Here is a 114,929-nt window from a genome sequence, read left to right on the forward strand (position 1 = left end):
CCACCGACTTACCCGAACCGGTGGTACCGGCCACGAGCAGGTGAGGCATTTTCGCCAGGTCGGTGATTACCGGCTTGCCGCCGATGTCATGGCCCAGGGCCAGGGTAACCGGCGATTTGAAGTTGTCGTATTCCGGGGTCGACAGCACCTCGGAGAAGCGCACGATCTGGCGGTCTTCGTTGGGAATCTCGATGCCCACGGTGGTTTTGCCGGGGATCACTTCCACCACGCGCACGCTGGTCACGGCCAGGGAGCGGGCGAGGTCTTTGGCCAGGTTGGAGATTCGGCTGACCTTGACCCCGGCCGCTGGCTGGATTTCGTAACGGGTAATCACCGGGCCGGGGTGGATCGAGTCCACCGAGACTTCGACGCCGAATTCCTTGAGTTTGATTTCCAGCAGATGGCCGACGGCCGCCAGGGACTCCGGGGAATAGTTGAGCTGTTTCTTCTCGGCCGGGTCGAGAATCGAGATCGGCGGCAGCGTGCCTTCGACCGCGCTGTCGACAAACAACGGCGCCTGTTTTTCTTTCTGCACGCGATGGCTCGGTTCGGGAGCCTTGGGCGGCGCCGGGGCAATCACCGGCGGCACCTGTTTCTCGCGCTCCGACATGTGCTTGCTCAGGGCTTGTTCGCGTTCGATCAGGCGTTCCTTGACCTTGGCCTGTTCACGCCGGTCCGGCGTGCTCGGGGCCACGACCTCGTTGACGCGGGTGTCCACCTCGCGCAATTGGGCCACCATGCGCTTGCGCTCCACCCGGGCCGCCCACCAGCGGTTGGCGGCGCCCTGGAACAGCTCCAGCAGGTCGAGGGTGATTTTGCCGGTCACGTCCATCACTTTGAACCACGACAGGTCGGTGAACACGGTGAGGCCGAACAGGAACAGCGCGATAAACATCAGGGTGCTGCCCTGGATATTCAGGGTCTTGCGGGCCAGGTCGCCGAGGCTCTCACCCAGCGCGCCGCCAGCGCCCGCCGGCAGGCCGGTCGGCGCATGGAAATGGATATGCGCCAGCGCCGCGCCGGACAGCACCAGGAACACCAGGCCGATCAGGCGCCAGGAAAACAGCCAGCCGCTCCACTGCCACGGCTCATGACGCTGGCGGAAGATCTGCCAGGTCTTGATCGCCAGCAGCAACGGGAAGATGTACGCGAAATAACCCAGCACCATGAACAAGATATCGGCGCTGTAGGAACCGGCGGGGCCACCGAAGTTCTGCACGTCATCGATCTTGCTGTTGTGGCTCCAGCCCGGATCGTCCTTGCCATAGGTGAGCAAGGCCATCATCAGGAACAGGCACAGCGCGCCGATGGCGATCAGCGCACCTTCCTTGAGCCGATAATGCAGGTGCTGACGCCAGGCCGGCACGACTGTTTTTTGTGTCGCGGTGGATTTCTTCAAAACGGGTCTTTTCCTGCGCCTTTAGCGCGTCCATCTGTTGAATGACTGCACACTGCCGCCCAATCCGAGCAGCCGAAAAATAAACGAACGCCGTTAAATCTACCTTTAACACCGAGCGATTGACGAGTGAAACGGCGATAACGCCAGAATGCCCGCATTGTACGGGTTTGTGTCCGCGATGCCACGCCCTTGCCCCTTGCGCGGCAGCCTGGACAATTCACGTGTCACACACTGTTCAATTTGAGCATGCATTGTCTTTGCTGACAAAGGCTTATGCGCTGTTTTTAGCAATCCAGGCAAGCTTGGCAATTGGCCTGCATGGGGCAGCCCCGAATACGACCACGTCTCAGAGAGAGAGTTGCAGAAACACCCGCTCACGCTAATCCACAGCAATGCCCGATTCGGGCTGGCCCCCTGACGCCGGGTCGACAATAATCAACCCCCTGGGCAGGCCCGACGCCTGCCACTCCCCTCCCCTTCCGTAAGCCTGGATGCCATGCTGACCTGGTTACAACGCGACACCCTGACCTTCCCGCCGCTGGCCAAAGCCATGCGCGAACCCAATGGCCTGCTCGCCGCCGGTGGCGACCTGTCAGCCGAGCGACTGATCCAGGCCTATCGCCACGGCTGCTTTCCGTGGTTCTCGCAAGGCCAGCCGATTCTCTGGTGGTCACCGGACCCACGCACGGTGATTTTCCCCGACGAACTGCACGTATCCCGCAGCCTGGGCAAATTATTGCGCCAGCAGCGCTATCGCGTGACCTTCGACCAGGACTTCGCTGCGGTCATCCAGGCCTGCGCCGCGCCTCGCGCCTATGCAGATGGCACCTGGATCACCGAAGGCATCCAGAGCGCCTACCAGGAGCTGCACGCGCGGGGTTACGCGCACTCGGTCGAGGTCTGGGACAACGGCGAACTGGTGGGCGGCCTGTATGGGCTGGCGATGGGCCGGCTGTTTTTTGGCGAATCCATGTTCAGCCGCGCCGATAACGCCTCAAAGTTCGGTTTTGCCACGCTGACCCGGCAGCTGCAGGCATGGGGTTTTGTGCTGATCGACTGCCAGATGCCCAACGATCACTTGCACAGCCTGGGCGCCCGCGCCATACCGCGCAGCGAGTTCGCCGGCTTCCTGCGCGACTATCTGGACCAACCCAACGCTGGACCGTGGGTTTCCTAGGCGACTTCCTCGCACCTGGCTTACACTTATTTCAAAGCTTATCCGAGGGTTGATCATGACCGAGCTGGCGCGCTTGAAGTTTTATGCCACTCAAGCCCACTCTTGCAGCTATCTGCCCGACGAACAGGCCACCACGCTGTTCCTCGACCCCAGCCAGCCGATGGACGTGCATGTGTATGCCGACCTTTCGGAAATGGGCTTTCGGCGCAGCGGCGACCACCTGTACCGACCGCACTGCCAAAACTGCAACGCCTGCGTGCCGGCACGCATTCCCGTGGCGCAGTTTGTGCCGGACCGCAATCAGAAGCGCATCCTCAAGCGCAACGCCGACCTCACGGTCACGGCGGCCAACCCCAGGTTCAGCGAAGAATACTTCGATCTTTACCAGCGCTACATCGAACAACGCCACGCCGACGGTGACATGTTCCCACCCAGTCGCGACCAGTTTTCCACCTTCCTGGTGCGTGAACTGCCTTTCTCACGCTTCTATGAATTCCGACTCGACGGGCGCCTGCTGGCCGTCGCCGTGACCGATTTGCTGCCCAACGGCCTATCGGCGGTGTACACCTTCTATGAACCCGACGAAGAGCGGCGCAGCCTGGGACGCTTCGCGATCCTCTGGCAAATCAGCGAAGCCCGGCGCCTGGAACTGGAGGCGGTGTACCTTGGATACTGGATCAAAAACTGCAAAAAGATGAACTACAAGACCCAATATCGGCCGATTGAACTGCTGATTAATCAAAGATGGGTCACGCTTAACTAGAACCTCTTGGCTTAAACACCCTTTTTCGGGCACAATGCACGCCGCTTTTGCCTGGCGCAGTTGCACCGGGCCATTCACTGGATACCGAGGGCTTTACTGCATGTCGAAAGAAGACAGCTTCGAAATGGAAGGCACTGTCGTCGACACCCTGCCCAACACCATGTTTCGTGTGGAGTTGGAAAATGGGCACGTCGTAACCGCGCATATCTCCGGCAAGATGCGCAAGAACTACATTCGTATTCTTACCGGTGACAAAGTGCGCGTCGAGCTGACGCCCTATGACTTGAGCAAAGGGCGCATCACTTACCGCGCCCGCTAATCAAGTCAATACAAGACGCCCGGTTATGCCGGGCGTTTTTGTGTGTATAGCATTTACCTGACACCCGAAACCCAATGCGGGAGGGGGCTTGTTCCCTCCCGCATTGGATCGCCATTGTTCTGGCAATTACATTTCAAGACAGCAAAAAGGCGCCTTTCGGCGCCTTTTGCGTAGCTGCAGAACGATCAGGCCATTTCGGCCGTGGTTTCGAACTCGAAGGTCAGCTCGCCGTCCTTCAGGTCGATATGCACCACGCCACCATGGTCGGAGAGCTCGCCGAACAGGATCTCTTCGGCCAATGGCCGCTTGATCTTGTCCTGGATCAGACGCGCCATCGGGCGAGCGCCCATTGCCGCGTCATAACCACCTTCGGCCAGCCAATTGCGCGCCGCGTCCGTCACTTCCAGCTGCACGCGCTTGTCTTCCAACTGCGCTTGAAGCTCGGTGAGGAACTTGTCCACCACGTTTTTGATGACCTCATGGCTGAGGCGACCAAACTGGATAATGGTGTCCAGACGGTTGCGGAACTCCGGCGTGAAGCTCTTCTTGATCACTTCCATCGCATCGGAAGAGTGATCCTGATGCGTAAAGCCGATCGACGCCCGCGCCGCGGTTTCAGCACCGGCGTTGGTGGTCATGATCACGATCACGTTGCGGAAGTCCGCCTTGCGCCCGTTGTTGTCGGTCAGGGTGCCGTGGTCCATGACCTGCAGCAGCAGGTTGAAGACTTCCGGGTGAGCCTTCTCGATTTCATCGAGCAGCAATACGCAATGCGGTTGCTTGGTGATCGCCTCGGTCAACAGGCCACCCTGATCAAAACCGACATAGCCCGGAGGCGCACCGATCAGGCGCGACACGGTGTGACGCTCCATGTATTCGGACATGTCGAACCGCACCAACTCAATGCCCATGGCCTTGGCCAACTGCCGAGCCGCTTCGGTCTTGCCGACGCCGGTCGGGCCGGCGAACAGGAACGAACCGACGGGCTTGTCCGGCGACTTGAGGCCCGCCCGCGACAACTTGATCGCAGTGGACAGCGAGTCGATGGCCGCATCCTGGCCAAACACGGTGAGCTTGAGGTCGCGCTCCAGGTTACGCAGCAGCTCTTTGTCGGAGGTGGTGACGTGTTTTGGCGGAATCCGCGCGATCTTGGCCACGATATCCTCGACCTGAGCCACGTCGATGCGCTTCACACGCTTCTCGACCGGCTGCAGACGCTGATAGGCACCGGCCTCGTCGATCACGTCGATGGCCTTGTCCGGCATGTGCCGATCGTTGATGTAGCGCGACGCCAGCTCGGCAGCGGCCCGCAACGCCTCATCGGTGTACTCGATGCCATGGTGCGCTTCGAAACGCCCCTTGAGCCCACGCAGGATGCCGATGGTGTCTTCAACCGAAGGCTCGGACACGTCGACTTTCTGGAAGCGACGCGCCAGGGCACGGTCTTTCTCGAAGATCCCGCGGAATTCCTGGAACGTGGTCGAGCCGATGCAGCGGATATCACCCGACGACAACAACGGCTTGAGCAGGTTGGAAGCATCCATCACACCACCGGAGGCCGCACCGGCCCCAATGATCGTGTGGATTTCATCGATGAACAGGATCGCCTGCGGGCGTTTTTTCAGCTCGCCGAGCAGCGCCTTGAAGCGCTTCTCGAAATCGCCGCGGTACTTGGTCCCGGCGAGCAACGCGCCGAGGTCAAGGGAGTAGACGACGCTGCTGGCCAGCAAGTCCGGCACCTGGTTGTCGACGATACGCTTGGCCAGGCCTTCGGCAATCGCGGTTTTACCCACGCCCGCCTCACCCACCAGCAACGGGTTGTTCTTGCGACGACGCGCGAGGATCTGTGCCACGCGCTCAACTTCAGCCTCGCGCCCCACCAGCGGATCGATCCGCCCCTGGCGCGCCAGCTCATTGAGATTGCTGGCATAGGCATCCAATGGGTTGCCCGAAAAAGAAGACTCACCGCCCTCGTCGTCCTGCATTTCCTGCTCACCCTCGGAATGATCGCCGTGCCCAGGCACTTTGGAGATACCGTGGGCGATGTAGTTGACGACATCGATACGGGCAACGCTCTGCTGCTTGAGCAGGAACACTGCCTGGCTTTCCTGTTCGCTGAAGATGGCGACAAGCACATTGGCGCCCGTGACTTCACGCTTACCGGAGCTCTGTACGTGGAAAACAGCACGCTGCAATACCCGCTGAAAGCCCAGGGTCGGCTGGGTTTCACGGTCCTCGTCATGCACGGGGATCAGTGGCGTCGTGGAGTCGATGAACTCCTGCAGGTCATGCTTGAGTTTGTCGAGGTTGGCGCCGCACGCACGCAAAACGGTGGCGGCAGCTTCGTTATCCAAAAGTGCCAGCAGCAGGTGCTCGACGGTCATGAATTCATGACGCTTCGAACGGGCCTCTTTGAAGGCAAGATTGAGGGTGACTTCGAGCTCGCGGTTTAACATAGCTTCACCTCATACCCAAGTGGTCGGCGTTAACCGTCCTTCTCGATTTCACAGAGTAGCGGATGCTGGCTTTCCCTGGCGTACTGGTTGACCTGCATGGCCTTTGTCTCGGCGATGTCGCGGGTAAACACTCCACATACTGCCCGTCCTTCTGTGTGAACGGCCAGCATTACCTTGGTCGCCAACTCGCGGTTCAGGTTAAAAAACACCTCGAGTACTTCGACCACGAAATCCATCGGTGTGTAGTCATCGTTGAACAAAACCACCTTGTACATCGGCGGCGCCTGTAGAGCAGGCTTGGCCTCCTGAACAGCAATGCCTGCAGAACCGTCGTCATCGTGCTCGTGATCCGGTCGATCCTGATTGAATGTTAGTCGAATCTGGCTGATTGCATGCATGGAAAGAAAGGTTCGTCAGTGGTTCAAATACAGTGGTGGGGGCGACCTGTCAGAATTTCAACTCTGACCGTTCGGTCACCTTGACTATCGGCAAATCGGTGTTACAACCAATAGAACCCACAGTGGGTAAAAAAGGTCCGCGCAGTCAACCTTATTTATTCGGGTTAGGACGGATGAACTGGATGATACTCCAGTGATGGAGTCTGGTGCAGAGGGATATGGGTATGTCTGGCGTCAAGATCAGTGGCAAGGTCAAATGGTTCAACAATGCCAAGGGTTACGGCTTCATTAATGAAGAAGGTAAGACCGAGGACCTTTTTGCGCATTATTCCGAGATCAAAATGGATGGCTACAAAACGCTGAAAGCGGGCCAAACTGTGAGTTTTGAGATCATTCAGGGACCGAAAGGGCTGCACGCTGTGAATATCTGTGCAATCGCGATCACTACACCTGCAAAACCCGTTGTATCCGCCGCTCAAAAAGAAAAGAAGCTAACGGCCTGATTCACTGCCAAGCGAGAAGCATGCAAATAAAAAACGGCCACCCAACCCATTGGAGTAGCCGTTTTTTATGCCTGCGTGCTTACATGTGCGAGATCAGCGCATCGCCAAAGCCCGACGACGACACCAGCTTCGCGCCATCCATCAGGCGCTCGAAGTCATAGGTCACGGTCTTGGCCGAGATAGCGCCATTGGTGCCCTTGATGATCAGATCGGCCGCTTCGGTCCAGCCCATGTGGCGCAGCATCATTTCCGCCGACAGGATCAGCGAACCCGGGTTGACCTGGTCCTTACCGGCATATTTCGGCGCAGTACCGTGGGTGGCTTCAAACATTGCCACGGTGTCGGACAAGTTGGCGCCCGGCGCAATACCGATACCACCGACTTCCGCCGCCAGGGCGTCAGACAGGTAGTCACCGTTGAGGTTGAGGGTCGCGATCACGTCGTATTCAGCCGGACGCAGCAGGATCTGCTGCAGCATGGCATCGGCAATCGCATCCTTGACCACGACATTCTTGCCGGTCTTCGGGTTCTTGAACTGCATCCACGGCCCGCCATCGAGCAGGGTTGCGCCGAATTCTTCAGCCGCCACTTCGTAGGCCCATTCCTTGAAGGCACCTTCGGTGAACTTCATGATGTTGCCTTTGTGTACGATGGTCAGCGACTCGCGGTCGTTATCCACGACATATTGCAGGGCCTTGCGCGCCAGGCGCTTGGTGCCCTCTTTGGACACCGGCTTGATGCCGATACCGCAATCCTGGTCGAAGCGGATCTTGGTGACGCCCATTTCCTCCTTGAGGAACTTGATCACTTTGATCGCTTCCGGCGAACCGGCTTTCCACTCGATCCCGGCGTAAATATCTTCGGAGTTTTCGCGGAAGATGGTCATGTCCACGTCGCCAGGCTTTTTGACCGGGCTCGGCACGCCTTCGAACCAGCGCACCGGGCGCAGGCACACATACAGGTCGAGTTGTTGGCGCAGGGCCACGTTCAACGAACGGATGCCACCACCGACCGGCGTGGTCAGCGGGCCTTTGATGGAGACTACGTAATCGCGCACCGCGTCCAGGGTTTCCTGGGGCAGCCAGGTGTCCTGGTCATAGACTTGGGTCGCCTTCTCACCGGCGTAAACTTCCATCCACGAAATCTTGCGCTTGCCGCCGTAAGCTTTTTCAACAGCGGCGTCGACCACCTTGATCATCACTGGGCTGATGTCGACACCGATACCGTCACCTTCGATATAAGGGATGATCGGTTGGTCAGGAACATTGAGAGAATGGTCTGCATTGACGGTGATTTTGTCGCCGACTGCCGGAACCTGAATCTTCTTGTATCCCATGCTGAACTCCATCTATGGATTGAACATCTGGCTGCGTTCGAGCCTACTCCAGATAAATGACGACTTAAACCTCACGCCACGCTCATTTGCATCGAAAACAGCATATTTAGTCGCCTATAAGCTTGAAAGCAAAGGGAAAAGCGCCAATCTTGAGCACATCATGCGACTTTAGGCGCAACTTGGTCCCTGCGACCTTTAGACCAATGGACGACCCACCTTTTGTATGAAGGCTCGGCGTAAGCATAGCGACCTATGTATAATGCCGCCGCTGACCAAAGAGTCACGACGGCCGACTGCCTGCTTCTTCAATAGAAAGCAGCGCCCAGCGCCAGAAAAGCCGGACTAAACAATAGTCCACCCGCTTGACGCTCGACTGATGCAACCCAACATCACCGCGAAGAAACCTCGACCTTTCGCTCATGGATGACTTTGAACGAACGCGCTCTACCCGGCGCATCTCGAGTTTCTGCGCACGCTTTCAGCAAAGAAGAGAGTTAATCCGAATATGCCCACCCGCTCGAAGATCATCTACACCTTCACCGACGAAGCACCAGCCCTCGCCACCTATTCACTGCTGCCTATCGTAGAGGCCTTCACCGCTTCCGCTGATATTGCCGTGGAAACCCGCGACATCTCCCTCGCCGGGCGCATCCTCGCAAGCTTCCCCGAGCAACTGGGCACCAAAGCCGTCCCGGACCACCTCGCCGAACTGGGCGCCCTGGCCGTTACGCCTGAAGCCAACATCATCAAGCTGCCTAACATCAGCGCCTCGACGCCTCAACTGCAGGCGGCGATCAAAGAACTGCAAGCCAAGGGCTACGCCCTGCCGGACTACCCGGAAACCGTAACCACCGACGCGGAAAAAGAAACCCGTGCACGTTACGACAAGATCAAGGGCAGCGCCGTGAACCCGGTACTGCGCGAAGGCAACTCCGACCGCCGCGCACCGCTGTCGGTCAAGAACTACGCACGCAAGCACCCGCACAAGATGGGCGCCTGGGCTGCCGACTCCAAGTCCCACGTCGCTTACATGAGCCACGGCGACTTCTACGGCAGCGAAAAAGCCGTACAGATCGAGGCAGCCGACGCGGTCAAAATCGAACTGATCGCTAAAGACGGCACCGCGACCGTACTGAAGGAAAAGACTTCCGTACAAGCTGGCGAAATCATCGACAGCTCCGTGCTGAGCAAGAACGCCCTGCGCAGCTTCATCGCCGCTGAAATCGAAGACGCCAAGAAACAAGGCGTACTGCTGTCGGTTCACCTGAAAGCCACCATGATGAAGGTCTCCGACCCGATCATGTTCGGCCAGATCGTTGCCGAGTTCTATAAAGACGCCCTGACTAAGCACGCCGCCGTGCTGGAGCAGATCGGCTTCAACCTGAACAACGGCATCGGCGACCTGTACGCTCGCATCAAGGCCCTGCCGGCCGAGCAGCAAGCGCAGATCGAAGCCGATATCCAGGCGGTCTACGCCGCTCGCCCTTCCCTGGCGATGGTCAACTCCGACAAAGGCATCACCAACCTGCACGTGCCGAGCGACGTGATCGTCGACGCCTCGATGCCGGCCATGATCCGTGACTCCGGCAAAATGTGGGGCACCGACGGCCAGCTGCACGACACCAAGGCCGTGATCCCGGATCGCTGCTACGCCACTATCTACCAAGCTGTCATCGAAGACTGCAAGGCCAATGGCGCGTTCGATCCGACCACCATGGGCAGCGTGCCGAACGTTGGTCTGATGGCACAGAAAGCCGAAGAGTACGGCTCTCACGACAAGACCTTCCAGGTCAAGGCTGACGGCGTCGTCCGCGTTACCGACAGCAAGGGCAACCTGCTGATGGAACAGGCCGTCGAAGCCGGCGACATCTTCCGTATGTGCCAGGCCAAAGACGCGCCGATCCAGGACTGGGTCAAACTCGCCGTCAACCGCGCCCGCGCCAGCAACACCCCGGCCATCTTCTGGCTGGACCCACAGCGCGCCCACGACGGTGCGGTGATCGAGAAAGTCCAGACCTACCTGAAAGACCACAACACCGACGGCCTGGACATCCGCATCATGTCGCCGGTCGACGCGATGAAATTCACCCTGGAGCGCACCCGCAAGGGCCTGGACACCATCTCGGTGACCGGTAACGTACTGCGCGACTACCTGACCGACCTGTTCCCGATCATGGAACTGGGCACCAGCGCCAAGATGCTGTCGATCGTGCCGCTGATGAACGGTGGCGGTCTGTTCGAAACCGGCGCTGGCGGTTCGGCACCCAAGCACGTGCAGCAACTGCTGGAAGAAAACTTCCTGCGTTGGGATTCCCTGGGCGAGTTCCTGGCCCTGGCCGCATCGCTTGAGCATTTGGGCGTGACTTACAACAATCCGAAAGCCCTGGTGCTGTCCAAGACCCTGGACCAGGCCACCGGCCAGTTCCTCGACAACAACAAGTCACCATCGCGCAAAGTCGGCAACATCGACAACCGCGGCAGCCACTTCTACCTGGCGCTGTACTGGGCCCAAGCCCTGGCCGCACAGACCGAAGACACCGCGCTGCAAGCGCAATTCGGCGAACTGGCCAAGACCCTCGCCGCGAACGAGGCAACCATCGTTGCCGAGCTCAACGCCGTACAGGGCAAGCCAGTGGACATCGGCGGCTACTACGCGCCGAACCCGGAGCTGACCAGCAAAGTCATGCGCCCGAGCAACACCCTCAACGCGGCAATTGCCAAGCTGAAGTAAGGTTGTAAGGATGCAAACAAACCCCGGCCCAGTGCCGGGGTTTGTGTTTCCAGCGAATAAACCGGATTCAAATGTGGGAGGGAGCTTGCCCCCGATGACAGTGAGTCAGCTACCAACAAGTCGACTGCCCCACCGCCATCGGGAGCAAGCCCCCTCCCACACCGACTGCAATCCTGCCTGAAGACCGCACCGCACTCAGAATCGAGAGGCATCCAATGACCTGGCAACCCCACATCACCGTCGCCACCATCGTCGAAGACAACGGCCGCTTCCTGATGGTCGAAGAACTCAAGGGCGGCCGCGCCGTGCTCAACCAGCCCGCCGGCCACCTCGACCCGCACGAAACCCTGACCGAAGCCGCCGTGCGTGAAACCCTCGAAGAAACCGGCTGGGACGTCGAAGCCACCGGCATCGTCGGCATCTACCTGTACACCGCGCCGAGCAACGGCGTGACCTACCAGCGGGTCTGCTTCACCGCCAAGGCGCTGAAACACCGCCCGGACTATCAACTTGACGACGGCATCGTGCGCGCCCGCTGGCTGAGCCGTGACGAGCTGATGGGCCTGCGCGACGCCTGGCGCAGTGAGCTGATCATCCGGTGTATCGATGATTATCTGGCCGGCTTTCGCCACAGTCTCGAATTGATCCGACCTTCTCTTTAGCCTTGAAGGCTTGGGCCTGTTAGAATCGCGTCCTTTTTCAAGACACCCGTTGAAACCCTATGCGTGATCCAGCCCCTTCTGACACACAAAAGAAGCGCGTCATCGTCGGCATGTCCGGCGGCGTGGACTCTTCCGTTTCCGCCGTTCTGCTCATGGAGCAGGGTTATGAGGTGGAAGGCCTGTTCATGAAGAACTGGGAAGAAGACGATGGAACGGAATATTGCACCGCCATGGACGACCTGGCGGATGCCCAGGCCGTGTGCGACAAGATCGGCATCAAGCTGCACACCGCCAACTTCGCCGCCGAGTACTGGGACAACGTGTTCGAGCACTTCCTGGCCGAATACAAGGCCGGCCGCACGCCGAATCCGGACATCCTGTGCAACCGCGAGATCAAGTTCAAGGCGTTCCTCGACTACGCCATGATGCTCGGCGCCGACCTGATTGCCACCGGCCACTACGTGCGCCGTCGTGACATCGACGGGCGCACCGAACTGCTCAAGGGCCTGGACCCCAACAAGGACCAGAGCTACTTCCTGCACGCCGTTGGCGGCGAACAGATCGCCAAGACCCTGTTCCCGGTCGGCGAACTGGAAAAGCCCGAAGTGCGCCGGATCGCCGAGCAGCACGACCTGGCCACCGCCAAGAAGAAGGATTCCACCGGGATCTGCTTTATCGGCGAGCGCCGCTTCAGCGACTTCCTCAAGCAATACCTGCCAGCGCAACCGGGCGAGATCAAAACCACCGAAGGTGAGGTCATCGGCCGCCATCACGGCCTGATGTACCACACCATCGGCCAGCGCCAGGGCCTGGGCATCGGCGGTTTGAAAGACGCCGGCGACGAGCCCTGGTACGTGCTGGTCAAGGACCTGGAGCACAACGAACTGATCGTCGGCCAGGGCAATGACCACCCATGGCTGTTCTCCCGCGCACTGCTCGCTTCGGATATCTACTGGGTCAACCCGGTGGACCTGAGCGCGCCGCGCCGCCTGACCGCCAAGGTGCGCTATCGCCAGAGCGACCAGCCCTGCACCCTGGAAAAAACCGCCGACGGTTACCGCGCCACCTTCGATGACCCGCAGCGCGCGGTCACGCCTGGCCAGTCCGTGGTGTTCTACGATGGCGAGGTGTGCCTGGGGGGGGGCGTGATTGAAGTCGCCGAACCCTGGAGCAGCCCGGCATGAGCCCGATCCAGGAGCAACTGACGGCACTCGGCGGGGTCTTCCTCGCCGCAGTGCTGGTGGACAAGATCGCCAAGACCGGCCAGGTTACCGAGGCCGGCCTGACCTGCATGCTCGGCAGCCTGCTGGTTCGCGACCCCAAGGACACCCTGGAAGTCTATGGCGGTGACGACCTGGCGCTGCGTGAAGGCTACCGCGCACTGGTCGGCGCACTGGAACGCGACCCGAGCACCTTGCAGCGCGAACCGCTGCGCTACGCTCTGTCGATGCTCGGCCTCGAGCGCCAACTGGCCAAGCGTGACGACCTGCTGGAGACCATCGGCAAGCGCCTGCCGCAGATCCAATCCCAGGTTGAACACTTCGGCCCGGCCCACGAAAACGTCATCGCCGCCTGCGGCGCGCTGTACCAGGACACCTTGAGCACATTGCGCCAGCGCATCCAGGTGCATGGCGACATGCGCAACCTGCAACAACCGAACAACGCCTCGAAGATCCGCGCCCTGCTTCTGGCCGGTATCCGCTCGGCGCGGTTGTGGCGCCAGTTGGGCGGTCATCGTTGGCAGTTGGTCATCAGCCGTCGCAAATTGCTCAAAGAGCTTTACCCGTTGATGCGCAACGAATAAGTCGCAGCCACGGGCTATTTTCAAGCCGTTACGCGTAATACGCCGGTCAGTTGGCAACGGACCGGCGGATTTTTTCATGTATGATACGCGCCCCATTTCGTTGCCCGACTGTCCGAGAACACCCCATGCAGCTCTCTTCGCTCACTGCGGTTTCCCCTGTTGACGGCCGCTACGCCGGCAAGACCCAGGCCCTGCGCCCGATTTTCAGTGAATACGGCCTGATCCGTGCCCGCGTACTGGTTGAAGTGCGCTGGCTCCAGCGCCTGGCCGCTCACCCTGCCATCAGTGAAGTGCCGGCGTTCTCCGCCGAAGCCAACGCGGTATTGAACACTCTGGCGGAAAACTTCTCTCTGGAGCACGCCGAGCGTGTCAAAGAGATCGAGCGCACCACCAACCACGACGTCAAAGCCATCGAATACCTGCTCAAAGAGCAAGCGGCCAAGCTGCCGGAACTGGCCAACGTCAGCGAATTCATCCACTTCGCCTGCACCAGCGAGGACATCAACAACCTGTCCCACGCCCTGATGCTGCGCGAAGGCCGTGATGAGGTGATGCTGCCGCTGATGCGCCAGACCGCCGAAGCCATCCGCGAACTGGCGATCCGCTTCGCCGCTGTGCCGATGCTGTCGCGCACCCACGGTCAACCGGCCTCGCCGACCACCCTGGGCAAAGAACTGGCCAACGTGGTGTATCGCCTGGAGCGCCAGATCGCTCAAGTGGCGGCCGTCCCGCTGCTGGGCAAGATCAACGGCGCCGTGGGCAACTACAACGCCCACCTGTCGGCCTACCCGGAGGTCGACTGGGAAGCCAACGCCCGCGCCTTCATCGAAGACGAACTGGGCCTGGGCTTCAACCCGTACACCACGCAGATCGAACCGCACGACTACATCGCCGAGCTGTTCGACGCGATTGCGCGCTTCAACACCATCCTGATCGACTTCGACCGTGACGTCTGGGGCTACATCTCCCTGGGCTACTTCAAGCAGCGCACCATTGCCGGCGAAATCGGTTCGTCGACCATGCCGCACAAGGTCAACCCGATCGACTTCGAAAACTCCGAAGGCAACCTCGGCATCGCCAACGCCCTGTTCCAGCACCTGGCCAGCAAGTTGCCGATCTCCCGCTGGCAGCGCGACCTGACCGACTCCACCGTACTGCGCAACCTCGGCGTGGGCTTTGCCCACAGCGTGATCGCCTACGAAGCCAGCCTCAAAGGCATCAGCAAGTTGGAACTCAACGAGCAGAAAATCGCCGCTGACCTGGATGCATGCTGGGAAGTTCTGGCCGAACCGATCCAGACCGTGATGCGCCGCTACAACATCGAAAACCCGTATGAGAAGCTCAAAGAGTTGACGCGCGGCAAAGGCATCAGCCCTGAAGCACTGCAAACTTTCATCGACGGCCTGGACATGCCCGCCGCTGCCAAGGCCGAGCTGAAACTGCTCACCCCGGCCAACTACATCGGCAACGCCGTGGCCCAAGCCAAACGCATCTGATCATCGCAAGCCCCTTTGAGACGCCCGGCCGCGCCGGGCGTTTTTATTCCAGTCTGAAAAGTGCTTTTTTTCAATAGGTTACACATGAATCCTGATATCCCTCTTCAACTTCTGGGCGGCATCACGGCACGGGAATTCCTGCGCGACTACTGGCAGAAAAAACCGCTGCTGATCCGTCAGGCCATTCCTGATTTCGAAAGCCCGATCGACGCCGATGAACTGGCCGGCCTGGCCCTGGAAGAAGAAGTCGAGTCGCGCCTGGTGATCGAACACGGCGAGCGTCCGTGGGAACTGCGCCGCGGCCCGTTCGCCGAAGACACCTTCAGCACCCTGCCCGAGCGCGAGTGGACCCTGCTGGTGCAGGCGGTCGACCAGTTCGTGCCGGAAGTCGCCGAACTGCTCGAACAGTTCCGCTTCCTGCCCAGCTGGCGCATCGACGACGTGATGATCAGCTTCGCCGCGCCCGGTGGCAGCGTGGGTCCGCACTTCGATAACTACGACGTGTTCCTGCTGCAAGCCCATGGCAAGCGCAACTGGAAGATCGGCCAGATGTGCAGCTCTGACAGCCCGATGCTGCAACACGCCGACCTGCGCATCCTCGCCGAATTCGAAGAGATCGCCGAATGGGTGCTGGAACCGGGCGACATGCTCTATCTGCCGCCACGCCTGGCCCACTATGGCATTGCCGAAGATGACTGCATGACCTACTCGGTCGGCTTCCGCGCGCCAAGCGCCGCCGAAGTACTGACCCACTTCACCGATTTCCTCAGCCAGTACCTGACCGACGAAGAGCGTTACACCGACGCCGACATCCAACCGGCCAGCGATCCACACCAGATCCAGAGCGATGCCCTCGACCGCCTCAAGAGCCTGCTGGCCGAGCACATGAGCGACGAGCGCATGCTGCTGACCTGGTTCGGCCAGTTCATGACCGAGCCGCGCTACCCGGAACTGGTCGCCGGCCCGGAAGAGCTGCTGGAAGAAGACGTGGTCGGCAGCCTGGAAGATGGCGGCGTGTTGATCCGCAACCCAAGCGCGCGCATGGCCTGGTCCGAAGTCGACGACGACCTGCTGCTGTTCGCCAGCGGCCAGAGCCGTTACCTGCCGGGCAAGCTGCGCGAACTGCTGAAAATGATCTGCGCAGCCGACGCCCTGCACATCGACAACCTGAGCGAATGGCTGGCGGACGACGATGCCCGCGACCTGCTGTGCGAGCTGGTCAAGCAGGGAAGCCTGGGGTTTGCCGATGAATAAGATTCACGTCAATGTCGCGAACTGGCATAAGGATATCGCCGAGATTCGGCGCATTCGTGAAGCGGTATTTATCGCCGAACAATCGGTCCCACCCGAACTGGAATGGGACGCAGACGACGCGGACGCCGTGCATTTCCTCGCGTTCGAGGGCGACTTTCCGATTGGCACCGCGCGCCTGCTGCCCAGCGGCGAGATCGGCCGCGTGTCGGTCCTCAAGGACTGGCGCGGGCTTAAAGTCGGCGACAAGCTGATGGAAGCCGTGATTGGCGAAGCCGAGAAGCGCGGCCAGAATAAACAGTTCCTCAGTGCGCAGGTTTATGCCGCGCCGTTCTATGAGCGACTGGGCTTCAAGATCGTCAGCGAGGAATTCCTTGAAGTCGGGATTCCGCACGTCGATATGGTGCGCGAGGGCTGATCCGGGACCGCGTCGTTGCTATCGGGGGCAAGCCCCCTCCCACATTTTGACCGAGAGCATCCCTTGGAATGCCGTCAAGTGTGGGAGGGGGCTTGCCCCTCCCACATTTTGACCGAGGGCGTCCCTTGGAATGCCGTCAAGTGTGGGAGGGGGCTTGCCCCCTCCCACATTTTGACCGAGAGCGTCCCTTGGAATGCCGTCAAGTGTGGGAGGGGGCTTGCCCCTCCCACATTTTGACCGAGAGCGTCCCTTGGAATGCCGTCAAGTGTGGGAGGGGGCTTGCCCCCGATAGCATTACCAGCAGCACCCCAAAACACCCTGCCATCCACCGATGCCAGGGTGTTTTACCGTCTACGATTCAACTTGCGACCCGCCAGGCCGACAAACTGGCACTATCAAGCCTTATGACTCGCAGAGATAACGGACATGTCCCTACGCACCCTGCTCACCGCCCTCCTCCTGACCGCCAGCTTCACAGCGGCGGCCGACACCGAAGTCGTCAATTTGAGCCACCGTACCAGCGCCGACCTGCTGCCCGTGGCGCAGAACTTCCTCGGCAAGGACGGCACCGTCAGTGCCTACGGCAATCAACTGATCGTCAATGCCGACCCCGTCAGGATCCAGGACCTGCGCACCCTGCTCTCGCAACTGGACATACCGGCCAAGCGCCTGCTGATCACCGTCGACACCAACGAAAACAACCAGCAAAGCAGCGGCGACAGCCAGACCCGCATCATCAGCTACGGCACCGCCAGCCGCGACGGCGGCATCCAGCAGATCCAGGCCAGTGAAGGCGTGCCCGCACTGATCCAGGTAGGCCAGAGCGTGCCACTGACCACCACCCAGCCCGATGCCTACGGCCGCCCGCAGAACCAGACCCAATACCGCAACGTCACCCAGGGTTTCTACGTGACCGCCAGCGTGACCGGCGACACCGTACACCTGGCGATCAGCACCAACCGTGACCGCATGAGCCAGGAGCGTCCCGATGTAGTGAACGTGCAAAGTACCGACACAACCGTCAGCGGCCGCCTGGGCGAGTGGATTCCGCTGGCCGGCATCAATCGCGAAACCCAGGCCGACAAATCCTCTACGACCCGCACTTACGCTACCCAGGGCCGCGACGACCTGACTTTACGGGTTAAAGTCGACACCTTGAACTGAAGCACCGATAACTGACTGATGAGTCGTATAAGACTAAAGATGTAGTGCCTGAAAAAAAGCACTACAAAACATTTGACGATCCAAAAAAGCATGGGCATGATGGCCTCGCTCCCGCTAATCAGAGGCCCTGGCAAGGGCCTTCGGATCGTCGCTCTAAGCTACCCAACTGAGCCGATTCGTGTCTGTACCGCCCACAAGGTGTGTTTGACGAGGTTGCGACTGGAACGAAGTTGTCCCGAGGGACGGAAGCTAACCAGGTAACCCGGCTACACACTGATGAATCGCCCCAAGGCCCACGACGCCCGAAGACCGTTCGCAGTTTGCCCCTACCTGCCCCACTCCCCCCTCGTCATTCGTTCATCCCGTCGCTTCCCCGCCAGACTTGACTTGAACACCTGTGCTTCTGGTCAGCGAGCAGCCAAGCCCACGCACTGTATACGTGGCTGGCAAACGGAATTTTCCACCCAGACCTATGCGACGAGGTTTATCTCCATGGCACTGACACGCGAACAGCAAATTGCAGCCCTTGAAAAAGACTGGGCTGAAAACCCACGCTGGAAAGGCGTGACCCGCGCTTATTCCGCTGCTGACGTCGTCCGCCTGCGTGGCTCGGTTCAACCTGAGCACACTTTTGCAAAACTCGGCGCCGAGAAGCTGTGGAACCTGGTCACCCAGGGCGCCAAGCCATCCTTCCGTCCCGACAAAGATTTCGTCAACTGCATGGGCGCCCTGACCGGTGGCCAGGCAGTCCAACAGGTAAAAGCCGGTATCCAGGCGATCTACCTGTCCGGCTGGCAAGTGGCAGCGGACAACAACTCCGCTGAATCCATGTACCCCGACCAATCGCTGTACCCGGTGGACTCCGTACCGACCGTGGTCAAGCGCATCAACAACTCGTTCCGTCGCGCCGACCAGATCCAGTGGAAAGCCGGTAAAGGGCCTGGCGACGAAGGCTACATCGACTACTTCGCGCCGATCGTGGCTGACGCCGAAGCCGGTTTCGGCGGCGTGTTGAACGCCTACGAGCTGATGAAGAGCATGATCGAAGCAGGCGCCGCCGGCGTTCACTTCGAAGACCAACTGGCCTCGGTGAAGAAATGCGGCCACATGGGCGGCAAGGTACTGGTACCGACCCAGGAAGCTGTACAGAAGCTGACCGCTGCCCGTCTGGCGGCTGACGTTGCCGGCACACCGACCATCATCCTGGCCCGTACCGACGCCAACGCTGCCGACTTGCTGACTTCGGACTGCGACCCGTATGACCAACCGTTCGTCACTGGCGAACGTACCCAGGAAGGCTTCTACAAAGTGCGCGCCGGTCTCGACCAGGCCATCGCTCGCGGCCTGGCCTATGCGCCTTACGCCGACCTGATCTGGTGCGAAACCGCCAAGCCGGACCTGGCAGAAGCCCGTCGTTTCGCCGAAGCGATCAAAAAGGAATACCCGGACCAACTGCTGTCCTACAACTGCTCGCCTTCCTTCAACTGGAAGAAAAACCTGGACGACGCGACCATCGCCAAGTTCCAGCGCGAACTGTCCGCCATGGGCTACAAGCACCAGTTCATCACCCTGGCCGGCATTCACAACATGTGGCACAGCATGTTCAACCTGGCGCACGACTACGCCCGCAACGACATGACCGCCTACGTGAAACTGCAGGAGCAGGAATTCGCTGACGCCGCCAAGGGTTACACCTTCGTGGCTCACCAGCAGGAAGTGGGCACCGGCTACTTCGACGACATGACCACCGTGATCCAGGGCGGCACCTCGTCCGTGACCGCGCTGACCGGTTCGACCGAAGAAGAACAGTTCCACTGAGTGACTGAGCAAACGGCCATTGCGGCCCCAGTAAACAGCTAACCGCAATGCCGCACGACCTGACGCCCCGACTGGTTCGGGGCGTTTTTTTGCCCGAAGAAAATCCCCACCTGACACCACAAAGCTCAAAAATGTGGGAGGGGGCTTGCCCCCGATTACGGTGTGCCAGTCAATACCTCTGCTGCTGATCCACCGCCATCGGGGGCAAGCCCCCTCCCACATCGAGGAATGGGCCAACCAGAAGAATTTGTGTGAAACATTGATCCAAAGCGGTATTTGGTTCAGATAAATCAGTTAAAAGATGCGCTCCGGCAACTAGCGGTAATCAAGCAAGTAACGACAACTTCCTGCACCACACCGCAACCACCCGCTTAACGCCCACCCAAATAACATTCATTATCATTTGGACCATGAAAGCGTCGTTACAGGTTAAACAAAACATATTTGATAAAAAGCCCGCTAATGCCCGTAACTCAAGGGCTGCAGCCCTACGGAGGCGTACTATGTGCTTATTCCACCGAATAATTTCGCTATATGAATTTTACTTGCCCGGTGTTTAGCCATAAAATCACCGCGATTGATTGCGCTGCGACATATCGTCACTGCATTGTTACTTTTTCGAGCTCAGAGACCTTTGCTCTCTGCTAAGGATTACCAGCATGACCGAAGCGACAGGACTCATGGCCCACAATTGGGGCTTTGCCATTTTCCTCCTCGGTGTTGTCGGCCTCTGTGCCTTCATGCTCGGCGTCTCCAGCCTACTCGGGTCAAAAGCCTGGGGCCGCAGCAAAAACGAACCGTTCGAGTCCGGCATGCTGCCCACAGGTGGCGCCCGCTTGCGGCTCTCAGCCAAATTCTATCTGGTCGCGATGCTCTTCGTGATCTTCGATATCGAAGCCCTCTTTCTCTTTGCCTGGTCTGTGTCTGTCCGCGAAAGCGGCTGGACCGGATTCGTCGAAGCCCTCGTTTTCATAGCAATTCTGTTGGCAGGCCTTGTCTACCTATTTCGAGTGGGCGCCCTTGATTGGGCTCCGGAAGCTCGTCGCAAGCGGCAAGCGAAGCTGAAACAATGAGGCTTTGGCGATGCAATACAATCTCACCAGGATCGACCCGGATGCTCCTAACGAGCAGTACCCCATCGGCGAACGGGAAACCGTTTCCGATCCGTTAGAAGACCAAGTCCACAAAAACATCTACATGGGCAAGCTGGAAGACGTGCTGAGCGGCGCGGTCAACTGGGGGCGTAAAAACTCCCTGTGGCCGTACAACTTCGGTCTGTCCTGCTGCTACGTGGAAATGACCACCGCCTTCACGGCGCCCCACGACATCGCGCGCTTCGGCGCCGAAGTGATCCGGGCCTCGCCGCGTCAGGCGGATTTCATGGTTATCGCCGGTACCTGCTTTATCAAGATGGCGCCGATCATTCAGCGTCTCTACGAGCAAATGCTCGAGCCGAAGTGGGTTATCTCCATGGGTTCGTGCGCCAACTCCGGTGGCATGTACGACATCTACTCCGTTGTTCAGGGGGTGGACAAGTTCCTGCCCGTGGACGTCTACGTGCCTGGCTGCCCGCCCCGCCCCGAAGCATTTCTGCAAGGCTTGATGCTGTTGCAGGAATCGATTGGCAAGGAGCGTCGCCCACTTTCCTGGGTTGTCGGAGATCAAGGCGTTTACCGCGCCGAGATGCCGTCACAAAAGGAACAGCGCCGCGAACAGCGTATTCAGGTCACCAACCTGCGCAGCCCCGACGAAGTCTGATCCAGAGCCGCTTCTTTTATAGAACGAAAACCTGGCTTCATTCTTTACGTTGACCGAAAGCGATAAAAAACCATGACTACAGGCAGTGCTCTGTACATCCCGCCTTATAAGGCAGACGACCAGGATGTGGTCGTCGAACTCAATAACCGTTTTGGCCCTGACGCCTTCACCGCCCAGGCCACACGTACCGGCATGCCGGTGCTGTGGGTGGCGCGCGCCAAGCTCGTCGAAGTCCTGACTTTCCTGCGCAACCTGCCCAAGCCGTACGTCATGCTCTATGACCTGCATGGCGTGGACGAGCGTCTGCGCACCAAGCGCCAGGGGCTGCCGAGCGGCGTCGACTTCACCGTGTTCTATCACCTGCTGTCGATCGAACGTAACAGCGACGTAATGATCAAGGTCGCCCTCTCCGAAAGCGACCTGAGCGTACCTACCGTCACCGGCATCTGGCCCAACGCCAGCTGGTACGAGCGTGAAGTCTGGGACATGTTCGGTATCGACTTCCCGGGCCACCCGCACCTGTCGCGCATCATGATGCCGCCGACCTGGGAAGGTCACCCGCTGCGCAAGGACTACCCTGCCCGCGCCACCGAATTCGACCCGTTCAGCCTGACCCTGGCCAAACAGCAACTGGAAGAAGAAGCCGCACGCTTCCGTCCGGAAGACTGGGGCATGAAGCGTTCCGGCACCAACGAGGACTACATGTTCCTCAACCTGGGCCCGAACCACCCTTCGGCGCACGGTGCCTTCCGTATCATCCTGCAGCTGGACGGCGAAGAAATCGTCGACTGCGTGCCGGACATCGGCTACCACCACCGTGGTGCCGAGAAGATGGCCGAGCGCCAGTCCTGGCACAGCTTCATCCCGTACACCGACCGTATCGACTACCTCGGCGGCGTGATGAACAACCTGCCTTACGTGCTCTCGGTCGAGAAGCTGGCCGGCATCAAGGTGCCCGACCGCGTCGACACCATCCGCGTCATGATGGCCGAGTTCTTCCGGATCACCAGCCACCTGCTGTTCCTGGGGACCTACATCCAGGACGTCGGCGCCATGACTCCGGTGTTCTTCACCTTCACCGACCGTCAGCGCGCCTACAAAGTCATCGAAGCCATCACCGGTTTCCGCCTGCACCCGGCCTGGTACCGCATCGGCGGTGTGGCCCACGACCTGCCGCGCGGCTGGGAAAAGCTGGTCAAGGAATTCGTCGACTGGCTGCCCAAGCGTCTCGACGAATACACCAAGGCCGCCCTGGACAACAGCATCCTCAAGGGTCGGACCATCGGCGTCGCCGCCTACAACACCAAAGAGGCCCTGGAATGGGGCGTCACCGGTGCCGGCCTGCGTTCCACCGGTTGCGATTTCGACCTGCGCAAGGCCCGTCCGTACTCCGGCTACGAGAACTTCGAATTCGAAGTACCGCTGGCTGCGAACGGCGATGCCTATGACCGCTGCATGGTCCGCGTCGAAGAGATGCGCCAGAGCATCAAGATCATCGACCAGTGCCTGCGCAACATGCCGGCCGGCCCGTACAAGGCGGATCACCCGCTGACCACGCCGCCGCCGAAAGAGCGCACGCTGCAGCACATCGAAACCCTGATCACGCACTTCCTGCAAGTTTCGTGGGGCCCGGTGATGCCGGCCAACGAATCCTTCCAGATGATCGAAGCGACCAAGGGTATCAACAGTTATTACCTGACGAGCGATGGCGGCACCATGAGCTACCGCACCCGGATTCGTACTCCAAGCTTCCCGCACTTGCAGCAGATCCCTTCGGTGATCAAAGGCGAGATGGTCGCGGACTTGATTGCGTACCTGGGTAGTATCGATTTCGTTATGGCCGACGTGGACCGCTAAGCATGAATAACACGCTTATCCAGACAGACCGTTTCACCTTGAGTGAAACCGAGCGCTCGGCCATCGAGCACGAGCTGCATCACTACGAAGACCCGCGCGCGGCGTCGATCGAAGCCTTGAAGATCGTCCAGAAGGAACGTGGCTGGGTGCCGGACGGCGCTCTCTACGCCATCGGCGAGATCCTCGGCATCCCCGCCAGCGACGTTGAAGGCGTGGCCACGTTCTACAGCCAGATCTTCCGCCAGCCGGTGGGCCGCCACATCATTCGCGTATGCGACAGCATGGTCTGCTACATCGGTGGTCACGAGTCGGTGGTCAGCGAGATCCAGAACAAGCTTGGCATCGGCCTCGGCCAGACCACCCCGGACGGCCGCTTCACGCTGCTGCCGGTGTGCTGCCTGGGCAACTGCGACAAGGCGCCGGCGTTGATGATCGACGACGACACATTCGGTGACGTGCAGCCTGCTGGCGTGACCCAATTGCTCGAGGGCTACCCATGACCCTGACTTCCTTCGGCCCGGCCAACCGCATCAAGCGGTCGCCCGAGACTCACCCGCTGACCTGGCGCCTGCGTGACGATGCCGAGCCGGTATGGCTCGAGGAGTACCAGGCCAAGAACGGTTACGCCGCTGCGCGCAAAGCCTTCGCCGACATGGCCCAGGACGATATCGTCCAGACCGTGAAGGACGCCGGCCTCAAGGGCCGCGGCGGCGCAGGCTTCCCCACTGGCGTGAAGTGGGGCCTGATGCCCAAAGACGAATCCATCAACATCCGCTACCTGCTGTGCAACGCGGATGAAATGGAGCCGAACACCTGGAAAGACCGCATGCTGATGGAGCAACTGCCCCATCTGCTGATCGAAGGCATGCTGATCAGCGCCCGCGCGCTGAAAACCTACCGCGGCTACATCTTCCTGCGTGGCGAATACACCACCGCCGCCAAGCACCTCAACCGTGCCGTGCAAGAAGCCAAGGCTGCGGGCCTGCTGGGCAAGAACATCCTCGGTTCGGGTTTCGACTTCGAACTGTTCGTACACACCGGCGCCGGGCGTTATATCTGCGGTGAAGAAACCGCACTGATCAACTCCCTCGAAGGCCGCCGCGCCAACCCGCGCTCCAAGCCGCCCTTCCCTGCCGCCGTCGGCGTGTGGGGCAAGCCGACCTGCGTGAACAACGTCGAAACCCTGTGCAACGTGCCGGCGATCATTGCCGACGGCGTGGACTGGTACAAATCGTTGGCCCGCGAAGGCAGTGAAGACATGGGCACCAAGCTCATGGGCTTCTCCGGCAAGGTCAAGAACCCTGGCTTGTGGGAACTGCCGTTCGGCGTGACCGCGCGCGAACTGTTCGAGGACTACGCCGGCGGCATGCGCGACGGCTACACCCTCAAGGCCTGGCAGCCAGGCGGCGCCGGTACCGGCTTCCTGCTCCCCGAGCACCTCGACGCACAGATGTATGCCGGCGGCATCGGCAAGGTGGGCACCCGGATGGGTACTGGCCTGGCGATGGCGGTGGACAACACCGTGAACATGGTCTCGCTGCTGCGCAACATGGAGCAGTTCTTCGCCCGCGAATCCTGCGGTTTCTGCACCCCGTGCCGCGACGGTCTGCCGTGGAGCGTCAAGCTGCTGATGGCGCTGGAAAAAGGCGAAGGCCGCGAGGGTGACATCGAAACCCTGCTGGGGCTGGTCGGTTTCCTCGGCCCAGGCAAGACCTTCTGTGCTCACGCACCGGGCGCCGTGGAGCCATTGGGCAGCGCAATCAAATATTTCCGCTCGGAGTTCGAAGCCGGCATCGCGCCTACCAGCGCCGCCGTCCCGCCTCTGGCGAGGCCGATCGTAGTCGGCGCGTAACGCTTAAACAGGCGAAGGGTCCGTGCCCTTCGCCTCGTCATGTGCTGACGCCGTCAAGGCTGTGTTGATGCACATGAATAACAAGATTCCATTAGCCACGCCCGCTGACAACGGGCCAACGAAGATCTTTGAACCATGGCCACTATCCACGTAGACGGCAAAGCGCTCGAAGTCGACGGGGCAGACAACCTGTTACAGGCGTGTCTGTCACTAGGCCTCGACATCCCTTATTTCTGCTGGCACCCCGCTCTTGGTAGCGTCGGTGCCTGTCGCCAGTGTGCGGTCAAGCAGTACACCGACGAGAACGACACCCGTGGTCGCATCGTCATGTCCTGCATGACCCCAGCCACCGACAACACCTGGATCTCCATCGACGATGAAGAATCCAAGGCGTTCCGCGCCAGTGTCGTCGAATGGCTGATGACCAACCACCCTCACGACTGCCCGGTCTGTGAGGAAGGCGGCCACTGCCACCTGCAAGACATGACGGTGATGACCGGCCACAACGAGCGCCGCTATCGCTTCACCAAGCGCACCCACCAGAACCAGGAACTGGGCCCGTTCATTTCCCACGAAATGAACCGCTGCATCGCCTGCTACCGCTGCGTGCGCTTCTATAAAGACTACGCGGGCGGCACCGACCTCGGCGTCTTCGGCGCCCACGACAACGTGTACTTCGGTCGCGTTGAAGACGGCGTACTGGAAAGCGAATTCTCCGGCAACCTCACCGAGGTCTGCCCGACCGGTGTGTTCACCGACAAGACGCACTCCGAGCGCTACAACCGCAAGTGGGACATGCAGTTCGCCCCGAGCATCTGCCATGGCTGCTCCAGCGGTTGCAACATCTCCCCGGGCGAGCGCTACGGCGAACTGCGTCGCATCGAAAACCGCTTCAACGGTTCGGTCAACCAGTACTTCCTGTGCGACCGTGGCCGTTTCGGCTATGGCTACGTCAACCGCGAAGACCGCCCACGCCAGCCACTGCTGGCCGGCGGCGCGAAGCTGAACACCGACGAAGCCCTGGATAAAGCCGCCGACCTGCTGCGCGGTCGCAACATCGTCGGCATCGGTTCGCCGCGTGCCAGCCTCGAAAGCAACTACGCGTTGCGCGAACTGGTCGGCGCCGAGCACTTCTACTGCGGTATCGAAGCCGCTGAACTGGAGCGCATCCGCCTGGTCCTGCAAGTGCTGAACGACAGCCCGCTGCCAGTGCCGAACATGCGCGACATCGAAGACCACGATGCGATCTTCGTGCTCGGTGAAGACCTCACCCAGACCGCCGCACGTATGGCCCTGTCGCTGCGCCAGTCGGTCAAAGGCAAGGCCGAAGCCATGGCCGACGCCATGCGCGTACAGCCTTGGCTCGACGCCGCGGTGAAAAACATCGGCCAGCACGCGCTGAACCCGCTGTTTATCGCCAGCCTGGCCGAAACCAAGCTCGACGACATCGCCGAAGAATGCGTACACGCAGCGCCAGATGACCTGGCCCGCCTCGGTTTCGCCGTGGCCCACGCCCTTGACGCCAGTGCGCCGGCCGTCGAAGGCCTGGACGCTGAAGCCGTAGCACTTGCCCAACGCATCGCCGACGCCCTGCTGGCGGCCAAGCGCCCGCTGATCATCGCCGGCACCTCGCTGGGTTCCAAGGCGCTGATCGAAGCGGCAGCCAACATCGCCAAGGCCTTGAAGCTGCGCGAGAAGAACGGTTCCATCAGCCTGATCGTGCCGGAAGCCAACAGCCTCGGCCTGGCCATGCTCGGTGGCGAGTCCGTCGACAGCGCCCTGCAAGCCGTGATCGACGGCAAAGCCGACGCCCTGGTAGTGCTGGAAAACGACCTGTACACCCGCACGGATTCGGCCAAGGTCGACGCCGCGCTGAACGCTGCCAAAGTGCTGATCGTCGCCGACCACCAGAAGACCGCTACCAGCGAGCGTGCCGACCTGGTATTGCCGGCCGCGACCTTCGCCGAAGGCGACGGTACCCTGGTCAGCCAGGAAGGCCGCGCCCAGCGCTTCTTCCAGGTGTTCGATCCGAAGTACATGGACGCCAGCATCCTGGTTCACGAAGGCTGGCGCTGGCTGCATGCCCTGCGCTCGACTCTGCTCAATCAGCCGATCGACTGGACCCAACTCGACCACGTCACCGCAGCCGTCGCGGCGAGCGCCCCGCAACTGGCGCGTATCGTCGACGCTGCACCGTCCGCCGCGTTCCGCATCAAGGGCATGAAACTCGCCCGTGAGCCGCTGCGCTACTCCGGTCGTACCGCCATGCGGGCCGACATCAGCGTGCATGAACCGCGTACTCCGCAAGACAACGACACCGCGTTCGCCTTCTCCATGGAAGGTTACTCGGGTTCGGTCGAGCCGCGTCAGCAGGTGCCATTTGCCTGGTCGCCGGGCTGGAACTCGCCGCAGGCCTGGAACAAGTTCCAGGACGAAGTCGGTGGTCACATCCGCGCTGGCGACCCGGGCACGCGCCTGATCGAACCCCAGGGCGATGCGTTGAACTGGTTCGCCGCCGTACCGCGTCCGTTCAACCCGGCCCAGGGCACCTGGCAGGTTGTGCCGTTCTTCCACCTGTTCGGCAGCGACGAGACCTCGTCCAAAGCCGCACCGGTTCAAGAACGCATCCCGGCTGCCTACGTGTCCCTGGCCAAGTCCGAAGCCGACCGTCTCGGCGTCAACGATGGTGCCCTGCTCAGTCTGAACGTCGCGGGCAAGACCCTGCGTCTGCCGCTGCGCATCAACGACGAGTTGGGTGCCGGCCTGGTTGCACTGCCAAAAGGCATCGCCGGTATTCCACCGTCGATCTTTGGCCAAACCGTTGACGGTCTGCAGGAGGCAGCGCAATGACCTGGTTCACCCCTGAAGTCATCGATGTGATCATTGCGGTCGTCAAGGCCATCGTGATCCTGTTGGCCGTGGTCGTGGCGGGCGCCCTGCTCAGCTTCGTCGAACGTCGCCTGCTGGGCTGGTGGCAGGACCGTTACGGTCCGAACCGCGTTGGCCCGTTCGGCATGTTCCAGATCGCTGCCGACATGCTGAAAATGTTCTTCAAGGAAGACTGGACTCCGCCGTTTGCCGACAAGGTGATCTTCACCCTGGCGCCGGTCGTGGCCATGAGCGCCTTGCTGATCGCCTTCTCGATCATCCCGATCACCCCGACCTGGGGCGTGGCGGACCTGAACATCGGCTTGCTGTTCTTCTTCGCCATGGCCGGCTTGTCGGTCTACGCGGTGCTGTTCGCCGGCTGGGCCAGTAACAACAAGTTCGCCCTGCTGGGCAGCTTGCGGGCCTCGGCCCAGACCGTGTCCTACGAAGTGTTCATGGGCCTCGCGCTGATGGGCATCGTGGTGCAGGTCGGCTCGTTCAACATGCGCGACATCGTCGAGTACCAGGCGCAGAACCTGTGGTTCATCATTCCGCAGTTCTTTGGCTTCTGTACGTTCTTCATCGCCGGCGTCGCCGTGACTCACCGTCACCCGTTCGACCAACCGGAAGCGGAACAGGAACTGGCCGACGGTTACCACATTGAATATGCCGGCATGAAATGGGGCATGTTCTTCGTCGGTGAGTACATCGGCATCATCTTGATCTCGGCCCTGCTGGTCACGCTGTTCTTCGGCGGCTGGCACGGTCCGTTCGGCATCCTGCCGCAGCTGGCGATCTTCTGGTTCTTACTGAAGACCGCGTTCTTCATCATGCTGTTTATCCTGCTGCGCGCTTCCATTCCGCGTCCACGGTATGACCAGGTGATGGATTTCAGCTGGCGCTTCTGCCTGCCGCTGACCCTGATCAATTTGCTGGTGACGGCTGCCGTTGTGTTGTTGAACACGCCCGCGGGCGCGGTTCAGTGAGGATTTGACCCATGTTCAAATATATTGGCGACATCGTTAAGGGTACCGGTACCCAGTTGCGAAGCCTGGTGATGGTGTTCGGTCACGGCTTTCGCAAACGCGACACCCTGCAATACCCGGAAGAAGCGGTGTACCTGCCGCCGCGCTATCGCGGCCGCATCGTACTGACCCGCGACCCCGATGGCGAAGAGCGTTGCGTAGCCTGCAACCTGTGCGCCGTGGCGTGCCCGGTGGGTTGCATCTCCCTGCAGAAAGCTGAAACCGAAGACGGTCGCTGGTACCCGGACTTCTTCCGCATCAACTTCTCGCGCTGCATTTTTTGCGGCCTCTGCGAGGAAGCTTGCCCGACCACCGCGATCCAGCTCACACCGGATTTCGAGATGGCCGAGTTCAAACGTCAGGACCTGGTGTACGAGAAAGAAGATCTGCTGATCTCTGGTCCCGGTAAAAACCCTGATTACAACTTCTATCGTGTTGCAGGTATGGCCGTTGCCGGTAAGCCGAAAGGCGCCGCACAAAACGAAGCCGAGCCGATCAACGTGAAGAGCTTGCTGCCTTAAGGAAGAAAGATGGAATTCGCTTTCTATTTCGCATCGGGTATTGCAGTGGTATCCACGCTTCGCGTGGTCACCAACACCAACCCCGTGCACGCCCTGCTCTACCTGATCATTTCGCTGATCGCCGTGGCCATGACCTTTTTCAGCCTCGGCGCACCGTTCGCCGGTGTACTGGAAGTGATCGCCTACGCTGGCGCCATCATGGTGCTGTTCGTGTTTGTGGTGATGATGCTCAACCTCGGGCCGGCCTCGGTCGCCCAGGAACGCGTCTGGCTCAAGCCGGGCATCTGGCTCGGCCCGGTGGTCCTCGCCGCGCTGCTGCTGGCTGAACTGCTGTATGTCCTGTTCGCTCACCAGAGCGGCCAGGCCATCGGCCACACCACCGTTGGCGCGAAGGCCGTGGGCGTCAGCCTGTTCGGCCCGTATCTGCTGGTGGTCGAACTGGCTTCGATGCTGCTGCTCGCCGCAGTCATCACCGCCTTCCACTTGGGCCGTAACGAAGCCAAGGAGCAATGATGATGCCTGCTATCCCTTTGGAGCATGGTCTGGCGGTCGCCGGCATCCTGTTCTGCCTTGGCCTGGTCGGCCTGATGGTTCGCCGTAACATTTTGTTCGTGTTGATGAGCCTGGAAGTCATGATGAACGCTGCGGCACTGGCGTTCATCGTGGCAGGTAGCCGTTGGGGCCAGCCGGATGGACAAGTCATGTTCATCCTGGTGATCAGCCTGGCAGCCGCCGAGGCCAGTATTGGCCTGGCGATCCTGCTGCAACTGTATCGTCGCTTCCACACGCTTGATATCGACGCTGCCAGTGAGATGCGCGGATGAACATGATCTTTCTGACTTTCGTATTTCCCCTGATCGGTTTCCTGCTGCTGTCGTTCTCTCGCGGACGCTGGTCGGAAAACCTCTCGGCCCTGGTCGGCGTGGGCTCCATCGGCCTGTCGGCGATTGTCGCCGCCTACGTCATCTGGCAATTCAACGTCGCGCCACCGGAAGGCGGCCACTACACCCTGGTGTTGTGGCAGTGGATGTCGGTGGAGGGCTTCAAGCCCAACTTCGCCCTCTACGTCGACGGCCTGTCGATCACCATGCTCGGCGTGGTGGTAGGTGTAGGTTTCCTGATCCACCTGTTCGCGTCCTGGTACATGCGCGGTGAAGCCGGTTACTCGCGCTTCTTCGCGTACACCAACCTGTTTATCGCCAGCATGCTGTTCCTGGTGCTGGGCGATAACCTGTTGTTCCTGTACTTCGGCTGGGAAGGCGTGGGCCTGTGCTCGTACCTGTTGATCGGTTTCTACTACAGCAACCGCAACAACGGTAACGCGGCACTCAAAGCCTTTATCGTGACCCGGATCGGCGACGTGTTCATGGCCATCGGCCTGTTCATCCTGTTCCAACAGGTGGGCACGCTGAACATCCAGGAACTGCTGGTGCTGGCACCGCAGAAATTCCAGGTCGGCGACTTCTGGATCACCCTGGCGACCCTGATGCTGCTGGGCGGCGCTGTCGGTAAATCCGCGCAACTGCCGCTGCAAACCTGGCTCGCGGATGCGATGGCCGGCCCGACGCCTGTTTCGGCACTGATCCACGCCGCAACGATGGTGACCGCGGGTGTCTACCTGATCGCCCGTACCCACGGCCTGTTCACCCTGGCGCCGGACGTCCTGCACCTGGTGGGCGTGGTCGGCGGCGTGACCCTGGTACTGGCCGGCTTCGCCGCGCTGGTGCAGACCGACATCAAGCGTATCCTCGCCTACTCGACCATGAGCCAGATCGGCTACATGTTCCTGGCCCTGGGCGTCGGCGCCTGGGACGCGGCGATCTTCCACCTGATGACCCACGCGTTCTTCAAGGCCCTGCTGTTCCTCGCCTCCGGTGCGGTGATCGTCGCCTGCCACCACGAGCAGAACATCTTCAAGATGGGCGGCCTGTGGAAGAAACTGCCACTGGCCTACGCCAGCTTCATCGTCGGTGGTGCCGCACTCGCAGCCCTGCCATTGGTGACCGCCGGTTTCTACTCGAAAGACGAAATCCTCTGGGAAGCCTTTGCCAGCGGTAACCAGAACCTGCTCTACGCAGGCCTGGTGGGTGCGTTCATGACCTCGCTGTACACCTTCCGCCTGATCTTCATCACCTTCCACGGTGAAGCCAAGACCGAAGCACACGCAGGCCACGGCATCTCCCATTGGCTGCCACTGTCGGTGCTGATCATCCTGTCGACCTTCATCGGCGCCATGATCACCCCGCCACTGGCCGGCGTACTGCCGGAAAGCGTCGGCCATGCCGGCGGCGAAGCCCAGCACAGCCTGGAAATCGCCTCGGGCGCCATTGCCATCGCGGGTATCCTGCTGGCGGCCCTGCTGTTCCTCGGCAAGCGTCGCTTCGTCACTGCCGTCGCCAACAGTGGCATCGGCCGTTTCCTTTCGGCCTGGTGGTTCGCCGCCTGGGGCTTCGACTGGATCTACGACAAACTGTTCGTCAAGCCTTACCTTGCGATCAGCCACGTACTGCGCAAAGACCCGCTCGACCAGACCATCGGTTTGATCCCGCGTGCCGCCAAGGCTAGCCACACCGCCCTGAGCCGCAGCGAGACTGGCCAATTACGTTGGTATGCAGCTTCCATGGCGGCCGGTGCCGTTCTGGTGATCGGCGCCATCGTTGTGGTAGCGGTCTGACCATGTCTAAGTACATTGCGAACTTTGCGAACTTGCGAAAGGAAACGAGCCCGTCATGATTCTGCCCTGGCTAATCCTGATCCCCTTTATCGGCGGCCTGCTCTGCTGGATGGGTGAACGCTTCGGCGCCACCCTCCCCCGCTGGATTGCGTTGCTGACCATGTCCCTGGAACTCGCGCTCGGCCTCTGGCTGTGGGCCCATGGCGACTATTCATTTGCTCCGGCGCCTGGCGCCGATCCGACCTGGGCGCTTGAGTTCAAGCACGTCTGGATCCAGCGCTTCGGCATCAACGTACACCTGGCCCTCGACGGCCTGTCGTTGCTGATGATCCTGCTGACCGGCCTGCTGGGTGTCCTTTCGGTACTCTGCTCCTGGAAAGAGATCCAGCGTCACGTGGGCTTCTTCCACCTGAACCTGATGTGGATCCTGGGCGGCGTGGTCGGCGTGTTCCTCGCCCTCGACCTGTTCATGTTCTTCTTCTTCTGGGAAATGATGCTGGTGCCGATGTACTTCCTCATCGCGCTCTGGGGTCATAGTTCTTCGGACGGCAAGAAAACCCGGATCTACGCGGCGACCAAGTTCTTCATCTTCACCCAGGCTTCCGGCCTGATCATGTTGGTGGCGATCCTCGGTCTGGTCTTGGTCAACTTCAACAGCACGGGCGTGATTACCTTCAACTACGCCGATCTGTTGAAAACCAAGATGTCCCTGACCACCGAGTACATCCTGATGCTGGGCTTCTTCATCGCCTTCGCGGTGAAGCTGCCGGTGGTGCCGTTCCACTCCTGGCTGCCGGATGCCCACGCCCAGGCGCCGACCGCCGGTTCCGTGGACCTGGCCGGTATCCTGCTGAAGACGGCGGCCTACGGCCTGCTGCGTTTCGCCCTGCCGCTGTTCCCGAATGCCTCGGCCGAGTTCGCGCCGATCGCCATGACCCTGGGTCTGATCGGGATCTTCTACGGTGCGTTCCTGGCCTTCGCGCAAACCGACATCAAGCGTCTGGTTGCCTTCTCGTCCGTTTCCCACATGGGTTTCGTACTGATCGGTATCTACTCCGGCAGCCAGGTGGCGTTGCAAGGCGCCGTGATCCAGATGTTGGCGCACGGTGTTTCAGCCGCCGCACTGTTTATCCTCAGTGGTCAGTTGTACGAGCGTCTGCACACCCGTGACATGCGTGAGATGGGTGGCGTGTGGTCGCGCATCGCCTACCTGCCGGCGATCAGCCTGTTCTTTGCCGCCGCGTCCCTGGGCTTGCCGGGCACCGGCAACTTCATCGGCGAGTTCCTGATCCTGATGGGGACCTTCGTGCAGACACCGTGGATCAGCGCCATCGCTACTTCCGGCCTGGTATTCGGTTCGGTCTACTCGCTGATCATGATCCACCGCGCGTACTTCGGTCCGGCCAAGTCCGACACCGTCCTGCGCGGGATGGATGCTCGCGAACTGATCATGGTGCTCGGTATGGCGGTCCTGCTGATCTACATCGGCGTGTACCCACAACCGTTCCTGGACACTTCTGCCGCAACGATGCATGGCGTGCAGCAGTGGTTCGGCACCGCCTTCTCTCAACTCGCTTCGGCCCGGTAAGAGCGCTATGGAATTCACGATCCAACACTTTATCGCGCTTGCGCCGCTGCTGATCACCAGCCTCACCATTGTGGTGGTGATGCTGTCGATCGCCTGGCGTCGCAATCATGCGCAAACCTTCCTGCTGTCCTGTGCGGGTTTGAACCTGGCCTTGCTGTCGATCATCCCGGCACTCAAGGTCGCGCCCCTGGCGGTGACCCCGCTGATGATGATCGATGACTTCGCGCTGCTGTATATCGCGTTGATCCTCGTCGCCACCCTGGCCTGCGTCACCCTCGCCCACGCCTACCTCGGCGAAGGCGGCACCGGCTACCCGGGCAACCGCGAAGAGCTGTACCTGCTGATCCTGCTGGCTGCGGCCGGCGGCATCGTGCTGGTCAGCGCGCAGCACCTGGCTGGCTTGTTCATTGGCCTGGAACTGCTGTCGATCCCGACCTACGGCCTGGTGGCCTACGCCTTCTTCAACAAGCGTTCCCTGGAAGCCGGCATCAAGTACATGGTGCTGTCGGCCGCCGGTTCCGCGTTCCTGTTGTTCGGTATGGCCCTGCTCTACGCCGAAGCCGGCAGCCTGAGCTTCACCGGTATCGGCCACGCCCTGGCGGCCACCAGCATGCCTGCGCCGATCGCCCAACTGGGCCTGGCGATGATGCTGATCGGCCTGGCTTTCAAACTGTCGCTGGTGCCCTTCCACCTGTGGACACCGGACGTGTACGAAGGCGCTCCGGCGCCGGTGGCCGCGTTCCTGGCCACGGCGACGAAAGTTGCGGTGTTTGCGGTGGTGGTGCGTCTGTTCCAGATCTCCCCGGCGGCCAACACCGGCGTGTTGAGCGACGTACTGAGCGTGATCGCCGTTGCCTCGATCCTGTTCGGTAACCTGCTGGCGCTGACCCAGAACAACCTCAAGCGTCTGCTGGGTTACTCGTCCATCGCCCACTTCGGCTACCTGCTGATCGCCCTGGTGGCGAGCAAAGGCCTGGCCCTGGAAGCGATCGGCGTGTATCTGGTCACCTACGTGATCACCAGCCTCGGCGCCTTCGGTGTCATCACCCTGATGTCCTCGCCTTACAAAGGCCGTGACGCCGACGCCCTGTACGAATACCGCGGCCTGTTCTGGCGCCGTCCGTACCTGACCGCCGTGTTGACCCTGATGATGCTGTCCCTGGCCGGTATCCCGCTGACTGCAGGCTTTATCGGCAAGTTCTACATCATCGCGACCGGCGTTGAAGCGCATCAATGGTGGCTGGTTGCCTCGCTCATCCTGGGTAGCGCCATCGGCGTGTTCTACTACCTGCGCGTGATGGTCACCCTGTACCTGATCGAGCCAAACCTGCGTCGTGTGGATGCCGAGCTGCACTGGGAACAGAAAGCCGGTGGCGTGATGCTGCTGGCCATCGCCGTGCTCGCCTTCTTCCTCGGCGTGTACCCACAACCGTTGCTCACTTTGGTGCAGCACGCGGTACTGGGCGTTTGATCGCTTAGCGGTACGCAGTAAACAGAAACGGCACCTTCGGGTGCCGTTTTTGCGTTTATGGGCCAGAGAAGATGCGGCCTCAATGCGTCTAAAGATTGGCCGACACTAAACCATCGAGCGTTTCGCGAAGCCGCTGATGCACCGGTAAGCGAAGGCCAAAGGTGCCGCGCAGCACATCAAGCAATTCATCGGCACTGGCTATCGCGCGTTTTTCGCTGGGACCGTCCAGGGAGTGCATCGCGTAGTGGCCGTTGTTCAAGGTGTGACGCTTACCCGGCGCGAGCAGTGCCACTTTCAACTGACCGAGAAACGGCGAGTCCGCGTGGGTGGAGACGTACCAGTTGCCGATTTCATAGTCGATGTCTGCCTGCACCTGCAGGTCGAACACATACAAGCCACGCCACTCCCCGCCGACCTCGGCCCACAGGGTGTAGCTGCCGTGCTTAACGGTCAGCCGAAAGGGTTCGTGGGCGGTGGCCTGGATCGCTTCGCTGTCCAGGCGTAACGGGCTGCTCGGCACCATGCCGCCAAAGCCGACGTCGCAGATATAGCGCACACCGTCCACCGTCACCAGGCTCAGGCGATGGGTACGCGCGGTGTGTGCGTCCGGTGGCCCGCCCATCACGACCCGTCCGGTGATGCCGCGTGCGTCGAAGCCCAACTCCTGCAGCAGTTCCAGAAACAGTTGGTTCAGTTCATAGCAATACCCGCCGCGTCCATCGAGCAATACTTTTTGTTCGACGCTGGGCAGGTCGATCGGCACCGGCAAGCGCAGCAGGGTCGACAGGCTTTCAAAGGCGAACGTACACACATGCCGCAATTGCAGGTCCCGCAAGGTTTGCAGAGTCGGCGGTGGCGGCGCAGCGTAGCCCAGGCGTTGCAGGTACAGGTGGCTTTGGGTCAGGCGGGACATGACGCGATCCTTGGGCGCGTGGCGAAGGCCCCACTATGCCGCCCGGACCGGCAATTTGTCATTTCGAATGAACCTTTTTAAATGCTTTCCTATCCATCTATAACAAGACAGGGAGGCAACATGAGTAGCGCAAAAATCTACACCATTACCTATCAACTGCACGGTCAACCGAAGTCTTTCGTGGTGCGTGCCGAAGTGATGAATAACGCCGAGGCCTGGCACTGGGCGGCCGTTGATGCCGATATTGCGCATGTCAGCCGCATCGGTCGGGTCGGCCACGAACAGGTGAAAAAAACCACCCGGCCCTGGGCCGAGAAGTACGGCATCACCGACGTCAACTGGGTACCGCCCAAATAAACAAACGCCCCGTTCAACGACGGGGCTTTTTTTTCGACAGCATTTGGTTGCTCACGCTCTTTCGGGGCATTGCGTGTGCGATCCGGGCCGGGGCTGCTTGTAATCGATCATAGAGAACGCCCCACACGCCTTCGCTCAGCGTGTTTACCGCACACCCCATCGCCAAGCATGAGAAGATGCCGCCCTGCCCTATCCCCTACAAACGCCAAGGAGATTTTTCCCGGATGTTCGAACTCAAACCCTGCGACCCCATCACCTACCGCCAGCAGACCCGTCGCAGTACGTTGATCGTGGCCGTGTTGTTCGTGGCCCTGGCGATGCTGTTGTCGAGCCTGGCGGTGATGCTGTTTGGCGAAGCCGGCGGCGACAACTTTCGCTACAACGTGGGTGGGGTGTTTGCCGGAGTGTTGATCACCCTCGCCCTGGTGCGCGGCCCGTTCTGGACCCAGCCATGGCTGGCGCCGGCGGTGTATGGCTGGCAGCTCAAGCGCAACCTGATGCGCGTGACCAACGTGATGCACAAGGTCACCGACCGCGTGCAAGCCAATGACCCGACGGCGCTCAAGGTGCTGCGGTTCTATCACCTGGGGCTGACGCAGATGCATGAGCTGGATGCCAACTCCAGCGCCCAGGTGCAGTTGGTCGGCGAGATCGAGGCACATAGGGCGAAGATGCAAGCGTTGGGGCTCGATACCGAGCAAACCCGTTTCGACCCGTCCTGGCTGGACAGTTTCAAAGGCGCTTAAGCCAACACCCCGATACGCTGTGCATCCGGCCAGAACAGCGCCGCCTGCCCACACGGCAGGCCGGCGGCATCGAGCAACGTCCACACCACACCGGCATGGATCATGAACGGCTGCTGATGTGCATCCACCCGCCAGCCGCTGTAGCCATGGGCGATGCCGTTGGCGCTGACGTGCTCCAATAACACCTGGCGCGCGGCGCGGTCGAGTTCCGAGGCGCTGAAGCGTGACGGCATGCCGATGAAGGTCTCGCGCGGGTATTTGAAGCACGCCAAGGCGCACGCATTGGCGTAGTTAAACCGCGGGTCCGCCGCGCCATCGTGGGCCAGCAGGCTGTAGGGCGCATGGGCATGCAGCCAGGTCAGGCGTTGCTCTGCGTCCAGATGCTCGGGCGCCGGCAAGCCCTGGCCGGTCCAGTGTCGATAGGCGTCATCCAGCACGCGTACACAGTCTTCTTGTCGGGTCACACACTACCTCACATTGTCAGTTGGAACGCTTTGCCCGCCAGCAGAACACGGCGCTGATGGCTATCGCGGCGCCCGCCAGGCCAAACACCCAAGGGGCCGCGGCGACCGGCAGCAACAACCCCGCCAGCAGCGGCCCGAGGCCGGCGCCGATATCGCGCCATACCGCGTTGGAGGCCAATGCCGACACGCGCATCGAACCGGGGTTGCGTTCGGCCACCAAGGTCGTCACCAGGGGCAACTGCAACGCCCGCAACACCAGCACTGCCGCCGCGCCGACGATCACCCAATAACTGCCGAATGCTGCCAGGGCCAAAGCGCTCAGGAACGAAAACAACAACAGCATCGACGTGGCGCCGAAGCGTTGCGCGGCGCGACCGCCCAGCGGGCTCAGGAGCATTTCCGAGACATAACGCAAGGCCATCAAGGCACCGGCGATCAACACCGCGTCGCCCCCGAGAAGCTTCTGTGCCTGGATCGACAGACCAAAGATAAACAGCCCATCCAGCGCCACGCCTTCAATAAACGACCACAGCGCCACGCTGTCGGGCCACTTGAAACGGCGCCCCGGACTGCTGTGCAAATCATGGCCGACAGTAGGCAACCCCCGCGCCATCCACAAGCCCAGCAGGCAGCATCCGGCGAGAATCAGAAAGATCGGACGCGGTCCGGCCCATAAGGTCAGCCAGCCGCCGAGCGGCAATGCGAGCATCGGCCCGAGGGCGATCAAGGCCCGCGACCGCCCTGCCCGGCGTGCGGCACCCGTCGGCTCGGCGGTCGCCAGCACTTGGGTCGACAGGTTCAACGCGGCAAAACACAGGCCCCAGACCAGCCGCAAGCCCAGCAATGCAGCGAAGCCCGACAGCATCGAGTTACCCAAGGCACACAGCGTCGCGGCACCGGCGGCGATCATGCAGGTCAGACGATCGCCGTGGCGGGCATAGAAATTGAGCACGTGGCGGTAACCGAAAATCCGCACCAGTCGGTTGGCCGCCAGCAGCACCCCGGCCTGGGCCAGCGTGATGCCGAACGCCTGGGATTCCATGGGCAGCAGCAGATAAAGCAACACGTCACTGGGCAGGCATAAAGCCAAGGTCAGCGCGGCGCGGCGGGAGGTGATGTCGGCAGTGCGTTGGGCCTGGCTTGCCATAAATCTGAAACATCCCGAAATATTCAGGTCGCCACCGTAGCCTTCTCGAACGGTTTTTTACAACGCTCGATTAAACCTTTTTGTCATACGGCAACAACCGCAGGCCGCTGGCCACGCTGCCCACCAACGCAAACGCGCAGCCTAGCCACAACGCGTAGTGCGGGCCGCTGCCCAGGGACCAGTGAAAACACAACGCCACCAGCGACGCTCCCAGCGTCTGCCCCAGCAACCGCGAGATCGCCACAATGCCACTGGCCCCGCCGCTGCGGGCCAAGGGCGCGCTGGTCATCAATGCCTTGAGGTTGGGCGACTGGAAGAACCCGAAACCGGCTCCGCACAAGGCCATGCGCCAGCCGATCTCGAACGCCGACGCATCATTGTGCAACGTCGCCAGGGCCGCCATGCCCACGCTCAGCATCAACAGGCCGATCCCACACAACAGGCCGAGGGACACGCGGTCGGCCAGGCGCCCGGCGACCAAGGCCATCACCGCCACCACCGCAGGCCAGGGCGTCATCAGAAAACCGGTCTCCACCTGGCTGTGCCCGAGCACTGCCTGCAGCAGAAACGGCAGCGACACAAAGGCCAGGCCCTGGGCACTGAAGGCGCAGATCGCCGTGAGCGAAGACAGCGCAAACACCGGGCGCTTGAACAAGTCCACTGCCAGCATCGGCGCCGGGTGCCCGGCCTGGCGGCGCAGCAGCAGCGCGCCGCAGACCAGCGCCAGCGCGATCAGGCCCAGGGTCAACGCACCTTGGGCGCCATGCACCGCCGTCCCCAGGCCAAGCACCAGCAAGGCGAACAGCCCGGCACACAACAGCGCGGCGAGGCGATCGAAGGCATGCCCGGCCATGGGAATGACCGGCAATGAGCGCAGGCCCAACATCAGCGCCAGCAAGCCCAGCGGCACGTTGATCAGGTACAGCCAGTGCCAACTCGCCACCGACAGGATCGCCGACGCCGCCGTCGGCCCGAGCGTGAACGCCAGCCCCACCACCAGCGAGTTATAGCCCAGGCCGCGCCCGAGCATGCGCGACGGATAGATATGCCGCAGCAACGCCGTGTTGACGCTCATGATCGCGGCCGCACCGAGCCCCTGCACCACCCGCGCCGCCGTGAGCGTCACCAGCGACCCGGCGATCCCGCAAAACAGCGACGATACGATAAACAGCAACAATCCACCGAGGTACACCCGACGGTGCCCGAGCACATCGCTCAGCGAAGCGAAGGGCAACACCGTGGCAATGATCGCCAACTGGTAGGCGTTGACCACCCAGATCACCGACGCGGAGTCGGTGCCAATGCCGTCGGCCAGGGTCGGCAGCGCCGTGTTGACGATGGCCGTGTCCAGGGTCGCCATGCCGATGCCCAGGGAAATGGCGATCACCGCCGGCAGGCGTTTATTCAGGGGCAGCCCATCGGCAACAGAAGACATGCACAATCCGCACAGGTGACAAAAGGCCTCCAGATTACGGGCTGCGACGATTTTTTCCAGTCGCCAATGCGTTGGCTGTCAACATCTTCATGTTGCCTGCACCCGTAAAAAAAAACGCGCCAACTCCGTATCGGTGATGGCGCGTGGGCTGACGCAATGCCCCAGGCAAGCGCCTGGTCAGATCAACACGGCACTCAGGTCCAGGCGCCCGTCCTTGAGCGGCGGGCACCAGTAATAGCCGCCGGTCAACGGTGTGCTGATGCGGTACAGGCCGTCGACGATGCCGTCTTCCAACCCGCTCATGCGGTGCAGTTGCGCTTCAAACGCATCGAAGGAATGCCCGAACGCGAGGAACATCAAGCCAGCCTGGCCGTTTTCTGCCCAGGGCATCGAGCGGCGCACCACGAACGCTTCCGGGGTGAAGCTTTCCTGGGCGGTGCGTTTGGTGTGGGCGGACTCGGGCGCGTCTTCCAGTTCTTCGTTGTCGCCGTGGCGGCGACCGATGATGTGGTCACGTTCCTGGGCAGGCAACGCGGCAAAACCATCGAGGTCGTGCTGCCATTGCTGGATCGCGGCGAAACTGGCGCCGCTGTCGGTCAGCGCGGCTTCGACGGCGGCATCGTCGTGGGGGTTTTCGGTGCCGTCTTCGTAATCGGTCAGGTCAAAACCGCTCTTGTAGCGGAAGCCTTCAGTCGACTGCACCAGGCGGAACGCCGGGGCCAGGGCTTTCTCCAGCGCACGGCTGCGCAAGAGCAATTCGCCGCGATCCACGCCATGCAGCCACACCCACAATGCTTGCTGCGTGGAGGGGTTGTGCGCGCCCGGCGCGCTGACGGCGGGGAATGCGCGCAGCCCTTCGATCCGCGCGCCCAGTGCGTTGACCAGCGGCTCACCCAGACCGACCACTGCGGCCGAATCCGCCCACTGCACCAATGCGTTCAACGCAGCAGGTACAGCGGCCAGGGAGTCCACGGCAAAAAACAGATGGCGTGCCTGTAAAGGCACCGGTGCGGCAAGAATGCCCGGCTGGTACTGACTCATGTGAACTCCTTCAAGAAAGCCTCGCAGTTTACCCGCCATGTGCAGCCGTGCGTACAAGAAAGCGCGCAAGCCTTGCCACAGAACCCGTTGTTGGGTGACTCTCTAGTCATGTTTTGCAACTATTTCAGGGGTAGCGACATGACCACCGATAACCTGCTCGCCCAGCTGTTTCCTTCCTGCGCCGCCGATATTCCCGAGCAATTCCGCCTGGGAGCGCCCATCGAACAGCGCGATTACCTGGTCGACGGCCAGTTGCAGGTATGGAACGGCCCCTTGGCCCAAGTGCTCAGCCCGGTGCAACTGGGCGATGAGCGCGTACAAATCGGCAGCACGCCACTGCTGGATGCCGACACCGCCCTCAGCGCCCTCGACGCCGCCGTGCGCGCCTATGACCGTGGCCAGGGGGAATGGCCGACGATGCGCGTGGTCGACCGCATCCGCCACGTCGAAGCGTTCTTGCGGCGCATGCGCGAACAGCGTGATGCGGTGGTCAAGCTGCTGATGTGGGAAATCGGCAAGAACCTCAAGGACTCGCAGAAAGAGTTCGACCGCACCTGCGACTACATCACCGACACCATCAATGCCCTCAAGGAACTCGACCGCCGCAGCAGCCGCTTCGAGCTGGAACAGGACACGCTCGGCCAGATCCGCCGCGTACCGATGGGCGTGGCGCTGTGCATGGGGCCGTACAACTACCCGTTGAACGAGACGTTTACCACGCTGATCCCGGCGCTGATCATGGGCAACACCGTGGTGTTCAAGCCGGCCAAGCTCGGCGTGCTGTTGATCCGCCCGCTGCTGGAGGCATTCCGCGACAGCTTCCCGGCCGGGGTGATCAACGTGATCTATGGCAGCGGCCGCGAAACCGTCAGCGCGCTGATGGCCAGCGGCAAGATCGATATTTTCGCGTTCATCGGCACCAACAAGGCCGCCAGCAACCTGAAAAAACTGCACCCGCGCCCGCACCGCCTGCGCGCAGCCCTGGGCCTGGACGCGAAAAACCCAGGCATCGTGCTGCCCCAGGTCGACCTGGACAATGCCGTCAGCGAAGCGGTCACCGGCTCGCTGTCGTTCAACGGCCAGCGCTGCACCGCGTTGAAAATCCTGTTTGTGCATGAAGACGTGGTCGACAGTTTCATCCAGAAATTCAACGCCAAGTTGGCGACCTTGAAGCCCGGCATGCCGTGGGACGACGGCGTGGCGCTGACGCCGCTGCCGGAAGTGGGCAAGGTCGATTACCTCAAGGCACTGGTGGCCGATGCAGCCCAACACGGCGCCCGCGTGATGAATGCCCATGGCGGCGTCAGTCGCGGTTCGTTCTTCTACCCGGCGGTGCTGTACCCGGTCAACCCGCAGATGCGCGTGTACCACGAGGAACAGTTCGGCCCGGTGGTGCCGATCGTGCCCTACCGTGACCTGGAGACAGTGATCGATTACGTACTGGAATCGGATTTCGGCCAGCAACTGAGCCTGTTCGGCACCGACCCGGCCGAAATCGGACGGCTGGTGGACACCTTCGCCAATCAGGTCGGCCGCATCAATATCAACGCCCAGTGCCAGCGCGGCCCGGACACCTTCCCCTTCAACGGCCGCAAGAACTCGGCCGAAGGCACACTGTCGGTACATGACGCCTTGCGTGTGTTCTCGATCCGCACCCTGGTGGCGACCAAGTTCCAGGACAGCAACAAGGCACTGCTCAGCGAGATCCTGCACAACCGCAACTCGAGCTTCTTGACCACTGACTACATTTTCTAGAGGACGCCTCGCCGTTGATTAACCTGCACTTGCCTGTATTTGCCCGGCGCCTGCTGCGCCCGCTGCTCGACCCTTACCGCCGCTATCGCCATGCCAAGCTGATCCACGCCGTGCGCGTGTCCATCGGCTTGCTGGCGACGATCCTGCTGACCACCGGCATCAACCTGCCCCACGGCGAGTGGGCGTCGGTGACCATGCTGGTGGTGATCGGCGGCCTGCAGCACCACGGCAATATCGGCAAGAAAGCCATGGAGCGCGCCTACGGCACACTGATCGGCGCCAGCGTCGGCTTGCTGCTGGTGGTGCAGGAGACGTATGTGGGGCAGCCGCTGCTGACCTACTTGTTGATGTCGGTGGTGTGCGGGTTCTTCTCGTATCACGCCATCGGCAAGGGCGGATACACCGCCTTGTTGTCGGCGATCACCGTGTTTATCGTCGCCGGGCATGGCGACAATCCGCTGTCGGACGGGCTGTGGCGCACGGTCGATATCCTGATCGGTATCGCGTTGGCCCTGGCGTTTTCCTTCGCCTTGCCGCTGTATGCCGTGTACTCCTGGCGCTACAACCTGGCCAGTGCCTTGCGCGACTGTGCCGCGATCTATAACCGCATCATCAGCGGTCAATCGGTCACCGACGACGAACACCTTAAACTGCTCAGCCACGTGAATACGGCGATGCTGCAACTGCGTTCGTTGATGCCCTCGGTGTCCAAGGAGGTACGGATCTCCATGACCCAGTTGGACACGATCCAGCGGCATTTGCGCATGTGCATCAGCACCCTGGAGATTCTGGGCAACACCCGGCCGGACCCTCGCGACGAGCAGGCGATGGCGCGGATGCAGGTAATGTTGAAGGGCGAGCATCGGAAGATTCGCGTGCAATTGGTGGGCATGGCGCGCGCGCTGAGGTCGGGCGTGACACCACGGTTGGAGCGGCCGAGCCAGGCCACCGCTACCGAGCCGACATTGGATACGCCGGTCTACAGTGCATTGGATGGGTATCGGTTGCTGACCGTGCAATTGGCGGCAAATGTGGATGAGATGCGCCAGCAGTTGGCCAAAAGTGCTGGCCGCTGGAAGATCTGAACCTGAGGGCATTTAGCGCGTTTACCTGCGCCAACACTTTCACACTTTTTCTTACATATTTTTCACGACTTATTCACATCGCGGGACGTAGGGTGAAGCCTCATCCGTTACAAACGTTGTACATCAAGCCCGCCGCCCCAGCGGGCTTTTTTTTGTCCCGGATTCGAGCTAGCGCGCCACCTTGCCGGCGGGCGCGGACGCTTGCTCGCGAATGGCGCGCTGGGTATCGAGCACCTTGGCCAACGCCACTTGCGCCTCGGGGCTTTGCTGCGGCACGCGTATCGCCGCCGAGACCAGCGTGATCAACTTGGCCATTACTTCGGCATCCGTGGCCGGGCGGCCCAGGCTCATGGAGTTCATCAGCAGGCGCAGTTCGGTGCCGGCCATCACACCGGAAATCGCCTTGAGGGCAAATTGCAGGCGTACCCCCAGTTCGTTGCGCGGCAAGTCCGGCAAGGCCAGGGCGAAGGCTTCGAAGAAGCGCTGGAACACCGGCTGGTAATGGACCTTGAGGTATTCCTGGATAAACGGCGAGGTGTCGCTGTAGACCCGCCCCAGGAAACGAATGAACGAACGCCCTTCCCCACTCGCCGGGTCGCTGCGCTCCAGGCCCATGGCCGGGGCGAACAGCACACCGAGCAGCGTGTCGCAATCGAGGGGGCCGTCGGATTCGGCTTCGCAGCGTGCCAGCAGTTCCAGGCGCTGCTCGTTGAGCGGCTCCAGGCGCTGCATCAGCAGGGTTTTCATCAGGGCGTCCTTGTCCCCGAAGTGATAGTTCACCGCAGCCAGGTTCACCTGGGCACGCTCGGTAATCTGCCGCAACAAAACAGCGTCATACCCGTATTTGATGAAGAGAGCCTCTGTCGCATCCAGCAATCGAGTCTTGGTAACGTTTGGAGAACTGACTTTCTTCACGACCATAAAAGTTCCACGCGGGAAATATTGTTTTAAAAATAAATTTGATTTTTTATACCGGGGCCACCGCTCGAAAGCAAGTAGTGACACTGCGCCATATCAGCGCAAGCCTTGGCAGACGGGCCCGTCGAGGCTGACCAAAGGATTTTTGCGCGGTGGGTTTTGCCCCCGGTGCATTTATTTCAAAGGGTAAAAACCCTCTACAACGATGGCTGGCGGAGCCGGTTGAACGCGGTTAGTATTCAAAGAATATTTTAAAAACAAGAAATCAAACCAGTCCGTGACGTGTCCCAGGCAGCTCCCGAACTTGTTACAAATTTTTACCGGGGCAGCACGGCAGCGTCGAGACTGCAGGCGTAGTCATGATGACAGATACCCCCGCGCACCCGGGCTTGATCTCCCTGCAAGGCATCGGCAAACGCTATCAGCTCGCCGGACAGCACCTGTCCATCCTCAATGATGTGTGCCTGTCCATCGCCCGCGGTGACAGCTGCGGCATCCTCGGCGCCTCCGGCTCCGGCAAAAGTACCCTGCTCAACATCCTCGGCCTGCTGGATCTGCCCAACTGCGGCCAGTACCGCTTTGCCGGCCACGACATTTTCAGCGCCAGCCCGGATGAACTGGCGGCGATCCGCAACCAGCAGATCGGCTTCGTGTTCCAGAGTTTCAACCTGCTGCCGCGCCTCAGCGCATTGGACAATGTCGCCCTGCCCCTGAGTTATCGCGGCGTGTCGCGCCACGAGTCGGTGGAGCAGGCCCTGCGCATGCTCGAACAAGTCGGCCTGGCCGAGCGCGCGCACCATCGCCCCGCCGACCTCTCCGGCGGCCAGCGCCAACGTGTGGCGATTGCGCGGGCGCTGGTGGGCAAGCCCTCGGTCATCCTGGCCGACGAACCCACCGGCAACCTCGACAGCAGCACCGCCCAGGACATCATGGACCTGCTCCTGGCGCTGAACCGCGAGCAGCAGGTCACGCTGATCATCGTCACCCACGACGCGCACATCGCCGAACGCCTGGAGCGCAAGATCCTGGTGCGCAACGGCGTGGTGCATGAGGCCGGGCGCCCATGAGCCTGCGGGTCGAGCAGAGCCTGAGCCAATTGCTGCATGAAGCGTTCGTCAGCCTGCGCACCCTGGGCAAGCGCTCGATCCTCGCGCTGCTGGGCATCGTGATCGGCAGTTCGTCGGTGGTGGCGCTGATCAATATCGGGCATAACGCGGCGGTGGATGCCGCGCTGATTTTCAAGGACATGGGCACCGACACCCTGGTCGCGCAGTTTCCGCCCAAAGCCGACAGCAGCGTACCGATGCGTGCCCGCCTCGACCTCGACGCCGTGCGCCAAGCCGTGCCCGGGATCGCGCACATCGGCGCGCTGAGCCTGTTCAGCGGCCCCATCGTGTTCCAGGGCCGCAGCGTCAACGCCAACTTCGTCGGCAGCACAGCGGATATCCCCGCGGCCCTGCGCCTGGCGCTGCGCGAGGGGCGCTTCCTGTCGGCGTTCGATGCCAACGAAACCTACGGCGTGATCGGCGACCAGATCGCCCAGGCCCTTGGCCCCCCCGGCGCGCCGTTAAAGCTGGGCGACCGCGTGCGTATCAACGACTACCTGTTCCAGGTGGTCGGCATCCTGCACCACCAGCCCCGGGCGATGCTGATGCCGGTGCAGGCCAACGAATCGCTGTTCATTCCCGCCGATGGCATGCGCCGCATCTACGCCAGCCCGCAAATCGGCAACGTGATCATCCGCGCCGCGCCGGGCCAGGACATGGAACGCATCGCCCGGGACGCCGCCGCCGCGCTGCAACGCCAATTGACCGAGCACAGCGTCGACATCACGGTGCCCCAGCAAATGATCGACGGCATGACCCGGCAGAGCCGCACTTTCGCCTACCTGCTGCTGGCCCTGGGCGCGATCTCGCTGGTGGGCGGCGGTGTCGGGGTGATGAACGTGATGCTGATGAACGTCTCCGAACGCCGCCGCGAGATCGGCATTCGCATGGCGCTCGGCGCACGCCAGCGGGATATCCGCAACCTGTTCCTGCTCGAAGCCATCACCCTCACCGCCGTCGGCGCGCTGTGCGGCGCGGTGCTCGGCATGACCGCCGCGTGGCTCTATGCCTGGCTGTCGGGCTGGGCCTTCGCCCTGGCGGTCGCCGCCCTGCCCCTGGGGGTGGGCAGCACCTTGCTGGTGGGGTTGTTCTTCGGCATTTACCCGGCGGTCTCGGCCTCGCGGTTGCAGCCGGTGGAGGCGTTGCGCGATGAATAAACGCCTGCTGCTGCTCCTGGCGCTGATCAGCCTGCCGAGTGTCGCCGCCGACGTGGTGATCCGTCCCGCAGCGCCCGGCACCACGCGCAGTGGCTACGATCGCGGCGTCTCGCTGAATGCCCAGGTCACCGCCATCACCCTGGGCGACGCGGTGTACCTGGGCCTGCGCAACAATCCGGCGATTCGCAGCGCCTACCTGCAGCGGGTCGCGCAGAAATTCGACCTGCGCGTGGCCGAAGACGTGTTCAACCCCAAGCTCACCCTCAACAGCTATTACCGCAGCTCCCGCGGCTCCGCCGACAATGCACGCAATACCAACGTGGCCCCTGCCACCAGCCTGCTGGGCGAGTACGGCACGCGCCTGAGCATGGCCTGGACCCAGCAACTGAATAACGCCAACCGGGCCGGTCGCTACCGCAGCGACGGCCTCGACCTGGCGCTCATCCAACCGCTGATGCGCGGCGCCGGCTGGGACGCGACCACCGCGCCGTTACGCCTGTCGCGCCTGTCGGAGCAGGCCAACCGCCTGAACCTCAAGGCCACCGTGGCACAAACCATCAGCCAGATCATCGCCACCTACCGCGAGTTGCTGCGCGCCCAGGAGCAACTGAGCATCGTCCAGGACGCGCTGAAACGCGCCAACACCTTGCTGGAAGTCAACAAGGCGCTGATCAGCGCCGGGCGCATGGCCGAGTTCGAGATCGTGCAGACCGAAGCCGATATCGCCACCCAGCAACTGGGCGTGGAAGAAGCGCAGAACCAACTCGACACCAGCCGCCTGGCCTTGCTGCGCCTGCTGGCCCTCGACCTGTCGACGCCGATCCGCGCCACCGAAGCCCTGGAGGCCAAGCCCATGCAGATCGACAAACGCGAGGCCTTCAACCTGGCGCAGAACCAGCAACCGGAGTACCTCGCCACCCTGCTCGGCAGCCAGCAGGCCGACCTCAACCTGGTGATTGCCAAAGACTCCGGGCGCTGGCAAGTGGACCTGGTGGCCGGGGCGAACCAGATACGCAACAACTACGACAACGACACCGGCAGCGGCAACAACCGCAGTTGGGACAGCTACGCCGGGGTGCAGGTGCAAATCCCCATCGGCGACATCAGCACGCGCCAGGCCGAAGTGCGCGCACGGGTGAATGTGGAGGATCAGGCCATCCACATCACCGACGCCCGCCAGGAGCTGGAGCGCAGCGTGAACAACGTGGTGCGCGACCTCGGCACGCGCTGGCGCCAGTACGAAATCTCCCAGCGCGCCGTGGAATTGTCGCGGCGCAAGATCGAGATCGAACGCGAAAAACTCAGCGCCGGGCGCTCCACCAACTTCCAGGTGCTGAGTTTCGAGACCGACCTGCGCAACGCCGAAAACACGCAGCTCAATGCGCTGATCGCTTATTTGAACGCCCAGACCCAGCTCGATCTGACCCTGGGCATGACGCTGGAAAGCTGGGAAATCGCCCTCAATGACTACTAACCAAAAACGCCTGCTGGCGGCTGGATTGATCGTGCTGCTGGCGGCCGCCGGCGTTGCGGTGCAAAGCCATCGCAGCACCGCCGACCCGATCCTCCCGACCGAACAGTGGCTGGCGGTGACGCCTGGCGCGCTGGTGCATCAGATCGGCCTGGTGGGCAAGATCGAGCCCGACACCACCCTCACCCTCACCGCGCCGTTCGACGGCAATGTGCAGGCCAACCTGGTGGAGCAAGGCCAACGCGTCGACGCCGGGCAAGTGTTACTGCGCATGGACCCGGCCCTGCTCGAAGTGCAACTGCGCGATGCACTCTCCGCGCAACTCAAGGCCCGGCGCACCGTGCAGGAAATGCAAGACTGGGACAGCAGTCCCACCGTCAGCCGTGCGCGTCGCAGCCTGCGCACCGCGCAAATGAGCGCCGACAACACCCAGCGCAAACTCACCGAAAGCGAAAACCTGTTTCAGCGCGGCATCATCCCGCGCAACGAACTGGACGACCTCAAGCAACAGACCCAGCAGCAACAACTGGACCTGATCGCCGCACGCGATGAACTGCAACAGGCACTGGAGCAAGGCAAGGGTGAATACCGACAGATCGCCGAGATGGAGCTGACCAATGCCACGGTGAAGTACGACGCGCTCTACCGACAGCTCGAAGACAAGGAGGTCAAGGCGCCCTTCTCCGGCATCGTGGTGCCCGCACCCGGAAGCAGCAACGCGGCAGCAGGCGCGGGCAACACCAACGCCCCGGTGCAGGCCGGCAGCAAGGTCAGCCAGGGCCAGGTGCTGTTCGGCCTGGCCAATATCGAACGGCTGAAAATCGTCGCCAGGGTCTCCGAGCTGGACATCAACCAACTGCACCAGGGCCAGGCGGTGGAAGTGATGGGCGATGGCTTCGACGGCGAACGGTTGAGCGGCTCGGTGAGTGTGGTCAGCGGCTTGGCGATTGCCGGCGATACCCAGGGCAGCGCGCAGTTCCCGGTAACCCTGTCGATCCCCAGGCTGACCCCGCAGCAATTGCAGCGGGTACGGCTGGGGATGAGTGCGCGACTGACCATCGTCACTTACAACAACGCGCAGGCGATCGTGATTCCGAGCCAGGCGATCCAGCCGGACATGACCGTCGAATATCGGCCGACGATGGACCAGCCGGTGGAACGCGTGACCGTGACCACCGGGCAATCGACGCCGCAGGGTGTCGAGGTATTTGGCCTAAAACCCGGTTTTGTGAAGACCCCTAGGTAGAGGAAGTTGCCCCCTCCCACCTTTAGATCGTTGTCAGCTTCAACGCCAGCGCCTTGGCCTGAAGCGCCACATCGGTCACCGCCGTGCTCTCCCACCACATCCCGCGCAGCGGCGGGCCCATGGCGAACAGGCGCCGGCTGGTCTGGCCCTGGGCATCCAGCACCGCCCCCGAGGCATCCGCTGCGATCCCCAACGCCAGCGGCCCGGGCTGGATTAACCCGCGTTTGAGCAACTGCTGGGGCAACGGCCGGGCTACGCGGCGCCAGTCGTATTCGATGCCGCTGGAATTGATCAGTGCCGCGCCCGCAACCTGGGTGATCGCTTGCTCGCCACGGTAACGCAAGCGGATGCTGACGCCGTGGACCGCAGGCGCCAAGCCCTTGAACGACGCCGCGCGAATGCGCAGGCGCCCTTCCTCATGCAGGCGCGCCACCAACTGCGCACTCAGCGGCGGCGAACGGTGGTGATGACTTTCCCACCACGGCCGCACATGCCGCACGAACTGGCGCTTCTCGCGCTCGCTGGCCTGGCTCCACAAACGGCCGATATGCGCGCGCACGGTGTCCAGCGGCGCCTGCCAATCGATGCCCTGCGCCGTCGCGATGCGACACTGCCGACGCACCTCGCGCAGCAACTGCCGAGGGCTGCGCAGGCGGTGGTCGGCGGCGAGAAAATCGTCCCAGCCCGGTGGCTGTCGACGCACATGGGGCAGCAGGCCGTGGCGCGAGAACACCTCGATCGGGCCCCGGTGCCCAGCCTGTTCCAGGGACACCACGGCATCGACCATGGTCAGCCCGGAACCGATGATCAGCACCGTCGCGCGCGGCTCGAGTTGGCTCATGGCCTGCACATCCCACGGGTCGACTGCGGCAGCGTTCAAGCCGCTGGATTCGGTCTGCGGCGTGCGCGCCGCCGGGAACATGCCGGTCGCCAACACCGCCTGGGCACCGCGCAATTGCTGGCCGTTATCCAGGGTCAGCAGCGTCGAGGCGGAGTCCACTTGCAGGTCGACCACTTCGGCGCGGACATGCTCGACGGTAGACGTCGACAGCGCCTTGGCCTCGGCCAAGCGTTGCTGCGCGTACAACCCGAACATCCCGCGCGGCGGGAACAGCTCGCTGATCGGCACATGCTGCTGGTCCGACTCCGGCCAGCCGCCGGCGCCGATGTAGTCGGTGAGCCATTGGGTCAGGTCGTCGGCGTTGTCCGGGTCGACACTCATGCGCGCCGCATTGCCGTTCAAGGTATGGCCCAGCTCGACCGCACTGTAGGCCTCGCCGCGGCCAAGTTCGGCGCGCGGTTCGATCACCAGGATCTGCCGCGAGCCGGGCAAGCGCAGCAGTTGCACGGCCAGCATCGTACCGCTCAGGCCGCCGCCGATGATCAGGACATCGGCGTTGCGGATGGATTCAGTCATGCCTGTTCGCCTTTACTGTTTACCCAGATAGATGTCATGCAAACCGCCCCGCGCCAACAGTTCAGCGGCGCTGCCGCTCAAGACCACGCGGCCAGTATCCAGCACGTAGCCCTGGGACGCATAGTTGAGCGCGACGTTGATGTTCTGCTCGGCGATCAGGAAGCTCACCTGCTGCTCGCGGTTGAGCTGCGCGACGATCTCGAATATCTCCTGCACGATCATAGGCGCCAAACCCATGGACGGCTCGTCGAGCAGTACCAAAGTAGGACGGGTCATCAACGCCCGGCCGATGGCGACCTTCGAGTACATGCACCATGCCCTGGCGCACCCGTTGGCTGGGGTCGACGCCGGCCAGGTCGTGGCCGGCGTATTCGATCACGCCACGGCTGACTTCGGCACGCTCGGCGCGCACCAGCCCGGAGATCGCCTTGAGCGTGGTGCTCTTGCCGGCGCCATTGGCGCCGAGCAGGGCGACGATCGCGCCCTTGGGCACGCTCAGCGACACCCCGGCCACGGCGAGGATCGCGCCGTCGTAGATCACTTCGATGTCGTTGACCGTCAGCGAGATATCCCGCACCTGGAGAATGGCTTGGCTCATGCGATGTCCCGTTTGAATTCAGCCAGCCACACCGGCTCGACAACGGACTTGCCCGTGCTGGGTGGCTGCCAGATAGAGGCCAGGCGTTGAAAGCCCAGCAGTTTGCGCACGCGGTTTTTCAGCAGACGGCGCAGAGCCGGCGGAGGTTTGAGTACATGCACGCTCATAGGGGTGATGCTCCTATTGGGTGGGTAAGCGTGCGGTGGTCCGCTGGCTGAATGAGGATTGAACGGAAAGTCGATAGCGTTGATATAAAGGCTAAGCAGGAACCATGCCGATATAAAACGCCGCATAACCCAGGCGTTCATCAACAGTTATGAAGCTGACACAGCACAAAGTGCTTCTTCGCTGTTGCTGGAGCTACAGCGAATACCCTGCCGAGCGGGGTCGGAATTGATAAGTGAGCGGCATTCAAACATGTGTTCCGAATAACCATTTTCGCTATTAGAAACGATCACGTTATACCTGTCATTTTTGACAGTAGATATTGTATTGCCCGCTTAATAGACTCAAGCCGAACCCCCGTCACAACAAAGGAGAGCCGCTTATGAACAGCTCGAATAAAACCAAGCCAAAAGCCACTTCAGGCACAGCCAGTGCAACAGTGAATGACGACGAGGACTTTAACAGTTTCGAGGGCACACGCTTCTATTTCTATCTGGATGAAAAAACAAACAGATGGTATATCTCAGGCGCAAGCGATGAAGACCATCTTGGTCAATATCAATATATTTCGCTGTGGTTGCCTAACGAGGGTGACGTTGTAAAAAAAACCTACGCAATCGTTGACGACCATGGTGCGCAGGGGAAAGCCAATGCGTCATGGACAAAAGCAACTTCCTCGTCATTTCGCCCTTACACCGCCATCAGCGGAAGTGTGACGGTCACGCTGAACAGCACCCTGCAGACAGTGGAGTCAACCTTCGAGTTTGCAGCACAAAGCGGTTCAAAAACAGTCTCTCTTACCCAGGGCGAGATGAAACTCCAAGGATTTACCGAGGACGAAAAAGCCAGAGCCAGCGGTTCAATAGTGTGCGACTTCAGCGAGTTAATTACTGAGCGCTATGAATCTACTGAGACAGCGTTCAGCCTAGGAGACGATTCAGGTAGTTTCCCTGCTTATCTACAGGCCTGGTCACGACAGTTCACGTCGAAACCCGACCTCAAGGACTATCGATTATCCATCAACATAGCCAAAGGCCTTGCACCCGGCACTTACAGCTTTAGTCCAGACAGTAAACAGGTGCGGATATTCTTCTTCAATATCCCTGAAAGCCTCGTCTGGCCGGCCGACAGCGGCACGATCACATTTAAATCCATTCCAAACTTCGAGAGCTTTGCAGGAAAACTCTCAGGACAATTTAACTTCACGGCAACCGTCGAACTTGACGATGGCAGAGTACGCGTCTTAAAAGTAGAAAATGGAATTTTCGATATGGAACGATGAGAACCGTGAGTCGTCGTCGGGTGTTGTGAGTTATTCACAACACCCGACGGTCCTTTCACACGGTTGAATCAGGCATGCTCAACAGCCCTATCTTTCTGCACATTCGCTAACGTTCGATAGCGCCTGCCTGGATGGGACACCGGCAACCTCGGGCCTTCACCAAACAACTTCTCGCGCAACGTGCCCTGGGCGTATTCCTTCTTGTACACGCCACGCTTCTGCAACTCCGGCACCAGCAGTTCCACCGCGTCGATAAAGGTTTCGTGGGTCAGCGCATAGGCCAGGTTAAAGCCGTCCACATCGGTGTCTTCCACCCACTCCTGCAACAAGTCCGCGACCGTCTCCGGGCTGCCGACAAACAGCGGGCCAAAGCCGCCGATACCGACCCAGTCGGCCAGTTCCTTGGGCGTCCAGACCTTGCTCGGGTCCGCCGTGGAGAAGGCTTCCACCGCCGACTGAATCGCATTGGTATGCACATGCTTGAGCGGTTCGTCGGGCTTGAACTGGCTGAAGTCGATGCCGGTCCAGCCGGAGATCAGCGCCATGGCGCCTTCGTAGCTGACGTAGGATTTGTACTCGTCGAACTTGGCCTTGGCCTTCGCGTCGGTCTCGCCGACGATCACCGTCTGCAGGTTGAAGATCAGGATCTTGCGCGGATCACGCCCGGCCTCGGCCGCGCGGCGACGAATGTCGGCGACGGTGTTTTTCAGCAGCGTCTTGGACGGTGCGGCGACAAACACGCACTCGGCCTGCTCGGCAGCGAACTGCTTGCCACTTCAATAAGATCAGTAGGTTGCCGTCATTTCAATGCAAAGAAACCCGCCTGCGATCGAGCAAAGTGTCCATCCGCTGTTGGCGGGTCAACAGTTAGATCACCACATTGCGCACAAAGCGCACCGCCACGTCGTCGTCATTGCGATAGGCGTGGGCCTGGCGGCTGGCGAACATGAAGAACTCACCGGCGCCGACCGGTTTTTCCTGGCCATCCAGCACCAATGTCAGGCGGCCTTCGAACACGAACAACTGCACGCTCCAGCCATCCGGGTCCGGCTCGGGGCTGTAGCAATCGCCCGGCTCCAGGCGCATCTCCCACAGCTCGACTTCACGCCGCGCCGTGGCCTTGGCAAGCAATACAGCTTTGCTGCCGGGGATGTCACCGGCCCAGGCCAGTTCGTTGATACGGCTATGGTCGGGTGCATCCGGGGCCTGGATCAGGTCGCTGAAAGCCACGTCCAGCGCTTCGGCGACGCGGTCGAGGGTGGACAGGCTGACGTTTTTCTCGCCAGCCTCGATGGCCACCAGCATGCGTCGGCTGACCCCGGACTTTTCCGAGAGCGCGGTCTGGCTCAAGTCGGCGGCATGACGCAGGCGACGAACATTCTGGCTGACATGCTGTAGGACCGAGGCCCGTTGCGGATTTTCTTTGTGCACTATATTGCTCAATGGGTGGGTGTGCGCAGTATACTGCCCAGCGTGCGGCGCATTGTGCGTTCCGCGCCCTTCCCTTGCAAGACTGAGCCGCCATGACCACCCCGAATGCTCCCTCGCGTTTCAACCGCTTCAGCAAAGCCGAATGCATCCTGGTGTTCATCACCATGATCTGGGGCGGCACCTTTTTGCTGGTGCAGCACGCCATGACTGTCAGCGGGCCGATGTTTTTCGTGGGCCTGCGGTTTGCCGCGGCGACGATCGCGGTTGGTTTTTTCTCTTTGCGCACCCTGCGCGACCTGACCCTGTTCGAGTTGAAAGCCGGCGTATTTATCGGCGTGGCGATCATGTTTGGTTACGGGCTGCAGACCATCGGCCTGCAGACAATTCTGAGCAGTCAGTCGGCGTTCATTACCGCGCTCTATGTCCCGTTCGTGCCGTTGTTGCAATGGCTGGTGCTGGGTCGTCGGCCAGGGTTGATGCCGAGCATTGGCATCATGCTGGCGTTCGCCGGGTTGATGCTGTTGACCGGCCCGGCCGGTGCTTCGCTGAATTTCAGCCCCGGCGAGATCGCCACGCTGATCGGTGCGGTGGCGATTGCCGCCGAGATCATCCTGATCAGCGCATTTGCCGGGCAAGTGGACGTGCGTCGGGTGACCGTGGTGCAACTGGCCACGGCGTCGTTGTTGTCGTTCCTGATGGTGGTGCCGATGGGCGAGGCGTTGCCGGGGTTCTCCTGGTTGCTGTTGTTCAGCGCGGTGGGCCTGGGCTTGACCAGCGCGGTGATCCAGGTGGCGATGAACTGGGCGCAGCAAAGCGTTTCGCCGACGCGGGCCACATTGATTTATGCCGGGGAACCGGTGTGGGCCGGCGTGGTTGGGCGGATTGCCGGGGAGCGGTTCCCGCCGATTGCCATGGTCGGGGCGGCGTTGATCGTAGCGGCGGTGGTGGTGAGTGAGTTGAAGACGCGCGGGCAGAAGGCCATCGAATTGCAAAATGCGCGGGAACAGGAACAGCAGGGGTAAGGTCCGAGCCCGGGCGGTGGCTGTCAAATCGCCATCCCGGGCACGCCCAGCGTCCACAATCAGGCGCTGGTGCGCGTGGTGGGGGGTTAGCTGAAACAATGCCAAATGGGCGTTTTCAGCCTACCTTGTAGGATCCTGCCACACGTTGCCGTTTGGTGATCAAGAAAGCGGCACGTATGATGCATCCCAAACTCCCGCAGATTAGAAGCCTATGTCCCTGATAGTTCTACTGCTTCTGCCTTTTATCGGCAGCTGTCTGGCGGCCTTGCTGCCGCACAACGCACGTAACACCGAATCCTTGCTGGCCGGCCTCATCGCCCTGATCGGTACTGTTCAAGTCGCCCTGCTCTACCCTCAAATCGCCCACGGCGGGGTGATCCGCGAAGAATTCATGTGGTTGCCCAGCCTGGGCGTGAATTTCGTCTTGCGCATGGACGGCTTCGCCTGGCTGTTCTCGATGCTGGTGCTCGGCATCGGCACGCTGGTGTCGCTGTATGCGCGTTACTACATGTCGCCGGACGATCCGGTGCCGCGCTTCTTTGCGTTTTTCCTGGCATTCATGGGGGCCATGCTCGGCCTGGTGATCTCCGGCAACCTGATCCAGATCGTGTTCTTCTGGGAACTGACCAGCCTGTTCTCGTTCCTGCTGATCGGTTACTGGCACCACCGCGCCGATGCGCGACGCGGTGCCTACATGGCGTTGATGGTCACCGGCGCGGGCGGTTTGTGCCTGCTGGCCGGCGTGATGCTGCTGGGGCATATCGTCGGCAGCTATGACCTGGACCTGGTCCTCGCGGCGGGCGATCAGATTCGCGCGCACTCGCTGTACCCGGTCATGCTGGCCCTGGTGCTGATCGGCGCGTTGAGCAAAAGCGCGCAGTTCCCGTTCCACTTCTGGCTGCCCCACGCCATGGCGGCACCGACACCGGTGTCGGCCTACCTGCATTCGGCGACGATGGTGAAGGCCGGCGTGTTCCTGCTGGCCCGCCTGTGGCCGTCGCTGTCCGGCAGCGAAGAATGGTTCTGGCTCGTCGGCGGCGCCGGCGCCCTGACCCTCCTGCTCGGCGCTTACTGCGCCATGTTCCAGAACGATCTCAAGGGCCTGCTGGCCTACTCCACCATCAGCCACCTCGGCCTGATCACCCTGCTGCTCGGCCTCAACAGCCCACTGGCCGCCGTCGCCGCAGTGTTCCACATCCTCAACCACGCCACCTTCAAGGCCTCGCTGTTCATGGCGGCGGGCATCATCGACCACGAAAGCGGCACCCGCGATATCCGCAAGCTCAGCGGCCTGGTGCGCCTGATCCCGTTTACCGCAACCCTGGCGATGGTGGCCAGTGCGTCCATGGCCGGCGTGCCGTTGCTCAATGGCTTTCTGTCCAAAGAGATGTTCTTCGCTGAAACCGTATTCATCTCGTCGACCGCCTGGGTAGAAATCGCCCTGCCGGTGATCGCGACCATCGCCGGCACCTTCAGCGTGGCCTACGCGCTGCGTTTCACCGTGGATGTGTTCTTCGGCCCGCCTGCGACGGACCTGCCCCACACCCCGCACGAGCCTCCCCGCTGGATGCGCGCGCCGGTGGAGCTGTTGGTGTTCACCTGCCTGCTGGTGGGGATCTTCCCGGCCCAGGTGGTCGGCTCGATCCTCGCCGCCGCCGCGCTGCCGGTCGTCGGCGGCGTGTTGCCGCAATACAGCCTGGCCATCTGGCACGGCTGGAACGCGCCGATGATCATGAGCCTGGTGGCGATGTGCGGCGGGGTGCTGCTCTACCTGCTGCTGCGCAAGCAACTCAAGCGCGGGCGCTTCAAGTACCCGCCGGTGATCAGCTACTTCAACGGCAAGCGCGGCTTCGAGCGCTGCCTGGTGCTGATGATGCGCGGTGCGCGCAAAATCGAGAAACGCATCAGTACCAAGCGCCTGCAGACGCAGTTGTTCCTGCTGGTGCTGGTCGCCGTGATCGGCGGGCTGATCCCGCTGCTCAACAGCGGCCTCAGTTGGGGCGACCGGCCGAAGATCCCGGGCTCCATCGTGTTCGTCACCCTGTGGCTGCTGGCGATTGCCTGCGCCCTCGGCGCCGCCTGGCAGGCCAAGTACCACCGGCTGGCGGCCCTGACCATGGTCAGCGTGTGCGGCATGATGACCTGCATCACCTTCGTGTGGTTCTCGGCGCCGGACCTGGCGCTGACGCAACTGGTCGTGGAAGTGGTGACCACCGTGCTGATCCTGCTGGGCCTGCGCTGGCTGCCACGGCGGATCGAAGAAGTGTCGCCACTGCCCAGTACGCTGCGCAAGGCACGCATTCGCCGCTTGCGCGACTTCCTGCTGTCCACCGTGGTCGGTGGCGGCATGGCGCTGCTGTCCTACGCGATGCTGACCCGCCAGACGCCCAACGACATTTCCTCGTTCTACTTGAGCCGCGCCCTCCCCGAAGGCGGCGGCAGCAATGTGGTGAACGTGATGCTGGTGGACTTCCGTGGCTTCGACACCCTCGGCGAAATCACCGTGCTCGGCGCCGTGGCGCTGACCGTGTACGCCCTGCTGCGACGCTTCCGCCCCTCCAAGGAAAGCATGCAACTGCCCGCGCAACAGCGCCAACTCGCGCCGGACGTAGCCACCGACCTGATCAACCCGCGCCAGGCCAGCGACACCGCCCTGGGCTACATGATGGTGCCGGCGGTGCTGGTGCGCCTGCTGCTGCCGATTGCGCTGGTGGTGTCGTTCTACCTGTTCATGCGCGGCCACAACCAACCGGGCGGTGGTTTCGTCGCGGGCCTGGTGATGTCGGTGGCGTTTATCCTCCAATACATGGTCGCCGGCACCCAGTGGGTCGAGGCGCAGATGAGTCTGCGGCCGATGCGCTGGATGGGCTTCGGCCTGTTCTCGGCGACCCTGACCGGGCTCGGCGCATTGTTCGCCGGCTACCCGTTCCTCACCACCCACACCTGGCATCTCAGCTTGCCGGTGTTGGGCGACATCCATATCGCCAGCGCCCTGTTCTTCGATGTCGGCGTGTACGCCATGGTCGTCGGCTCGACGCTGCTGATGCTCACCGCCCTCGGTCACCAATCGGTGCGGGCCCATAAACCGAGCAACCAGCCGAAAACCGTTGCCACACCGGAAGGAGCCGCCTGATGGAAGAAGTCATCGCAATTGCCATTGGGGTCCTGGCGGCCTCCGGCGTCTGGTTGATCCTGCGGCCACGGACGTTCCAGGTGGTGATGGGTCTGTGCCTGTTGTCGTATGGGGTCAACCTGTTCATTTTCAGCATGGGCAGCCTGTTTATCGGTAAAGAGCCGATCATCAAGGACGGCGTGCCGCAAGACCTGTTGCACTACACCGATCCCCTGCCCCAGGCCCTGGTGCTGACGGCGATCGTGATCAGCTTCGCCATGACCGCGCTGTTCCTCGTGGTACTGCTGGCGTCGCGGGGCCTGACCGGCACCGACCATGTGGACGGCCGGGAGCCCAAGGAATGACCTGGGTCAACCAACTGATCGTCGCGCCGATTCTGCTGCCGTTGCTGACCGCCGCGCTGATGCTGATGCTCGGCGAGAAGCACCGCCCGCTCAAGGCGCGTATCAACCTGTTCTCGAGCATGCTCGGCCTCGCTATTGCCATCTTGCTGTTGTACTGGACGCAACAAGGCGGCCCCGGTTCGATCGGCGTGTACTTGCCCGGCAACTGGCAAGTGCCGTTCGGCATCGTGCTGGTGGTGGACCAACTGTCGGCGCTGATGCTGGTACTCACCGGGATCATCGGCGTGAGTGCGCTGCTGTTCGCGATGGCGCGCTGGGACCGTGCGGGCACCAGTTTCCATGCGTTGTTCCAGATCCAGATGATGGGCCTCTACGGCGCCTTTCTCACCGCCGACCTGTTCAACCTGTTCGTGTTCTTCGAGGTGTTGCTGGCGGCCTCCTATGGCTTGATGCTGCACGGTTCCGGCCGGGCGCGGGTGTCGTCGGGGCTGCATTACATCGCGATCAACCTGCTGGCCTCGTCGCTGTTCCTGATTGGCGCGGCAATGATCTATGGCGTCACCGGCACACTGAACTTCGCGGACCTGGCGCTGAAAATCCCGCTGGTGCCAGAAGCCGATCGCGGCCTGTTGCATGCGGGTGCGGCGATCCTCGCCACCGCATTCCTGGCCAAGGCCGGCATGTGGCCGCTGAACTTCTGGCTGGCGCCGGCGTACTCATCGGCCAGCGCGCCGGTGGCAGCGATGTTCGCGATCATGACCAAGGTCGGCGTGTACACCGTGCTGCGCCTGTGGACCCTGCTGTTCTCCGGCCAGGCCGGGGCGTCGGCGCTGTTCGGCGGCGACTGGCTGGTGTACGGCGGCATGGCGACCATCATCTGCGCGGCGCTGGCGATGCTGGCGGCGCAGCGCCTGGAGCGCATGGCCAGTTTGAGCATCCTGGTCTCGGCCGGCATCCTGCTCTCGTCGGTGGGGTTCGCCCAGCCGAGCCTGACAGCCGGAGCACTGTTCTATCTGGTCAGTTCCACGCTGGCGTTGAGTGCGCTGTTCCTGCTGGCCGAATTGATCGAACGCTCGCGCTCGGCCAACGACCTGCCGCTGGATGAAGAGATCGATGCGCTGCCCAAAGCCATGGAATCCCTGCATCCGCGCCCCGGCGTGAACCTTGATGACGAACAGAAAGCCGTGGTCGGCCAGGTGATTCCCTGGACCATGGCCTTCCTCGGCTTGAGCTTTGTCGCCTGCGCCCTGCTGATCATCGGCATGCCGCCGCTGTCGGGGTTTATCGGCAAGCTCAGCCTGTTGAGCGCGCTGGTCAATCCGCCGGGCTTGGGCCATGCGCTGGATGAGCCTGTCCGCCCTGCCGCGTGGGGCCTGGTGACGTTGCTGATCCTGTCCGGCCTGGCCTCGCTGATCGCCTTCGCCCGCCTGGGCATCCAGCGCTTCTGGACCCCGGAAGAACGCCCGTCACCGCTGCTGCGCCGTTATGAGTGCGTGCCGATCTTCTTCCTGCTCGGCCTGAGCATCCTGCTGACCTTCAAGGCCGAGCCGCTGATGCGCTACACCCTGGACACCGCCAAGAGCCTGAACAACCCGGAACAGTATGTGATGGCGGTCATGGCCACACGCCCGGTGCCCAGCCCTGAAGCCAAGACCGCGGCGCTGGAGGTGCAGCCATGAAGCGCCTGTTCCCGGCCCCGTGGTTATCGCTGGCGTTGTGGGTGTTGTGGCTGCTGCTGAACCTGTCGATCAGCCCCGGCAACCTGTTACTGGGCGCGCTACTGGGTTTGCTCGCGCCGCTGCTGATGGCGCCGCTGCGCCCGCTGCCGATCCGCATCCGCCGCCCTGGGGTGATCATCCGCCTGTTCTTCCGGGTGGGGCGTGACGTGATCATCTCCAACCTGCAAGTCGCCTGGGGCGTGCTGGTGTGCGGCTCGCGGCCACCGCGTTCGCGCTTTATCAAAATCCCCCTGGACCTGCGCGACGCCAACGGCCTGGCCGTGTTGTCGATGATCACCAGCGTGACCCCCGGCACCGTCTGGTCGGAACTCGCCCTGGACCGCAGCATCCTGCTGCTGCACGTCTTCGACCTGGACGATGAAGCGCAGTTTATCCAGCACTTCAAACACGACTACGAACGGCCCTTGATGGAGATCTTCGAATGAGCGCCCTGCTCTCCAATGCGATCCTGTTCAGCCTGTTCCTGTTCTCGCTGGCCATGGCGCTGACACTGGTCCGCCTGTTCAAAGGCCCATCGGCCCAGGACCGGGTCCTGGCGTTGGACTACCTGTACATCCTGGCGATGCTGATGATGCTGGTGCTGGGCATTCGGTATGCCAGTGATACCTACTTCGAAGCGGCGCTGTTGATTGCGCTGTTTGGCTTTGTCGGGTCATTTGCCCTGGCCAAATTCCTGCTGCGTGGCGAGGTGATCGAATGATGCCGTTATGGGTTGAAGTGTGCGTGGCCGTGTTGCTGGTGCTGAGCAGCGTGTTTGCCCTGATTGGCGCAATCGGGTTGCTGCGCATGAAGGATTTCTTCCAGCGCATGCACCCGCCGGCACTGGCCTCGACGCTGGGCGCGTGGAGCGTGGCGTTGGCGTCGATTATCTACTTTTCGGTGCTCAAGTCCGGGCCGGTGTTGCACGGGTGGTTGATCCCGATTTTGCTGTCGATCACCGTGCCGGTGACGACGCTGCTGCTGGCGCGCACCGCGCTGTTCCGCAAGCGCATGGCCGGTGACGATGTGCCCGCCGAGGTCAGCAGCCGTCGCTGAGTTCTGATGCGACACGGTCAAAAAAATGTGGGAGGGGGCTTGCCCCCGATAGCAGGGTGTCAGTGAATGCAGCTGTCGCTGACACACCGCTATCGGGGGCAAGCCCCCTCCCACATTTGGATCGAGGCTAGGCGAAGGATCGGATGTGTGCCGCCAACTCCGCCAACTCGGCATCATCCGCCCGCACAAAATCGTGGGACGAGATGTACCCCTCGTAGCGATCAAAGAACTTGTCGACCCTGGAACTGATGGGCTTGAAGTCACTGTCCTGCCCCGTCCCATGCATGGGAAACAGCTTCGCATGCAGGTGATCCACCCCGTAGCCTTCCAGAATCATCCCCGTGCGCGCCACATCGGGAAACGCCCGGTCGATCTGCTGCGCGGTTTTCTTCGCCGCCACCACCAGACCTGCCAGCACCTCATCCGACTGGGCGAAGGCGTAGCTTCCGTAGTGCTGCTTGGGGATCACCACGCTGAAACCGGGCGTGTTGGGGAAAATAGACAGGAAGGCCATATGCTGTTCGTCTTCCCACAGAATATGGGCCGGGGAGGTTTTTCGGACAATGCTGCAGAAAATACAATCCATTTGAATCACCGTCAGTTTCATCATGGGTTGGGTTGTGGCAACCATCTAAAAGCACGCGTCGTGCCGGCGTCAAAAAAACCGTAGGAACGAGAACTTTCCGACATCTTTTTAGGGTTGCCCCTCGGAAGATGCATCACTAATCTTCGGCGGTCGCTGCAAATTCAGCGACCGGGTTTCGCAGCCCGGTTAAACTCTAGACGCACAGCGTCCACCTCAGATAGCGGGCGCTTTTTTATGCCTGATGTTATGGCGGCTGTGCGCGGGATACCTTCGGGTATGCCGGGTGCCTAGAGTCCCGGTCTGCGAACCTGCGTACAGCGGCCACCCAAATATCGTTTCGCAGCGATGGGTGGTGACTCCAATACTCTAGGAGCTACGCCATGATTAAAGACAGTCCGAATCCACCGTCAGATTCAACCGCATTTCACACTGCCGCTCATCGAGCGATAAATCACTACCTGAACCCGTCTGAAAAACCAGAGCCATCTGCTGAGGATCATGGTTTGTTTACCGTACGTGAAGGATTAGACGTCGAGACGCTGCTGGTCAACGCGTCGGAGGACCTTGCGTCAGTTCAGGCATTGGCTAGTCATTTAGCCTTTGAGATTGATGGCACACCACGCAGCGTGGCACTAGGGATTTGCCGAATGGTGGAAACTATCCAGCTTCTGGTGAATGAAGCACTGAATGAGCATTGCGCGAGAATTGAAAAATAGTAGGTAGCGAATGCCGTCATTACTTTCGCTCGCACAACCACAGCAAAACGCCCCGGCATAACGGGGCGTTTTTCTTCTCGCACAAAACCGAATAATCCTACATCCCGCCCGCACGATAAAAGGCGAAACATCCGATATTTCCTATTTACATTTTTCCGTATGTTTATGGTGAATAAATCAGGATACCAACGTCCATGGCTAACCACGGTTACATGTCCATTAACGGAAAATCTCAAGGCCTGATCTCGGCTGGCTGCTCAACTCAAGACTCTATTGGCAACAAATGTCAGGAGGGGCACAGGGATGAAATCATGGTGATGTCCTTCAACCACAATATGCTCAACACCGGCAACGTCAGAGCTTCCACCCACGGCCCTGTGGTCATCACAAAAAGCATTGATAAATCCTCGCCCTTGCTGGCCGTGGCGTTATCCAACAGAGAAGAACTGAACTGCGTCATCAACTTCTATCGAATTTCACAGTTTGGTCGGCACGAAAAATACTACACCGTCGATATAAGGGGCTGCATCATTGCCAGCCTGACCGTCGATGTGCCGCATTCTGTCCTGCTGAATGATGTCGAGGCACAGGAACATCTGGCGATTCGTTATCGGGAAATTATCTGGACGCACCACATCGCGGGAACCAGCGGCTATGGCACATGGGAAACCGGGCGATGAACTCAAAGAACAAAAGTCAAGCGCCTACTTTCTATGACTTGGGGGTAGTCAGCCAAGCCGCAGCAAAACTAACCAATTACGCGTGTGCAATCAGTGCTCGACATCTACAGGATGGCGTTACTCGGTCAATATTCAATCGAGAGGTGACCTATTACGCTCGTAGTATTGTTAGCGATGTGGAGCAAGGAAAAAAGACAGTCGCAGAGGGGCTGATTGAGATTAAAAAAGAGCAACGTAGCTTGCTGGATCAATCAATAACGATTGGGAGAAATGGAATAGGAGCCGTTGCGGGTGCGCTTCAAATAGCCACTGGTGCCGGAATTTGCTACGCGTCGGTGGGTACCCTGTGCCTCGTCGCAGGAGTGCCATTAATGGCACATGGCGCTAATAATTTATATGAAGGTGGACACAACCTAGTAACAGGACGATCCGATACCGTCGGTCCGGTTCGTACAGCATATCAATCAGTTGCATCCGCCGTCGGTCACGGAGAGCGGGAAGCAAACATGGCCTACGGCGCCGTTGATATTAGCCTATCTATCTACAGCACTGTAAGACATATATACAAACCAGATGCTTGGCGTTTATTTAGGTATTTGGATTCAGACCGGATACGAGCCTATAAAACCATGACACCAACTTCGCTGGCAGCGGAGGCCGCAACAGATGCAATCACATTAAAGCAACTACATGAAGAGTCTAAAAAGTGATTATTATGGCTTTTCTAATACTCTCGCCACTGGGGCTGTTATTCGCTTACTGGCTTAGAGTTATCTTCTCCGGCAAACGACTTGGATATACCAAAATCTATATCAGCTTAGCAGTCAATATTTTCTTTATGATGACACATATGGAAATCGCTCAATTTGACAAATACTTATACTTCGGCACTCATCCAGAAGTCATTGAAAACTATCCAATCATTGGCTGGATCGCACTAGCGTTCTTCATACTGCATGCACTCGCACTCCCAGTTAAACGCGACTTGAACTGGTGGTGGAAACGCTAAGTGACATCGCTATTTTTTGTAAAAAAACGCCCCGAACCAGTCGGAGCATTTTTCATTCAGCGCTTACAGATCAAGCCTGATCAGCCAAGCGCCACGTCGTCCCACCCTTGCCGTCTTCCAACACCACACCCATCGCGGTCAGTTGGTCACGGATCCGGTCGGACTCCGCCCAGTCCTTGTTGGCCCGCGCCGTCAAGCGCGCCTGGATCAGCGCGTCCACTTCAGCCGCATCCACACGCCCTTCGGCGCCGGCTTGCAGGAAGTCGTCGGCTTCCATCTGCAACACGCCCAGCACGCTGGCCAGTTCTTTCAGGCGTGCAGCCAGACCGGCCGCGGCGTCGAGATCGCTCTCACGCAGGCGGTTGATCTCGCGCACCATCTCGAACAGCACCGCGCAGGCTTCCGGTGTGCCGAAGTCGTCGTTCATTACTTCGGTGAAGCGGGCCACGAACGCTTCGCCGCCGGCCGGGGCCACGGCGGGCAGGCCTTTCAACGCGTGGTAGAAACGCTCCAGGGCGCCTTTGGCGTCCTTGAGGTTGTCCTCCGAGTAGTTGATCGCGCTGCGGTAGTGGCTGGACACCAGCAGGTAGCGGACCACCTCCGGGTGGTACTTTTCCAGCACGTCGCGGATGGTGAAGAAGTTGTTCAAGGACTTGGACATCTTCTCGCCATTGATGCGGATCATGCCGCAGTGCATCCAGGCGTTGGCGTAGGTCTTGCCAGTGGCGGCTTCGCTTTGGGCGATTTCGTTTTCGTGGTGCGGGAACTCGAGGTCGCTGCCGCCGCCATGAATGTCGAAGGTCTCGCCCAGGCAGCAGGTGGACATCACCGAGCATTCGATGTGCCAGCCCGGACGCCCGGCGCCCCAAGGCGATTCCCAGCTTGGCTCGCCGGGCTTGGTGCCTTTCCACAGCACGAAGTCGAGCGGGTCTTGCTTGGCTTCGTCGACTTCGATGCGCGCGCCGATGCGCAGGTCTTCGATTTTCTTGCGCGACAGCTTGCCGTAGCCCATGAACTTGGCGACGCGGTAGTACACGTCGCCATTGCCTGGAGCGTAGGCGTAGCCCTTGTCGATCAAGGTCTGGATCATCGCGTGCATGCCCGGGATATGGTCCGTGGCACGCGGTTCCATGTCCGGCTTGAGGATGTTGAGGCGCGCCTCGTCCTCGTGCATGGCGGCGATCATGCGCGCGGTCAGGACGTCGAACGGCTCGCCGTTTTCCTTGGCGCGGTTGATGATCTTGTCGTCGATGTCGGTGATGTTGCGCACATAGGTCAAGTCGTAGCCGCTGAAACGCAACCAGCGGGTCACCAGGTCAAAGGCGACCATGCTGCGGCCGTGGCCGATGTGGCAGTAGTCGTACACGGTCATGCCGCACACGTACATGCGTACCTTGTTGCCATCCAGCGGCTTGAAGACTTCTTTGCTCTTGCTGAGCGTGTTGTAGATCGTTAGCACGACGGTTCCTTAAATCACTGGCCCCACGAATCACGCAAGGTCACGGTACGGTTGAATACCGGATGGCCAGGTTTCGAGTCCTTGATATCCGCGCAGAAGTAGCCTTCGCGCTCGAACTGGAAACGGTCTTCCGGCTGTGCATTGCCAAGGGATGGCTCGGCACGACAACCCGTGAGTACTTGCAGGGAGTTCGGATTGATGTTGTCGAGGAAGCTCGCGCTGTCTTCGGCTTTCTCAGGGTTCGGCGAACGGAACAGACGGTCGTACAGACGCACTTCACACTCGACGCTGGCGGCGGCCGGCACCCAGTGGATCACGCCCTTGACCTTGCGGCCTTCAGGGTTCTTGCCCAGGGTTTCTGGATCATACGAGCAGCGCAGTTCGACGATGTTGCCCGCGGCGTCCTTGATCGCTTCGTCGGCGCGGATCACGTAGCTGCCGCGCAGGCGCACTTCGCCGGTAGGTTCCAGGCGCTTGTAGCCTTTTGGCGGCTCTTCCATGAAGTCGTCACGGTCGATGTAGATTTCACGGGCAAACGGCAGTGCGCGCACGCCCATGTCTTCTTTCGGGTGGCGTGGCAGTTCGAGGTTCTCGACCTGGCCTTCCGGGTAGTTGGTGATCACGACTTTCAGCGGGCGCAGCACGCACATGGCGCGCGGGGCGCTGTGGTCGAGGTCGTCACGGATGCTGAATTCGAGCATGCCGAAGTCGACCACGCCGTCGGAACGGTTGGTGCCGACCATTTCGCAGAAGTTGCGGATGGACTTGGGCGTGTAGCCGCGACGGCGGAAGCCCGACAGCGTCGACATGCGCGGGTCGTCCCAGCCGTTGACGTGCTGTTCATCCACCAGTTGCTTGAGCTTGCGCTTGCTGGTGATGGTGTAGTTCAGGTTCAGGCGGCTGAATTCGTACTGGCGCGGGTGTGCCGGAACCGGCAGGTGCTCCAGGAACCATTCGTACAGCGGACGGTGGCTTTCGAACTCCAGGGTGCAGATGGAGTGGGTGATGCCTTCGATGGCGTCCGACTGGCCGTGGGTGAAGTCGTAGTTCGGGTAGATGCACCACTTGTCACCGGTCTGGTGGTGATGGGCATGGCGGATGCGGTACATGATCGGGTCGCGCAGGTTCATGTTCGGCGAGGCCATGTCGATCTTGGCACGCAGTACACGAGCACCGTCTGCGAACTCACCGGCGCGCATGCGGGCGAACCAGTCCAGGTTCTCTTCCACCGAACGGTCGCGGAACGGGCTGTTTTTGCCCGGTTCGGTCAGCGTGCCACGGTATTCCTTGGCCTGTTCAGGGGTGAGGTCGTCGACGTAGGCCTTGCCGGCCTTGATCAGCACGATGGCCCAGTCGAACAACTGGTCGAAATACTTGGACGCATAGCGCACTTCACCGGACCATTCGAAGCCCAGCCACTTGATGTCGCTTTCGATGGCGTCGATGTATTCCTGGTCTTCCTTGGCCGGGTTGGTATCGTCGAAACGCAGGTGCGTGACGCCACCGAACTCCTGGGCCAGACCGAAGTTCACACAGATCGACTTGGCGTGACCGATGTGCAGGTAGCCGTTGGGCTCCGGCGGAAAGCGCGTGACGATCTGCGTGTGCTTGCCCGAATCCAGGTCCGCCTGGATGATCGGGCGCAGGAAATTGACCGTGGCGGCAGGACCGGCCTTGGCGTTCGAGGTAGGGTCGACAGTGGGCTTGCTCATATTATCCTTGAACAGACGAGTACGTGGCCTTGGGCAGGCCAGATAAAACAAAGGGCTTATCATAGCCGAAGCGGTCAACCGCCTGACAGGGTGCGGCCAAAAACTGCTGCTTTAATTGCCCGGGCGGTAAAAAACCACCTCGAAATTCCCGCAGGGCACGCTAAACTGCGCGTCTTGGCCAACGTTTAGCCAAACAGGTCAGGCGCACAGCGCCCGAACCCACGAATTCCCTGAAAAGAGTAGTACACATGACTCAAGTCAAACTGACCACCAACCACGGTGACATCGTCATCGAGCTGAACGCCGAGAAAGCGCCGATCACCGTCGCCAACTTCATTGAATACGTGAAAGCCGGCCACTACGAAAACACCGTTTTCCACCGTGTCATCGGCAACTTCATGGTCCAGGGCGGCGGTTTCGAGCCTGGCATGAAAGAAAAGAAAGACAAGCGCCCAAGCATCCAGAACGAAGCGGACAACGGCCTTTCCAACGACAAATACACCGTCGCCATGGCCCGTACCATGGAGCCGCATTCGGCCTCCGCGCAGTTCTTCATCAACGTCGCCGACAACGCCTTCCTCAACCACAGCGGCAAGAACGTGCAGGGCTGGGGCTACGCGGTGTTCGGTAAAGTCACCGAAGGCACTGACGTCGTCGACAAGATCAAAGGCGTTGCCACCACCAGCAAAGCCGGCCACCAAGACGTGCCAGCAGACGACGTGATCATCGAGAAAGCCGAGATCATTGAGTGATATTGCTGATTTCAGACTTGCATCTGGAAGAGGAACGCCCGGACATTACCCGGGCGTTTCTGGATTTACTCCACGGCCGCGCCCGTGGCGCCCAGGCGTTGTACATCCTCGGGGACTTCTTTGAAGCCTGGGTTGGCGACGATGGGATCACCCCTTTCCAGCGCTCGATTTGCGCGGCCCTGCGCGAACTGAGCGACAGCGGCACCGCGATTTTCATCATGCACGGCAACCGCGACTTCCTGCTCGGCAAGACGTTCTGCAAAGCCGCAGGCGCCAAGCTGCTCAAGGACCCGAGCGTCGTGCAACTCGCCGGCGAGCCCGTGCTGTTGATGCACGGCGACAGCCTCTGCACCCGCGACGTCGGCTATATGAAGCTGCGGCGCATCCTGCGCAACCCGATTGTGCTGTTTATCCTGCGTCACCTGCCCTTGCGCACTCGCCACAAACTGGCGCGCAAGCTGCGCAACGAAAGCCGGGCGCAGACGCGGATGAAGGCCAACGACATTGTCGACGTCACCCCCGAGGAAGTGCCGCGGGTGATGCAGCAGTTCGGCGTGCGTACCCTGGTCCACGGCCATACGCACCGCCCCGCCATTCATAAGTTGCAGATCGGCGATCAGGCGGCCAAGCGTATTGTGCTGGGGGATTGGGACAAGCAAGGCTGGGCATTGCAGGTGGATGAGCAAGGGTTTCAGTTGGCGGCGTTTGACTTCGTCAATCCGCAACTGGCACTGCCCGGCGCCTGATCAAATGTGGGAGGGGGCTTGCCCCCGATGGCAGTGGGTCAGCTTCAAATAGGTTGACTGATACACCGCTATCGGGGGCAAGCCCCCTCCCACAGTTGATTGCATTCCAGCCCTGGTTGATTGCATTCCAACCTTGGCTGATTGCATTTCAACCCTGGTTGATTGCATTCCAACCTTGGTTGATTGCATTCCAGCCCTGGTTGATTGCATTTCAGCCTTGGCCGATCAGTGCCCTGATGCAGCCGGGCCCGCCTTCGCGGTAAACGGCGGTTTGGCGAACCACACCAGCAGCATCAAGCCCATGAACATCCACCCCAGCAACGTGAAGTAATCCACGGTGGACATCATGTATGCCTGGCTGGTGAGGATCTGGTCGAGTTGGGCGTAGGCCTTTTGCCCCGCGCCGCCCAACGCACTCAACGCATCGCGGGTCGCCGCGTCGTAGGTGGTCATGTTCTCGCTCATGTACGCATGGTGCTGGTCCGCGCGGCGAATCCAGATCCAGGTGGTCAGCGAGGCCGCGAAGCTGCCGCCCAGGGTCCGCAGGAACGTCGCCAGGCCGGCGCCGTCGGCGATCTGGTGCGGCGGCAGGTCGGACATCAGGATGCTCAAGGTCGGCATGAAGAACAGCGCCACGCCGATGCCCATGAACAGTTGCACCAGGGCGATGTGCTGGAAGTCCACCTCATTGGTGAAGCTGGCGCGCATGAAGCAGCTCAAGCCAATCGCCAGGAACGCCAGGCCCGCCAGGACGCGCAGGTCGAATCGGTGCGCGTACTTGCCGACAAACGGCGACATCAGCACCGGCAGAATACCGATCGGCGCCACGGCCAGCCCGGCCCAGGTCGCGGTGTAGCCCATCTGGGTTTGCAGCCACTGCGGCAGGATCAGGTTGATGCCGAAGAAGCCTGCGTAGCCGAGGACCAGCACGATGGTGCCGATGCGGAAGTTGCGGTAGGCAAACAGCCGCAGGTTGACCACCGGGTGTTTGTCGGTCATCTCCCAGATGATGAACACCGCCAGGGCAATCACCGAAATCGCCGCCCCCACGATGATGAAGTTGGATTCGAACCAGTCCAGGTCGTTGCCCTTGTCGAGGATGATCTGCAACGCGCCGACCCCGACGATCAAGCTCAACAACCCCACATAGTCCATCGGCTGGTAGCTGGTGACCACCGGGCGTTTCTTCAACTGCGAACGCACCACCATCACCGCAAAGATGCCGATGGGCACGTTGATGAAGAAGATCCACGGCCAGCTGTAGCTGTCGGTGATCCAGCCGCCGAGGATGGGACCGGCAATCGGCGCCACCACCGTGACCATCGCCAGCAGTGCCAGGGCCATGCCGCGCCTCGCCGGCGGGTAGACCGCGATCAGCAACGTTTGGGTCATCGGGTACAACGGCCCCGCCACCAGGCCTTGCAACACCCGAAAGCCGATCAGCTCGGGCATCGACGTGGAAATACCGCAGAGAAACGAGGCCAGCACAAACAGCACGGTGGCCCAGAGAAACAGCTTCACCTCGCCGAAGCGCCGGCTCAACCAGCCGGTCAGCGGCAGGGCAATGGCGTTGCTCACCGCAAACGAGGTGATCACCCAGGTGCCCTGCTCCGAACTCACGCCAAGGTTGCCGGAAATGGTCGGCAACGCCACGTTGGCGATCGTGGTATCGAGCACCTGCATGAAGGTCGCCAGCGACAGGCCAATCGTGGCCATCACCAAGCTGGGTGGCGAGAAGGACGCGTTCTGGCTCATCAGCGTTGCACAGCCTTGGGCGCGGCGAGGCTGTTGTCATGAATCAACTGGCTGATCATGGCGTCGGCTTCGGCCAACTGGCGGTCATACACATTGGTGGTGAACGAGGCCTTTTGCGGCGCCTGTTGCGCCAGTACCGGGCCGCTCTGGTCATGCAGGTCGACGCTGACCACCGTGCTCAAGCCCACCCGCAGGGGGTGTTTGGCCAGTTCTTCGGCATTGACGTGGATGCGTACCGGCACCCGTTGCACGATCTTGATCCAGTTGCCGGTGGCGTTCTGCGCAGGCAGCAAGGCAAACGCGCTGCCGGTGCCGGCGCCGAGGCTGTCGATGGTGCCGCTGAACTTCACATCGCTGCCGTAAATGTCCGCTTCGATGTCCACCGGTTGGCCGATACGCATATTGCGCAGTTGGGTTTCCTTGAAGTTGGCGTCGATCCACAGCTGGTTCAGCGGGATCACCGCCATCAACGCCGTCCCCGGCTGCACGCGCTGGCCCAGTTGCACGGTGCGCTTGGCCACATAGCCGGTGACGGGGGCGATCAGGGTGCTGCGCGCATTAGCCAGGTAGGCCTGGCGCAGTTGCGCGGCGGCGGCTTGCACATCCGGATGGGACGAGATCACCGTGTCGTCGACCAGGGCGTTGCTGCTTTTGAGCTGCTGCTCAAGGTTGGTCAGGGCATTCTTGGCCGCGGTCAGGCTGTCACGGGCGTGGGACAGTTCTTCCTGGGAAATCGCCCCGCCCTGGGCCAGGGTCTTACGCCGGTTGTAGTTGTCCTGGGCAGTTTGCACGTCGGCTTTCTGCGCATTGACCTGGGCTTTCATGCCGTCGACGTTGCTGTACAAGCCCCGCACCTGGCGCACGGTGCGGGCCAGGTTGGCCTGCGCACTTTGCAGGCCGACCGCCGCGTCGTTGGGGTCGAAGTTGATCAGCACCTGGCCTTCGTGGACCAGGTCGCCATCGTCGGCGCCGATGCTGACCACGGTGCCGGTGACCAGCGGGGTGATTTCCACCACGTTGCCGTTCACGTAGGCGTCGTCGGTGCTTTCATTGAAGCGGCCGTAGAGTTCATACCAACCCCACACGCCGACCACGCCGAGGATGACGATCAGCACCAGGCCGACCAGCATGACTTTGCGTTTGCGCGGGTTGTTATCGGGCGTTCCCGTTGCGTTGTTGCTTTCGGCAGTGGCCATGTCAGTTACCTCAAATTATTCCGTGCGTGTAGCTGGGGTGGTCGATGCCACATTTGCGGCGTCGTAGCCGCCACCCAGGGCTTGCATCAATTGGATCGACAGATCGATTTGTGCGGCGTTCAAGGTCGCCAACTGACGCTGGGCCTGCAGCAATTGCTGCTCGATGCTGAGCACGTCCAGGTAGTTGCCGATCCCGGAGCTGTAACGCTGCATCGCGGTGTCGTAGGACTGCTGGGCAATGTCCGCGGCGTGTTGCTGGGCCTGGATCTGCCGACCGGTTTCGCGCAGTTGTGAAAGGCTGTTGCCGATATCGCCGAGGGCTTGCACCAGGGTTTTGTTGTACTGGGCCACGGCCAGGTCATAGTCGGCATCGCGCGCATCGAGGTTGGCGCGCAGGCGGCCGCCATCAAAAATCGGCAGCGAAATCGTCGGCGCAATGTTGAAGAAGCGGCTGGCCGAACCGAACATCGCATCCCCCAGCAACGACTCGGCCCCGGCGCTCGCGCTCAGGTTGAGGTTGGGGTAGAAGCTGGCCTTGCCGGCGGCGATATTCTTGCTCGCCGCTTCCACCCGCCAACGTGCGGCGATCAGGTCCGGGCGCCGGCCCAGCAGTTCGGCGGGCAGCACCGAGGGCACGGCGACGGCGCTGGGCTTGAGCACCGCCGGGCGCGCCAGTTCGTTGCCGCGGTCCGGGCCTTTGCCGAGCAATACCGCCAGGGCGATTTTCGCGCTCTGCAGTTGTTTTTCCGCATCGATCAGTTGCGACTGGGAGCTGGCTTCCAGGCTTTCGGTCTGCTGGTACTGGTACCGGCTGTCGATGCCCGAGTTCAGGCGGCGCTGGCTCAGGCTGAGCATTTGCCGGGTGCGCTTGAGGTCGTCATTGGCCAGGTCCCGCACGATGTGCGCCTGGCCCAGGTCGCTGTAGGCCTTGGCCACATCGGCCGCCAGGGTCAGGCGCGCGGCCTGCTGGTCGACTTCGGCGGCGCGGGCCTGGCCCAACGCGGCTTCCCAGGCAGCACGCTGGCCGCCCCAGAGGTCGAAGTTGTAGTTGAAGCTGGCGCCGATGTTTCGCACCGTCGAGTAGGCATCGCCCTGCCCCAGCGGGTCCTTGTCCCTGGCCAGGCGCGAACGGCTCACACCGGCGCTGGCGTCCAGGGTCGGCAGGCGTGCGGCGTTGGCGGCATAAGCGGCGGCTTCGGCCTGGTGGGCGCGGGCGCTGGCCACTTGCATGTCGGGACTGTTTTGCAGGGCTTCCTGGATCAAACCGTCGAGCTGCGGATCGCCGAGGCTTTTCCACCAGTCGGCGCTGGGCCAGGCGGCGCTCGACAGGGTCACGCCGGTCAACGACTTACCGGTCTGCAGGGTGTTCGCGTCGAGGCGTTGGCCCTGGGTGTCGAGGCCGCTGAAATTGGCGCAACCGGCCATGCTCATGGCCGCCAGCACCAGGCAAAGGGCACGTGTATTCATGCTTTACCTACCCGCTGCAGGGTGATCGGATCACCGGCAGCTATCAGCATTTTCTTGAGGAGCTTTTCCAGGGTTTGCAATTCATCCGGCTCCAGTGCGCCGGCCAACTGGTTCAACGCCTCGGCGCCGATATATGGCAGCCTGTCCGCCAGGCGCTGGCCGTCGTCGGTCAACACCAGTTGCACTTGGCGACGGTCCAGCGCCGAACGCTTGCGATCAAGCAGGCCTTTTTGCTCCAGGCGATCGAGCATGCGGGTCATCGAACCGCTGTCCAGGGACAGGTGGCGGCACAGCTCCGCCGGGGTGTCGACACCGAACTGCGCCATGATGATCAACACCTTGAACTGCGCGGCGGTGATGCCGTGCGGTTCCATATGGGTGTCGATGATTTTGTCTTTAAGGATCGCCGCACGGCCCAGCAACAGCCCGAGGCGGCAGTTGTGGAAGTTGTCCGGGGTGAAGTGTTTCATCGGAAGTCACCTTATTACTGCCTAGGCAGCGAATGTGTGACGAGATATTACTGCTTAGGCAGCTAATGTCAAATGAAATGATTAGCTTGCTTGGTATGTGCGAGCACAGACACGCGCTCCCACTTTTTTACCGAGTCCGGCGCTAGAAATCGCGCTTGTAGAAAATATCCAACGAACTGGCCACCCCACTGGCCACTTCCAGGTACACCTTCTTGCTCAACAGGTAACGCAAGGCAATGGTGCTGGCCGGCTCGAACACCCCGACCCCATAACGCAGGCTGAGCTTCTCCGAGATCTTGCCGCTGGCGACCACGGCGGTGTTGGTGCCGCTGCCTTGGGTGTCGAGCTCGAAATCCTGGATGCCGAGGTCCTTGGCAATGTCCGAGGTCACGCCGGCACTGCCCATCAAGCCCAGACCCAGGGCGGCTTGGGCGAGCATATTGTTGTCTTCACCGGTGGTGCTCAGCGGGCGGCCGAGCACCAGGTAGGACAGTGCCTGCTCCTGGCTCATGGCCGGCTCGGAGAAGATCTGCGTAGTGGGCTGTTCGGCGCTGCCGCTCAGGCGGATACCGGCGACGACATCGCCGGTCTTGCGGATCGCTTCGATATCCAGATAAGGCTGGTCGAGCGGCCCGGCGAACAGCAAACGCGCACGGCGCACATCCAGCTTCTGGCCGTAGGCACGGTAGCGGCCGTCGTTGAGCCACAGCTCGCCGCGGGTGTCCAGGTTGTCGCCGATATGCACATGCCCCTGCACCTTGGCGGTGAGGCCGAAGCCCGAGAAGTTGAGCTGGTCTTCACCCACCGCCACGTCGATATCCATCGCCATTGCCATCGGCGGCTTACCCTCTTCGGTCTGGCTGCCGACGATCACCGTGTCATCGGAGACCTTGACCGTCGACGGCGGCAGTTCGCGCACGGTGATGTCACCCCGCGGGATCTGCACCTTGCCGGCGATCGCGAGCTTGTCGTTCTTCAGGCTGATCTTCAGGTCGGGCGCGACTTCCAGCACCGCGTAAGGTTCGACGGTGACCGGCAGATGCGAGCCTTGCAGGCTGAGGTCGACCGCCAGAGCGCGCCCCCAGTCGATGTGGCCCTTGAGGCTGCCCTGCCCGGCCTTGCCGCTGTGCCAGCGGCCATCGAGTTGCACGCTTTCGCCGGCAATCAGCGCCTGTACGTTCAAGCCTTCGAGGCTGATGGGCAGTTCCGCCCCGGAAATCTCGCCGCCCACCAGGTTCATGCTGCCGTTGACCAGCGGCGCCAGCAGGCCACCGGAGATGCGGCCATTGCCGTTGAGCTTGCCGTTGAGTTTTTCCACCATCGGCACAAACGGCCGCGCCACGGTGAGGTCCAGACCGGTGAGGCTGAAAGTACCGGTGATCGGCTTGTTTTTCGCCAGCGGGTTGATCTGTGCCTGCAACCGCAACTCACCGAGCTTGCCGCCCTGGAAGTTGAGCTGGGTGTCGATGCGCTTGGGGTTGAGGGTGGCGTCCAATTGCAGCGTGTCGTAGGGGAAATCCAGCCACTGGTGCTTGTCCTTGACCCGCAACGTACCGCCACTGGCATCCACTGCGATCACGCCTTTGGGGCCGCTGGCCGGCAGGTCGAGCTGTACGTCGGCGTTGAGCGTGCCCTGCCAGGCGAAGTCCTTGGGCAACCAGGCCGCCAGGCTATCGATAGGGAATTGCTTGAGGTGGTAACGCAGCTTCGGTTCAGGCATCAGGCGCTGATCTTCAGCGCACAGGCTGGCCGGGCCCGCGACCCAGCAGTGGGCGGCGAAGGTCAGCCTGCCATCGGCCAGGCGCTCGATTTTCGCCGGGGCCTGCAGCTTCCAGTCCTGGCCGCCGGCCTGCACGTCACCGCTGGCCAGGCGTCCGCGCCAGTTGCCTTGGTCGAGGTTGCCATCCAGGGCCAGGGCCAGCTTGACCAGTGGGCCGGCCAGATCCAACTGGACCTTCTGTTGCCTGACATCGCCCTGGGCGCTGGCTGTCAGGGTGCCGACTTGGCTGTCGCCGCTTTGGATGCCGCTGCCCTTGAGGTCGATCTTCGCGCGCTGGGCGTTATCGAGCGTGGCGTCGAGGCTCAGGCTTTGCAGGCGATTGTCGGCAAACGCCAGTTGCTGGCCCTTGAGGTCGAGTTTGCCTTGAGGCGCTTTGAGGCTACCGGCCACATCGAGTCGGCCATTGACCTGCCCGCGTAACTGCGGCCACAGCTGGGCCAGCCGCGTCAGTTTGATATCGATCTGCCCGGCCAGGCGTTGTTGCAGGCTGCCGCTGCCGTTGATGCGGTTGTCGCCCAGGCGGATATCCAGGTTGGCCAGGGTCCATTGCTCACCCGCGCCTTCGGCCTTGGCGGCCAATACGGCGGGCTGCCCGCGCAGACGGCCCTTGAGGCCGAGGTCGGCGCTCAGTTTGAGCTGCTGGTTCTTGAACTCGCCTTTGCTGCGCAGCGGTCCGGCCAGCGTGCCTGGCAACTCCGCGACCCAGTACGCCGGGTTCAGCGCCGACAGGTCGAGCGCCGTGTCCCAGGCGATGCCGTCGGCGAACTGCAGGTTGAGGTGGCCTTCGGCCTTGCCTTGGCCGGCGGTCAGTTTCAGCTCGGGCAGGAACACTTGTTTGAGGTCGCCGCTGAACGGCGTGACCACGTTGAATTTGCCCGCGGGGCCATCGAGGTCGGCCTTGAGGTTGCCGAGGTAGTTGCCGTCTTTATAGGAAATTTCACCATTGAAGGTGCGCAAGGTGACTTGCGGCTCGTCAATCAAGGGGTAGAGGCGATGCCAGGGAAAGTCCAGCCAATCGATTTTCGCATCGGCGCTGAAGCCCTGCTGCCAGTCCAGCTGTGCCGTGAGTTTCAGGCTTTGCTTGTCACCGGCGCTCAGATCCAGGCCGGCGATCTGCGCGCCCTTGGCATCGACCTTACCTTGCAGCAGTAAGTCCACCGGGCCCTTTTCCGCGGGCAGTACGGCTTTGCCGAGCAATTGGTAACCGCTGTCCAGGTCGCCTTTGGCGGTGAGGTCAAGTTGATTGAGTTGCAGGGTGTCAGGCAAATCGGCGCTGGGTTTGAAGGCGTCGGCGGTGATGTGCAACTGTGCCGGCAGGTTTTCCACCAGCGGCTGCAACTCGCCGCTGAGCTTGGCCGGCAGGTAGCCGCCGCTGTCGGCGTCGAGCTTGAGGGTCTTGAGCAGGTCGCCATCGGCCCTGAACGCCACCGTCCACGGCGCGCCGCCGGGGGCGTAAGGCAGGCTCAGGTTGCCGCTGGCGGTCAACGGCCAGTCGCCGCTGGGTTGGAGTAGCCCGGACAGGTCCAGCACCAGATCATCGCGTTGCAAATGCACGGAATCGATCTGCAGGCCCGCGACGGTCCAATGCGCCGCCAGTTGCATACCCTTGAGTTCCTCGCTGCCGTTAAACAGCAGGCTGCCGACGCGAACGTCGCTCAACTGGAGCGCAACCGGCAACTTCAGCGCCGGCAGCTGGATCGGCCCGCTGCTCGGCTCCGTGCTCGGCGCAAATTGCAGGCTGACTTGATCCACCGCCAACCGGTCAATGCACAGCGTCAGGCGCAGCAGGCAGGCCGGCGACCAGTCGAACCTCGGCGCGTTGAGTTCGACACGGTCACTGCCCTGCTGCCACAGCAGATGCTCGGCACTCCATTGACCGCCCAAACGGCCCTGGAAATTATCCACGCTCAAGCCCGGCACCTGGCCCAACGCCCAACGGCTGCCCGCCTGGGTTCCGAGTACGGTCCACAGCGCCAGCAACACCACGGCCAGGAGGGCAACGGCAGCCAGCCCGGCTATTTTCAAACCACGCATCACAGCTCAGGCCCCATGGAAAAGTGCAAACGGATACCGCCCGGGTCTTCCAGGGCATGGGCCAGGTCAAGGCGAATCGGCCCGACGGGCGACACCCAGCGCAGGCCGACGCCCACGCCGGTTTTCAGGCTTGGCATTTCCAGGGTGTTGAAGGAGTTGCCCTGGTCGATAAAGGTCGCGATCCGCCATTTTTCGGCGATGGAATATTGATACTCGGCGCTCAAGGCCACCATGTAGCGGCCACCGATGCGGTCGCCACGGTCGTTCTCCGGCGACAGGGTCTGGTACTCGTAACCACGCACGCTCTGGTCGCCACCGGCAAAGAAACGCAGCGACGGCGGCACCGACTTGTAGCCGTTGGTGGCGCTGCCGCCGATCTGCGCCCGCGCAAGGAAGCGGTGCTTGTCCCACACGGTGGTCAGGCCTTTGACCATGGCCGTGCCGTAAAGCAGGTTGGTGTCGGAGCCGAAGCCTTCCTTGGCCAGCTTGGTGTCGAATTGCAGGCGATAGCCGTGGTGGGGATCGATGCGGTTGTCGCTGCGCAAATAGGAATAGCTGAGCCCCGGCATCAACAGGTTGCTCAGGCCCGAGTCATCGCCCAGGCGATACTCTTCACGCTGCCACTTGAGGGAGACCACCCGGGTCCAGCCGCTGGGCAACTTGCTGTGCCATTCCGGGCCGAGGGTGAGCAATTTACTCAGGGTGTCGGTGTTGGCCAGTTCTTCATTCTGGTAGCCGCCGGCAAAACGCAGTTTGTCGGTAAGCGGTGGGTCGAGCGGGATGTCGTACCACAGGCCGACGTTCTGCCGTGGCGCCGACAATTCGGCTTCCCAGCCGTAACTGTGGCCCTGCGGATTGACCCAGTGGCGCGTCCAGTTGGCTTTGCCGCGCGGGCCGACGTCGGTGGAAAAGCCGAGGCCCAGGCCCATGGTGCGTGGCTTGCGGGTTTCCAGTTGCACCGCGACCGGGATCACATCGTTGGCCGACGCAGCCGGCGCGGCGTCCACCCGCACGCCCTCGAAAAAGCCGCTGGCTTGCAGGTTCTGGTTCAACTCGGCAATCAGTTCGGAATCGTAGGGCGCGCCGTTTTTGAACGGCACCATGCGTTGCAACAGTTCTTCATCGAACGGCGTATCGCCAGCAAAATTGACCTTGCCCAAGGTGTAGCGCGGGCCGCTGTCATACACCAGTTCGATATCGGCGACGCCCGCCTTGGGGTCGACCGACAGGGTCTGGCGGGTAAAGCGCCCATTGAAAAAGCCGTAGCGCGAGGCCTGGTTCTGGATCAGACGCTTGGCGTCTTCGTAATGGCCGTGGTTGAGCACGGCACCGGATTCAAGGTCGCGGCTGGCAGGCACACGAAAGGCTTTGAGGGCGGCGGCCGGGCCGTCGACCCGAATGGTCACGTCGCGCAAATGCACCGGTTCGCCGGGCTCGATGGTCAGGGTCAGGCGCGGGTTCTTGCCGCCCTGCACATCACTGCTGATCTGCGGCTGATAGAAGCCCAAGGCCTGGGCCGCTTTGCGCGCCTGTTCTTCGGCGCCACGGCTGAAGCGCAGCAACGCTTCTTCATCGCGATCGCCTACCCCGCCGATGTAGCCTTCGATGTTGGCTTTCAACGCGTCGTTTGAGGGTTTGACTCGCACGTCCAGTTCGCTTTGCGCCAAAGCGCCGCAGCTTGTGAACAGCAGAATCAAGCCGCTGGTGAATCTTCCTGGAAACTTCATAGGCGCGGATGCTACACGAGCTGAGGAGACTCTTTGAACTCGGATTTATCTGAAAATCCTGACTCAAGTCGTTACAGCCTGTAACGGCTGTGGATTGGCATGAAAAAACACATGCTCCAGGATCGGTCCTACAGCAACTTCGCCGATTTCCTCATAACCCTGACGCTTGTAGAACTCCAGGTAACGCGAGTTGCCGGTATCGAGCACCACACCGGACGAATGCGGGTCCTCGGCGCACCAGTTGTGTACCGCGCCGAGCAGTTGCTCACCGAAGTGCTTGCCCTGGAATTGCGGGTGAATACCCAGCAACGGCAACACATGCACCGAATCGCTGGGCAGGCACGCCAGCACCGCCTGGTGATAATCCAGGTAACGCCGCGTCCCCCGCACACCAGTGCTCAACCACATGCGCAATTGCCACGCCCAGCTCTCGGTGATGCCCAGGCGCCGCTGGGGTGGCGCGATCAACGCAACGCCGATCAGTCGATCGTCAACAAACAGGCCGATGGCGGGAAGCTTCTGGAAGAAATGCTGTTTGACCAACTCGCGCACGGTGGCACGGACCCGCTGCTCATACCCCGGCCGCTCAGCTTCGAAGATGTAGGCGAACGTCGGCTCATGACGATAAGCCTGGTACAGCAGAGAGCGCGCTTCGCTGGAATAGTCGCTATTGAGCAGGCGGATTTCGGCAATCGCAGTTGAAGTGTCAGACATACAGTGAATCTCCCTGGGCGCCATTCAAAAGACGGCGTTCTTATGGGTACGAACTTACGCAGCGCGAGTCGTTCCCAGACATTAGCAGCGCATCCGTCCTACCGCCACGCTGGCCCCCGTCCGACTTGTCGGCTAGCATCGCCCTTTTGCCAGACTGGACAGCCGACCATGAAAATCGTCTCTTTCAATATCAACGGGCTACGGGCTCGCCCGCATCAGTTGGCGGCGCTGATTGAAAAGCATCAACCCGATGTGATCGGCCTGCAGGAAACCAAGGTCCACGACGACCAGTTCCCGCTGGCAGAAGTGCAGGCCCTGGGGTATCACGTGTACTACCACGGCCAGAAAGGCCATTACGGCGTGGCTCTGCTCTCGCGCAAAGAAGCGTTGAGCGTACACAAAGGCTTTGCCAGCGATGAAGAAGACGCCCAGCGCCGCTTTATCTGGGGCACCTTCGCCGATGCGCAAGGCAACCCGATCACCATCATGAACGGCTATTTCCCCCAAGGCGAAAGCCGCGACCACCCCACCAAGTTCCCGGCCAAGCAGCGCTTCTACGCAGACCTGCAACAGTTGCTGGAAAGCCAGTTCAGCAACGACCAGGCGCTGGTGGTGATGGGCGATGTGAATATTTCCCCGGAAGACTGTGACATCGGCATTGGCCCCGACAATGCCAAGCGCTGGCTGAAAACCGGCAAGTGCAGCTTCCTGCCGGAAGAGCGCGAGTGGATGGCCCGCCTGAAGAACTGGGGCCTGGTGGACAGCTTCCGCCACCTCAACCCCAACGTGACCGACCGCTTCAGCTGGTTCGACTACCGCAGTCGTGGGTTTGAAGATGAACCCAAGCGTGGCCTGCGTATCGATGTGATCCTGGCGTCCAACGGCTTGCTGCCCAGGGTCAAGGATGCTGGGGTGGACTACGAACTGCGCGGCCTGGAAAAACCCTCGGACCATGCACCGATCTGGCTGGAATTGAGCTGACTTCACGGACGGCGCGCTTAAACAATGTGGGAGCAAGCCCGCTCTCACATTTTTACGGTTGAGTGACAGTCATATTACTGAAACCCAACTGACTTAATCTCGCGGCACTCCCTTTGCCTTGAGACGGTGCCGGCATGATCCTGCGCGTTCTGTTACTGCTGACCCTTTTTCCCCTGAGTGCCGTTAGCGCGCCGCTGCCCATCCCCGATCAGGGCCCCGCCTTGCGCATCCAGGGCTCCAACACGATCGGCGCGGCGCTTGGCCCGGCGCTGGTCAAAGGGTTGATGGAGCAGCAGGGCCTGCAAGGGGTCCACGCTGAACCCGCCGAAGGCGCCAATGAACAGCGCGTGATCGGCAAGACCCGCCAGGGCAAGACGCTAACCATCGAGGTCGACGCCCATGGCTCCAGCACCGGTTTTGCCGCCCTGCACAAAGCCAGCGCCGACCTCGCCGCCGCCTCCCGCCCGATCAAAGACAGCGAACTGGTGGACCTCGAACCCCTGGGCGACCTGAAAAGCCCCGAGGCCGAACAGGTGATCGCCATCGACGGCCTGGCCATCATCCTCAACCCGCGCAACCCGCTGAATACGCTGAACACCGAGCAACTGGCGCAAATTTTCAACGGTGAAATCAGCACCTGGGAAGCACTCGGCGGCATCGGCGGGGCGATTCATTTATATGCGCGGGATGATCGGTCGGGCACCTATGACACCTTCAAGGACCTGGTCCTGAGCCGTCGCGGCAAGCCCCTCGCCGCGTCGGCCAAGCGGTTCGAGGCCAGCGAGCAACTGTCGGACGCGGTGAGCCAGGACCCACAAGGCATCGGTTTCATCGGCCTGCCCTATGTGCGCCAGGCCAAAGCGGTGGCGATCGTCGACGGTGACTCGCAACCGATGCTGCCGCTGAACAGCCTGATTGCCACCGAGGACTACCCGCTGTCGCGCCGCCTGTTCTTTTACCTGCCGCCGACCTCGCACAATCCGTGGGCCAAGGCGCTGGTGGACTTCACCCAGAGCAGCAAGGGCCAGGCGATCGTGGCGGCCAACGGGTTTATCGCGCAGCGGGTCCAGGCGATAAGCGTGGAACCGCGCCCGTCCATGCCCGAGGACTATCAGGCAATTGCCCGCGAGGCCCAGCGCCTGACGGTGAATTTCCGCTTCGAAGAAGGCAGCGCGAGCCTGGACAACAAGGCGCGCCAGGATGTGCAGCGCGTGGTGGCGTATATAAAAGGCCACGGCAAGCTCGACAAGCAGGTGACGCTGGTAGGGTTTGGCGATATCAAGAATGACCCGCAACGCGCGGCGCTGTTGTCCAAACTGCGGGCGATGGCGGTGCGTCGGGAATTGGTCAAGAGCGGCGTAGTGCTCCGCGATATCCGCGGGTTTGGCGCACAGATGCCGGTGGCGGCGAATACCGCGGATGAGGGTCGGATCAAGAATCGGCGGGTGGAGGTTTGGGTGTACTGAGGTTTGTGTTTTGTGTTGTTCGCACGGGCCTCGTCGCGGGCAAGCCCCCTCCCACACTAGACCGCGTTCTCATGCACAACTCGGTCAACTGTGGGAGGGGGCTTGCCCGCGATGGCAGGCGACGCGGTGTTACTGCCCGCCGCGCATCAACTCTTTAGGCACATACTTGCCGATCTCGAACTTGCCGATCGCCGCACGGTGGACTTCGTCCGGGCCGTCGGCCAGGCGCAGGGTGCGTTGCATGGCGTACATGTAGGCCAACGGGAAGTCGTTGGAGACGCCAGCGCCGCCATGGATCTGGATCGCCCGGTCGATCACCTTCAACGCCACGTTCGGCGCCACCACCTTGATCTGGGCGATTTCGCTTTTCGCCACTTTGTTACCCACGGTGTCCATCATGTAGGCGGCTTTCAGGGTCAGCAGGCGTGCCATGTCGATTTCCATGCGCGAGTCGGCGATCTTGTCGATATTACCGCCCAGGCGCGCCAACGGTTTGCCGAACGCGGTGCGGCTGATGGCGCGTTTGCACATCAGTTCCAGCGCGCGCTCGGCCATGCCGATGGAGCGCATGCAGTGGTGAATGCGGCCCGGGCCAAGACGCCCCTGGGCAATTTCAAAGCCGCGGCCTTCACCCAGCAGGACGTTTTCATACGGCACGCGCACGTTGTCGAACAGCACTTCGGCGTGGCCGTGGGGCGCATCGTCGTAACCGAACACCGGCAGCGGGCGCACGATTTTCACGCCGGGGGCGTCCACCGGCACCAGGATCATCGAGTGCTGCTGGTGGCGCGGCGCATCGGGATTGCTCAGGCCCATGAAGATCAGGATCTTGCAGCGCGGGTCGCAGGCGCCGGAGGTCCACCATTTTTTGCCGTTGATCACCCACTCATCGCCCTGGCGCTCGGCGCGGGCGGCCATGTTGGTCGCGTCCGAGGAGGCCACGTCGGGCTCGGTCATGGCGAAAGCCGAACGGATCTCGCCGCGCAACAGCGGTTCGAGCCAGCGCTGTTTCTGTTCGGCGTTGGCGTAGCGCACCAGCACCTCCATGTTGCCGGTGTCCGGGGCGGAGCAATTGAACGGCTCCGGGCCCAGCAGCGAACGGCCCATGATTTCCGCCAGCGGCGCGTATTCAAGGTTGGTCAGGCCAGCGCCCAGTTCGGATTCGGGCAGGAACAGGTTCCACAGTCCTTCGGCTTTCGCCTTGGCTTTGAGCTCCTCCATGATCGCGGTGGGCTGCCAGCGGTCGCCTTCGCTGACCTGGCGTTCGAACACCGGTTCGGCCGGGTAAACGTAAGCGTCCATGAACGCAGTGACGCGTTCACGCAGTTCCTGAACCTTGGGCGAATAGGCGAAATCCATGAGCAGCTCCCTTCTTTGAGAGGTTGTTTAGGTCATGCAATCGATGCTAGAACAGCGTTGATAATTTACCTAGCCTATTCTCGGCGTGTATTAACATTCATCACCGATATATGATCGGGGCATGGCCACCTAACAATAAGAGCGCAACGAAATGAATCTGAGCAAGGTCGACCTCAACCTGTTTATCGTCTTTGACGCGATCTACACCGAAGCCAACCTGACCCGTGCCGGGCAGATTGTCGGCATCACCCAACCGGCGGTGTCCAACGCTCTGGCACGCCTGCGCGAGACCTTCAACGACCCGCTGTTCGTGCGGACCGCCCAAGGCATGGTGCCCACGCCGATGGCGCAGAACATCATCGGCCCGGTGCGCAACGCGCTGTCATTGCTGCGCGTGTCGGTGCAGGAAAGCCGGATTTTCAACCCGCAACAGGCGGCCAAGACCTACCGCATCAGCATGACCGACTTGACCGAAGCGGTGATCCTGCCACTGCTGTTCCAGCGCTTGCGTCGCCTGGCGCCAACGGTGGTGATCGAGAGTTTCCTGTCCAAACGCCGCGAGACCACCAAGGAGCTGGCCGCCGGGCGCCTGGATTTTGCCGTCGACGCACCGCTCAACACCGACCCGCAGGTGCGCCACGTCAAGCTGATGGAAGACCGCTACGTGTGCGCCATGCGCAAGGGCCATCCGATGGCGGGCAAGGACAAGTTCACCCTGGACGATTACCTGTCGCTGACCCATATCCATATCTCCAGCCGCCGCAACGGCCTGGGCCATGTCGACCTGGCCCTGGGCAAGATGGGCATCCAGCGCAAGATCGCCCTGCGCTCCCAGCACTACCTGATGGCCTCGCAAGTGTTGCAACAGACCGACATGGTGATGACCGTGCCCGAGCGCTTCGCCCGCCGCCATGAACTGCACTGGTTCAACCTGCCGGTCAACGACGTGCCGCCGGTGGAAACCCACCTGTACTGGCACGAGAGCACCGACCAGGACCCGGCCAACCGCTGGATGCGCGAGCAAATGATCGAGTTGTGCCAGCAGGTCACGGCGCACGAGAAGAAACTCGACAAGCTGCAAGCCTGAACCTGTCGCCGTGTAGGAGCGAGCTTGCTCGCGAAAAACCCGAGGGCGCCTTTGGGTATCAGGGCTACCGCGTTAGCGTTGACGTTTTTCGCGAGCAAGCTCGCTCCTACAGGGATTGACGATCGACCTTGACGTTTACGTCAACCTGACATTAGCTTAGCGCCAAGACTTTCTTGAGCGCCTTCATGAGCACGACCTACAGCATTTCCGACCTCGCCCGCGAGCTCGACATCACCACCCGCGCCATTCGCTTCTATGAGGAACAAGGCCTGCTGGCCCCGGAACGCCGGGGCCAGGAACGCATCTACTCGGCGCGGGACAAGGTCAGCCTCAAGCTGATCCTGCGCGGCAAGCGCATCGGTTTTTCCCTGGCCGAATGCCGTGAACTGATCGAACTCTACGACCCCACCAGCGGCAACCATGTCCAACTCAACAGCATGCTGGTGAAAATCGCCGAGCGTCGCGAACAGTTGGAGCAGCAGTTACTGGACATCGAACAAATGAAGCTGGAACTGGACACCGCCGAAGAGCGCTGCACCCAGGCCCTGGCCGAAACCATCCAAGGCCAGGCTGGCCATTGATCATAAGGTAGTTGCCATGTCCCTCCCCTCCCACGTGCGCCTGGTCGAAGTCGGCCCGCGCGACGGTTTGCAGAATGAAGCCCAACCCATCAGCGTGGCCGACAAGGTGCAGTTGGTGGATGCCCTCAGCGCTGCGGGCCTGAGCTACATCGAAGTCGGCAGTTTTGTTTCGCCCAAATGGGTGCCGCAGATGGCCGGTTCCGCCGAAGTCTTTGCGCAGATCCAGCGCAAGCCCGGCGTGACCTACGGCGCGCTGGCGCCAAACCTGCGCGGCTTTGAAGATGCGCTGGCCGCCGGGGTCAAGGAGGTCGCGGTATTTGCTGCGGCGTCCGAGGCGTTTTCGCAGCGCAACATCAACTGCTCGATCAGCGAAAGCCTGGAGCGATTCGTGCCGATCATGGCGGCCGCCAAACAGCAGGGTGTCAGTGTGCGCGGCTATGTGTCCTGCGTGCTGGGTTGCCCTTACGAAGGCGCGGTCGCCCCGGAACAAGTGGCGGCGGTGGCCCGCGAGCTGTTTGCCATGGGCTGCTATGAAGTGTCCCTGGGCGACACCATCGGTACCGGCACGGCGGGGGCTACGCGCCGGCTGTTCGAGGTGGTGGGCGCGCACGTGCCACGGGACAAGTTGGCGGGGCACTTCCATGACACCTATGGGCAGGCCGTCGCCAACGTCTACGCCAGCCTGCTGGAAGGGATCAACGTGTTCGACAGCTCTATCGCCGGCCTCGGCGGTTGCCCATACGCCAAGGGCGCCAGCGGTAACGTCGCCACCGAAGATGTGGTGTACCTGCTCAACGGCCTCGGGATCGAGACCGGCATCGACCTGGAGCGCTTGATTCTCGCGGGCCGGCAGATCAGCGACGTACTCGGCCGGCCCAGCGGCTCGCGCGTTGCCAGGGCGCGTAACGCCAGTTGAGTAACTTAGCCGTGACAATGTGTTACCGCAGGCCGGCCGGACGAGTAACACGGGAACATATTTTCCCGTGTTTACCGTAGGGCATTTCCCACAAAAAACTCAACTAATTGATTTTAAACGATTTTTAAAAGTTGGCACGGCTTCTGCTATCTCTATGGCATAACAAGAATAAAAAGCGCCAAACCTAATAAAAATAAGACGAAACGACTCTGACATAACAAAAACAACACGGCAGAGACGCAGCTAACAGATTTTTTTGGAGAAGATGTGCTTCGCAGGGTACGGCATGCCGAAACCCGCAACCGGATAGAGAAAAATAAAACTACCTCAGGTAGCTACCCACTGGTTGGATCGTGTACGAAGAAGCAGATCAGCGCTCAAAAAAATACGTTTGCTCTTGACCCTGGATGGGGTCGCCAAAAACAGCGGTAAAGGGTAACGGTTGCCAAAAACAACAATAGACCGCCCCTCAATAATAAAAAAAGAGCACGTAACAACAAATTAAAGGGGACCTTCGGGTCCCCTTTGTGCTGTCTGGGATTACGCAATTTAAACTGTGGGAGGGGCTTGCTCCCTCCCCCACAAGTTTTCAGCGAAACGACTAAGACTGCGTTCGCAGCTCTTCGATCGAGATCTCGCGCATGCGGAATTTCTGGATCTTGCCGGTGACCGTCATCGGGAATTCATCCACGAACTTGAAATGCTTGGGCGTCTTGAAGTGCGCGATACGCCCCTTGCACCACGCGTGCAACTCCAGCGCGCTGGCCACATGCCCGGGGTGAAACTTGACCCAGGCAACAATCTCTTCGCCATAACGCTCATCCGGAATACCAATGACCTGCACATCGGCCACCGCCGGGTGCGTGAAGAAAAACTCTTCCAGCTCGCGCGGGTACACGTTCTCGCCACCGCGAATGATCATGTCCTTGTTGCGCCCGACGATGCACACGTAGCCGTGCTCGTCCATGGTCGCCAGGTCACCGGTATGCATCCAGCCGGCGTCGTCGATTGCGGCGCGGGTGCCGTCGGGGTTGTTCCAGTAACCGAGCATCACGCTGTAGCCACGGGTACACAGCTCACCGATCTCGCCACGCGCGACGGTGTGACCGGCGAGGTCGACGATCTTGCTTTCCAATTGCGGCTGGGTGCGGCCGACCGTGGTGACGCGGCGCTCCAGATCGTCATCGGGGCCGGTCTGCAGGGACACCGGGCTGGTTTCGGTCATGCCATAGGCAATCTGCACTTCGCTCATGTGCATTTCGCCGATGACCCGACGCATCACTTCGATCGGACAGGTGGCACCGGCCATGATCCCGGTGCGCAGGCTGGACAGGTCGAACTCGCCGCGTTGCGGATGGTCGAGCATGGCGATAAACATGGTCGGCACGCCGTACAGGGTGGTGGCGCGTTCTTCGGCGACGGCGGCCAGGGTCAGCAGCGGGTCGAAGCCGTCGTTCGGGTAAATCATGGTGGTGCCGTGGGTGATACAGCCCAGGTTGCCCATCACCATGCCGAAACAGTGATACAGCGGCACGGGGATCACCAGGCGGTCCTGCGCGGTCAAGCCCAGGCTTTCGCCGACCATGTAGCCATTGTTGAGGATATTGAGATGACTGAGGGTGGCGCCCTTGGGGAAGCCGGTGGTGCCGGAGGTGTACTGGATATTGACGGCCTGGTCGAAGTGCAGGCTGGCTTGGCGCGCGGTCAATCGCTCAGGCGGGATGCCCGCACCAAGGGCCGCCAGTTGCGACCAGGGCAAAAAGCCCGTGGGCGGGCGCGGCGCAAGGCTGATCACGCCGCGCAGGTCCGCCAGTTTTTCGCAGTTCAAGCGGCCGACAGGTTGCTCCGCCAGCTCGGGCAGCAGTTCCTGCAACATCGCGTGGTAATCGGAGGTCTTGAACGAACCGGCACACACCAGCCATTGGCAGCCGGATTGCTTGAGCACGTATTCCAGCTCAGTGCTGCGATAGGCCGGATTGATATTGACCAGGATCACCCCGAGCTTGGCGCTGGCCAGCTGGCTGATGCACCACTCGGCGCAGTTCGGCGCCCAGATGCCCAGGCGATCGCCGCGCTGCAGGCCCAACGCCAGCAGCGCGCGGGCGTGCAGGTCAACGGTCTCAGCCAGTTGCCGCCAGGTGTAGCGGCGTTGCTGGTGACGCACCACCAAGGCTTCCCCATCGGGAGACTGCGCAACCGTGTGATCGAAGGCCTGACCGATCGTCATGGCCAACAAGGTCTTGTCCTGAGAGCCACGGCTGTAGCTCTGATTCGGTTGATCCATAACGACCCCTGTTGTCTTTTTTGTAGGTTGACGTAAACGTAAACTACGATTGACAGCGCCGCAACGCAAGCTTACGTTAACGTAAAGGTGAGCATCCCCTCCCCCGGTGCCGTCACCCCACAACAACAAAGCTCAATAAAGGTGCCTGTCCATGAGTTACCCCTCCCTGAACTTCGCCCTCGGCGAAACCATCGACATGCTGCGCGACCAAGTGCAGTCCTTCGTGGCCAAGGAGATTTCTCCGCGCGCGGCACAAATCGACATCGACAACCTGTTCCCCGCCGACCTGTGGCGCAAGTTCGGTGACATGGGCCTGCTGGGCATTACCGTGGCCGAAGAATACGGCGGTGCCGGCCTGGGCTACCTGGCCCATGTGGTGGCCATGGAAGAGATCAGCCGTGGTTCGGCATCGGTGGCGTTGTCCTACGGCGCCCACTCCAACCTCTGCGTGAACCAGATCAACCGCAACGGCAGCCATGAACAGAAACTCAAGTACCTGCCGAAGCTGATCAGCGGCGAACACGTCGGCGCCCTGGCCATGAGCGAGCCGAATGCCGGCTCCGACGTGGTCTCGATGAAACTGCGCGCCGACAAGCGCGGCGACCACTACGTGCTCAACGGCAGCAAGACCTGGATCACCAACGGCCCCGACGCCAGCACCTACGTGATCTACGCCAAGACCGACCTGGAGAAAGGCGCCCACGGCATCACGGCGTTCATCGTCGAGCGCGACTGGAAAGGCTTCAACCGCAGTAACAAGTTCGACAAGCTCGGCATGCGCGGCTCCAACACCTGCGAGCTGTTCTTCGATGACGTGGAAGTGCCGGAGGACAACATCCTCGGCGTGCTCAACGGCGGCGTCAAAGTGCTGATGAGCGGCCTGGACTACGAACGCGTCGTACTGTCCGGTGGCCCGACCGGGATCATGCAAGCCTGCATGGACCTGATCGTGCCGTACATCCACGACCGCAAGCAGTTCGGCCAGAGCATCGGCGAATTCCAGCTGATCCAGGGCAAGGTCGCCGACATGTACACCCAGCTCAACGCCAGCCGCGCCTACCTGTACGCGGTGGCCCAGGCCTGCGAGCGCGGCGAAACCACGCGCAAGGACGCGGCCGGGGTGATCCTCTACAGCGCCGAACGCGCCACGCAAATGGCCCTCGACGCGATCCAGATCCTGGGCGGCAATGGCTACATCAATGAATTCCCCGCCGGACGCCTGCTGCGCGACGCCAAGCTGTACGAAATCGGCGCCGGCACCAGTGAGATCCGGCGCATGTTGATCGGTCGCGAACTCTTCAACGAAACCCGCTGAAGGAGCGCGCCATGGCCACCTTGCACACCCTGCTCAACCCGCGCTCGGCGGAGTTCGCCGCCAACAGCGCGGCGATGCGCCAACAGGTCGACGCCCTGCACACCCTGCTCGCCCAGGTGCAGCAAGGCGGCGGCGCCAAGGCCCAGGAGCGCCACACCTCGCGCGGCAAACTGCTGCCACGCGAGCGGATCAACCGCTTGCTCGACCCGGGCTCGCCGTTCCTGGAACTCAGCCAACTGGCCGCCCATCAGGTGTATGGCGAAGACGTGCCCGCCGCCGGGGTGATTGTCGGGATCGGCCGCGTGGAAGGCGTCGAATGCATGATCGTCGCCAACGACGCCACGGTGAAAGGCGGCTCCTACTACCCGCTGACGGTCAAGAAACACCTGCGCGCGCAGACCATCGCCGAACAGAACCGCCTGCCATGCATCTACCTGGTGGATTCCGGCGGCGCCAACCTGCCGCGCCAGGATGAGGTCTTCCCCGACCGCGAGCACTTCGGGCGGATCTTCTTCAACCAGGCCAACATGAGCGCCCAGGGCATCCCGCAGATTGCGGTGGTGATGGGCTCGTGTACCGCCGGCGGCGCCTATGTGCCGGCGATGGCGGACGAAGCAATCATGGTGCGCCAGCAAGCCACCATCTTCCTCGCCGGCCCGCCGCTGGTGAAGGCCGCCACCGGTGAAGTGGTCAGCGCCGAAGACCTCGGCGGTGCCGACGTACACTGCAAGATCTCCGGCGTGGCCGACCACTATGCCGACAGCGATGAACACGCCCTGGCCCTGGCCCGGCGCAGCGTGGCCAACCTCAACTGGCGCAAACAAGGCCAGTTGCTGCAACGCACGCCGGTGGCGCCGCTGTACAGCGGCGAAGAGTTGTACGGCGTGATCCCGGCCGATGCCAAGCAGCCGTTCGATGTGCGCGAAGTGATTGCGCGACTGGTGGACGGCTCGGTGTTCGATGAGTTCAAGGCGCTGTTCGGCACCACCCTGGTCTGCGGCTTTGCACACTTGCACGGCTACCCGATAGCGATCCTGGCCAACAACGGGATTCTGTTCGCCGAAGCCGCGCAAAAAGGCGCGCACTTTATCGAGCTTGCGTGTCAGCGCGGGATTCCGTTGCTGTTCCTGCAAAACATCACCGGTTTTATGGTCGGCCAGAAGTACGAGGCCGGCGGTATCGCCAAGCACGGCGCCAAGCTGGTCACAGCGGTGGCCTGCGCCAAGGTGCCGAAATTCACCGTGATCATCGGCGGCAGTTTTGGCGCCGGTAACTACGGCATGTGCGGCCGCGCCTACGACCCGCGCTTTCTGTGGATGTGGCCCAACGCGCGCATCGGCGTGATGGGCGCCGAACAGGCGGCCGGCGTGCTGGTGCAGGTCAAGCGCGAGCAGGCCGAACGCGCCGGCAACGGCTTCAGCGCGCAAGAGGAAGCGGCGATCAAACAGCCGATCCTCGACCAGTACGAAACCCAGGGCCACCCGTATTACTCCAGCGCACGCCTGTGGGATGACGGCGTCATCGACCCGTTGCAGACCCGCGACGTGCTGGCCCTGGCCCTGTCCGCCGCACTGAACGCCCCCATCGAGCCGAGCCGCTTCGGCGTGTTCCGCATGTAAATGGAGCTGTACCCCATGAACGATTTCAACACCCTCGAACTGATCACCGACAGCCGTGGTTTCGCCACGCTGTGGCTCAGTCGCGAAGCCAAGCACAACGCCTTCAACGCCGAGATGATCCGCGAACTGATCATCGCCCTCGACCAGGTGCAGGGCAATGCGTCGCTGCGCTTTCTGGTCCTGCGCGGGCGCGGCAAACACTTCAGCGCCGGCGCCGACCTGGCCTGGATGCAACAGTCGGCCGAACTGGATTACGCCACCAACCTCGACGACGCCCGCGAACTGGCGGAGCTGATGTACAACCTGGCCAAGCTGAAAATCCCGACGCTGGCGGTGGTGCAAGGCGCGGCCTACGGTGGCGCGCTGGGCCTGATCAGTTGCTGCGACATGGCGATCGGGGCCGATGACGCGCAGTTCTGCCTGTCGGAAGTACGCATCGGTTTGGCGCCTGCGGTGATCAGCCCGTTTGTGGTGCAAGCCATCGGGGAACGCGCGGCGCGTCGTTATGCGCTCACGGCCGAACGCTTTGGCGGCGAACGCGCGCGCGACATCGGCCTGCTGGCGGAAAGCTATCCGGCCGAAACCCTGGATCAACAGGTCGACCACTGGATTGCCAACCTCCTGCAAAACAGCCCGGCAGCGATGCGTGCAAGCAAGGATCTGCTGCGCGAAGTCGGTAACGGCGCCCTCACCCCGGCGCTGCGGCGCTATTGCGAAAATGCCATCGCCCGGATCCGCGTCAGCGCCGAAGGCCAGGAAGGTTTACGCGCATTCCTGCAAAAACGCCCGCCCAGCTGGCAGTCGCAGGAGCCACGCTCATGAGCACACTGACTACCATACTGGTGGCCAACCGTGGCGAAATTGCCTGCCGCGTGATGCGTACCGCCAAGGCGATGGGGTTGACCACCGTGGCGGTCCACAGCGCCACCGATCGCGATGCGCGCCATAGCCGCGAAGCCGATATCCGCGTCGACCTGGGCGGCAGCAAAGCGACCGACAGTTACCTGCAAATCGACAAACTGATCGCCGCCGCCCAGGCCAGCGGCGCCCAGGCGATTCATCCGGGCTACGGCTTCCTTTCCGAAAACGCCGGTTTTGCCCGCGCCGTCGAGGCGGCCGGGTTGATCTTCCTCGGCCCGCCCGCCTCGGCAATCGACGCCATGGGCAGCAAATCCGCCGCCAAGTCACTGATGGAAACCGCCGGCGTGCCGCTGGTGCCGGGCTACCACGGCGAAGCTCAGGACCTGGACACCTTCCGCGCCGCCTGCGCGCGCATCGGCTACCCGGTGCTGCTCAAGGCCACGGCCGGTGGCGGCGGCAAGGGCATGAAAGTGGTCGAGGACGTCAGTCAACTGGCCGAAGCCCTGGCTTCCGCCCAGCGTGAGGCGCTGTCGTCCTTCGGCAACGCGCAGATGCTGGTGGAGAAGTACTTGCTCAAGCCACGCCATGTGGAGATCCAGGTATTTGCCGATCAGCAGGGGCACTGCCTGTACCTCAACGAGCGCGATTGTTCGATCCAGCGGCGCCACCAAAAAGTCGTCGAGGAAGCCCCGGCGCCCGGCTTGAGCGCCGACCAGCGCCGGGCGATGGGTGAAGCCGCGGTGCGTGCGGCCCAGGCCATCGGTTATGTGGGCGCGGGCACGGTGGAATTTTTGCTGGATGCCCGTGGCGAGTTTTTCTTTATGGAGATGAACACGCGGCTGCAAGTGGAACACCCGGTGACCGAGGCGATTACCGGCCTCGACCTGGTGGCCTGGCAGATTCGCGTGGCTCAGGGCGAAGCGCTGCCGATCACCCAGGCGCAGGTGCCGTTGATCGGCCATGCGATCGAGGTGCGCTTGTATGCCGAAGACCCGGCCAATGATTTCCTCCCCGCGACCGGCCACTTGACGCTGTACCGCGAATCCGCACCCGGCCCGGGCCGCCGCGTGGACAGCGGCGTCGAGCAAGGCGACAGCGTTTCGCCCTTCTACGACCCGATGCTCGGCAAGCTGATTGCCTGGGGCGAGGACCGCGAACAAGCGCGGCTGCGGCTGTTGAGCATGCTCGACGAGTTCGCCGTCGGCGGACTCAAGACCAACCTGGGCTTCGTGCGACGCATCATCGCCCATCCGGCGTTTGCCGCCGCCGAGCTGGATACCGGCTTTATTCCGCGCTATCAGGACGAACTGCTGCCGCTGCCCGGAGCATTGAGCGACGAATTCTGGCAGGCCGCGGGTTCGGCCTTCATGCAGAGCCTGCCGGCCGGCGACGGGCCGTGGGCAGACACCCGCGGCTTTCGCGCAGGGCTGCCCGCCGAAGTCTCGCTGCACTTGAGCTGCAACGGCCAGGATCGCCTGGTGACGCTGGCGCAACACACGCCGCGACTGCAAGGCGAACAGCTGCTGATCGACCACCAGGGCGTGCGCCGTGCCCATCTGGCCGTGCGTAGCGCAGGCACGCTGTTCCTGCGCTGGGACGGCGACATGCATGCCGTCAGCCTGTTCGATCCGATTGCGGCGGTCGAAGCCAACCAATCCCACCAAGGCGGCCTCACCGCGCCGATGAACGGCAGCATCGTGCGGGTGCTGGTGGACATCGGCCAGACCGTCGAAGCCGGCACGCAGTTGGTGGTGCTGGAAGCGATGAAGATGGAACACAGCATCCGCGCGCCCCAGGCCGGCGTGGTCAAGGCACTGTTCTGCCAGGAAGGCGAAATGGTTGCCGAAGGTTGCGCGCTGGTCGAGCTTGAACCCGCGGACTAGAACTTCGCCGTGGCCTGCACGACGACGCCGAGGATGCGGCAATCGTCGCTGAACAGGCGCTTGGGGTAAGTCGGATTGAGCGGTACCAGGTACAGCTGGCCGCTCTCTTCGCGCAACTGGCGGAAGGTCGCCTGCGGGCTGTACGCCCACTGCGCGACCACCAGCTTGCCGGGTTCGGCGTCGATGGCCGGGTCCACCAGGATCATCATCCCGGCACCGATGCTCAGGCCACTGGGCGCGGTCATTGCGTCGCCGACCACGGGCAGCCAGTAAGCCTCGCCCTGGGCATGGTAGTCCGTCAGTTCGAAGCGCGCCGCGCCGTAGGCCGGGCGCTCTTCGCGAAGTTCGCACACGCCTTTCCAATCGCTGACCGGGTAGCGGAAGTACGGGTTGTAGTGTTGTGGCCCAACCGGCAGCGCATCGGCCTTGCGACGAATATCCAGCGCGACTTCCAGGGAGCCCAGCCCCAGCGCTTCCAGCACCCGGTTCATGTCCGCCAGGCTTGGCACCCGGCGCTTGTTCAGCCAATGCCCGACACCGCCCTGGGACATGCCCAGGCGTTCGGCCAGTTTATCCTGCGTGACCTTGCGGTCTTTCATGTTGGCCCTGACCAACGCGATCCATTTATCCATGGGGCCTGACAATACGTCGCGTATTTTTCAGGGCAATAAACAGTTTGTAGTAATCCATAAAACGACATAAATACGATACGTACTATCATCGGGTATCAGCGTTTCGACACCCAACCCGAGTACCGCCCTATGACGACAAGCCCGTATCGCCTGCCCTGCGAACCCGAATCCCATGAGCTGCTCGACATGCGCAGCAGCGGCGCCGCCCAACGTGCGCTGGATTACTATTTGAAAGAAGAGATGTGCGCCTCGGCCCCGAACGACGCCTTCTTCAGCATCAAGCCCGGCGTCAGCCCGGAGGAAGCCCTGGTGCATGCCTCGGACCTGTTGCGCAGCGCGGCTGCCACAGCCTACGAATCGGCGAGCAGCCATCAAGGCAACCAGCGTGACCTGGCATTTTCAGTGGTGTATTTGATTGATATGGCGAAGGCGATGGTGGAGCGATCGTTGCAGGCGCCGCAGACTCAGGACGGTGCATGAGCCACGCGAAAGAAAAATATTTCTATCCCACGGATAAAAACATTTGACTTGCAAATGATAATGATTATTATTGGACCAAGCTGATCGCGAGATCAGTCGATAGACCAAGGGACCTTAGGTCGGACTCTTGGAATATCTCCTCATCAGGCTAATCACGGTTTTTGACCCGGCTCTTTGGCCGGGTCTTTTTTTTGCCAGCGTCTCTGGCTTTGCTTCAGGCTAATGAAGACTGTGTGTTGCTTGATGGCACGCATGATAGCAAAAGACCATCGTCAAAAGAAAGTCGGGCGACCGCTCTGGCTCAGACCTTTGCGAAATAGCACTTGAGAATCAATCTCATAAATTCTAAGCTGCTGCGGCGTCAAGGATGACGCCCCCTCCTCCCGCAACAATTTTGCATCCGGATTTTGCCCGGCCTCTGTGTAAGATAACCGCCACAACACTCATACTCAGGCAGCCAGACTATGACCGTGGCCTTGACCTCCATCAAAATCAGCACCAACTTCGACAGCGGCAACATCCAGGTTCTGGATGCCAGCGATGCCTATCACTTGTTGCTGGCAATCAAACCCGATACCCGCAGTCACCATTTCCAATGGTTCCATTTCAAGGCCGAAGGCATGCACGTGGGCCACACCCACACCTTCCGCCTGAGCAATGCCGGGCAATCGTCCTATAAACACGCCTGGAGCGGCTACAACGCCGTGGCGTCGTATGACCACGTCAATTGGTTCCGGGTGCCTACGCGTTTCGACGGCGAAACCCTGCACATCAGTCTCGAAACCCGTGAGAAACACGCCTGGTTTGCCTACTTCGAACCCTACAACCGCGAACGCCACGACTGGCTCATCGACCAGGCGCTGAACCATGCCGGCACCCGCTTGCTGGCCACCGGTAAAAGTGTCGAAGGCCGCGATATCCAACTGTTGCGCCGTGGCAAAGGTGGCGAAGGCCGGCGCAAGGTGTGGATCATCGCCCAGCAGCACCCCGGCGAGCACATGGCCGAATGGTTTATGGAAGGCATCATCGAACGCCTGCAGCAGGACGGTGACGCCGAGCTGAAAAAGCTGTTGGCCGTCGCCGACCTGTACCTGGTGCCGAACATGAACCCCGACGGCGCGTTTCACGGCCACCTGCGCACCAACGCCATGGGCCAGGACCTCAATCGCGCCTGGCAGAGCGCCAGCCAGGAGATCAGCCCGGAAGTGCTGTTCGTCCAGACGCAAATGGAAAAGTATGGCGTCGACCTGTTCCTCGATATCCACGGTGACGAAGAAATCCCCTACGTATTCGCCGCCGCCTGCGAAGGCAACCCCGGTTACACCCCGCGTATCGAAGCCCTGGAAAAGCACTTTCGCAGCCACCTGAGCGCCTTGACCCGTGACTTCCAGACCACCCACGGCTACACCCGCGACCTGCCGGGCGAAGCCAATATGACCCTGGCCTGCAATGCCGTCGGTGAGAAGTACGACTGCCTGTCGCTGACCCTGGAGATGCCCTTCAAGGACAACGACGACGCGCCCAACCCGAACACCGGCTGGTCGGGCAAACGCTCGATGCAGTTGGGCAAGGATGTGTTGAGCAGCGTGGCCGATATCGTCAGCCTGTTGCGCTGAATGTGGCGAGCGTGCTCGCCACACGGATCAAGCGCGGGCCTCAGTCCTGGGTGCCCGTCATGCTCTGCAGCACGCCGTCACGGCGAATCAACCCATGGAACAGCGCCGCCGCCAGGTGCAACAACACCGTGAAAAACAGCACGTAGGCAAGATAGCCATGGGCCTTGCGCAGCACCGCGAACAGCGGTGCGTTGGCCGACACCAGCGCCGGCAGTTGCACCGAATGGCTGAGCATCACCGGGTCGCCCGCCGCCGAAATCATCGCCCAGCCGAGCAGCGGCAACACCAGCATCAAGGCATACAGCAGCCAATGGGAAGCCTTGGCCGCCAACACTTGCCATCGCGGCAGATCGCCAGGCAACGGCGGTTGGCGCGTGGAAAAGCGCACCGCCAAACGCACGATCACCAACGCCAGGATCGCGATACCCAGCGGCTTGTGCAGGTGAATCAACCATTCATGCCGTTCGGAAACCGACGCTGCCAGGCCCGCGCCGATGAACAGCATGGCGATGATCATCAGCGCCATCAGCCAGTGCAGCAGGCGCGCCAGGGGGGCGAAAAACCGTGGTTGGGCATTCATGGCTTCGACTCCTGAGGGGGGCGGTGCAACGGGCTGACTTCTGCGGCGCGGCGCAGGTAGGAACTGGCGTAGGCGGCCGAACGCGCAGCCAACAGCGGGTCATTCGAAGCCTCGATGCCGCTTGGCAGAATCAGCGGATCGAAGTTGATGTCGCGGCAATCGCCGTCTGCTTGCGCTTGGCTGCTTTGCAGCACCAGGGTGCCGGCGTTGAGTATTTTGTGCTCACCGATCCAGGGTTTGCTTGCATCGTCGAGCGGATCGCCGGGGTTGGCCAGTGTCAGGTTCAACTGCCAACGCAGCGGTCCTGAAGCCAGACGTTGCACCAGGTCTTTTTCCAGGAAGTCACTGCCGGCTGGCGCGGTATCGCCCACAGCATCCTGGCTTTGCGCGACAACCGCCCAACGCACGGCCTGGCGCTTGCCATCGGCGCCCACCAGGAAAAACGCGTTGATGCCGTTGTAGGTTTCCGTCGCATAGCTGGCGGATGGCTTGGCCGTCTTGACCCACGCCAGGAACGGCGCGGCCTCGGGATGGGCCGCAAAGAACGCCGGCATATTCGCCGGGTTGGGCTTGCCGGTGGCCGGATCGGGCGCGCCGGCCTTGAGCAGTTGATAGAACGCCTCGGGGGTGCCCACCGGAAACACCGGCATGCTGTTCATCCCGGTGCGCCACTGCTGGCCGTTGGCCTGGCTGAATTGCACGGCAAAACTGCGGATCGGCACACTGCTGTCGGGCGCGTAGGGGTTACCGCTGGGCAAGGCAAACCGGCCGATCAAAGGGGTCCTGGCCGCATTGAATACCTGGGCACTGGAGTAGGCACGCGCCTCGGCGCTGCTCTCGAAGTACCCCGCGACACATACGCCCTTGGCATGGTTGCGCCGAAACCCCGGGTGGATGCCGTTATTGGTTTCCAGGGCATTGACCAGGGTTTTGGGCTGCAGCCGTTGTGGGTCGAAGGTGCCGTTGACGTAGGCAAACGCCCCGGCGACAGCCGCTACCACGCCACCGATACACGCCAGCCTGATCGCCAGGCTGGCCGTGCTGAGTGGCGGACGGGGCGGTGATGAGTGATCTACCATGAAAAGCTCCAGGGCACATGGCCAAGGGGAAATTGAGCTATGAGACGAATCCCATGTAGGTTTATTCCTCCTTCACTGTAGTTTTTTTCAGAGCAGCCAGCGCCGAGTCCTTGGCCCTCCTACACCCGATTAAACGCGGCCGGTCGCTTGTCGAGAAACGCCTGCATGCCCTCCTGCTGATCGGGCGTGGCGAACAGACTGTGGAACAGTCGACGTTCCAGCCGCACGCCCTCGTGCAGCCCGAGCTGCAGGGATTGCTCGACCGCCTCGCGCGCCGCCCGGGTGGCCAGGCGAGAAAAACCGGCGATTTGCGCGGCCACCGCCAGCGTCTGCTCCAGCAAGCTCGCCGCCGGATAGACACGCGACACCAACCCGGCCTGTTCAGCCTCGTGAGCCGTCATCGGCCGCCCGGTCAGCACCAGATCCATGGTCTTGGCCTTGCCGATCAAGCCTGTCAGACGTTGGGTCGCCCCCATGCCAGGGATCACGCCGAGCTTGATCTCCGGCTGGGCAAAGGTGGCGCTATCGGCGGCAAAGATCATGTCGCACATCAGCGCCAGTTCGCACCCTCCGCCGAAGGCGTAACCGTTGACGGCGGCGATGGTCGGCGTGCGCAGGCGGGTAAATGCCTCCCAGCCGACGAAGTAATCCTCGTTGAGCATGTCCTGATAGGTCTTGCCGCTCATCTCCTTGATATCGGCTCCGGCGGCAAAATACTGCGCACCGCCGGTAATGACAAAACACCCGACCTGGGGGTCCTGGTCCAGGGCCTCCAGACAGGAAACCAGCTCGGTCATCAGCGCCGAGTTCAGCGCATTCTTGACCTGGGGACGATTGAGCCTGACCAGGACCACCCGACCCTGACGCTCGATCACTACATTCATAGGCACCTCCATTGATTGATATCGTTTAATGAACACATGCGCTTCACGAATCCCAGATCGCGCCATAGGCGGGTATCCCCCGGGCTTCCAGCTCTTGCACGACCTGCCGCGTCAGTCGTTGGTTGGCGATACAGATCACAGCCTCCGCGCCACAGGCTTGCACCGCGCCGTAGGCCAACTGCACCAGGTCAGGTTTGCCGCGCTCATCGGTGTCCCAGATCAACGCGTCGGGCTGGGCACGCAGGATCTCGTCGACCCATTCGTCGCCGTAGGTCTTGCGCGGGCTGCGGGTCGACCAGATCAGTTGGATCGGCAGCCGCGCCGCGAGTAAATGCGGCATGACCGGGCCGATCCCGCTGCCGGTGGCGACGTACACCACCGACTTGAACAGGGTTTCCACATGGGCCACGCCAGCGGTGGTGATGCCCTTGACCCACACATGGCGCGGCAGGTCCTCGATAAACCGCCCCGTCCAATCCCCGGCGCGGGAAATGGTCAGCCGAAACCCGGTTTGGCCCGGTGTGGGGATGTTGGCAAACGAGTGCCACTCCAACAGCGGATGTCGGCTGATCGCGGTCGACGAACCGGCGAATGGCGTGGTGTGGGTAAAGCGCGTAATCACCGCATGCCCGGAAGGCCGCGTGTGCTCAACGGCGACCTTGCGCAGCCGCAGCCAGGGCAGTGCGATGCTCAGCGTCAACAGCACCAGCATCCAGAACGCGCCACTGTGCAGCAGGCTCGCACCGCGTTCGACGGACGCCAGCAAGGTCAGCGCCCAAAACAACAGCAACGCGGCCCACCCCGCAAACCGATGAACCCGCTCGAAGCCATTGTGAAATCGCCCCCGGATGCGCGGTTGCGCCATGCCCACCATCAACAGCAACACGCCGAGCAGCGTCGCGCCAAGCCACAACCCAGCGAACGAAACGCTGCCCGGCCGCTGCAGATAGTCCGCGGCCTGCACACCGACCCACCCCGCAAACCAGCCCGTGGCCGCCAGGGCCGCGCCACTGTGCAGCCCGCCGACGTGGTACACCTTGGCCGCGCTGCGCCGCACACGCAGCGGCCAGGTGACGGGGATGCGCGTCGCCAGCCAGAACAACGCATTGATCAGGTATTGCTGGCGAATCAGGATGGCCAGCGACAGGTTGATCAGCACCAGCGACGACAACGTCTGGGTGCTGACGCCCTGCAGGCCGACGCCCAGCACCGCAAACGCCAGGTTGCTGAGCAACACCAGCGCTGCCAGGCGGTTGTAGTAGGAAAACACCGGCAACGCCGTCCAGCGCCGCCAGAGCGCCGGTTTGGGCGGCACCACGGTTTGGCTCAGGGCATCAAGCATGGCCAGGCTCCTGCACCGCGAACGCCTGCACGGCCACCCACCTTTCACGCGCCCGTTGCAGCAACAGCGCCTTGTCGATCTTGCCGCGGGCGGTCAGTGGAAAATGCTCCACTGCGTCGATCAGCGCCGGCACGCAGTAGTAGGCCAGGCGCTGCTCGCATTGGCGTCGGCAGGACGCCACGTCGGCGCTGGCCGGCGAAACAAAGGCGACCAAGGTGCGGCTGTCGAGTTTTAGCGTGACGGCCCGCGTGCAGCCATCGCCGGCTTCCAGGGCGCTGGACACCGCGTCCAGCTCTACCCGGAACCCGCGGACTTTCACTTGGTCATCGACGCGCCCCAGGTGCTCGAGTTGCCCGTCGGCCGTCCAGCGTCCCAGGTCGCGTGTGCGGAACATCATGGCGTCGCCGCCCACAAAGGGGTCCGGGCGGTACCGTTCGTGGGTCAATGCGCGGTTGTTCAGATAACCCGCCGTTACCCCGGCGCCGCCCGCCCACATTTCCCCGGCTTGCCCCGCCTCACAGGGGCGGCCCTGTTCGTCGAGCACGTACACGCTGTTGTTGGGGGTCGGCTGGCCGATGGTCAATGGTGTGCCAGGCACATGCCGATGCAGCGTATTGACGATGGTGGTTTCGGTGGGGCCGCAGCCGTTGTAGAACGTGCAATGCGCCGCCCAACGCTCGGCCAGGGCCTGGGAACAGGGTTCTCCGGCGACCGCGACCACCTGGAGATCGGGGCACTGCCGAGGATCGAGGCCGGCCAGGATCGAAGGGGTTGCGATCAACACATGGCATTGTGCAGCGGTCTGCGCAATGGCTTTGCCGCGAATCAGCAAGGTCGCGCCATGGGCCAGGCAGCCGAGTATTTCCCAGGCTGCCATGTCGAAGCCGATATTGAGGATCTGCCCGACATTGCGGCCCGGCGCCATGCCCATCCGCCCGGGCTGCGTCAACAGGATGTTGCATACGTTACGGTGACTGACACACACGCCGTTGGGGCGCCCCGTGGTGCCGGATGTGAACAGCACGAAACACAGGTCGTGGGTGTCGACGACGGCGCCCACCGGCTTATTGTCCTGGGCGATCCAGGGCACTTCGGCCAGGAACGTGTCCAGGCACAAGCTGCGATGGGCAGCGTCTGACGGGATGCGATCCGCCAGGTGCGACAGGGTCAGAATCAGCGGGCTGGTCAATGACTCGAGGACCATGGCCAGTTGCAGGGGCGGGACGATTCTGGCGTCCTGCGGCACATACGCGGCGCCGACCTTCAACACGGCCAACAGGCCCACCAGCATGGGGATCGAACGCTCGACGAACAGCGCCACAGTGTCGCCGCGTTTGACGCCCTGCTCGATCAAGCCCGCGGCCAAACGATTGGCTTGGCGGTTGAGTTGTTCATAACTGATGCGCTGCCCCGCACACACTGCCGCCGTCGCATGCGGCGCCAGCGCCGCTTGCGCTTCGATGGCGTGGTGGATACAGGCGGCGCTCGGCGGGGTCGATGGGCCAAAGCCCCATTGCTCAACCAAGGCGCGCTGCAGGGCAGGCAGAGGCGCCAGCATGGACGGGGAAAAAAGCGGTTTTTCGGTCGGTGAAAACATCATGGATACACCCTCATCGGTTGACTGCCGAAAAATGGCTGGCAGGTACGAGGGTGGATTGAGGTACGAGCCCGCGATTACAGGCGCTCAGGCTTTACAGAAACTTCTCACCGACACGCGTAAAGTTTCTTTTCATCGCGAGTGGAATAACCTACGGGGAGCAGCGTCTACCTGCACACAACCGGTTAGACTCGACTCCCCATGCATGAACTCGACGAACAGTTACGTGAACTCATCCCCAGGCTGCGGCGCTTTGCCCTGTCCCTGAGCCGTAACGCCAGCAGCGCCGACGACCTGGTGCAATCGACCCTGGAACGGGCGATCACCCGCTGGGCCGACAAAACCGTCGACGGCGACCTGCGCGCCTGGCTGTTCTCGATCCTCTACCGGCAGTTCCTCGATGCCCATCGGCGCACCCGGCGCTATGCGCGCATGCTCGAGTTCTTCACTGGCCGCGACGATGTGCAGCCGTCGGTCGAACGCACGGTAATCGCCCAGTCGACCCTGCAAGCCTTCGACCGGCTCAACAGCGAACAGCGCGCCCTGCTGTTGTGGGTGTCGGTCGAAGGCTTGAGCTACAAGGAAGTCGCGCAGATTCTCGACGTGCCCATCGGCACTGTGATGTCGCGTCTGTCCAGGGCGCGCCAAGCCCTGCGTCAACTCAGCGATGGCGAAATGACCAGCCCTTCCCTGCGGATACTCAAATGATCAGCCTGCCCCCCAGCGAACGCGATTTGCATGCCTACGTCGACCAGCAACTGCCGGAGAGCGATCGACGCGTGCTGGAAACCTACTTGGCCGCCCACCCCGAGGTCGCCGCCCAGGTGCATGCCTGGCAGCAGGACGCGCACGTATTGCGCGCCGCCTTGAGTGGCGCGTTGCAGCAGCCAGCCAACCCGGCCCTGGACCCGGCGCTGATCCGCCAGCGCATCAAGCAGCAGTCGCGCCGCCATTTCGCCACGGCGGCGGTGTTGCTGATGGCGGTCAGCCTCGGCGGCCTGGGTGGTTGGCAGGCGCGCGAAGCCACGCAACCGCCCATGCTGCCCATGGCCGATGCCATGCAGGCTTACCGCCTGTTTGCCCTGGACGGTGTGCTGCCCGCCGACTATCACGCCCAGGGCAACGCCACGATGCAAACCTGGCTCGACCGCTATTTCAACCAGGCCCAGCGTCTGCCCGACTTGAGCCAGGCGGGTTTCACCGCCGTCAGCGGGCGCTTGCTCAGCACCGAACAAGGCGCGGCGGCGATGGTGCTGTACGAGGATCGGCAAGGCCGGCACATCAGTTTCTACATCCGCCCGCCGGGCCCGGAAAATAACTTCCTGCCCCGCGGCAGCCGCAGCGCCGATGGTTTGCTCGCCGAGTACTGGTCCGGCGGCGGGTACAACTACGCAATGGTCAGCCCGCAGGGGCTGCCGACCACGCCGCTGCTGCAGTTCTGAAGCCCACGCCCCGTAAAGGCCATGCGTTTTCGAGATGGCTGGCGACGCGCTTCGCTATTGGTCAAATCCCGATTGTCGCCCTAAAGTGAGCGACCACCGCACACAGAGTGACTCCCCTTGGCGCCGCGTTCCCTGATCCGTCGTTTGCTCGGTAAAAAACACCCCACCCATGACGACTCACCCATCCCCACCTTCTTTCAGACCAAGGCCGAGCAGCACGGCTATACCCTCAGCGCCGCACAGGCCCGGGCGATTGCGGCGATGGCGCGCGAGACCCACCACCTGCTCGCCGGCCAGCCCACCCGCAGCCTGTATTTGCACGGGCCGGTGGGGCGCGGCAAAAGTTGGCTGCTGGACGGGTTTTTCCAGGCATTGCCGATCGCCGAAAAACAACGCGTGCATTTCCATGATTTTTTCGCCCGCCTGCACCGGGGCATGTTCGCCCACCGTCAGCACCACGACGCACTGGCGGTGACCCTGGATACGCTGCTGGACGGCTGCCGCGTGCTGTGTTTCGACGAATTCCATGTCCACGATATCGGCGATGCGATGCTGATCAACCGCCTGTTCAAGGCGTTGTTCCAACGTCGCGTGCTGGTGTTGGTGACGTCCAATTATCCGCCGCAAGGGCTGTTGCCCAACCCGCTGTACCACGAGCGATTCAAGCCAGTGATCGACCTGATCGCGGCGCGCATGGACGTGCTGGAAGTCAGCTCGCCCAAGGACTTTCGCAGCCTGCCCCAGGCCCATGCCGAACAGCGCTTCAGCAGCGGTCGGTACGTGTGGCCGGGTACACCGGCGCAGAGAACCGCGCTCGGGCTGCCGGCCACGGATTGCCCGGCGCAGGCGCTGACGGTCGGCAACCGCCAGCTGCGCTGCCGCAGCCAGCAGGCACGGCGCATCGCCTTCACCTTCCATGACCTCTGCGAACAACTCACGGCGGTGATGGATTACCTGCTGCTGTGCCAGGACTTCGACGAGTGGATCATCGACGGGCTGCCGCACCTGGCAGACTGCCCGATCGCCGTGCAACAGCGCTTTATCAACTTGGTGGACGTGCTCTACGACCAGGATAAACAGCTGATCCTGATCGGCGCGCACCCGCTGGAGCAGGCCTTGAGCGGCCAGGCCATCGATCTGGCGCGCACCGCCAGTCGCCTGAACCAATTGCAGGCGGTCCGCCCGCAACACACGCCCGACCCGGTATCATGAGCGCCTTTTTACGCCCCCTTGCCGAGTGACCGCGCCGTTCATGAATACCCTCGTCCAACTCAAGGCCGGCCAATTGGCCGGAATCCAGCGCCTGGACCTGTCCTGTGGGCTGACCGAATTCCCCCGGGAAATCTTCGAACTGGCCGACTCCCTGGAAATCCTCAACCTCAGCGGCAACGCCCTGAGCAGCCTGCCCGACGACCTGCATCGCCTGCCGCACCTGCGCGTGCTGTTCTGCTCGGACAACGCCTTTACCGAACTGCCGGCCTGCCTGGGCCAATGCGCAAAGCTGAGCATGATCGGCTTCAAGGCCAACCGCATCCGCCACGTGCCGGCCGCCGCGTTGCCGCCGCTGTTGCGCTGGTTGATCCTCACCGATAACTGCATCAGCCAACTGCCCGACGAATTGGGCGAGCGGCCGCTGCTGCAAAAACTGATGCTGGCCGGCAACCACCTGGCGCACCTGCCGCCAAGCCTGGCCAATTGTCACAACCTGGAGCTGATCCGCATCGCCTCCAACCGCCTCACCGGCTTGCCCGATTGGCTCCTGGCGCTGCCCAGCCTGACCTGGCTGGCCTACGCCGGCAACCCGGTGGAAATGGCGGCGGACGTGGCCGCCGACGATGCGACGCCCGACATTCCATGGTCGGCGCTGGAACTGGCCGAGGTGCTCGGGGAAGGCGCCTCCGGGGTGATCCGCAAGGCACTCTGGCAGCCCTCGGCCAAGCCGGTGGCGGTCAAGCTGTACAAAGGCAGCATCACCAGCGACGGCTCACCGCTGCACGAAATGCAGGCATGCATTGCCGCCGGGTTGCACCCCAACCTGATCAAGGTGGAAGGCCGCGTGGTTGGCCACCCCGACGACCAGGCCGCGCTGGTGATGGACCTGATCGAGCCGAGCTACCGCAACCTCGCCGCCCTGCCGAGCCTGGCGTCCTGCACCCGCGACATCTACGAACCGGCTACCCGCTTCAGCCTCGCGGTGGCATTGCGCATGGCTCGCGGCATCGCCTCGGTGGGCGCGCACCTGCACCGCCACGGCATTACCCATGGCGACCTGTACGGCCACAATATTCTATGGAACGCGGCGGGCGACTGCTTGCTCGGGGATTTCGGCGCGGCGTCGTTCCATGCCACCGCCGACACCGTAGAAACCAGGGCACTGCAACGCATTGAAGTGCGTGCGTTCGGAGTGTTGCTCGGGGAGTTGTTGCAGCGGATCGACGTAGGCTTGAGCGACACCACACGCCAGATCCTGGAAGGCTTGCAGGCCCGCTGCTGTCGGCCCGAAGTGCTGGCGCGGCCGGGCTTCGAGGAAGTCGAAGCGCTGCTGCAATCTATTCCACAGCACTGAACCCAATGTGGGAGGGGGCTTGCCCCGATGGCTGTGGCCCATTCAACATTGTCGTTGACTGACACACCGCTATCGGGGGCAAGCCCCCTCCCACAGTTTTGAGCGCGTTTATTCAGGCATGGATCAGCCGGCCAGGCCGACGAACATATCCTGCACGTCATCGTGGTTGTCCAGGCCTTCGAGGAAGGCTTCGACTTCAGCCATCTGCTCGTCGGTCAACCCCGTCACCGGGTTCTTCGCGATATAGCCCAGTTTGGCCGACAGCACGGTAAAACCCTGCTCCGGCAGCGCTTTCTGCACGGCGTCGAGGTCGGTGGTTTCGGTGATGAACAGGGTGGTGCCCTCTTCTTCGCCCTCTTCGAAATCCTGGGCGCCGGCTTCAATGGCCGCCATTTCAGGATCGGCGTCCGGGCTGTCCGGCGCGGCTTCGATCAGGCCGACGTGGTTGAAGTCCCAGGCCACGGAGCCGGAAGCGCCCAGTTGGCCCTTGCGGAACGCCACGCGGATTTCCGCCACGGTGCGGTTGATGTTGTCGGTCACGCACTCAACGATCAGCGGCACCTGATGCGGGGCGAAGCCTTCGTAGGTCACGCGGTGGTACTGCACGGTTTCCCCAAGCAGACCGGCGCCTTTCTTGATGGCACGGTCCAGGGTTTCCTTGGGCATCGAGGCTTTTTTGGCCTGCTCCACCACCAGACGCAAGTGGGCGTTGGTCGCGGTGTCGGCACCGTTACGGGCAGCGATGGTGATCTCTTTCACCAGTTTGCCGAAGATCTTGCCCTTGGCATTGGCTGCCGCTTCTTTATGTTTGACTTTCCACTGTGCGCCCATGACTTGCTCTCTTCCTCATGCATCGCGCCGAGACGTCTACTGGCCGGCGCTTTGGGGGCAGAGTTTATAGGGCAAAAACGCAACGTTCCACCAAAAAACCTTCACGGCGCCAGCTCGAAAAACGCCTGAATCAAACGCAGCGACCGACGGCGCTCCATGCACCCCAACATGTGTCGGTTGAGCAGCCCCTGCCCGTGGATCGGCAGCGCACGCACGCGTGGGTCCGGGCTGACCTCCATCGAGGACACCACGCCAACCCCCAACTCGGCGGCAACGGCTTCGGTCACCGCTTCACGGCTGTCCAGCTCCAGCAGCACTTTCGGCTGCACCCCGGCGCCGAGGCAGGCGTGATCGAAGGTGCGCCGGGTAATGGAGCCCGGCTCGCGCAGCACCATGATCACCTCGTGCAATTGCTCCAACTGAATGCCCTGGGCCAGCGTCGCCCACGGGTGGCTGGCCGGCACCAACGCGCAGATCCGCGATTCGCCCAGCGCCTGCAAGTGCAGGCCGTTGCGTGGTTCGACTTCGGTGAGCACCGCCACATCCGCATGCTCGGACAGCAGCGCCGCCAGGGTTTCCTGGGCATTGCCCAGGCGCAGGTTCACGGTGATCCCTGGGTAGCGCGCGCGCAGGCTGGCGATCATCGGCATCACCAGGTGCGGTCCGTCCGCCGCCACTTCGAGGCGCCCGCTGAGCAACTGCCGATTGGCCTCCAGCAGGGCCTGGGCTTCGTCCACCAGGCCAAAGATCGCCCGGGTGATCGCTGCCAGGCGTGTCCCCTCTTCGGTCAACTCGACGCGCCGCGCAGTGCGGCGCAACAAGGGGATCTGGTAGTGCTCTTCAAGGGCCTTGATGTGCCCGGTCACCGCCGGCTGGCTGATGAACAACCGCGCCGCCGCGCGGGTAAAGCTGCCCTCACGGGCCACTGCATCGAATGCGCGCAGTTGGAACAAATTCATGTTGAGTGACCTTTCTATCGGCCTGACTGATAGCTCGCATAACAACAAACAATTTGATTGATGACAAGCCAAACTGCAATTTAGGCGCCGTAACGTCCACCCCCGGACACTTTGCGAGGACTTGAAATGAGCAGCGCCGCGCCGATCCTGCTGACCCCAGGCCCCCTGACCACCTCTGCCCGCACCCGCCAGGCAATGCTGGTGGACTGGGGTTCATGGGATGAGCGCTTCAATCAACTGACCGCCAGCGTCTGCTCGCAACTGTTGGCGATCCTCAACGGCGCCGCCACTCACCATTGCGTGCCATTGCAAGGCAGCGGCACCTTCGCCGTCGAAGCGGCCATCGGCACCCTGGTGCCACGCAACGGCAAGGTGCTGGTGCTGATCAACGGCGCCTATGGCAAGCGCCTGGCGCAGATCTGCGAAGTGCTCGGCCGCGATTTCAGCACCTTTGAAACCGCCGAGGACGAACCCTGCAGCGCCGCCGACGTCGACCGCCTGCTGCACGCCGACCCGGCCATTACTCACGTCGCGTTGATCCATTGCGAAACCAGTACCGGCCTGCTCAACCCGCTGCCGCAGATCGCCCAGGTGGTCAAAGAGCATGGCAAGCGCCTGATCGTCGACGCGATGAGTTCCTTCGGCGCGCTGCCGATCGATGCCCGCGAAGTACCGTTCGACGCCCTCATCGCCGCCTCGGGCAAGTGCCTGGAAGGCGTGCCGGGCATGGGCTTTGTCTTCGCTGAAAAACACGCGCTGGGCGCCGCCCAAGGCAACTGCCACTCCCTGGCGCTGGACCTGTTCGAGCAGCACGAGTACATGGCCAGGACCGGCCAGTGGCGCTTCACCCCGCCGACCCACGTGGTCGCCGCGCTGCACGAAGCGCTGCTGCAATACCACGAAGACGGCGGCCTGCCCGCGCGCCAGCGACGCTATGCCAACAATTGCCAGGTGCTGCTGGACGGCATGGCCGAACTGGGCCTGCGCAGCTTCCTGCCGGCGGCGATCCAGGCACCGATCATCGTCACCTTCCACGCGCCGACAGACCCGCGCTACCAGTTCAAGGCGTTCTACGAACGGGTCAAGGCCAAGGGTTTCATTCTGTACCCCGGCAAATTGACCGAAGTGGACACCTTTCGCGTGGGCTGCATCGGCCACGTCGATGCGGCCGAGATGCGCGCGGCGGTCGCGGCCATTGCGCAGGCGCTGCACGCGATGCAAGTGCTGGACATCTGATTGCCCTTTTTACCCCCAGGATCTGAACCATGAACTATCAACACCCCGATACCCTGCAGGCTGTCATCCTCGACTGGGCCGGCACCGTGGTCGACTTCGGCTCGTTCGCGCCGACGCAGATTTTTGTCGAAGCCTTCGCCGAGTTCGGCGTCCAGGTCTCCATCGAAGAAGCCCGTGGCCCGATGGGCATGGGCAAATGGGACCATATCCGCACCCTGTGCAACCAGCCGCAGGTCGCCGAGCGTTACCGCCAGGCGTTCGGCCGCATGCCCAGCGACGAGGACGTGAGCGCGATCTACCAGCGCTTCATGCCGCTGCAGATCGAAAAGATCGCCGAGCACTCGGCGCTGATCCCCGGCGCCCTCGACTGCATCGCTGTGCTGCGTGCGCAAGGGCTCAAGATCGGTTCCTGTTCCGGCTATCCCAAGCAAGTGATGGACAAGGTCGTCGCGCTGGCCGCCACCAACGGCTACGTCGCCGACCATGTGGTCGCCACCGACGAAGTGCCCAACGGCCGCCCATGGCCGGCGCAGGCCCTGGCCAACGTGATCGCCCTGGGCGTTGACGATGTGGCGGCATGCGTCAAGGTCGACGACACCGTACCGGGCATTCTCGAAGGCCGTCGCGCCGGGATGTGGACCGTGGCGCTGACCTGTTCCGGCAACGCCCTGGGCCTGACCTACGCACAGTTCCGCGCCCTGGACAGCGCCAGCCTGGCCCATGAGCGCACGCGTATCGAAGCGATGTTCGAAGGTTCGCGCCCGCACTACATGATCGACACCATCAGCGACCTGCCAGCGGTGATCGCCGACATCAACCAGCGCCTGGCCCGCGGTGAAATGCCGCAAAGCCACTGATCGAGGTCAACTCAACGGCATTCGCGCCGGGCAAACCCTGCAAAACAGGCTTACAGTAAAAGGACTTCGTCGCCAAAGAACGGAGGTTTGCCCTGATGAGTGAGGAATCAAGCGATGCCGTGGAAAAATTCCGAGTCACGTTACAGCACCATGTCGGTTGCGTTGCACTGGTTGATGGTGGTGCTGCTGGCGGTGGTCTACGCCTGTATTGAGTTTCGCGGGATCTTCCCCAAAGGCAGTGGCGGGCGGGCGCTGATCGTGGAAATGCACTTCATGTTCGGCCTGACCGTGTTTGTGCTGGTCTGGCTGCGCCTGTTTGCCCGCTCGCTGGGGGTCGCGCCGAAAATCGTACCGACGCCGCCGCAATGGCAGAGCCTGCTGGCGACCCTGATGCACTTTGCACTGTATGCCTTCATGATCGGCATGCCGATCGCTGGCTGGCTGATCGTCAGCGCCCAAGGGCATTCCGTGATGTTCTATGGGATCGAGTTACCGCCCCTGATCGGCGAAAACAAGGACTTGTCCAAGCAGATCAAAGAGTGGCACGAGCTGGGCGGCTCCATCGGTTATTGGTTGATCGGCCTGCATGCCGTGGCAGGTCTGTACCACCACTACTTCATCCGCGATAACACCGTGTTGCGCATGCTGCCCAAGCGTTAGGCAGCCAACCCTCGGCGGCCTTGCAAGCCGCCGGTGTGGACGAAGATCAGACGCGTGCCGGGAGGGAAGCGTCCGGCTTCGACCTGTTGCTTCAACGCCAGCAGTGCCTTGCCGGTATAGAGCGGCTCCAGCGGCAGGCCGCAGGCCCGTTGCGTGGTCTCGATAAAGTCGAGCAACAACGGGTCGACCTTGGCGAAGCCGCCCCGGCTGGCGTCCAACAACGCAAAGCCGTCCTGCACGATAGCGCGCACGTTCTGCGCCACGCCGTGATCGTCCGGCACCGCCATTGCACCGTATACCGGATGTCTCCCCGCCTCGGCCAACGCCAGCCCGGCCACAGTCGTGCCGGTGCCTGCCGCCAGCCACCATGCGTCGTAATCGTCCCACCCCACGTTGCTCAATTGCGCACGCGCCTGCTCGACCAATACGCCGCAACCCAACGCCCCGGCGATGCCCCCGCCGCCTTCGGGCACCGGGTAGAGATGGGGATAGTGTTCGTGCCACGGCTGCCAGAAACCGGGTTCATGCCGCGCGCGGTAGCCGCCATAGCCCAGCCAATGCAACTGCATGTCGAAGGCTTTCAGATCGAGAACGGTGGGCGTGTCTTGGGGATGGCCGCGCAACAGGCCGACGGTGGGAAAATCAAAACGCTTGCCGGCCGCCGCCAGCGCATGCAGGTGGTTGGAGTACGCCCCGCCGAGGCTGATGATCCCGTCGGCACCGGCCTGTTGCGCCAGGGCCAGGTGTTCGCTGAGCTTGAACCACTTGTTGCCGCTGATCAGCGGGTCGATGCGGTCCAGGCGCAGCACGGCCAATTCGACCCCGTTCAGCCAATCCAGCGGCAGCGGTTCCAGGGGCGCATGGGGGAGCCAGTCGAAAGGGCCCATCGGCGCAAGTCCGTATGAAAAAGGGGCAGTAGTCTAACACTGCCCCTTCTCGGCGTTTTACAACTCAGCCGCCAGGCGCGAGCCTTGGTTGATGGCGCGCTTGGCGTCGAGTTCGGCGGCGACGTCGGCACCGCCGATCAGGTGCACGTTCTGGCCCGCTGCGACCAGGCCGTCCTGCAATTCGCGCAACGGGTCCTGGCCGGCGCAGATCACAATGTTGTCCACCGCCAACAACTGCGGCTCGCCCTCGGCGCCGATGCGGATATGCAGGCCCGCGTCGTCGATCTTCAGGTACTCGACGCTGTTGAGCATCTGCACCTGCTTGTTCTTCAACCCGGTGCGGTGAATCCAGCCGGTGGTCTTGCCCAACCCGTCACCGACCTTGGAAGCCTTGCGCTGCAGCAGGAACACCTCGCGCGCCGGCGGGTGCGGTTGCGGCTTGATCCCGGCGACGCCTCCACGCGCTTGCAACTGCGTGTCGATGCCCCACTCTTTCCAGAACGCGTCGCGGTCCAGGCTGGTGGACACGCCCTGATGCACGAGGAATTCCGACACGTCGAAGCCGATACCGCCGGCACCGATCACCGCGACGCGCTTGCCCACGGGTTTGCGCTCGAGGATCACGTCGAGGTAGCTCAGCACCTTCGGGTTATCGATGCCCGCAATTGCCGGCGTGCGTGGGGCGATACCGGTGGCGAGGATGATCTCGTCGTACCCGCCTGCCGTCAGTTGCGCGACGTCGACGCGGGTGTTGAGGCACACCTCCACATGGGTGGTCTGCAATTTGCGGTTGAAATAACGCAGGGTCTCGAAAAACTCTTCCTTGCCCGGCACGCGCTTGGCGATGTTGAACTGGCCACCGATCTCGCTGGCCGAATCGAACAACGTCACCTGATGGCCGCGTTCGGCCGCCACCGTGGCAGCGGCCAGGCCCGCGGGACCGGCGCCGACCACGGCGATTTTCTTGATCTGTTTGACCGGCAGGTAGTTGAGCTCGGTCTCGTAGCACGCGCGCGGGTTGACCAGGCAGGTGGTCAACTTGCCGCCGAAGGTGTGGTCGAGGCAGGCCTGGTTGCAACCGATGCAGGTGTTGATTTCATCGGCACGACCGGCCGCGGCCTTGTTGACGAACTCCGGGTCGGCGAGGAATGGCCGCGCCATCGAGACCATGTCGGCATCGCCTGCGGCGAGGATCTGCTCGGCAATCTCCGGGGTGTTGATGCGGTTGGTGGTGATCAGCGGGATCTGCACCGCGCCGCGCAATTTGGCGGTGACTTTACTGAACGCGCCCCGCGGCACCTTGGTGGCGATGGTCGGAATGCGCGCTTCGTGCCAACCGATCCCGGTGTTGATGATGCTCGCACCGGCCTGCTCGATGGCCTTGGCCAGTTGCACGATTTCTTCCCAACTGCTGCCGCCTTCCACCAGATCGAGCATCGACAGGCGGAAGATAATGATGAAGTTCGGGCCGACCGCTTCGCGCACCCGGCGCACGATCTCCACCGCCAGGCGCATGCGGTTTTCGTAGCTGCCGCCCCAACGGTCGGTACGGTGGTTGGTGTGGGCGGCGAGGAACTGGTTGATGAAGTAGCCTTCGGAACCCATGATTTCCACGCCGTCGTATTCGGCGGATTGCGCCAGCAGCGAGCAGGTGACGAAATCCTGGATCTGTTTCTCGATGCCCGCTTCGTCCAGCTCCTTGGGCTTGAACGGGTTGATCGGCGCCTGGATCGCGCTCGGTGCCACCTGCTTGGGGCTGTAGGCATAACGGCCGGCGTGGAGGATCTGCATGCAGATCTTGCCGCCGGCT

General features: G+C 61.9%; 100 protein-coding genes and 3 pseudogenes (2 of these 103 running past the window's edge). 66 read left to right on the forward strand and 37 right to left on the reverse strand.

Translation table 11 applies throughout. The features are described 5' to 3' along the window. Window positions 1–1,399, reverse strand: partial view of a DNA translocase FtsK gene (gene ftsK / locus MOQ67_RS19765; RefSeq protein WP_017848043.1) — the 5' portion only. Its footprint begins 1,007 nt before the window's first position; only the first 1,399 of its 2,406 coding nucleotides appear in the window; it begins with the start codon at window positions 1,397–1,399; its stop codon lies beyond the left edge, outside the window. A 496-nt stretch (window positions 1,400–1,895) separates the two neighbouring features. On the opposite strand from ftsK, the gene aat reads away from it, so the two are divergent. From aat to infA, 3 genes are all read left to right on the forward strand, one after another. Next, window positions 1,896–2,576, forward strand: coding sequence for a leucyl/phenylalanyl-tRNA--protein transferase (gene aat / locus MOQ67_RS19770; protein WP_017848044.1), 681 nt, complete (start codon window positions 1,896–1,898; stop codon window positions 2,574–2,576). Window positions 2,577–2,631: 55 nt separating this feature from the next. Continuing rightward, window positions 2,632–3,339, forward strand: a complete 708-nt coding sequence (locus MOQ67_RS19775; RefSeq protein WP_017848045.1) for an arginyltransferase — start codon at window positions 2,632–2,634, stop codon at window positions 3,337–3,339. A 100-nt stretch (window positions 3,340–3,439) separates the two neighbouring features. Beyond that, window positions 3,440–3,658 carry a translation initiation factor IF-1 gene (gene infA, locus MOQ67_RS19780; RefSeq protein ID WP_002553999.1) on the forward strand — a complete coding sequence of 73 codons (219 nt, stop codon included), beginning with the start codon at window positions 3,440–3,442 and terminating at the stop codon, window positions 3,656–3,658. 185 nt (window positions 3,659–3,843) lie between these two features. Here the strand turns inward: infA and clpA are convergent, their stop codons facing one another. Continuing rightward, the gene (gene clpA / locus MOQ67_RS19785; protein ID WP_198717576.1) at window positions 3,844–6,114 is read right to left on the reverse strand and encodes an ATP-dependent Clp protease ATP-binding subunit ClpA; all 2,271 of its coding nucleotides are present in this window, start codon (window positions 6,112–6,114) and stop codon (window positions 3,844–3,846) included. Window positions 6,115–6,143: 29 nt separating this feature from the next. After that, a complete protein-coding gene (gene clpS / locus MOQ67_RS19790) occupies window positions 6,144–6,512 on the reverse strand; it encodes an ATP-dependent Clp protease adapter ClpS (RefSeq protein WP_010567912.1) in 369 nt (122 codons plus the stop codon). Between the two features lie 224 nt (window positions 6,513–6,736). Between clpS and cspD the strand changes: the two genes are divergently transcribed. After that, window positions 6,737–7,015 (forward strand): cold shock domain-containing protein CspD, encoded by a 279-nt coding sequence (gene cspD / locus MOQ67_RS19795; RefSeq protein ID WP_032804724.1) that lies wholly within the window; start codon window positions 6,737–6,739, stop codon window positions 7,013–7,015. Between the two features lie 79 nt (window positions 7,016–7,094). Here the strand turns inward: cspD and icd are convergent, their stop codons facing one another. Beyond that, window positions 7,095–8,351 (reverse strand): NADP-dependent isocitrate dehydrogenase, encoded by a 1,257-nt coding sequence (icd, locus tag MOQ67_RS19800; protein ID WP_198717575.1) that lies wholly within the window; start codon window positions 8,349–8,351, stop codon window positions 7,095–7,097. A gap of 505 nt (window positions 8,352–8,856) precedes the next feature. Between icd and MOQ67_RS19805 the strand changes: the two genes are divergently transcribed. The 22 genes from MOQ67_RS19805 to nuoN all read left to right on the forward strand — a co-directional run bounded on the left by MOQ67_RS19805 (window position 8,857) and on the right by nuoN (window position 35,309). Then, window positions 8,857–11,082, forward strand: coding sequence for an NADP-dependent isocitrate dehydrogenase (locus MOQ67_RS19805; protein ID WP_017848049.1), 2,226 nt, complete (start codon window positions 8,857–8,859; stop codon window positions 11,080–11,082). 215 nt (window positions 11,083–11,297) lie between these two features. Further along, window positions 11,298–11,744: an NUDIX hydrolase gene (locus MOQ67_RS19810; protein WP_017848050.1), complete on the forward strand. Its 447-nt coding sequence runs from the start codon at window positions 11,298–11,300 to the stop codon at window positions 11,742–11,744. A gap of 59 nt (window positions 11,745–11,803) precedes the next feature. Next, window positions 11,804–12,928, forward strand: coding sequence for a tRNA 2-thiouridine(34) synthase MnmA (mnmA, locus tag MOQ67_RS19815; protein WP_057004423.1), 1,125 nt, complete (start codon window positions 11,804–11,806; stop codon window positions 12,926–12,928). Then, entirely contained in the window at window positions 12,925–13,548 is a 624-nt protein-coding gene (gene hflD, locus MOQ67_RS19820) for a high frequency lysogenization protein HflD (RefSeq protein ID WP_017848052.1), read from the forward strand. The genes mnmA and hflD overlap by 4 nt, the downstream gene beginning before the upstream one ends. Before the next feature lie 125 nt (window positions 13,549–13,673). Next, entirely contained in the window at window positions 13,674–15,044 is a 1,371-nt protein-coding gene (purB, locus tag MOQ67_RS19825) for an adenylosuccinate lyase (protein WP_017848053.1), read from the forward strand. An 84-nt stretch (window positions 15,045–15,128) separates the two neighbouring features. Continuing rightward, window positions 15,129–16,298: a ribosomal protein uL16 3-hydroxylase gene (locus MOQ67_RS19830; protein WP_017848054.1), complete on the forward strand. Its 1,170-nt coding sequence runs from the start codon at window positions 15,129–15,131 to the stop codon at window positions 16,296–16,298. Next, window positions 16,291–16,713: a GNAT family N-acetyltransferase gene (locus MOQ67_RS19835; protein WP_017848055.1), complete on the forward strand. Its 423-nt coding sequence runs from the start codon at window positions 16,291–16,293 to the stop codon at window positions 16,711–16,713. The genes MOQ67_RS19830 and MOQ67_RS19835 overlap by 8 nt, the downstream gene beginning before the upstream one ends. A gap of 426 nt (window positions 16,714–17,139) precedes the next feature. Then, window positions 17,140–17,877, forward strand: a complete 738-nt coding sequence (locus MOQ67_RS19840) for a secretin N-terminal domain-containing protein (RefSeq protein ID WP_017848056.1) — start codon at window positions 17,140–17,142, stop codon at window positions 17,875–17,877. 492 nt (window positions 17,878–18,369) lie between these two features. Further along, window positions 18,370–19,695 (forward strand): isocitrate lyase, encoded by a 1,326-nt coding sequence (gene aceA, locus MOQ67_RS19845; protein ID WP_024076175.1) that lies wholly within the window; start codon window positions 18,370–18,372, stop codon window positions 19,693–19,695. Window positions 19,696–20,354: 659 nt separating this feature from the next. Then, complete coding sequence (locus tag MOQ67_RS19850) at window positions 20,355–20,768, forward strand: NADH-quinone oxidoreductase subunit A (protein ID WP_003219575.1); 414 nt, start codon at window positions 20,355–20,357, stop codon at window positions 20,766–20,768. Between the two features lie 10 nt (window positions 20,769–20,778). After that, window positions 20,779–21,453 carry a NuoB/complex I 20 kDa subunit family protein gene (locus MOQ67_RS19855; RefSeq protein ID WP_003219572.1) on the forward strand — a complete coding sequence of 225 codons (675 nt, stop codon included), beginning with the start codon at window positions 20,779–20,781 and terminating at the stop codon, window positions 21,451–21,453. A gap of 72 nt (window positions 21,454–21,525) precedes the next feature. Further along, the gene (gene nuoC / locus MOQ67_RS19860) at window positions 21,526–23,310 is read left to right on the forward strand and encodes an NADH-quinone oxidoreductase subunit C/D (RefSeq protein WP_017848058.1); all 1,785 of its coding nucleotides are present in this window, start codon (window positions 21,526–21,528) and stop codon (window positions 23,308–23,310) included. Window positions 23,311–23,312: 2 nt separating this feature from the next. Then, on the forward strand, window positions 23,313–23,810 hold the full coding sequence (gene nuoE, locus MOQ67_RS19865; RefSeq protein WP_017848059.1) for an NADH-quinone oxidoreductase subunit NuoE: 498 nt from the start codon (window positions 23,313–23,315) through the stop codon (window positions 23,808–23,810). Beyond that, a complete protein-coding gene (gene nuoF, locus MOQ67_RS19870; RefSeq protein WP_017848060.1) occupies window positions 23,807–25,162 on the forward strand; it encodes an NADH-quinone oxidoreductase subunit NuoF in 1,356 nt (451 codons plus the stop codon). The genes nuoE and nuoF overlap by 4 nt, the downstream gene beginning before the upstream one ends. Before the next feature lie 135 nt (window positions 25,163–25,297). Next, a complete protein-coding gene (gene nuoG / locus MOQ67_RS19875; protein ID WP_017848061.1) occupies window positions 25,298–28,012 on the forward strand; it encodes an NADH-quinone oxidoreductase subunit NuoG in 2,715 nt (904 codons plus the stop codon). After that, entirely contained in the window at window positions 28,009–29,016 is a 1,008-nt protein-coding gene (gene nuoH / locus MOQ67_RS19880; protein ID WP_017848062.1) for an NADH-quinone oxidoreductase subunit NuoH, read from the forward strand. The genes nuoG and nuoH overlap by 4 nt, the downstream gene beginning before the upstream one ends. Window positions 29,017–29,027: 11 nt before the next feature. After that, on the forward strand, window positions 29,028–29,576 hold the full coding sequence (nuoI, locus tag MOQ67_RS19885) for an NADH-quinone oxidoreductase subunit NuoI (RefSeq protein WP_003174725.1): 549 nt from the start codon (window positions 29,028–29,030) through the stop codon (window positions 29,574–29,576). A 9-nt stretch (window positions 29,577–29,585) separates the two neighbouring features. Continuing rightward, the gene (gene nuoJ / locus MOQ67_RS19890; RefSeq protein ID WP_017848063.1) at window positions 29,586–30,089 is read left to right on the forward strand and encodes an NADH-quinone oxidoreductase subunit J; all 504 of its coding nucleotides are present in this window, start codon (window positions 29,586–29,588) and stop codon (window positions 30,087–30,089) included. A 2-nt stretch (window positions 30,090–30,091) separates the two neighbouring features. Next, window positions 30,092–30,400: an NADH-quinone oxidoreductase subunit NuoK gene (nuoK, locus tag MOQ67_RS19895; protein ID WP_026140165.1), complete on the forward strand. Its 309-nt coding sequence runs from the start codon at window positions 30,092–30,094 to the stop codon at window positions 30,398–30,400. Next, a complete protein-coding gene (gene nuoL, locus MOQ67_RS19900) occupies window positions 30,397–32,250 on the forward strand; it encodes an NADH-quinone oxidoreductase subunit L (protein WP_017848065.1) in 1,854 nt (617 codons plus the stop codon). Before nuoK ends, nuoL begins: the two co-directional genes overlap by 4 nt. A gap of 55 nt (window positions 32,251–32,305) precedes the next feature. Continuing rightward, on the forward strand, window positions 32,306–33,838 hold the full coding sequence (nuoM, locus tag MOQ67_RS19905; RefSeq protein ID WP_010566880.1) for an NADH-quinone oxidoreductase subunit M: 1,533 nt from the start codon (window positions 32,306–32,308) through the stop codon (window positions 33,836–33,838). 7 nt (window positions 33,839–33,845) lie between these two features. Next, window positions 33,846–35,309: an NADH-quinone oxidoreductase subunit NuoN gene (gene nuoN, locus MOQ67_RS19910; RefSeq protein WP_017848066.1), complete on the forward strand. Its 1,464-nt coding sequence runs from the start codon at window positions 33,846–33,848 to the stop codon at window positions 35,307–35,309. Window positions 35,310–35,397: 88 nt separating this feature from the next. Here nuoN and MOQ67_RS19915 read toward each other — a convergent pair whose 3' ends face one another. Beyond that, window positions 35,398–36,222: an arylamine N-acetyltransferase family protein gene (locus MOQ67_RS19915; protein ID WP_102617240.1), complete on the reverse strand. Its 825-nt coding sequence runs from the start codon at window positions 36,220–36,222 to the stop codon at window positions 35,398–35,400. A 120-nt stretch (window positions 36,223–36,342) separates the two neighbouring features. On the opposite strand from MOQ67_RS19915, the gene MOQ67_RS19920 reads away from it, so the two are divergent. Together MOQ67_RS19920 and MOQ67_RS19925 are read left to right on the forward strand one after the other, a co-directional pair. Continuing rightward, complete coding sequence (locus tag MOQ67_RS19920) at window positions 36,343–36,579, forward strand: DUF6555 family protein (protein WP_046382905.1); 237 nt, start codon at window positions 36,343–36,345, stop codon at window positions 36,577–36,579. Between the two features lie 224 nt (window positions 36,580–36,803). Further along, complete coding sequence (locus MOQ67_RS19925) at window positions 36,804–37,325, forward strand: DUF3087 domain-containing protein (protein ID WP_046382904.1); 522 nt, start codon at window positions 36,804–36,806, stop codon at window positions 37,323–37,325. Here MOQ67_RS19925 and MOQ67_RS19930 read toward each other — a convergent pair. The 4 genes from MOQ67_RS19930 to MOQ67_RS19945 form a co-directional block, all read right to left on the reverse strand. Beyond that, a complete protein-coding gene (locus MOQ67_RS19930; RefSeq protein ID WP_017848070.1) occupies window positions 37,322–37,762 on the reverse strand; it encodes an MEKHLA domain-containing protein in 441 nt (146 codons plus the stop codon). The genes MOQ67_RS19925 and MOQ67_RS19930 overlap by 4 nt on opposite strands. A 43-nt stretch (window positions 37,763–37,805) precedes the next feature. After that, window positions 37,806–38,936, reverse strand: coding sequence for an MFS transporter (locus MOQ67_RS19935; protein ID WP_017848071.1), 1,131 nt, complete (start codon window positions 38,934–38,936; stop codon window positions 37,806–37,808). A 70-nt stretch (window positions 38,937–39,006) separates the two neighbouring features. After that, window positions 39,007–40,371, reverse strand: a complete 1,365-nt coding sequence (locus tag MOQ67_RS19940; RefSeq protein WP_046485032.1) for an MFS transporter — start codon at window positions 40,369–40,371, stop codon at window positions 39,007–39,009. Window positions 40,372–40,548: 177 nt separating this feature from the next. Beyond that, window positions 40,549–41,412 carry a Dyp-type peroxidase gene (locus MOQ67_RS19945; protein WP_198717574.1) on the reverse strand — a complete coding sequence of 288 codons (864 nt, stop codon included), beginning with the start codon at window positions 41,410–41,412 and terminating at the stop codon, window positions 40,549–40,551. A gap of 138 nt (window positions 41,413–41,550) precedes the next feature. On the opposite strand from MOQ67_RS19945, the gene MOQ67_RS19950 reads away from it, so the two are divergent. Further along, window positions 41,551–43,167: an NADP-dependent glyceraldehyde-3-phosphate dehydrogenase gene (locus tag MOQ67_RS19950; protein ID WP_198717573.1), complete on the forward strand. Its 1,617-nt coding sequence runs from the start codon at window positions 41,551–41,553 to the stop codon at window positions 43,165–43,167. A gap of 23 nt (window positions 43,168–43,190) precedes the next feature. After that, window positions 43,191–44,252 (forward strand): FUSC family protein, encoded by a 1,062-nt coding sequence (locus MOQ67_RS19955; RefSeq protein WP_126585773.1) that lies wholly within the window; start codon window positions 43,191–43,193, stop codon window positions 44,250–44,252. Window positions 44,253–44,420: 168 nt separating this feature from the next. On the opposite strand, the gene MOQ67_RS19960 is transcribed toward MOQ67_RS19955, so the two are convergent. Beyond that, window positions 44,421–45,173, reverse strand: coding sequence for a TetR/AcrR family transcriptional regulator (locus MOQ67_RS19960; protein WP_017848076.1), 753 nt, complete (start codon window positions 45,171–45,173; stop codon window positions 44,421–44,423). A 356-nt stretch (window positions 45,174–45,529) separates the two neighbouring features. Between MOQ67_RS19960 and MOQ67_RS19965 the strand changes: the two genes are divergently transcribed. The 4 genes from MOQ67_RS19965 to MOQ67_RS19980 are packed head-to-tail and all read left to right on the forward strand — an operon-like array spanning window position 45,530 to window position 50,150. Then, the gene (locus tag MOQ67_RS19965; protein ID WP_017848077.1) at window positions 45,530–46,237 is read left to right on the forward strand and encodes an ABC transporter ATP-binding protein; all 708 of its coding nucleotides are present in this window, start codon (window positions 45,530–45,532) and stop codon (window positions 46,235–46,237) included. After that, window positions 46,234–47,433 (forward strand): ABC transporter permease, encoded by a 1,200-nt coding sequence (locus MOQ67_RS19970; RefSeq protein ID WP_198717572.1) that lies wholly within the window; start codon window positions 46,234–46,236, stop codon window positions 47,431–47,433. The genes MOQ67_RS19965 and MOQ67_RS19970 overlap by 4 nt, the downstream gene beginning before the upstream one ends. After that, window positions 47,426–48,907 carry a TolC family protein gene (locus MOQ67_RS19975; RefSeq protein WP_198717571.1) on the forward strand — a complete coding sequence of 494 codons (1,482 nt, stop codon included), beginning with the start codon at window positions 47,426–47,428 and terminating at the stop codon, window positions 48,905–48,907. The genes MOQ67_RS19970 and MOQ67_RS19975 overlap by 8 nt, the downstream gene beginning before the upstream one ends. Then, complete coding sequence (locus MOQ67_RS19980) at window positions 48,897–50,150, forward strand: efflux RND transporter periplasmic adaptor subunit (protein WP_017848080.1); 1,254 nt, start codon at window positions 48,897–48,899, stop codon at window positions 50,148–50,150. Before MOQ67_RS19975 ends, MOQ67_RS19980 begins: the two co-directional genes overlap by 11 nt. A 22-nt stretch (window positions 50,151–50,172) precedes the next feature. Here MOQ67_RS19980 and MOQ67_RS19985 read toward each other — a convergent pair whose 3' ends face one another. From MOQ67_RS19985 to MOQ67_RS19995, 3 genes and pseudogenes are all read right to left on the reverse strand, one after another. Continuing rightward, window positions 50,173–51,567, reverse strand: coding sequence for an FAD/NAD(P)-binding protein (locus tag MOQ67_RS19985; protein ID WP_198717570.1), 1,395 nt, complete (start codon window positions 51,565–51,567; stop codon window positions 50,173–50,175). A gap of 12 nt (window positions 51,568–51,579) precedes the next feature. Then, window positions 51,580–52,165, reverse strand: a pseudogene (locus MOQ67_RS19990) (ABC transporter ATP-binding protein). After that, a pseudogene (locus MOQ67_RS19995) lies at window positions 52,162–52,305 on the reverse strand (AMP-binding protein); the annotation flags it as partial. The pseudogenes MOQ67_RS19990 and MOQ67_RS19995, both read right to left, overlap by 4 nt. A gap of 407 nt (window positions 52,306–52,712) precedes the next feature. Here MOQ67_RS19995 and MOQ67_RS20000 point away from each other — a divergent pair. Further along, on the forward strand, window positions 52,713–53,612 hold the full coding sequence (locus MOQ67_RS20000) for a hypothetical protein (protein WP_198717569.1): 900 nt from the start codon (window positions 52,713–52,715) through the stop codon (window positions 53,610–53,612). A 68-nt stretch (window positions 53,613–53,680) separates the two neighbouring features. Here MOQ67_RS20000 and MOQ67_RS20005 read toward each other — a convergent pair. Further along, window positions 53,681–54,385, reverse strand: a pseudogene (locus tag MOQ67_RS20005) (LLM class flavin-dependent oxidoreductase); the annotation flags it as partial. Window positions 54,386–54,479: 94 nt separating this feature from the next. Next, window positions 54,480–55,043 (reverse strand): helix-turn-helix domain-containing protein, encoded by a 564-nt coding sequence (locus tag MOQ67_RS20010; protein WP_198717568.1) that lies wholly within the window; start codon window positions 55,041–55,043, stop codon window positions 54,480–54,482. Window positions 55,044–55,135: 92 nt separating this feature from the next. Here MOQ67_RS20010 and MOQ67_RS20015 point away from each other — a divergent pair, with 92 nt between their 5' ends. From MOQ67_RS20015 to MOQ67_RS20045, 7 genes are all read left to right on the forward strand, one after another. Beyond that, the gene (locus MOQ67_RS20015; protein ID WP_017848087.1) at window positions 55,136–56,065 is read left to right on the forward strand and encodes a DMT family transporter; all 930 of its coding nucleotides are present in this window, start codon (window positions 55,136–55,138) and stop codon (window positions 56,063–56,065) included. 211 nt (window positions 56,066–56,276) lie between these two features. Beyond that, window positions 56,277–59,198 carry a monovalent cation/H+ antiporter subunit A gene (locus MOQ67_RS20020; protein WP_017848088.1) on the forward strand — a complete coding sequence of 974 codons (2,922 nt, stop codon included), beginning with the start codon at window positions 56,277–56,279 and terminating at the stop codon, window positions 59,196–59,198. Beyond that, entirely contained in the window at window positions 59,198–59,542 is a 345-nt protein-coding gene (locus tag MOQ67_RS20025; RefSeq protein ID WP_007986256.1) for a Na+/H+ antiporter subunit C, read from the forward strand. Before MOQ67_RS20020 ends, MOQ67_RS20025 begins: the two co-directional genes overlap by 1 nt. Beyond that, the gene (locus MOQ67_RS20030) at window positions 59,539–61,221 is read left to right on the forward strand and encodes a monovalent cation/H+ antiporter subunit D (protein ID WP_046382882.1); all 1,683 of its coding nucleotides are present in this window, start codon (window positions 59,539–59,541) and stop codon (window positions 61,219–61,221) included. Before MOQ67_RS20025 ends, MOQ67_RS20030 begins: the two co-directional genes overlap by 4 nt. After that, window positions 61,218–61,706 (forward strand): Na+/H+ antiporter subunit E, encoded by a 489-nt coding sequence (locus MOQ67_RS20035; protein ID WP_017848090.1) that lies wholly within the window; start codon window positions 61,218–61,220, stop codon window positions 61,704–61,706. Before MOQ67_RS20030 ends, MOQ67_RS20035 begins: the two co-directional genes overlap by 4 nt. Continuing rightward, window positions 61,703–61,981 carry a K+/H+ antiporter subunit F gene (locus MOQ67_RS20040; RefSeq protein WP_017848091.1) on the forward strand — a complete coding sequence of 93 codons (279 nt, stop codon included), beginning with the start codon at window positions 61,703–61,705 and terminating at the stop codon, window positions 61,979–61,981. The genes MOQ67_RS20035 and MOQ67_RS20040 overlap by 4 nt, the downstream gene beginning before the upstream one ends. Then, window positions 61,978–62,316, forward strand: coding sequence for a Na+/H+ antiporter subunit G (locus MOQ67_RS20045; RefSeq protein WP_017848092.1), 339 nt, complete (start codon window positions 61,978–61,980; stop codon window positions 62,314–62,316). The genes MOQ67_RS20040 and MOQ67_RS20045 overlap by 4 nt, the downstream gene beginning before the upstream one ends. 127 nt (window positions 62,317–62,443) lie before the next feature. On the opposite strand, the gene MOQ67_RS20050 is transcribed toward MOQ67_RS20045, so the two are convergent. Beyond that, complete coding sequence (locus MOQ67_RS20050) at window positions 62,444–62,902, reverse strand: HIT family protein (protein WP_026140168.1); 459 nt, start codon at window positions 62,900–62,902, stop codon at window positions 62,444–62,446. 380 nt (window positions 62,903–63,282) lie between these two features. On the opposite strand from MOQ67_RS20050, the gene MOQ67_RS20055 reads away from it, so the two are divergent. The 4 genes from MOQ67_RS20055 to MOQ67_RS20070 all read left to right on the forward strand — a co-directional run bounded on the left by MOQ67_RS20055 (window position 63,283) and on the right by MOQ67_RS20070 (window position 65,307). Further along, complete coding sequence (locus MOQ67_RS20055) at window positions 63,283–63,618, forward strand: DUF6124 family protein (RefSeq protein WP_104902871.1); 336 nt, start codon at window positions 63,283–63,285, stop codon at window positions 63,616–63,618. Between the two features lie 194 nt (window positions 63,619–63,812). Beyond that, a complete protein-coding gene (locus MOQ67_RS20060; RefSeq protein ID WP_046485001.1) occupies window positions 63,813–64,298 on the forward strand; it encodes an Hcp family type VI secretion system effector in 486 nt (161 codons plus the stop codon). Next, entirely contained in the window at window positions 64,295–65,008 is a 714-nt protein-coding gene (locus MOQ67_RS20065; RefSeq protein WP_104902870.1) for a DUF4225 domain-containing protein, read from the forward strand. Before MOQ67_RS20060 ends, MOQ67_RS20065 begins: the two co-directional genes overlap by 4 nt. Window positions 65,009–65,013: 5 nt before the next feature. After that, the gene (locus MOQ67_RS20070) at window positions 65,014–65,307 is read left to right on the forward strand and encodes a hypothetical protein (RefSeq protein ID WP_186357308.1); all 294 of its coding nucleotides are present in this window, start codon (window positions 65,014–65,016) and stop codon (window positions 65,305–65,307) included. 70 nt (window positions 65,308–65,377) lie between these two features. Here MOQ67_RS20070 and cysS read toward each other — a convergent pair whose 3' ends face one another. After that, window positions 65,378–66,766: a cysteine--tRNA ligase gene (gene cysS / locus MOQ67_RS20075; protein WP_104902869.1), complete on the reverse strand. Its 1,389-nt coding sequence runs from the start codon at window positions 66,764–66,766 to the stop codon at window positions 65,378–65,380. 14 nt (window positions 66,767–66,780) lie between these two features. Beyond that, complete coding sequence (locus MOQ67_RS20080) at window positions 66,781–68,478, reverse strand: glutamine--tRNA ligase/YqeY domain fusion protein (protein WP_017848095.1); 1,698 nt, start codon at window positions 68,476–68,478, stop codon at window positions 66,781–66,783. A 248-nt stretch (window positions 68,479–68,726) separates the two neighbouring features. Here MOQ67_RS20080 and MOQ67_RS20085 point away from each other — a divergent pair, with 248 nt between their 5' ends. Both MOQ67_RS20085 and lpxH read left to right on the forward strand, forming a co-directional pair. Further along, complete coding sequence (locus MOQ67_RS20085; RefSeq protein WP_017848096.1) at window positions 68,727–69,230, forward strand: peptidylprolyl isomerase; 504 nt, start codon at window positions 68,727–68,729, stop codon at window positions 69,228–69,230. Then, on the forward strand, window positions 69,227–69,976 hold the full coding sequence (gene lpxH / locus MOQ67_RS20090) for a UDP-2,3-diacylglucosamine diphosphatase (protein WP_198718398.1): 750 nt from the start codon (window positions 69,227–69,229) through the stop codon (window positions 69,974–69,976). Before MOQ67_RS20085 ends, lpxH begins: the two co-directional genes overlap by 4 nt. Window positions 69,977–70,201: 225 nt before the next feature. Here lpxH and MOQ67_RS20095 read toward each other — a convergent pair whose 3' ends face one another. The 7 genes from MOQ67_RS20095 to MOQ67_RS20125 all read right to left on the reverse strand — a co-directional run bounded on the left by MOQ67_RS20095 (window position 70,202) and on the right by MOQ67_RS20125 (window position 81,119). Continuing rightward, window positions 70,202–71,731 (reverse strand): DHA2 family efflux MFS transporter permease subunit, encoded by a 1,530-nt coding sequence (locus MOQ67_RS20095; RefSeq protein ID WP_046484990.1) that lies wholly within the window; start codon window positions 71,729–71,731, stop codon window positions 70,202–70,204. Then, window positions 71,731–72,927 (reverse strand): HlyD family secretion protein, encoded by a 1,197-nt coding sequence (locus MOQ67_RS20100; RefSeq protein ID WP_017848099.1) that lies wholly within the window; start codon window positions 72,925–72,927, stop codon window positions 71,731–71,733. Before MOQ67_RS20100 ends, MOQ67_RS20095 begins: the two co-directional genes overlap by 1 nt. 15 nt (window positions 72,928–72,942) lie before the next feature. Further along, complete coding sequence (locus tag MOQ67_RS20105) at window positions 72,943–74,394, reverse strand: efflux transporter outer membrane subunit (RefSeq protein ID WP_046484984.1); 1,452 nt, start codon at window positions 74,392–74,394, stop codon at window positions 72,943–72,945. Beyond that, complete coding sequence (locus tag MOQ67_RS20110) at window positions 74,391–74,864, reverse strand: MarR family winged helix-turn-helix transcriptional regulator (protein WP_017848101.1); 474 nt, start codon at window positions 74,862–74,864, stop codon at window positions 74,391–74,393. Before MOQ67_RS20110 ends, MOQ67_RS20105 begins: the two co-directional genes overlap by 4 nt. A gap of 142 nt (window positions 74,865–75,006) precedes the next feature. Further along, on the reverse strand, window positions 75,007–78,678 hold the full coding sequence (locus MOQ67_RS20115) for a translocation/assembly module TamB domain-containing protein (RefSeq protein ID WP_198718397.1): 3,672 nt from the start codon (window positions 78,676–78,678) through the stop codon (window positions 75,007–75,009). After that, window positions 78,678–80,405, reverse strand: a complete 1,728-nt coding sequence (locus MOQ67_RS20120; protein ID WP_017848103.1) for an autotransporter assembly complex protein TamA — start codon at window positions 80,403–80,405, stop codon at window positions 78,678–78,680. The genes MOQ67_RS20115 and MOQ67_RS20120 overlap by 1 nt, the downstream gene beginning before the upstream one ends. A gap of 63 nt (window positions 80,406–80,468) precedes the next feature. Further along, the gene (locus tag MOQ67_RS20125; protein WP_017848104.1) at window positions 80,469–81,119 is read right to left on the reverse strand and encodes a GNAT family N-acetyltransferase; all 651 of its coding nucleotides are present in this window, start codon (window positions 81,117–81,119) and stop codon (window positions 80,469–80,471) included. Window positions 81,120–81,287: 168 nt separating this feature from the next. On the opposite strand from MOQ67_RS20125, the gene xthA reads away from it, so the two are divergent. Beyond that, window positions 81,288–82,100, forward strand: coding sequence for an exodeoxyribonuclease III (gene xthA / locus MOQ67_RS20130; RefSeq protein WP_198718396.1), 813 nt, complete (start codon window positions 81,288–81,290; stop codon window positions 82,098–82,100). A 134-nt stretch (window positions 82,101–82,234) separates the two neighbouring features. Beyond that, the gene (locus tag MOQ67_RS20135) at window positions 82,235–83,566 is read left to right on the forward strand and encodes a substrate-binding domain-containing protein (protein ID WP_046484977.1); all 1,332 of its coding nucleotides are present in this window, start codon (window positions 82,235–82,237) and stop codon (window positions 83,564–83,566) included. Window positions 83,567–83,695: 129 nt separating this feature from the next. Here MOQ67_RS20135 and MOQ67_RS20140 read toward each other — a convergent pair whose 3' ends face one another. After that, window positions 83,696–84,925, reverse strand: coding sequence for an acyl-CoA dehydrogenase (locus MOQ67_RS20140; RefSeq protein ID WP_017848107.1), 1,230 nt, complete (start codon window positions 84,923–84,925; stop codon window positions 83,696–83,698). A gap of 151 nt (window positions 84,926–85,076) precedes the next feature. On the opposite strand from MOQ67_RS20140, the gene MOQ67_RS20145 reads away from it, so the two are divergent. The 3 genes from MOQ67_RS20145 (at window position 85,077) to MOQ67_RS20155 (ending at window position 87,509) form a co-directional block, all read left to right on the forward strand. Continuing rightward, the gene (locus MOQ67_RS20145; RefSeq protein ID WP_017848108.1) at window positions 85,077–86,012 is read left to right on the forward strand and encodes a LysR family transcriptional regulator; all 936 of its coding nucleotides are present in this window, start codon (window positions 85,077–85,079) and stop codon (window positions 86,010–86,012) included. A gap of 185 nt (window positions 86,013–86,197) precedes the next feature. Then, entirely contained in the window at window positions 86,198–86,593 is a 396-nt protein-coding gene (locus MOQ67_RS20150) for a MerR family transcriptional regulator (RefSeq protein ID WP_017848109.1), read from the forward strand. A gap of 16 nt (window positions 86,594–86,609) precedes the next feature. Then, window positions 86,610–87,509 (forward strand): hydroxymethylglutaryl-CoA lyase, encoded by a 900-nt coding sequence (locus MOQ67_RS20155; RefSeq protein ID WP_046382872.1) that lies wholly within the window; start codon window positions 86,610–86,612, stop codon window positions 87,507–87,509. 601 nt (window positions 87,510–88,110) lie between these two features. Here the strand turns inward: MOQ67_RS20155 and MOQ67_RS20160 are convergent. Further along, window positions 88,111–89,793: an AMP-binding protein gene (locus MOQ67_RS20160; protein WP_198718209.1), complete on the reverse strand. Its 1,683-nt coding sequence runs from the start codon at window positions 89,791–89,793 to the stop codon at window positions 88,111–88,113. A gap of 151 nt (window positions 89,794–89,944) precedes the next feature. Here MOQ67_RS20160 and MOQ67_RS20165 point away from each other — a divergent pair, with 151 nt between their 5' ends. Genes MOQ67_RS20165 through MOQ67_RS20180 form a run of 4 tightly spaced genes read left to right on the forward strand, consistent with a single transcriptional unit; the run spans window position 89,945 to window position 95,471 of the window. Then, the gene (locus MOQ67_RS20165) at window positions 89,945–91,108 is read left to right on the forward strand and encodes an isovaleryl-CoA dehydrogenase (protein ID WP_177031672.1); all 1,164 of its coding nucleotides are present in this window, start codon (window positions 89,945–89,947) and stop codon (window positions 91,106–91,108) included. 11 nt (window positions 91,109–91,119) lie between these two features. Then, window positions 91,120–92,727 carry a carboxyl transferase domain-containing protein gene (locus MOQ67_RS20170; RefSeq protein ID WP_057004449.1) on the forward strand — a complete coding sequence of 536 codons (1,608 nt, stop codon included), beginning with the start codon at window positions 91,120–91,122 and terminating at the stop codon, window positions 92,725–92,727. A gap of 15 nt (window positions 92,728–92,742) precedes the next feature. Next, entirely contained in the window at window positions 92,743–93,549 is an 807-nt protein-coding gene (locus MOQ67_RS20175; RefSeq protein WP_017848114.1) for a gamma-carboxygeranoyl-CoA hydratase, read from the forward strand. Next, on the forward strand, window positions 93,546–95,471 hold the full coding sequence (locus tag MOQ67_RS20180; RefSeq protein ID WP_198718208.1) for an acetyl/propionyl/methylcrotonyl-CoA carboxylase subunit alpha: 1,926 nt from the start codon (window positions 93,546–93,548) through the stop codon (window positions 95,469–95,471). Before MOQ67_RS20175 ends, MOQ67_RS20180 begins: the two co-directional genes overlap by 4 nt. On the opposite strand, the gene MOQ67_RS20185 is transcribed toward MOQ67_RS20180, so the two are convergent. Further along, window positions 95,468–96,103: a LexA family protein gene (locus MOQ67_RS20185; RefSeq protein WP_046485399.1), complete on the reverse strand. Its 636-nt coding sequence runs from the start codon at window positions 96,101–96,103 to the stop codon at window positions 95,468–95,470. The two genes, MOQ67_RS20180 and MOQ67_RS20185, sit on opposite strands and share 4 nt — an antisense overlap. Before the next feature lie 129 nt (window positions 96,104–96,232). Between MOQ67_RS20185 and MOQ67_RS20190 the strand changes: the two genes are divergently transcribed. Beyond that, complete coding sequence (locus MOQ67_RS20190; protein WP_126585746.1) at window positions 96,233–96,583, forward strand: DUF6124 family protein; 351 nt, start codon at window positions 96,233–96,235, stop codon at window positions 96,581–96,583. Window positions 96,584–97,047: 464 nt separating this feature from the next. After that, window positions 97,048–98,199, forward strand: a complete 1,152-nt coding sequence (locus MOQ67_RS20195) for a M14 family metallopeptidase (RefSeq protein ID WP_198718207.1) — start codon at window positions 97,048–97,050, stop codon at window positions 98,197–98,199. A 40-nt stretch (window positions 98,200–98,239) separates the two neighbouring features. On the opposite strand, the gene MOQ67_RS20200 is transcribed toward MOQ67_RS20195, so the two are convergent. The 5 genes from MOQ67_RS20200 to MOQ67_RS20220 all read right to left on the reverse strand — a co-directional run bounded on the left by MOQ67_RS20200 (window position 98,240) and on the right by MOQ67_RS20220 (window position 103,684). After that, window positions 98,240–98,779, reverse strand: a complete 540-nt coding sequence (locus MOQ67_RS20200; protein ID WP_017848120.1) for a cytochrome b — start codon at window positions 98,777–98,779, stop codon at window positions 98,240–98,242. Then, window positions 98,776–99,858 (reverse strand): catalase family peroxidase, encoded by a 1,083-nt coding sequence (locus MOQ67_RS20205; protein ID WP_017848121.1) that lies wholly within the window; start codon window positions 99,856–99,858, stop codon window positions 98,776–98,778. The genes MOQ67_RS20200 and MOQ67_RS20205 overlap by 4 nt, the downstream gene beginning before the upstream one ends. A 119-nt stretch (window positions 99,859–99,977) precedes the next feature. Beyond that, the gene (locus tag MOQ67_RS20210; RefSeq protein WP_017848122.1) at window positions 99,978–100,742 is read right to left on the reverse strand and encodes an enoyl-CoA hydratase-related protein; all 765 of its coding nucleotides are present in this window, start codon (window positions 100,740–100,742) and stop codon (window positions 99,978–99,980) included. Window positions 100,743–100,785: 43 nt separating this feature from the next. Next, complete coding sequence (locus tag MOQ67_RS20215; RefSeq protein WP_198718206.1) at window positions 100,786–102,084, reverse strand: hypothetical protein; 1,299 nt, start codon at window positions 102,082–102,084, stop codon at window positions 100,786–100,788. Next, entirely contained in the window at window positions 102,077–103,684 is a 1,608-nt protein-coding gene (locus MOQ67_RS20220) for an amino acid adenylation domain-containing protein (protein WP_198718205.1), read from the reverse strand. Before MOQ67_RS20220 ends, MOQ67_RS20215 begins: the two co-directional genes overlap by 8 nt. A gap of 198 nt (window positions 103,685–103,882) precedes the next feature. On the opposite strand from MOQ67_RS20220, the gene MOQ67_RS20225 reads away from it, so the two are divergent. The 4 genes from MOQ67_RS20225 (at window position 103,883) to MOQ67_RS20240 (ending at window position 107,689) form a co-directional block, all read left to right on the forward strand. Continuing rightward, entirely contained in the window at window positions 103,883–104,389 is a 507-nt protein-coding gene (locus MOQ67_RS20225; protein ID WP_046382864.1) for a sigma-70 family RNA polymerase sigma factor, read from the forward strand. Beyond that, on the forward strand, window positions 104,386–105,123 hold the full coding sequence (locus MOQ67_RS20230; RefSeq protein ID WP_046485410.1) for an anti-sigma factor family protein: 738 nt from the start codon (window positions 104,386–104,388) through the stop codon (window positions 105,121–105,123). Before MOQ67_RS20225 ends, MOQ67_RS20230 begins: the two co-directional genes overlap by 4 nt. A 117-nt stretch (window positions 105,124–105,240) precedes the next feature. After that, on the forward strand, window positions 105,241–106,335 hold the full coding sequence (gene zapE / locus MOQ67_RS20235) for a cell division protein ZapE (RefSeq protein WP_198718204.1): 1,095 nt from the start codon (window positions 105,241–105,243) through the stop codon (window positions 106,333–106,335). A gap of 40 nt (window positions 106,336–106,375) precedes the next feature. Beyond that, window positions 106,376–107,689 carry a leucine-rich repeat-containing protein kinase family protein gene (locus MOQ67_RS20240; protein WP_198718203.1) on the forward strand — a complete coding sequence of 438 codons (1,314 nt, stop codon included), beginning with the start codon at window positions 106,376–106,378 and terminating at the stop codon, window positions 107,687–107,689. 123 nt (window positions 107,690–107,812) lie between these two features. Here MOQ67_RS20240 and MOQ67_RS20245 read toward each other — a convergent pair whose 3' ends face one another. Together MOQ67_RS20245 and MOQ67_RS20250 are read right to left on the reverse strand one after the other, a co-directional pair. Next, window positions 107,813–108,520 (reverse strand): YebC/PmpR family DNA-binding transcriptional regulator, encoded by a 708-nt coding sequence (locus MOQ67_RS20245; protein ID WP_017848129.1) that lies wholly within the window; start codon window positions 108,518–108,520, stop codon window positions 107,813–107,815. Between the two features lie 101 nt (window positions 108,521–108,621). After that, entirely contained in the window at window positions 108,622–109,479 is an 858-nt protein-coding gene (locus MOQ67_RS20250; RefSeq protein ID WP_017848130.1) for a LysR substrate-binding domain-containing protein, read from the reverse strand. Between the two features lie 126 nt (window positions 109,480–109,605). On the opposite strand from MOQ67_RS20250, the gene MOQ67_RS20255 reads away from it, so the two are divergent. The 3 genes from MOQ67_RS20255 to MOQ67_RS20265 all read left to right on the forward strand — a co-directional run bounded on the left by MOQ67_RS20255 (window position 109,606) and on the right by MOQ67_RS20265 (window position 112,232). After that, window positions 109,606–110,715 (forward strand): 2-aminoethylphosphonate--pyruvate transaminase, encoded by a 1,110-nt coding sequence (locus tag MOQ67_RS20255; protein ID WP_198718202.1) that lies wholly within the window; start codon window positions 109,606–109,608, stop codon window positions 110,713–110,715. A 29-nt stretch (window positions 110,716–110,744) separates the two neighbouring features. After that, entirely contained in the window at window positions 110,745–111,572 is an 828-nt protein-coding gene (gene phnX / locus MOQ67_RS20260) for a phosphonoacetaldehyde hydrolase (RefSeq protein ID WP_198718201.1), read from the forward strand. 114 nt (window positions 111,573–111,686) lie between these two features. Beyond that, complete coding sequence (locus tag MOQ67_RS20265) at window positions 111,687–112,232, forward strand: cytochrome b (protein ID WP_198718200.1); 546 nt, start codon at window positions 111,687–111,689, stop codon at window positions 112,230–112,232. On the opposite strand, the gene MOQ67_RS20270 is transcribed toward MOQ67_RS20265, so the two are convergent. Both MOQ67_RS20270 and MOQ67_RS20275 read right to left on the reverse strand, forming a co-directional pair. Continuing rightward, window positions 112,229–113,119 (reverse strand): 1-aminocyclopropane-1-carboxylate deaminase/D-cysteine desulfhydrase, encoded by an 891-nt coding sequence (locus MOQ67_RS20270; RefSeq protein WP_198718199.1) that lies wholly within the window; start codon window positions 113,117–113,119, stop codon window positions 112,229–112,231. The genes MOQ67_RS20265 and MOQ67_RS20270 overlap by 4 nt on opposite strands. Before the next feature lie 57 nt (window positions 113,120–113,176). Then, window positions 113,177–114,929 carry the 3' portion of an NADPH-dependent 2,4-dienoyl-CoA reductase gene (locus MOQ67_RS20275; RefSeq protein WP_017848135.1) on the reverse strand. 287 nt of this gene lie beyond the right edge of the window, so 1,753 of the gene's 2,040 nt are visible here — the last part of the coding sequence; its start codon lies off the right edge, out of view — the gene reads right to left on this strand; its stop codon occupies window positions 113,177–113,179.

It is taken from the genome of Pseudomonas sp. LY-1, assembly GCF_053502595.1.

Bases quoted from the DNA above. Each gene is read 5' to 3' on its own strand.
- aat (WP_017848044.1), top strand. From the start codon at position 1,896: ATGCTGACCTGGTTACAACGCGACACCCTGACCTTCCCGCCGCTGGCC.
- MOQ67_RS19775 (WP_017848045.1), top strand. From the start codon at position 2,632: ATGACCGAGCTGGCGCGCTTGAAGTTTTATGCCACTCAAGCCCACTCT.
- infA (WP_002553999.1), top strand. From the start codon at position 3,440: ATGTCGAAAGAAGACAGCTTCGAAATGGAAGGCACTGTCGTCGACACC.
- clpA (WP_198717576.1), bottom strand. From the start codon at position 6,114: ATGTTAAACCGCGAGCTCGAAGTCACCCTCAATCTTGCCTTCAAAGAG.
- clpS (WP_010567912.1), bottom strand. From the start codon at position 6,512: ATGCATGCAATCAGCCAGATTCGACTAACATTCAATCAGGATCGACCG.
- cspD (WP_032804724.1), top strand. From the start codon at position 6,737: ATGTCTGGCGTCAAGATCAGTGGCAAGGTCAAATGGTTCAACAATGCC.
- icd (WP_198717575.1), bottom strand. From the start codon at position 8,351: ATGGGATACAAGAAGATTCAGGTTCCGGCAGTCGGCGACAAAATCACC.
- MOQ67_RS19805 (WP_017848049.1), top strand. From the start codon at position 8,857: ATGCCCACCCGCTCGAAGATCATCTACACCTTCACCGACGAAGCACCA.
- MOQ67_RS19810 (WP_017848050.1), top strand. From the start codon at position 11,298: ATGACCTGGCAACCCCACATCACCGTCGCCACCATCGTCGAAGACAAC.
- mnmA (WP_057004423.1), top strand. From the start codon at position 11,804: ATGCGTGATCCAGCCCCTTCTGACACACAAAAGAAGCGCGTCATCGTC.
- hflD (WP_017848052.1), top strand. From the start codon at position 12,925: ATGAGCCCGATCCAGGAGCAACTGACGGCACTCGGCGGGGTCTTCCTC.
- purB (WP_017848053.1), top strand. From the start codon at position 13,674: ATGCAGCTCTCTTCGCTCACTGCGGTTTCCCCTGTTGACGGCCGCTAC.
- MOQ67_RS19830 (WP_017848054.1), top strand. From the start codon at position 15,129: ATGAATCCTGATATCCCTCTTCAACTTCTGGGCGGCATCACGGCACGG.
- MOQ67_RS19835 (WP_017848055.1), top strand. From the start codon at position 16,291: ATGAATAAGATTCACGTCAATGTCGCGAACTGGCATAAGGATATCGCC.
- MOQ67_RS19840 (WP_017848056.1), top strand. From the start codon at position 17,140: ATGTCCCTACGCACCCTGCTCACCGCCCTCCTCCTGACCGCCAGCTTC.
- aceA (WP_024076175.1), top strand. From the start codon at position 18,370: ATGGCACTGACACGCGAACAGCAAATTGCAGCCCTTGAAAAAGACTGG.
- MOQ67_RS19850 (WP_003219575.1), top strand. From the start codon at position 20,355: ATGACCGAAGCGACAGGACTCATGGCCCACAATTGGGGCTTTGCCATT.
- MOQ67_RS19855 (WP_003219572.1), top strand. From the start codon at position 20,779: ATGCAATACAATCTCACCAGGATCGACCCGGATGCTCCTAACGAGCAG.
- nuoC (WP_017848058.1), top strand. From the start codon at position 21,526: ATGACTACAGGCAGTGCTCTGTACATCCCGCCTTATAAGGCAGACGAC.
- nuoE (WP_017848059.1), top strand. From the start codon at position 23,313: ATGAATAACACGCTTATCCAGACAGACCGTTTCACCTTGAGTGAAACC.
- nuoF (WP_017848060.1), top strand. From the start codon at position 23,807: ATGACCCTGACTTCCTTCGGCCCGGCCAACCGCATCAAGCGGTCGCCC.
- nuoG (WP_017848061.1), top strand. From the start codon at position 25,298: ATGGCCACTATCCACGTAGACGGCAAAGCGCTCGAAGTCGACGGGGCA.
- nuoH (WP_017848062.1), top strand. From the start codon at position 28,009: ATGACCTGGTTCACCCCTGAAGTCATCGATGTGATCATTGCGGTCGTC.
- nuoI (WP_003174725.1), top strand. From the start codon at position 29,028: ATGTTCAAATATATTGGCGACATCGTTAAGGGTACCGGTACCCAGTTG.
- nuoJ (WP_017848063.1), top strand. From the start codon at position 29,586: ATGGAATTCGCTTTCTATTTCGCATCGGGTATTGCAGTGGTATCCACG.
- nuoK (WP_026140165.1), top strand. From the start codon at position 30,092: ATGCCTGCTATCCCTTTGGAGCATGGTCTGGCGGTCGCCGGCATCCTG.
- nuoL (WP_017848065.1), top strand. From the start codon at position 30,397: ATGAACATGATCTTTCTGACTTTCGTATTTCCCCTGATCGGTTTCCTG.
- nuoM (WP_010566880.1), top strand. From the start codon at position 32,306: ATGATTCTGCCCTGGCTAATCCTGATCCCCTTTATCGGCGGCCTGCTC.
- nuoN (WP_017848066.1), top strand. From the start codon at position 33,846: ATGGAATTCACGATCCAACACTTTATCGCGCTTGCGCCGCTGCTGATC.
- MOQ67_RS19915 (WP_102617240.1), bottom strand. From the start codon at position 36,222: ATGTCCCGCCTGACCCAAAGCCACCTGTACCTGCAACGCCTGGGCTAC.
- MOQ67_RS19920 (WP_046382905.1), top strand. From the start codon at position 36,343: ATGAGTAGCGCAAAAATCTACACCATTACCTATCAACTGCACGGTCAA.
- MOQ67_RS19925 (WP_046382904.1), top strand. From the start codon at position 36,804: ATGTTCGAACTCAAACCCTGCGACCCCATCACCTACCGCCAGCAGACC.
- MOQ67_RS19935 (WP_017848071.1), bottom strand. From the start codon at position 38,936: ATGGCAAGCCAGGCCCAACGCACTGCCGACATCACCTCCCGCCGCGCC.
- MOQ67_RS19940 (WP_046485032.1), bottom strand. From the start codon at position 40,371: ATGTCTTCTGTTGCCGATGGGCTGCCCCTGAATAAACGCCTGCCGGCG.
- MOQ67_RS19945 (WP_198717574.1), bottom strand. From the start codon at position 41,412: ATGAGTCAGTACCAGCCGGGCATTCTTGCCGCACCGGTGCCTTTACAG.
- MOQ67_RS19950 (WP_198717573.1), top strand. From the start codon at position 41,551: ATGACCACCGATAACCTGCTCGCCCAGCTGTTTCCTTCCTGCGCCGCC.
- MOQ67_RS19960 (WP_017848076.1), bottom strand. From the start codon at position 45,173: ATGGTCGTGAAGAAAGTCAGTTCTCCAAACGTTACCAAGACTCGATTG.
- MOQ67_RS19965 (WP_017848077.1), top strand. From the start codon at position 45,530: ATGATGACAGATACCCCCGCGCACCCGGGCTTGATCTCCCTGCAAGGC.
- MOQ67_RS19970 (WP_198717572.1), top strand. From the start codon at position 46,234: ATGAGCCTGCGGGTCGAGCAGAGCCTGAGCCAATTGCTGCATGAAGCG.
- MOQ67_RS19975 (WP_198717571.1), top strand. From the start codon at position 47,426: ATGAATAAACGCCTGCTGCTGCTCCTGGCGCTGATCAGCCTGCCGAGT.
- MOQ67_RS19980 (WP_017848080.1), top strand. From the start codon at position 48,897: ATGACTACTAACCAAAAACGCCTGCTGGCGGCTGGATTGATCGTGCTG.
- MOQ67_RS19985 (WP_198717570.1), bottom strand. From the start codon at position 51,567: ATGACTGAATCCATCCGCAACGCCGATGTCCTGATCATCGGCGGCGGC.
- MOQ67_RS20000 (WP_198717569.1), top strand. From the start codon at position 52,713: ATGAACAGCTCGAATAAAACCAAGCCAAAAGCCACTTCAGGCACAGCC.
- MOQ67_RS20015 (WP_017848087.1), top strand. From the start codon at position 55,136: ATGACCACCCCGAATGCTCCCTCGCGTTTCAACCGCTTCAGCAAAGCC.
- MOQ67_RS20020 (WP_017848088.1), top strand. From the start codon at position 56,277: ATGTCCCTGATAGTTCTACTGCTTCTGCCTTTTATCGGCAGCTGTCTG.
- MOQ67_RS20025 (WP_007986256.1), top strand. From the start codon at position 59,198: ATGGAAGAAGTCATCGCAATTGCCATTGGGGTCCTGGCGGCCTCCGGC.
- MOQ67_RS20030 (WP_046382882.1), top strand. From the start codon at position 59,539: ATGACCTGGGTCAACCAACTGATCGTCGCGCCGATTCTGCTGCCGTTG.
- MOQ67_RS20035 (WP_017848090.1), top strand. From the start codon at position 61,218: ATGAAGCGCCTGTTCCCGGCCCCGTGGTTATCGCTGGCGTTGTGGGTG.
- MOQ67_RS20040 (WP_017848091.1), top strand. From the start codon at position 61,703: ATGAGCGCCCTGCTCTCCAATGCGATCCTGTTCAGCCTGTTCCTGTTC.
- MOQ67_RS20045 (WP_017848092.1), top strand. From the start codon at position 61,978: ATGATGCCGTTATGGGTTGAAGTGTGCGTGGCCGTGTTGCTGGTGCTG.
- MOQ67_RS20050 (WP_026140168.1), bottom strand. From the start codon at position 62,902: ATGGATTGTATTTTCTGCAGCATTGTCCGAAAAACCTCCCCGGCCCAT.
- MOQ67_RS20055 (WP_104902871.1), top strand. From the start codon at position 63,283: ATGATTAAAGACAGTCCGAATCCACCGTCAGATTCAACCGCATTTCAC.
- MOQ67_RS20060 (WP_046485001.1), top strand. From the start codon at position 63,813: ATGGCTAACCACGGTTACATGTCCATTAACGGAAAATCTCAAGGCCTG.
- MOQ67_RS20065 (WP_104902870.1), top strand. From the start codon at position 64,295: ATGAACTCAAAGAACAAAAGTCAAGCGCCTACTTTCTATGACTTGGGG.
- MOQ67_RS20070 (WP_186357308.1), top strand. From the start codon at position 65,014: ATGGCTTTTCTAATACTCTCGCCACTGGGGCTGTTATTCGCTTACTGG.
- MOQ67_RS20080 (WP_017848095.1), bottom strand. From the start codon at position 68,478: ATGAGCAAGCCCACTGTCGACCCTACCTCGAACGCCAAGGCCGGTCCT.
- MOQ67_RS20085 (WP_017848096.1), top strand. From the start codon at position 68,727: ATGACTCAAGTCAAACTGACCACCAACCACGGTGACATCGTCATCGAG.
- MOQ67_RS20095 (WP_046484990.1), bottom strand. From the start codon at position 71,731: ATGAGCCAGAACGCGTCCTTCTCGCCACCCAGCTTGGTGATGGCCACG.
- MOQ67_RS20100 (WP_017848099.1), bottom strand. From the start codon at position 72,927: ATGGCCACTGCCGAAAGCAACAACGCAACGGGAACGCCCGATAACAAC.
- MOQ67_RS20105 (WP_046484984.1), bottom strand. From the start codon at position 74,394: ATGAATACACGTGCCCTTTGCCTGGTGCTGGCGGCCATGAGCATGGCC.
- MOQ67_RS20110 (WP_017848101.1), bottom strand. From the start codon at position 74,864: ATGAAACACTTCACCCCGGACAACTTCCACAACTGCCGCCTCGGGCTG.
- MOQ67_RS20115 (WP_198718397.1), bottom strand. From the start codon at position 78,678: ATGCGTGGTTTGAAAATAGCCGGGCTGGCTGCCGTTGCCCTCCTGGCC.
- MOQ67_RS20120 (WP_017848103.1), bottom strand. From the start codon at position 80,405: ATGAAGTTTCCAGGAAGATTCACCAGCGGCTTGATTCTGCTGTTCACA.
- MOQ67_RS20125 (WP_017848104.1), bottom strand. From the start codon at position 81,119: ATGTCTGACACTTCAACTGCGATTGCCGAAATCCGCCTGCTCAATAGC.
- xthA (WP_198718396.1), top strand. From the start codon at position 81,288: ATGAAAATCGTCTCTTTCAATATCAACGGGCTACGGGCTCGCCCGCAT.
- MOQ67_RS20135 (WP_046484977.1), top strand. From the start codon at position 82,235: ATGATCCTGCGCGTTCTGTTACTGCTGACCCTTTTTCCCCTGAGTGCC.
- MOQ67_RS20140 (WP_017848107.1), bottom strand. From the start codon at position 84,925: ATGGATTTCGCCTATTCGCCCAAGGTTCAGGAACTGCGTGAACGCGTC.
- MOQ67_RS20145 (WP_017848108.1), top strand. From the start codon at position 85,077: ATGAATCTGAGCAAGGTCGACCTCAACCTGTTTATCGTCTTTGACGCG.
- MOQ67_RS20150 (WP_017848109.1), top strand. From the start codon at position 86,198: ATGAGCACGACCTACAGCATTTCCGACCTCGCCCGCGAGCTCGACATC.
- MOQ67_RS20155 (WP_046382872.1), top strand. From the start codon at position 86,610: ATGTCCCTCCCCTCCCACGTGCGCCTGGTCGAAGTCGGCCCGCGCGAC.
- MOQ67_RS20160 (WP_198718209.1), bottom strand. From the start codon at position 89,793: ATGGATCAACCGAATCAGAGCTACAGCCGTGGCTCTCAGGACAAGACC.
- MOQ67_RS20165 (WP_177031672.1), top strand. From the start codon at position 89,945: ATGAGTTACCCCTCCCTGAACTTCGCCCTCGGCGAAACCATCGACATG.
- MOQ67_RS20170 (WP_057004449.1), top strand. From the start codon at position 91,120: ATGGCCACCTTGCACACCCTGCTCAACCCGCGCTCGGCGGAGTTCGCC.
- MOQ67_RS20175 (WP_017848114.1), top strand. From the start codon at position 92,743: ATGAACGATTTCAACACCCTCGAACTGATCACCGACAGCCGTGGTTTC.
- MOQ67_RS20180 (WP_198718208.1), top strand. From the start codon at position 93,546: ATGAGCACACTGACTACCATACTGGTGGCCAACCGTGGCGAAATTGCC.
- MOQ67_RS20185 (WP_046485399.1), bottom strand. From the start codon at position 96,103: ATGGATAAATGGATCGCGTTGGTCAGGGCCAACATGAAAGACCGCAAG.
- MOQ67_RS20190 (WP_126585746.1), top strand. From the start codon at position 96,233: ATGACGACAAGCCCGTATCGCCTGCCCTGCGAACCCGAATCCCATGAG.
- MOQ67_RS20195 (WP_198718207.1), top strand. From the start codon at position 97,048: ATGACCGTGGCCTTGACCTCCATCAAAATCAGCACCAACTTCGACAGC.
- MOQ67_RS20200 (WP_017848120.1), bottom strand. From the start codon at position 98,779: ATGAATGCCCAACCACGGTTTTTCGCCCCCCTGGCGCGCCTGCTGCAC.
- MOQ67_RS20205 (WP_017848121.1), bottom strand. From the start codon at position 99,858: ATGGTAGATCACTCATCACCGCCCCGTCCGCCACTCAGCACGGCCAGC.
- MOQ67_RS20210 (WP_017848122.1), bottom strand. From the start codon at position 100,742: ATGAATGTAGTGATCGAGCGTCAGGGTCGGGTGGTCCTGGTCAGGCTC.
- MOQ67_RS20215 (WP_198718206.1), bottom strand. From the start codon at position 102,084: ATGCTTGATGCCCTGAGCCAAACCGTGGTGCCGCCCAAACCGGCGCTC.
- MOQ67_RS20220 (WP_198718205.1), bottom strand. From the start codon at position 103,684: ATGATGTTTTCACCGACCGAAAAACCGCTTTTTTCCCCGTCCATGCTG.
- MOQ67_RS20225 (WP_046382864.1), top strand. From the start codon at position 103,883: ATGCATGAACTCGACGAACAGTTACGTGAACTCATCCCCAGGCTGCGG.
- MOQ67_RS20230 (WP_046485410.1), top strand. From the start codon at position 104,386: ATGATCAGCCTGCCCCCCAGCGAACGCGATTTGCATGCCTACGTCGAC.
- MOQ67_RS20240 (WP_198718203.1), top strand. From the start codon at position 106,376: ATGAATACCCTCGTCCAACTCAAGGCCGGCCAATTGGCCGGAATCCAG.
- MOQ67_RS20245 (WP_017848129.1), bottom strand. From the start codon at position 108,520: ATGGGCGCACAGTGGAAAGTCAAACATAAAGAAGCGGCAGCCAATGCC.
- MOQ67_RS20250 (WP_017848130.1), bottom strand. From the start codon at position 109,479: ATGAATTTGTTCCAACTGCGCGCATTCGATGCAGTGGCCCGTGAGGGC.
- MOQ67_RS20255 (WP_198718202.1), top strand. From the start codon at position 109,606: ATGAGCAGCGCCGCGCCGATCCTGCTGACCCCAGGCCCCCTGACCACC.
- phnX (WP_198718201.1), top strand. From the start codon at position 110,745: ATGAACTATCAACACCCCGATACCCTGCAGGCTGTCATCCTCGACTGG.
- MOQ67_RS20265 (WP_198718200.1), top strand. From the start codon at position 111,687: ATGCCGTGGAAAAATTCCGAGTCACGTTACAGCACCATGTCGGTTGCG.
- MOQ67_RS20270 (WP_198718199.1), bottom strand. From the start codon at position 113,119: ATGGGCCCTTTCGACTGGCTCCCCCATGCGCCCCTGGAACCGCTGCCG.